This is a genomic window from Sphaerisporangium melleum, assembly GCF_014646695.1.
In the GTDB taxonomy this organism is placed as follows: Bacteria; Actinomycetota; Actinomycetes; order Streptosporangiales; family Streptosporangiaceae; genus Sphaerisporangium; species Sphaerisporangium melleum.
This window is the reverse complement of the sequence record NZ_BMNT01000018.1, coordinates 68255-175067: the sequence shown is the minus strand read 5'-3', so window position 1 is coordinate 175067 and position 106813 is coordinate 68255. Positions and strand designations below refer to the sequence as shown.

Sequence of the window (106813 nt, the reverse complement as noted above, 5' to 3'; positions counted from 1 at the left end):
CACCATCGGCGCCGGATCGGCCGTGTAAATCGTCTGGACGACCGGATTGTCAGCCCGCGCCGCACCGGCCGGCAACATCACCAGGGCACAGAGCAGGCCCATGAGCAGAGCGATTCCGCGCCGGGAACCGATGTCCCCCGCATGCGGGATTCCGAACTTCACATTCACTCCCGGAGTGGCGATGCTCAACTGGCGTCAAGATCGACTGTTAGCGCTAACACAAGCTAGTCGACGCCATCATTCCGTCGTGGCCGCCACCGCGGCCCATCGCATTTCCACGAACGATGGGGCCATCGCTATATTGTTAGCGTCAACGTAATTTCCCCGGTCAGCCCACCGATCGGAAAATCGGTACACGCCGGTGCGGCGAAGCAAATACGAAGCACCGATTCCCGTCAAGCCCCGGCGGCTGGGGCGATGACTCCCCGCCGGTCTTCTCGCTGGACGTGCCCACCCCAACCGGGCCGGCGAACTGAAACTTTCAACCCGCCACGGCCGGCGTACGGGGGCATTGAGTCAGGACGGCGCCAACGGCATCACGAAATCGAACCGCCGTGCACGCGCGGAAACCGATGCGATGTCCGCCCGCCGATGCGGGCGGGAGAAAACGTACCGGCGAAAGGGCTCACCGCGCCGCCGGCCGGCCGGCCGGCGGCGCGTGCCGCACGGTCGGCTCCGGGTGCGGGGATCCAGCGGTGTGCGGACCGGTCAGGGCGTCGAGCAGGCCGGGGAACGCCTGGTCCACCTCCGCGCGGCGCAGGGCGTTCATCCGGGAGGTCCCCCGGTAGTACTGCCGGATCAGCCCCGCCTCGCGCAGCACCTTGAAGTGGTGGGTGGCGGTGGACTTGCCGACCGGGATGTCGAAGCCTCCGCAGGCGATGTCCGCGCCGGCCGAGCCGAGTTGCGCCACGATGCTGCGGCGGACCGGATCGACGAGCGCCTCCAGCACTCGCTGCAGGTCGAATTCCGAGACGTCCGGATGCGGCGGCGTGCGTTCCATGACACCAGATGGTACGACCTTCATCAAAGTTTGACGGTGATCGAACTGTGTGGCACGGTGGGCGACGTTTCCAGCGAGCGGAGGACGAACATGGTGCGGACTGTGCGGTTCCACGAGATCGGCGGGCCCGAGGTGATGCGCCTGGAGGCGGTCGAGCCGGGTGATCCGGGGCCGGGCGAGGTACGCATCCGGGTGGACGCGATCGGGATCAACCGGGCCGAGGCGCTGTTCCGGAGCGGCAGGTACATCGAACCGGTCAGACGCTTACCGTCGGGGCTCGGCAACGAGGCCGCCGGCGTGATCGAGGCGATCGGCCCCGGCGTGACCGGCTTCGAGGAGGGCCAGGCGGTCAGCGTCGTGCCGAACTTCTCGCACAACGACTACGGGGTGTACGCCGAGCGGGCGATCGTGCCGGCGAGCGCTCTGCTGTCCCGCCCGGACGGGATCGACGCGGTGTCCGGCGCGGCGGTGTGGATGCCCTACCTGACGGCCTACGGCGCGATGGTGGAGGTCGGCGGGATCCGGGCGGGTGACGTCGCGGTGGTCACCGCGGCCTCCAGCGGAGTCGGCGTGGCGGCGATCCACACCGCCGCACGCCTGGGCGCCACGCCGATCGCCGTGACCCGCGACCACGCCAAGAGGCGGCGGCTGCTCGACGAGGGCGCGGCCGAGGTGATCGTCTCCGGCAAGGAGGACGTGGCACGCCGTGTGCTGGAGCTGACCGGCGGCAAGGGCGCGGAGTACGTCTTCGACGCCGTGGCCGGGCCGGGGGTGATCGAACTGGCCCGCGCCGTGGCCGCCGGCGGGACGCTGTTCCTGTGGGGCGCGCAGAGCGGGCAGCCCACTCCGTATCCCGGGTTCGACCTGGGCATGCCCGCGCTGAACATGCGTACGTTCACGCAGGTCGAGATCTCCAGGAACCCCCGGCTGCTGCGCCGGGCCGCGGCGTTCATCACCTCGGGGCTGCGCGGCGGCGCCTTCCACCCCGTCGTGGACCGCCTGTTCCCGCTGGAGCAGATCGTGGAGGCGCACCGGCACATGGACTCCGGCGAGCGATTCGGCAAGATCGTGGTCACCGTCCCCCACTGAGCGCGCGGGTCAGGGCGGCTCCGCGTCGCGTTCCGTCGCTGCGACGGTGCGAACCCACTCGCGTCTGCCAAGCGGGTGCCCGCAGCGGCCCCACGGCGTGGAGAGCAACGGCCGGGCGCCGGCCTCTCACGGATTGACGACGACCATCTTCCCGTTCGCCTCTCCCGCCTCCATCACGCGGTGCGCCTCGCGAATCTCGGAGAAATGGAAGACCCGCGACGGGCCGGCCCGCAACCGGCCCGCCGCCACCCGGTCGGCGATCTCCCGCAGTGGTACGTCCGACAGCGGGAACCCTGGGGTGCCGAACACGAAACTGCCGAAGAAGGTGAGATGGACGCCGCTCGCCATCTGCAGCAGCGGATTGAAGTCGGCGATCGGTTCCAGTCCGCCCAGCCAGCCGGCCAGGCAGGCGCGGCCGCCGCGGCGCAGCATCGCCAGGGAGTCGAGGATGGTGCTGTTGCCCACCAGGTCGAGCACCGCGTCGAGCCGCTTGGCCTCGGGGATCCGCTGGGAAAGGCCCGGCTCCTCCGATTCGGCGCGGTACGCGCCGAGTTCCTCCAGCATGGCGAAGCGCCCGGGGTCGCGGGAGGTGGCGATGACCCGCGCCCCGGCGTCGACCGCGAGTCCGATCGCCGCCCGGCCGAAGGAGGAGGTCCCTCCACGGATCAGCAGGGTCTGTCCCGCCACGATCTCCAGGTTGCGGAACAGGCAGGTCCATGCGGTGGCGAAGGTCTCCGGGATGGCGGCGAGACGCTCCCAGGGCAGGCCGGAGTCGATGAGCGCCACATTGGAGGCCGGCGCCCGGGTGTATTCGGCGTAGCTGCCGTTGATGGTGCGTCCCAGGCCGCCCATCAGCGCCGCGACCTTGGCGCCCAGGGGAAACTCGCCGCCGGGGCAGGCCTCGACCAGCCCGACGCACTCGATGCCGCTCACCTTCGCGGCCTCGGCCCATTCACCGCGGCGCATGTGCATCTCGGCATGGTTGATGCCGAACGCCTTGACCTTGATGACGACATGGCCGGGAATCGGCTCGGGATCCGGCAGCTCGGTGTACACCAGGCAGTCCGGTCCGCCGAATCTCTCGATGACGATGGCACGCATCACTGCTCCCTCGTTCGACGTTCGGCACGTCCGCCCTGCCTTGGCGGGTCGCGGTCGTGCGGGCCGCGGAAGCGCATCTTGCCGAGGGCGACGTACGATCGGCGTGGCACCTCCCCGGCGGCCGCGTGAACACGGATCGGCGACAGGGCCGTCCGGGCGAGCGATCGGCTCGGCCGCCTGCGCACGCCGCCGGCCGGATGAGCACTCACGGCCGGACAATCCATATTAAGCTCCGCCGCGCGCCGCGCCCCGGCCGGCCTGCGCCGGCCCGTCGAAGAGTGCCGGTGTCGAGGAGGCCACCGGTGTCACGACGAAGCAGGACACCAGGCCGGACATGCGAGGGGAGGCCGTCTCTCAGGCGTCGGGGAGGGGCGGGTCCTCGCGGTGGAGGCGGAGACGGACCTGGCCGGCGACCGCGGCGTCGGGGTGGCCGAGGCCGTAGGCCCACACCGCCTCGGCGTCCTCGTCGCGTCCGCGCAGCGGCAGCGTGCGGGCCAGCAGCTCGACGGCCAGCGCCGTCCCGTCGGCATCTCCGGCGCCCTCGGCGGCCAGGGCGAACTCGCCGCAGGCCATGTCGAGGTGGGCCATGCCGAGCAGGACGCGCAACCGGCCGGGGTCCGCGACCGCCGGCACCTCCAGTGCCTCGATGAGCACGTCGGCGGCCTCGCCCGGCGCGCCCTCGGCCAGCAGGTACTCCGCCAGGCGCTGCGCGGCCTCCGACCCCGCCTGCGGATCGCCGGTGGCCAGGGCCGCGCGCAGCGACGCCTCCGCCTCGCGCTCGTCTCCCTGTGCCTCGGCGATGCGGGCCAGGGCCAGGTGGGCGCCGGGCAGGTAGGCGGGGGTGCCGAGGCCGATCACCGCCTGCCAGGCGGCGCGGGCCTGGTCGGCGGCGCCGTCCTGCTCGAAACCGCGGGCCAGCAGGCAGGCCGCCTGCGCGGCGTACTCGGGATGCCCGGTCGCGAGCGCGGCCCGGGCGGCGGCGCGGGACCCGGCGAGGTCGCCACGCCGTTCGAGCACCAGGGCGAGGCCGACCGCCGCCTGGGCGCGGTCGGTCTCCCCCTCGTCGGCGGCGAGCGCGGCGAAGATCTCGGTGGCCGCCTCCAGCTCCCCGCTCTCGGCGAGCCTTCGCGCCTCGTCGATCCGCCGCCCGGACTCGACCTCGTGCGCCGCCATCGCGACCTCTTCTCCGCGTCATCGAACCCCGGTCTCGCGACGCGGGCGCGCCGTCGCGCGCGACATATTATGCCGATCCAGACGGCGCACCGAGGCCGGTCGCCTAGTCTTCGTACGCCTCCAGCGGAGGGCAGGAGCAGACCAGGTTGCGGTCTCCGTAGGCCTGGTCGATCCGGCGGACCGGCGACCAGTACTTGCCGTCCCGGAGCGAGGCCACCGGGTAGGCCGCCTCTTCCCGGGTGTAGGGGTGGGACCACTCCGTGGCCAGCAGGGACTCGGCCGTGTGCGGGGCTCCCCGCAGCGGGTTGTCGTCGCGGTCGTAGCCGCCGGAGGCGACCTTGCCGATCTCCTCGCGGATGGCGACCATCGCGTCGACGAACCGGTCGAGCTCGGCCAGGTCCTCGCTCTCGGTCGGCTCGATCATGAGCGTGCCGGCCACCGGGAACGACATGGTGGGCGCGTGGAACCCGTAGTCGATGAGCCGCTTGGCGACGTCGTCGACGGTGACGCCGGTCTCCTTGGTGATCTGGCGCAGGTCGATGATGCACTCGTGCGCGACCACGCCCTCGCGACCGGTGTAGAGGACCGGGTAGTGCGGGGCCAGCCTGCGGGCGAGGTAGTTGGCCGACAGGATCGCCTGCTCGGTGGCCGCCTTCAGCCCCTCGGCGCCCATCATCCGGACGTAGGCCCACGAGATCGGCAGGATGCCCGCCGAACCGTGCGGCGCGGCCGAGACCGGGCCCACCGGGCCGTCCTCGAACGGGTGGCCGGGCAGGTACGCCGCCAGGTGGGCGCGCACCGCGACCGGGCCGACCCCCGGGCCGCCGCCACCGTGCGGGATGCAGAAGGTCTTGTGCAGGTTGAGGTGGGAGACGTCGGCGCCGAAGGCGCCCGGCTTGGCCAGCCCGACCAGCGCGTTGAGGTTGGCGCCGTCCACGTAGACCTGGCCGCCCGCCTGGTGGACCAGCTCGCAGATCTCGGTGATCGTCTCCTCGTACACCCCGTGGGTGGAGGGGTAGGTCACCATGATGGCCGCGAGCCGGTCGCGGTGCTTGTCGATCTTGGCCTTGAGGTCGGGGACGTCGACGTTGCCGTCCTCGTCGCAGGCCACGACCACCACGCGCATGCCCGCCATGACCGCGCTCGCGGCGTTGGTGCCGTGCGCGGAGGAGGGGATGAGGCAGACGTCGCGCTCGTGCTCGCCGTTGGCCCGGTGGTAGGCGCGGATCGCCAGCAGCCCGGCGAACTCGCCCTGCGACCCGGCGTTGGGCTGCAGGGAGACCGCGTCGTAGCCGGTGACCTCGGCCAGCCAGCGCTCAAGGTCACCGATCAGCTCCAGGTAGCCCTCGGCCTGGCCGGCGGGGGCGTAGGGGTGCACCCCGGCGAACTCGGGCCAGGTGATCGGCTCCATCTCGGTGGTGGCGTTGAGCTTCATCGTGCACGAGCCGAGCGGGATCATCGACCGGTCCAGGGCGATGTCCTTGTCCTGGAGACGGCGCAGGTAGCGCAGCATCGCGGTCTCGGAGCGGTGGCTGTGGAACACCGGGTGCGCGAGGTAGCCGGTGGTGCGCACCAGCGCGGCCGGGAGCGCGTCGGCGGTGGCGGTGTCCAGGTCCTCCAGCACGACGCCGGAGACGCCGAAGGCCTCCCACACGGCGCGCAGGTGCTCGCCGGTGGTCTTCTCGTCGCAGCTGACGCCCACGTGGTCGGCGTCGGCCAGGCGCAGGTTGACCCCCTGCTCCAGCGCCGCGGCGACCACCTCGGCGGCGCGGCCGGGGACGCGGGCCAGCACGGTGTCGAAGAAGTCGTCGTGGACGATCTCGACGCCGCCCTCGCGCAGCCCGGCGGCGAGCACGGCGGCGTGCCGGTGGGTCCGCTGGGCGATGCGCCGCAGCCCCTCGGGGCCGTGGTAGACGGCGTACATGCTCGCGATGACGGCCAGGAGCACCTGGGCGGTGCAGATGTTGCTGGTGGCCTTCTCCCGGCGGATGTGCTGCTCGCGGGTCTGCAGGGCCAGGCGGTAGGCAGGCCGGCCGTCGCCGTCCAGCGAGACTCCGACCAGGCGTCCGGGCATCTGCCGCTGCAGGCCCTCCCGGACCGACATGTACGCGGCGTGCGGGCCACCGAAGCCGAACGAGACGCCGAACCGCTGGGAGGAGCCGATCGCGATGTCGGCGCCAAGGGTGCCGGGGGCCTCGACGAGCGTCAGGGCCAGCAGGTCGGCGGCGGCGACCACGAGCGCGCCCCGGGCGTGCGCCTGCTCGGCCACGGCGCGGAAGTCCTTCAGCCGGCCGCCCGCGCCGGGGTACTGGACCAGGACGCCGAACAGCTCGCCGTCGGGCAGCCCGGCGGACAGGTCGGCCTCGGCCAGTTCGATGCCGAGCGGCTCGGCGCGGGTGGCGAGCACGGCCTTGGTCTGCGGGAGCGCGTCGGCGTCCACGACGAACACCGGGCTCTTGGCACGGCCCGCGCGGCGGGCCAGTGTCATGGCCTCGGCGGCGGCGGTGGCCTCGTCCAGCAGGGAGGCGCCCGCGACGTCCAGGCCGGTGAGGTCGGCGACCATGGTCTGGAAGTTGAGCAGGGCCTCCAGGCGTCCCTGGGAGATCTCCGGCTGGTAGGGGGTGTAGGCGGTGTACCAGCCGGGGTTCTCCAGCAGGTTGCGCCGGATCACGGCGGGGGTGACGGTGTCGTGGTAGCCGAGGCCGATCATCGACACGGGTGTCCGGTTGCGGGCGGCCAGGGCGCGCAGTTCGGCGATCGCCTGCTCCTCGCTCGCCGCCTCGGGCAGGTCGAGCGGCTCGGCGGAGCGGATCGCGCCGGGGACGGCCACCGCGACCAGGTCGGCCACCGAGTCGTAGCCGACGGCCTCCAGCATCCGGGCCCGGTCGGCGTCGGAGGGGCCGATGTGCCGGGTGGCGAACGGAGGTGCGGACAGGTCGCGAAGCGGTGACCGATCGGTCATGGGGCCCTCCTACAAGGGGTCGAGACCGGCGCTGGACGCGCGCGTATGCCGGGTCTCCCCCTCTGTCAGCGCGACATCCTCATCGCGACCTGAGAGCTTCACCCCTCGAGGAGGGGCTTGCACCGTCGGTGAGACACGCCTGGCGGGCACGCCTACTTTCCAGAGTCGCCTCGCCTGCGCGGTACGGATGCCTGAGAGATTCCGGGGAGGTTGCTCCTTCGGCGCCCGGTCGGCCGCCCGGCGCCGCGTCGCGGACACCGGCCGTTGCCGGGTCTCTCCCGCACAGGGTCAACAGCCTTTCCCGGCAATCGTACCGTCTCGCCGCGATAGGGGCGTTACCCCTACATTTCGCCTTTGCCGGGTTTTATCCCCATAGGGTGGGTAGCGGGGCAAGGTGGACGCCCATGGACTCCCCCCGGCATACGCCGATCGGCCCTGGTCCCCTGGTGCCGCCGGAACCCGTCCGTCCCGTCTCCGCCGATGCGCCGGGGCGGCGTCAGCCCGTCTTGCGGGCCTTCCTGCGCCGGGCCAGCTCGTCACCTGGGTGGTCCTCCAGGGAGTCATGGCCGGCCGGCTCCACGCGCTCCCCCGGCAGTTGCGCCAGGGAACCCTCGACCTCGCGCCACACGCCGCCGAGGGCGATGCCGAACACACCCTGACCGCCCTCGAGCAGGTCGATCACCTCGTCGGCCGAGGTGCACTCGTAGACGCTCACCCCGTCGCTCATCAGCGTGATCTGCGCCAGATCGTTGACCCCGCGCTCGCGCAGGTGCTGCACGGCGGTGCGGATCTGCTGCAGCGACACCCCGGTGTCGAGCAGGCGCTTGACCACCTTGAGCACGAGGATGTCCCGGAAGCTGTAGAGCCTCTGGGACCCTGAACCGTGCGCCGCGCGCACCGACGGCTCGACGAGCCGTGTGCGCGCCCAGTAGTCGAGCTGACGGTAGGTGATGCCGGCCGCCGAGCACGCCGTGGGGCCGCGGTATCCGACGTCGGCGGGCAGCGACGCCGGCCGCTCGTCGAACAGCAGGCCCTGCTCACCCGCGCGTTCCCGCGCCGACTGACGCTGGGCTGGATCGTGCTGGCCGGCCGTCTTACCCTCGCCGCTGCTGACCGCCACTGCGGACCTCCGGCTTCCTCTCATCCCACGGTCTGATCTGGGGGTTCGTGAATTACAACCGTGAGTTCCCTTGCACCGTAGGACCGGCGAGATGCTCAGTCAACGATCCCGCCCGGCGCGTCGTGAAGCGTAAATGCCCGAAATTGTCAGCCCGCACGGCCGAAGTCCTCGGGCGTGATCGTGTCAAGGAACTCACGGAACTTCTCGACCTCGTCCTCCTGGTCGTCGGGGATGATCACCCCGGCCTCGCGCACGACCTCCTCGCTGGCGAAGATGCGCGCGCCCGCGCGCAGCGCCAGCGCGATCGAGTCGGACGGCCGCGCGCTCACCTCGACCCCGTTGGAGAACACCAGGTCGGCGAAGAAGATTCCGTCGCGCAGAGCGACGATGTTCACCGCCGTCAGGCGCACGCCCAGCGCCTCGATGACGTCCTTGAACAGGTCGTGCGTCAACGGGCGGGGCGGCGGCTCCTCGGCCTGCGCCAGCGCGATGGCCGTGGCCTCGGTCATCCCAATCCAGATCGGCAGATAACGCTCGCCCTGGGCCTCCTTGAGCAGGACTATGGGCTGGTTGGAGGGCATCTCGACGCGGACCCCCACGACCTCCATCTGCAACACAGGCTGCTCCGTCTCATCGGGTCACCGGCCCGCTCCGGGCCCGTTCCCTCGCGGCTCTCGGCTCGCGGCGTGACCATCGCCGCAAAATTCAACGTAACATCCCCGCACCCCGAAATGTCCGGGCGGCTCCGTCAGCGGCCCAGAATGCCCCGCAGGCCGGTGCGGACCAGGGCGGTGTGCAGCTCCTGCAGCAGGCCCGACAGCTCCCTGGCGGTCTCCTCGGCGCGGCCGGCGGCCCCGGGGGCGCGGCGGCGCAGCAGCGGCGCCACCGCCTGCTCCACCAGCCCGGCCTCGCGCTCGGCGGCGGCCTTGAGCACCCGCAGATGGCGCGGGTGCAGCCCGAAACCGGCCAGCGCGCCCGAGGCGCGGGCCACGGTCAGCGCCTCGGCGTCGTACCAGCGGGCGACCGGGGTGATCAGGCCGTAGTCCTCCAGCTCGGCGAGGGTCTCCTCCTCGAGACCGGTGGCGGCCAGCAGATCGGCCCTGCTGAGCCGCACCTCGGCGGCCGGCGCCTCCGCGCCGAGGGCCCGCGGCCGGGTGGGCCCGGCGGCCTCCTGCTCCGCGGTGTCGAGATGATCCTTGATCACCCGCAGCGGCAGGTAGCGGTCACGCTGGGCGGTCAGGATGTAGCGCAGGCGCTCGACGTCGGCGTGGGTGAACTTGCGGTAGCCCGAGGGAGAGCGCTGGGGCTCGATGAGCCCCTCGCCCTCCAGGAAGCGGATCTTGGAGACGGTGACGTCGGGAAAGTCGTGCCGCAGGACCTCGAGCACCTCCCCGATGCTCATGAACGCCCTGGCCGCCTGCGCGCTCATCACCGCCCCCGATCACCCACGTGTGAGGAACACCAGCCGGAACTTGCCGATCTGGACCTCGTCGCCGCCCGACAGCGGAAGCTCCTCGATGCGCTCCCGGTTGACGTAGGTGCCGTTGAGGCTGCCGACGTCGCGGGCGGTGAAGTAGTCGCCGCGCCGGTAGAACTCGGCGTGCCTGCGGGAGACCGTCACGTCGTCCAGGAAGATGTCGCTCTCGGGGTGCCGGCCGGCCGTGGTGAGGTCGCTGTCGAGCAGGAAGCGGCTCCCGGCGTTCGGCCCGCGCATCACCACCAGCAGGGCCGTGCCGGGCGGCAGTTGCTCGACCGCCGCCCGATCGGGTATGAGCGTCTGCCCGGTCGCCTCGGCGTCCATCGCCTCGATGCCGCTGAGGGAGATCGTTGAGGTGGTGTCCCCCGGCGTGTTCTCGGCACGGGTCAGTGGCGACCCGCACCGTGAGCAGAAGCGGGCGTCCTCAGGGTTGGCATGACCGCACTGCGTGCAGTAGACGCTCGGCATCGATCGGCTCGGCCTCCTACCGCGAAGTCGCGGCGACGGTGCTCAGGGCGGCGTGCCTCGGGTCTTCGCTTCTCATGTTGCTCGGCTGCGAATGCCGCAACATACGCTGATGAGTCGCAAAGGTCAAGATGAGGTCAGGCTCGCGGGTTCGGGCATGCTGCGGCGGCGAAGGCTCGCCGGGGTCCTCGCTGGCGGGGGGAGCTCACGTGTGCCGTCGGCGACGCTCGCCTCACCCGTTTCTGCGACCCGGCTTGCCGCGCCGGTCCAAAGTTACCGCCCGGACGGCCCTCCGGTCCATGCGCCGCGCCGTTCGATTGTGCCCGGAAACGGGTGATTCGCGGCAGAACGGCGCCGGGACGCGTCAGGTGCCCACGGCGTGCTCGACGACCCGTGCCCAGCGCTCGAGAAGGCTCTGCGCGACGTCCAGATCCTCCCCTTCCGCCCACAGATGGGTCACGGCCTCGGTGGGGTCGGGCAGGACGAGCGCCCACCCACCGTCCTCCTCGACCACCCGGACCCCGTCGGTGGTGTCCAGCCGGTGACCGTCGGCGGCCTCCACCACCGAGCGCATCACCGCGCCCTTGGCCGCCCACGGCGTGGGCACGGTGCGCTTGAGCATCTTGGCCTGCGGGATGCGGGCGTCGATCTGGCTGAGCGACAGGCGGGTGCGGGCCACCAGCCCCAGCAGGCGCAGGAACGCGGCCAGGCCGTCCACGGTGGGCGCGAACTCCGGGACGATGAAGCCGCCGCGCCCGTCGGCCGCGAAGATCAGCTCGGGGTCGGCGGCGGCCGAGGTGAGGGCGTCGATGGCGGTGGAGGTCCACTGGACCTGGGCGCCGTGGAAGCGGCACACCTGCTCGGCGACCCGCGTGGTGGTCACCGGCAGCGCCACCCGCCCGCCCTGCCGTTCGGCCGCGACCAGGTCCAGCACGACCAGCTGCGCGCGCTCCTCGCTGATGAGCTGGCCCATCTCGTCCACCAGGGAGATGCGCTCGCCGACCGGGTCGAAGCGCACCCCGAAGGCCGCCCGGGAGGAGGCCACCAGCTCGGCCAGGCGCTGCAGGTCCCTGCGCCGCTCGGCGAGGGTCTCGGTGGGCGAGGCGTCGTCCAGGCGGTTGTTGACGGTGAGCACGTCCACCCCGACCCGGCCGAGCAGGCTCGGCAGCACCAGGGAGGAGGTGCCGCCCGCGCAGTCGATGACGACCTTCATCTCGGCGTCGCGCACGCCCGACATGTCGATCCAGCGCAGCAGCTCGCGGGTGTAGTCCTCCACGGCGCGGGCCGGGAAGCTCAGCTCGGCGATCTCGCCGGGGAACGCGCGCCGGAACTCCTGACGGGAGAAGACCCGCTCCAGCTTGCGCTGGGCGGTCTGGGACAGGTCGGCGCCGTTCTCGTCCATGAAGACGATGTCGACGCTCTGCGGGTCGCCCGGCGTGGTGCGCAGCGCGATGCCGCCCGAGGCGGTCTCGTTGGAGGTGTGGAACCGGGCGACCGGCAGCGGGGCGGCCTCCAGGTCCAGCACGTTGATCGCACTGGCGTTCAGCGCGCTGATCACCGCGCGTTTGAGCGCCCGCGCGGCCCGGGAGGAGTCGCGGGAGGTGATGACCGAGGCGCCCTTCTTGAGCGTGGTGGCGTAGGCGCTGGCCAGCCGCACGCACAGCTCGGGGGTGATCTCGACGTTGACCAGGCCGGACACCCCGCGCGGGCCGAACAGGCTGCGCTGGCCGCGCGACTCCCAGATGACGCTGGTGTTGACCACCGCGCCGGCCTCGATCGTCTTGAACGGATAGATCTTGACGCCGGAGGAGACGTACGCCTCGGCCTCGATCACGCACTCGTCGCCGACGATGGCGTTCTCCTCGATGCGGGCGCCGGTCATCACGTCGGTGTTCTTGCCGATGACGCAGCCGCGCAGGTGGGCGCTCGGCCCGATGTAGACGTTGTCGTGGACGACGGCGCGGTGCAGGAAGGCCCCCTCCTTGACCACGACGTTGTCGCCGATGACGGTGTACTCGCGAAGCTCCGCGCCGGCCTCCACCTTGGCGTAGCCGCCGATGTAGAGCGGGCCCTTGAGGACGGCGTCGGGGTCGACCGAGGCGCCCTCGGCCACCCACACGCCCGGGGAGAGCTCGAAGCCGTCGGCGTCCAGCCGCACCCGTCCCGACAGGGCGTCGGCCTGGGCCTTGAGGTAGCTCTCGTGGGTGCCGATGTCCTCCCAGTAGCCGCCGGCCACGTAGCCGTACAGGGGGGCGCCGCGGGCGAGCAGGCGGGGGAACACGTCGCCGGACCAGTCCACCGGGACGCCGGGGGCGACCTCGTCGAGGACCTCGGGCTCCATGACGTACACGCCGGTGTTGACCGTGTCGGAGAACACCTGCCCCCAGGTGGGCTTCTCCAGGAAGCGCTGCACCCGGCCGGCCTCGTCCACGATGATGATGCCGAACTCCAGGGGGTTGGGCACCCGTTTGAGCCCGATGGTGACCAGGGCGCCGTTCTCCTCGTGGAACCTGATCATGTCGGTCAGGTCGATGTCGGTCAGCGCGTCGCCCGAGATCACCAGGAACCGCTCGTCGCGCAGCTTGTCGGCGGCGTTCTTCACGCTGCCGGCCGTGCCGAGCGGGATCTCCTCGGTGGCGTAGTGCAGGCTCATGCCGAGCTCGTCACCGTCGCCGAAGTAGTTGCGCACCAGGGCGGCCAGGAACTGCACCGTGACGACGGTCTCGGTGAAGCCGTGCCGCCGCAGCAGGCGCAGCACGTGCTCCATGATCGGCCGGTTGACCACGGGGAGCAGGGGCTTGGGCTGGTTGGCGGTCATCGGCCGCAGCCGAGTGCCCTCCCCGCCCGCCATCACGACGGCCTTCACAGATCACCCTCCGCCTGTCTCGTCACGGTGGGCACACGACCGCGCGGGCACTCGCCTCGGGGGATCCGCCGGGGCGCGCCCCACGATCGCTCATGCCCGGCTCGCCCCGCCGATGAGCCGGCGCCCCTGAATCACGTACAGCGCCCCCGCCCACCAATACAGACCTGTTCCCCAGATGGCAAAGGCCCATCCCAGGATCCGGGCCACGTCGGCGTACCAGCCTTGGTGGGAGGCCAGGAACAGCAGCGGGAAGGCGTACAGCAGGCAGGCTGTGGCCGCCTTGCCGAGGAAGTGGACCGGCAGCGCCGGGCCGAAGCCGTGCCTGCGCAGGACGGGCACGCCCAGCATGAGCACCACGTCCCGGCCGACGATCAACGCGGCGAGCCACCAGGGCATCACCTCGCGCAGGGTCAGTCCGGCCAGCGTGGCCAGGATGTAGAGGCGGTCGGCCACCGGATCGAGCAGCCGGCCGAGTTTGCTGGTCTGGTTCCACGCCCTGGCGAGCTTGCCGTCGAGCCAGTCGGAGAAGCCGGCCAGCATGAGCAGCACCAGCGCCCAGCCGTCGGCCTTGGGCCCGAGAACGAGCCATAGGAACACCGGCACGCCGAGCAGCCTCAGCGTGCTCAGCACGTTCGGAACCGTCAAGATCCGGTCCTCGGCCGACCTCACCCGCATGACTCCCCTCCTGAACCTGGTGCAGACCCTACCCGGCAGGCCGGCCCACGGCCGCGCGGCGGTCCCCGCGTCCCGCGCGCCGGAGGATGAGGTGCGGGCCACGGGCGGCGAGCCGGGCACATTCGCCGGGAAGCCGCCTCCTCCTGAGGGAGGAGATGGCATCCTCCTACAGATCACGAGATCCATCCGGCGGCGGAAGCGAGCAGATCCTCTTGGGGCTTAATGTCAGTGCCATGGCCAACGATGCAGCGCTGTTCTTCGGGCAGTTCGTCAGGGCTCCCGGCACCACGGGGGCGGTGGCGCCGAGCTCGCTCCGCCTGGCGCGGGTGATCTGCTCGCCGGTGCCCGAGCGCGGCGACCCGGTCGTCGTCGAGCTCGGCCCGGGCACCGGCGTGTTCACCGGCGAGATCCAGCGGCGGCTGGGCGGCCGGGGTCATCACCTGGCCGTGGAGATCAACCCGGCGCTCGCGGCGCGGCTGAACGACCGGCACCCCGGGGCCAAGGTCGTCGTGGCCGACGCGGTGGGCCTGCCCCGCCTGCTCGACGAGCACGGGCTCGGGCGGGCGGACGCGGTGATCAGCGGGCTGCCATGGGCCGCCTTCCCCGCGACGCTGCAGGATCGCCTGCTCGGGGCGATCACCGGGGCGCTCGCCCCCGGTGGCACGTTCACCACCTTCGCCTACACCCACGCGCGCACGCTGCCCCCGGCGATCCGCTTCCGCCGCCGCCTGCTGGAGACCTTCGAGGAGGTCGTGCCGAGCCGCACGGTGTGGGGCAACCTGCCGCCCGCGTTCGTCTACCACGCCCGCCGCCCGCGCCACTGAGCCGCGGCACGCCGGCCTTCCCGGCCGGCCGCGCCCCCTCCCCCGCCGACCGAACATCGTTCTACGATTGCGGCCGACGGGATTGGAGTGATCAGGGTGGACTTCACGCTTCCGGAGAGCGCCCGCGAGGTTCGGCGGGGCGTCGCCGCCATCTGCGCGCGCTACGACATGGCCTACTGGCAGCGCTGCGAGGAGCAGAAGCGCTGGCCTGAGGAGGTCTGGGCCGAGCTGGCCAAGGGCGGCTGGCTGGGGCTGGCCGTGCCCGAGGAGTACGGCGGCGGCGGCCAGGGCCTGCTGGAGCTGACCGTCGCCACCGAGACCCTGGCCGCCTCGGGCGCGGCCGGCGGCTCGGCGTTCACCTATGTGCTGACGCCCGGCTTCGGCGCGCTGACGCTCGCCCGTCACGGCTCGGCCGCGCAGAAGGCCGAGCTGCTGCCCCGGCTGGCCGCCGGTGAGCTGGAGACCTGCTTCGCGCTCACCGAGCCGGACGCCGGGTCCAACTCGCTGGCCATCTCCACCTCCGCCCGCCGGGACGGCGACGAGTACGTGGTCAACGGGCAGAAGATCTGGATCACCGGGGTGCAGCGGGCGGCCCGCATGCTGCTGGTGACCCGGACCATCCCGGCCGCCGAGGCGCGCCCGCGCACCAGCGGGCTGACGGTGTTCCTGGTCGACGTGCCGCAGGCGGTGGCCCAGGGGCGGCTGTCCTACCGCCCGATCCCCAAGATGGGCGCCAACACCACTCCCTCGAACATGGTCTTCATCGACGACCTGCGGCTGCGGGCCACCGACGTGGTGGGCGAGGTGGACCAGGGGGCGCTGGTGCTGTGGGACGTCCTCAACCCCGAGCGCATCCTGCTGGGGGCGAGTGCTCTGGGCGGCGCGGAGGTCGCGCTGCGGGCCGCGGTGGCCTACGCCAAGGAGCGGGAGGTGTTCGGACGGCCGATCGGCGCCAACCAGGCGATCGCCTTCCCGCTGGCGCAGGTCAAGGCCAAGATCGAGCTGGCGCGGCTGATGCTGTACAAGGCGGCCTGGCTGTTCGACCGGCGCGAGCCCTGCGCCACCGAGGCCAACATCGCCAAGCTCACCGCCTCCCAGGCCGCCTGGGAGGCCGCCGACCACGCGTTCCAGACCCATGGCGGCATGGCCTACTCCCTGGAGTACCCGATCGCCCGGCTGCTGGCCGACGCCCGCGTCGGCCGGGTCGCGCCGGTCACCGAGGAGCTCCTGCTCAACTACCTGGCGACCCAGGTGCTCGGCCTGCCGCGCAGCTTCTGACCGCTCGCCCCGCCGTTGCGGGACGGTCCGGCGGCCGCCCCGCGGCGGCGGGCGGCCACGGGGGCACGGTCAGGGCATGGCGGCCTCGACGAAGGCGTCCACCAGGCGGTTGTCGTCCCCGCGTTCGGTGTGCCACTGGACGCCCACGCAGAACCGGTGGCCCTGCAGTTCCACCGCCTCGATGATCTGGTCGTCGGCCCAGGCGACCGCGATCAGCCCGTCTCCGAGGCGCCGCAGGCCCTGGTGGTGCGGCATGGCGACCTCCACGCGGTCGCCCAGGGCCTTGCCCACCTTGCTGGACACGCTGACCTGCAGCACGTGCGGCGCCGTGGCGGCGTGCCGCTCGTGGTGCACCGCGTCGGGCAGCCAGGGGATCAGCGTGCCGCCGAGGGCGACGTTGAGGACGTGCATGCCGCGCGCCACCCCGAGCACCGGAACGCCGGCCTGGATGGCCGCCGCGGCGAGCGCGATCTCGAACCGGTCGCGCCCGGGCTGCGGCTCCTCGACCCGCTCGTCGCGCTCCTCGCCGTAGACGGCCGGGTCGACCTCGACGCCTCCGGCCAGGATGACCCCGGAGAGCCCGCGCACGTAGCCGTCGATCGCGCCCAGGCTGAGCGGGGGGATCAGCACCGGCGCGCCTCCGGCCCGGTCCACCGCCTTGGTGTACGCGGGCGGCGACAGCACCGCCTCACGTACCCAGGTGCCCCAGCGGGCGGGGTCGAAGTAGCTGGTGATACCGATCAGAGGTCGGGACATGCGGTCTCCAGGGGCTCGCGCAAGGTCTGCCGCCAAGCCGAAGCGGCGCTCCGCCCGTTCGCAGTGGCGCACCCATCATTGCGCACAACATTTCGGGTATGTCACGTATCCCGGTATCAGTCACGTCACTTCCGTATCACCAGTCACACCAGCCCCAGCCGGTACGCGGCCCGGTGGCGACCGGCGGGGCTCGCCCTCCCCGCGGCCCGGCCGGTCCGAAGCCGCTTTCCCGGCTCGGCACGGGCCCGAATTCCCTGGCCGGGCAGGAGGTGGCCGCGATCCGGCAACGACTCCAGAGAAGGTGAAAGCGATTACTTTTCACATTCTCTTTCGCGGCACCGATGTCGATTACCGGCAATCACGCACCGATTACGAACGGCCCCCTTTCGCGGCATCTTGTGGCGAAACGGTGGTGCCGCTCACCACGGAATGGAAGACTCCATGCCGAGCGACCGGACGCGCCGGGGCCGCCGGGCGCTCACGACCCGGACGCCAGGGAGGTGGAACAACGAGATCGGATCCCGAAAATCCGGTCAATTAGGGTGGCAGCAGAAAATGTCGTTAAATCCGCGTCTCATCAAGGAAAGCTTCTCCCTCATCGAGCCCGTCATGGGCAAGGCCGTCGCCTACTTCTACGGCCGCCTGTTCGCCGAGAGTCCTCAGCTGCGGGGCATGTTCCCCCCTGCCATGGACGTGCAGCGTGACCGGCTCTTCGCCGCGCTGGCCCGCATCGTGTGGAGCCTGGACAGTCCCGGGAGCCTGGACGCCTACCTCGGGCAGCTCGGCCGGGGCCATCGCAAGTACGGTGTGCTGGCCGAGCACTACACGGCCGTCGGCAACGCGCTCCTGGCGACGATCAGGCGTTTCTCCGGGGCCTCCTGGACCACCGAGATCGAGACCGCGTGGGTGGCCGCCTACACGACCGCGGCCAACATCATGATCGGTGCCGCCGAGGCCGAGGCGGGGTCCTCCCCCGCCTGGTGGCCGGCCGAGGTGACCGACCACGAGCTGCGCACCCCGGAGATCGCGGTGATCACGCTGCGTCCGGGCCTGCCCATGCCCTACGTCCCCGGGCAGTACGTGGACCTCCAGGTGTCCCGGTGGCCGCGGGTGTGGCGCACCTACTCCATCGCCAACGCGCCACGTCCGGACAACAGCCTGCGGCTGCACGTGCGGGCCGTGCACGGCGGCTGGGTCAGCACCGCCCTGGTCTCGCACACGCGCATCGGCGACACGGTGCTGCTCGGCCCACCGGCCGGCACCATGGCCCCGCCTCAGGACGACGAGGCGCGTGCGCGCGACATCCTGTGCGTGGCGGGCGGCACCGGCCTGGCCCCGCTCAAGGCCGTCATCGAGCACGTGATCGCCTCCGGCGCGCGCCCCAACATCCACCTGTTGTACGGGGCGCGCACCGCCGCGGAGCTGTACGACCTGCCGGAACTGCTGCGCATGGCGGCCGGGTACCCCTGGCTGCGCGTGCTGCCGGTGGTCTCCGGCGAGCCGGGCCACGACGGCATGCACGGGCTGCTGCCGGACGTGGTGGGCCGCTTCCACTCCTTCGCCGAGCACGAGGTGTACGTCTGCGGGCCACCGGCGATGGTGGAGCAGACCGTGTGCCGGCTGCGGCACGACGGCGTGCCGCCCGAGCGGATCCACCGGGATCCGGCCACCGGCCCGGGGGCCGGCAGATCGGATATCGGCGGACCATATCGGCCAACCTCGCTGCCAAATCCCGTGGAGTCCGGCGCGCGCCCGCCCGGCGTGACACGATGATGCCGATCCGCGCTCAAGCGGCCGAGCTTGTCGATCGGGCCATCACGCCGGCCGGGGGACCGGCGATGTGCGCCCGCCACCGCGAAAGGAAGGGGCGATCATGCGCACGCTGCCCCCCGCTCCCCCCGGCACCACCCTCGTCCGCGTCCCGGCGGCGCCCTGACCCCGATGGCCCGCCCGGTCACCCTTGTGACGTTCATGCTGCCCAGCGCGCTGGGGCACTGGGGAAGCGGAGCGACCGAGGTGCGCGTCTTCGCGGTCGCCGACTCCGATGAGGGGCACCCGACGCTCGGCGCGGCCCTGGACACCCTGCGCCGCACCCATCCCCGCCTCCAGCGGCGGCTGTGCGACGAGCACGGCGGCATCCGCCGCCACATCACCATGTTCGTGTGCGGCGAGAACGCCCGCCGGCTCGGCGGCCGGTCGTGCGCGCTGCCCCCGGGAGCCGAGGTCTACGTGGTGCCGGCCCTGTGAGCCCGGGGCGACCGGGCAGGGCTCAGGGGGCGACGCGACCGGCCGCGTTGAAGGCCGCGTGGGTGAGCGGCATCAGCCCGGCCCACAGCGCCTCCATCTTCTCGGCCACCATCTCGATCTCGCGCTGCGGGAACGACGGCACGCGGGCGCGCTCGTCCTTGGTGCGCAGCGACAGGAAGTGCATCAGCGAGCGGGCGTTGCAGGTGGCGTACATGGAGGAGAACAGCCCGACGGGCAGCACCGCCCGGGCCACCTCGCGGGCGACGCCGGCCTCCAGCATCTCCTGGTAGGCCTCGTAGGAGTGCCGGTAGGACCGCTCCATCGCCTCGGCCACCAGTTTGTGCTGCTCGTCATCGCCCTCGACGAACTGGTAGCGCCCCGGCTTGCCCTCCTGGACGAGCTTGCGCTCACGCCCCGGGATGTAGAAATCAGATTGAAGCTCCCGATATCTACCGCTTTCCTCGTTGTAGGAGTTGTGCACGACGACGCCGTCCGCGATGAAGTTGTGCCATGGCTCCGGCATGGAGATGTCGTACGTCTCCTCCTCGCCATCCTGGACGACCGATGTGATCTTCTCATCACGGATGCCGAGTCTGGACGGTCGGCGCTCCACCTCCCACGCCTCACGACCGGACTTCACCTCGTGGCAGGAAGTGCAGATCGGGGCGAGGTTCTCCTCGTCCAACGCCAGCTTGAGCTGCCGGCTCACCGGCACGACATGATCTACTTCGAGCTCGGCGAAGTCGAAGACGCCGCCGCAGACATGACAGACATCGATGGCTCCGACGACCTGCGGCTTCATCCGCGTCGTCCAGAACTGGATTCCCTCTCGGAGACGCCGGGGCACGCCCGTGTACTCTCCCACCGGCACCGTGGCCTGGGTGGAGATGAGATCGCCAGGCGCGAGGTCCTTCGCCTTAACCCACGTGCCTCGCGACAAGAGGGCGTGATCCGGCGAACATCGCAAGACCTTCCCGCCACTCGTGGTGATCCTCAAGATCGGCTTGACGCCGCTCTTGAATACGTCGACCATCCGGGCCGACTCGATGAGGCCGGTGTCGAGATTTACGGTCCGCGTGCTCAGATATCGGCACGAGGGGAGCTTGCGGACTCGTCCCATCGAGTCGCGAACTCCCTCATGCCAGTCCGAATAGATGTCCTTGATCTTCTTGGTCACACCGTTCTTCAGCGTTCCCACGGGTATCCGCGCATCGCCCGGCAGACACCAGCCGACCCTGTGGCGGTGGAACTCGCGGAAGACCATGATCGGGGCGTGGATGAAGAAGGTCATCGAGTTGTGCTCGAACGGGCTGCCGTGCCGGTCGCGCATGAGGAAGTTGATCAGCCCCTGGGAGCGCTCGGCGTCCTGGCCGACGGCCTCCAGGGACTTCTCCCCCGCGGTGGAGACCCTGGCGGCCCACACCACGTCGGAGTCGGCGGCGTCGTGCCTGACCAGCTCCACCGTCACGTCGCTGAGAAATCGCACCCGCGCCCGCCTTCCCCTCGGTCCTCGGCCGCCCACATCGTAGTGCAGCGGCGGGCCGGCGAGGCGGGTCAGGTGATGTCGCGGCGGATGGTGGTGGCCGAGGCGATGGCGGCGAACAGCAGCGCGTAGCCGAGCAGCAGCGCGGCGCCCGCCCAGGCGGGCAGGTAGTCGCCGCCCATCGGCGAGGAGAGGCCGTAGACCGCCTGGGCGGCGCCGCCCGGCAGCCACTTGCCGACGCCGGGCAGCAGGACGACCAGCAGGTTCTCCAGGACGTACACCCAGCCGACGCCGATCACGATGGCGGCGATCTGGTTGCGCAGCAGCGAGCCCAGGGCGAGGCCGAGGATGGTGTACAGGGCCATGGCGGCGACCACTCCGGCGCACAGGCGCACGACGTCGCCGCCGATCACCGACAGGGAGCCGCCCCTGATCAGGATCGCCGGGACGCCGACGGCGAAGGCCAGCAGCGTGCCGGCCAGGCCGAAGATCGCGCCGACCGCCGCGCAGGCGATGAGCTTGGCGGCGACCACGCGTTCCCTGCGGGGGGTGGCCAGGAAGGTGTGGGTGATGGTCTGGAAGCGGTACTCGCCGGTGATCAGCAGGGTGCCGATCACGAAGGAGAACACCAGCCCGGAGCCCGCCTGGCTGAAGAGGGTGAGCGCGCCGTCGGGCTCGGTGAGCGGCGGGGTGCCCTGCTGACCGGCGAAGACGCCGAGCACGACCAGGCCGATCAGGGTGAAGCCGAGCGACAGCGCGAGCATGCCCCAGACCATGCGGGTGGTGAAGACCTTCTGCAGTTCGGCGCGGACCAGGCCGATCACGGCGTTCCCCCCGGGATGGTCTCGGCTGCGGCAGGGGGCGCGGCGCTCTCCCCGGTGAGTTCCAGGAAGACCTGTTCGAGGTCGGAGCGCTCCCTGACCAGTTCCGACAGCACGACGCCCTCGTCCAGCGCCGCCTGGCCGACGGTCTCGGGGGCCGCGCCGCGGACCAGGAGCACGCCGGGCCCGGCGGTCTCGACGGTGGCGCCGGCGGCCTCCAGCCGGGGGCGCAGCCGCTCGGCCTGCGCGGCGGCGACGCGGACACCGCGGTCGCCGCCGGTGGTGAGCGCCGACACCGCGCCCTGGCGGATCATCCGGCCCCGGGCGATGATGACCACCTCGTCCACGGTCTGCTCGACCTCGGACAGCACGTGGCTGGAGACCAGCACGGCGCACCCCTGGTCGTCGGCGAGGTGGCGCAGGAAGCCGCGCAGCCACTGGATGCCGGCCGGGTCCAGGCCGTTGGCCGGCTCGTCCAGGATGAGGATCTTCGGCCGGCCGAGCAGCGCGGTCGCCAGGGCCAGCCGCTGGCGCATGCCGAGGGAGAACCCTGCGACGCGCTTGCCGGCCACGTCGGCGAGGCCGACCTGGTCGAGCGCCTCGCCGGCCCGCGCGGCGGGCAGCCCGGCGGCGGTGCACAGGACGCGCAGATGGTCGCGGGCGGTGCGGCCGGGGTGGAAGCTGGTCGCCTCCAGCACCGCGCCGACCTCCGACAGCGGGGCGGCCAGGTCGGCGTACCTGCGGCCCCCGACGAGCGCCTCGCCGGAGTCGGGCCGGACCAGGCCGAGCAGGCAGCGCAGCGTGGTGGTCTTGCCGGCTCCGTTCGGGCCGAGGAAGCCGGTGACGCCGCCCGCCTCCACGGCGAAGGACACATCCTCCACCGCCCGGACGGCGCCGAACGACTTGGACAGGTTGCGGATCTCGATGGCAGCCATCGTGCCGATTATCGGCCGCCGCGATCGTCATGGGCCGCCGAAGCGGACGATCTCCACCATACCGATATGAACGCCAGATGCGGCGGCAGGACCGGCGGGCGCGGGGCACCGGAACGGGCCGGGTGGCCTCCCGCCCGGCCGCCCGGCCCGCGCCGCCTGTGGACTCTACGGCCGTGCCGGGGCGGCGGCGCCGGGATCGCCCGCTCTTTACCCAACCCCGGCACAGCCGCGACCGTTCACCGCGCCGGCGGCCGGCTCAGCGGCGGCACAGCCGCAGGACGTTGGCCACGACGCGGGCGCCTGCGCCGCCTTCCGCGGTGAGGATCGACTCGGGGTGGAACTGGACCGCGAAGCGCCGGTTGGCGGCGTCCTCGATGGCCATGACGGCGCCGTCGGGGGTGAGCGCGGTGACCTCGAACCCGGTGACCCCCGGCCGCTTGGCGTGCAGCGAGTGGTAGCGGGCGGCGGTGAACTCCTCGGGGAGGCCGTCGAGCAGGGCGCTGTCGCCGACGCGGGCCACCCGTCCCCGCTTGCCGTGCTCGGGATGGTCCAGCAGCGACAGGGTGCCGCCCGCCTGCTCGACCATGGCCTGCAGCCCGAGGCACACACCGAACACGGGCAGGTCGCGGGCGTACAGCGCGTCGATCAGCGCCGCGCAGCCGAAGTCGGTGGGCCAGCCGGGGCCGGGCGAGAGCACCACCAGGTCGGGGCCGATCTCCTCCAGCATCGCCAGCGGGAACCCGTGGCGCAGCGTGACGACGTCGGCGCCGTGCTGGCGGAAGTAGTCGGCCAGGGTGTTGACGAAGGAGTCCTCGTGGTCCACCAGCAGGACCTTCATGCCGTCGCCGGCCCGCCCGGCCGGGCGCGGGGCGGCCGGGCGGGCCTGCGCGGAGCCGGCGGCGGCCAGCGCCCCGAGCAGGGCGCTCGCCTTCAGCTCGGTCTCGCGCTCCTCGGCGGCGGAGTCGGAGTCGAACAGCAGTGTCGCGCCCGCGCGGACGGTGGCCACGCCGTCGCGGATCTGCGCGGTGCGCAGGGTGAGGCCGGTGTTCATCGACCCGTCGAAGCCGAGGTAGCCGACGGCGCCGCCGTACCAGCGGCGGGCGGTGGCCTCGTGGTCCTCGATGAACTGCATCGCCCAGGTCTTGGGCGCGCCGGTGACGGTGACGGCCCACATGTGGGTGAGGAAGGCGTCCAGCGCGTCGAACTCCGGGCGCAGGCGGCCCTCGATGTGGTCGACGGTGTGGATCAGCCGGGAGTACATCTCGATCTGGCGGCGGCCGATGACCTGGACGGTGCCGGGGACGCAGATGCGGGACTTGTCGTTGCGGTCGACGTCGGTGCACATGGTCAGCTCGGACTCCTCCTTCACCGAGCTGAGCAGGGTGCGGATCGCCTCGGCGTCCTCGACGGGGTTGGTGCCCCGGGCGATCGTCCCGGAGATCGGGCAGGTCTCGACCCGTTCGCCCTGCACCCGGACGTACATCTCGGGCGAGGCGCCGACCAGGTGCTCGCCCTCCCCCAGGTTGAACAGGAACTCGTACGGGGCGGGGTTGCTCAGCCGCAAGGACCGGTAGAACGCGGCGGGGTCGGGGCAGGGGGCGTGGAAGACCTGGCCGGGGACCACCTCGAACAGGTCGCCGCGGCGGAACCGCTGCTTGGCGGCCTCGACGACGACCGCGTAGTCGCCCTGCCGCGGGTCGGGCGGCAGGGCCGCCGGGGCGGGCGGCAGCGGCAGCGTCTCGCCGGCGCGGGGCAGGCCCCGGGTGGAGACGCCGTCGACGGTGAACTCGTAGAGGTACTCGCGGCTGGTCTCGCGCTTGCGGTCGATCACCATGACCCGGTCGGGCAGGTGCAGCACCAGGTCGCGCTGGTCGGCGGCGCGTTCGAGCGCCTGGCGGATCGGCTCGAACTGGAAGGCGAGGTCGTAGCCGAAGGCGCCGTACAGCCCGAGGTGCTCGTCGTCGCCCGCGAAGGCGGCGATCACCTCGCGGATCGCGGTGAACACCGTGGGGCGGCGGCTGCGCATCTCCTCGGGCAGGATGTCCTCGGACTCGGGGACGTGCACCTCGACGTGGTCGAGGGTCGGCTCGGTGGTGGTCTTGCCGGCGGCCAGCAGGCAACTGGCGACGGCGGGGAGCACGACCCGGCCGCGGTCGTTCAGGGCGCGCGCCGAGATGCGGCGCCCGCGGGCGACGATCTCCAGCACGGGGTCGACGTAGGCCAGGTGCCAGCGGCTGTATCGGCCGGGGTACTCCATGCCCGAGGAGAGCACGCCGCCGCGGCGCTCGCTCAGCGAGGAGACGACCTCCTCCAGCACCGATTCCGGAACATCGGCGGTCGCGACCTCGACCTCGATGCCGCCTGCAGTGGTATAGCCCCTGGTGTCCACCTTGCCTCGCCCTTCTGGATCTTCAATGGCCCCGGGCGGGCAATGGGAAAGGCCGCCTCTTCCCGGGGCGGCCGTCGGTGAAATGCGAAACACGCGCCGCCTAGAAGCGGCGCCACCACTGCGCAGGTGAAATGGTTCGCATGGGGGAATGCTAGCGGCAGCGCAGGCCGGCCGCCAGCCGTTCGGGGATGTGGGCGCGCCGCGGGCCGGCGGCGGGGTGATGTGGGTAACAGCGCTTCTGTCCCATATAGCACTATTATGTTACTAGCAAGTAACACGCCGCTTACATGTCGCGGGGTACATCTCCCCGAGAGGAGCGCGCATGGGCAGGACGTACCGGGTGACGGTGCACCGGGACCTGCGGGTCCCGATGGCCGACGGCGTCCTGCTGCTCGCCGACCGGTACGTCCCGATCGGCGCGAGCAGCCCGCCGACCATCCTGATCCGCTCGCCGTACGGCCGGCGCGGGCTGTTCGGCTACGCCTACGGCCGCGCCTTCGCCCGTCAGGGCTTCCAGGTGATCCTGCAGAGCTGCCGGGGCGGGTTCGGCTCGGGCGGTGAGCCGTCGCCGCTGGACGAGCAGGACGACGGCCTGGCGACGGTCGAGTGGCTGCGCGCCCAGCCCTGGTACGGCGGCAGCTTCGCCATGCACGGGCCGAGCTACCTGGGGTACGCCCAGTGGGCCATCGCCCCGTACGCCGGGCCCGACCTGAAGGCCATGGCCACCCAGGTGACCGCCTCGCAGTTCCGCGACGCCGCCTACGTCGGCGGCTCGTTCGCGCTGGAGGCCACGCTGAGCTGGAGCACGCTGACGTCGATGATGTCCGGGCCGCTCAGCGGCGCGGCGGTGTTCTTCGCCCCGCGCCGCACCCAGCGGGCCGTGCTGTCGGGGCGCCCGCTCGGCGAGCTGGACACGCTCGCCGCCGGCCGGCATCTGCCGTTCTTCCAGGATGTGCTCACCCACCACGCCGACCCCGCCGTGCCGTTCTGGAAGAAGCGCGACTACTCGGGCACCGTCGGCGAGGTCGACGCGGCGGTCACGATGACCGGCGGCTGGTACGACGTCTTCCTGCCCTGGCAGCTGAAGGACTACGCGGCGATGCGCGCCGCCGGACGCCGGCCGTACCTCACCATCGGCCCCTGGCACCACGCCGACGTGCGGCACGGGCGCATCGCCAACCTCGACGCGCTGGCCTGGTTCCGCGCCCACCTGCTCGGCGACACCTCAGGCCTGCGCACCCACCCGGTGCGGGTGTACGTCACCGGCGCGGGCGAGTGGCGCGACTACCCCGACTGGCCGGTGCCCGGCATGCGCAGGCGGCGCTGGCACCTGCAGCCGGGGTTCGCGCTGGCGCCGGCCAACCCCGCCGAGGGCGCCGGTCCCGACCGCTACCGCTACGACCCGGCCCGGCCGACGCCGGTGGTCGGCGGGCCGACCCTGCTCGGCGACTCCGGCCCCCGCGACAACCGGCGACTGGAGGCCCGCTCGGACGTGCTGGTGTACACCGGCGAGACGCTGGCCGAGGACGTGGACCTGATCGGCCCGGTGTCGGCGGAGATCTACCTGCGTTCCACGACCGAGCACACCGACGTGGTGGTCCGGATCTGCGACGTCCACCCCGACGGCGCCTCGCTCAACGTCTGCGAGGGCGTGCGCCGCCTGGTGCCCGGCGCACCGCCCGCGGACGCCGAGGGCGTCCGCCGGGTGGAGGTCGACCTGTGGCCGATCGCCCACCGGTTCGCGCGAGGCCATCGCATCCGGGTGCAGGTGGCCGGCGGGGCCTACCCCCGGCTGGCCCGCAACCTCGGCACGGGCGAGCCGCTGGGCACCGGCCGCACCGGGGTCGTCGCCGACCAGGAGATCTTCCATGACCCCGCGCACCCGTCGGCGGTCCTGCTCCCGCACGTCCCCCTCTGACGGCGGCGCGACCGGCCGGGGCCCTGACCCGCTCCACCTTCGATGATGCCGGCGTCCCCCGGAGGTACGCCCGGGCTTCGCGGCGAGGCCGTCGCTCCGCGCCCGGTGCGGACCACCGGGCGGGCAGGGCGCTCCGGCGCGGGCGATCGGACATGTACCCGGTGAACTACCATCGGTGACACACAGGGATGTCTTGCCATCTTGACCTGCATTTCGGTCATTTCCCTGCCGTCCATCCAGTCCCGGAACCCACCGCTCGACGGCCCTCCTGACTCGCAGTCACCATTCGGCGCGCCAACAGGTCCGTTCGGCGATTCGTGAGCCGCCCCGGCCGCTCGCGAACTTACGCTTCCGGACGACCTGATGACCGGCTCCACCCGGGGCCGGCCACCGGACGCTTCCCACTTCTCCCTAGGAGGAGCGCGTTGACCACGCCACCAAGCGAGCAGGACCCGGCCCGCCGCGACCGCAGTCCGTGGAACTGGCTGCTGCTCGTCCCCATCGTGATCCCGCTGATCACGCCGCTCTACAACGCCGACGAACCGCGGCTATTCGGCTTCCCGTTGTTCTACTGGCTCCAGCTCGCCTTCATCATCCTCGGCGTCGCCACGACGACGATCGTGTACCGCATGGGCCGGAAGAGGAGCGGGCGATGAGCGAGCACATCACCGAGATCGTCGTCTTCACCCTCCTGTTCCTCGCCGTGAGCGGCATGGGTTTCGTCGCGGCCCGATGGCGCCGTCCCGACAACCTGGCGAGCCTTGACGAGTGGGGGCTCGGCGGCCGCAAATTCGGCTCGTGGGTCACCTGGTTCCTGGTCGGCGGCGACCTCTACACCGCCTACACCTTCGTGGCCGTGCCCGCCCTGCTGTTCGGCGCGGGCGCCACCGGCTTCTTCGCCCTGCCGTACACGATCGTGACCTACCCCCTGGTGTTCCTGGTGCTGATCCGGCTGTGGTCGGTCGCGCACGTGCACGGGATGGTCACCCCCGCCGACTTCGTACGCGCCCGGTTCGGCTCGCCCACCCTGGCGCTGCTGATCGCGATCACCGGCCTGGTCGCGACCATGCCGTACATCGCCCTGCAGCTCGTGGGCATCGAGGCCGTGCTGAAGACCATGGGCGTCACCGGCGACCTGCCGCTGATCATCGCCTTCGCGATCCTGGCGGCCTACACCTATCAGTCCGGGTTGCGCGCGCCCGCGCTGATCGCGTTCGTCAAGGACACCCTCATCTACGTGGTGATCCTGGTGGCCATCATCTACATCCCGGCGAGGCTGGGCGGCTGGGAGTCGGTGTTCGGCGCGGCCAAGGAGAAGTTCGAGGCCACTCCGGCGCCGGGCGACGGGTACCTGCTCAACGCCGGCAACCAGCTCCAGTACGTCACGCTCGCCCTCGGCTCGGCGATGGCGCTGTTCCTGTACCCGCACAGCGTCACCGGCGTGCTGGCGGCGCGCAACCGCGGCGTGATCAAGCGGAACATGGCGGCGCTGCCCGCCTACAGCCTGCTGCTCGGCCTGATCGCGCTGCTCGGCTACATGGCCATCGCCGCGGGCATCAAGCCGATCACCGCGAACGGCAAGGCCGACGCGAACACGGTGGTGCCGCAACTGTTCGACCAGATGTTCCCCGACTGGTTCGCCGGCGTGGCCTACGCCGCCATCGGCATCGGCGCGCTGGTCCCGGCGGCCATCATGTCCATCGCGGCGGCCAACCTGTTCACCCGGAACGTGTACAAGGAGTTCATCAAGCGGGACGCCACCGACGCCCAGGAGGCCGCGGTCAGCAAGATCGCCTCGCTGGTGGTGAAGGTCGGCGCGGTGCTGGTCATCCTGCTGATCGACCCGCAGTTCTCCATCGACCTGCAGCTCATCGGCGGCGTGATCATCCTGCAGACCCTGCCCTCGGTCGCCCTCGGCCTGTACACCCGGTGGTTCCACCGGGCCGGCCTGATCGCCGGCTGGGCCGCGGGCATGACCGCCGGCATGGTGATGCTCTACAACATCGCCAACCCGGCCATCAACCACGCCCATTTCGGCGGCTCGGCCTTCCCGCTGGCCAAGCTCGGTCTGGACACCAAGATCACGATCTACGCGGGATTCCTGGCGCTGCTGGTCAACGTCGTGGTGGCGGTCGCCGGCACGCTCATCGCCCGCGCGGCCAAGGTGGCCGACGGCCGGGACGCCACCCGCCCGTCGGAGTACTTCGCCGACGAGGGCGACCCCCGGGTCCACGAGGTCGAACTCTCCGGCTCCCACTGACACCGGACGACGCCGAGCCCCGTCCACCCGGCCTTCTCCTCCCGCCCCGGGCGAGCACTCGCCCGGGGCGGGAGGCTCTCAGCGGCCTTCGCCGGACTCCGGCGGGGCCGGCCGCGCCCGTCCCGCGGCCTCGCCGCGGCTTGCGGGCCGCACGGGGCCGCCGACTGCCGCGGTCTCCGCGCCCCCGGCCGCTCCCCCGTCCGAGATGGCGGCGAGGGCGGCGCCGGTGAGGGTGGCGACGACCTGGGCGCGGTCCACCTCGGGGTGCTCGAGCCACCAGTCGCCGGTGGCCTGGACCATGCCGACGAGGGCGTGCCCGAGGATCTGAGCGCGCACCGGGCCGCCCACCGCGGGCTCGGCGGCGAGCACGCCGCCGAGCTCCTCCCCAAGGCCCCGGACGATGGCGGCCATGTGCGACCGGGTGCGGCCGTCCTCGGCGCCGGCCCGGTGGAACAGGAAGCGGTACAGGTCCGGGTTGGTGGCGATCATGTCGAGGTAGGCCTCGACCGTGGCCCGGACCCGGCCGGCGAGGCCGGCGCCCGTCTCGGTGAAGATCGGCCGCAGCAGGGTGACGACGCTGCGCACGTGACGGTCGGCCAGCGCCTGATACAGGCCGCTCTTGTCGCCGAAGTGGCGGTACAGGATGGGCTTGGTGATGCCCGCCTCGACGGCGATCGCGGCCATCGACGCCTGCGGGCCCTCGCGCCGGATCACGCGGTCGGCGGCGTCGAGCAGCGCCCTGCGCCGGTCCGGATCTCGCCCGCCGTTGCCCGCCACGGTCGCCATGCGCACAGCATAGGGCGCCTTCACCGTCGCCTACCGCCGCCGGAAAGGGCGCCCCGCCGCCACCCGGCCGGCATCGCCGCTCGCTCTCCACGCGCCCCTCTCCTGGCACGTCGCGCGGCTCCGGAACCCTGCCACCGCCGCATGGCCCCCTACCCGCCCCTCCACCCGCGCGGCGCAGGCGTCCGCGCGTCCACCCCGGTGTCACCGGGCGTCCGGTCGCGGATCACCCCGGCGGCCACCGGCCCGTCCGCCGAGAGCGCCGGCCACCCGCTCGGCGGCCCTTTCGACGGGTTATGCGCGGATACGTAGGGGTCCGGTCCGCTAGTCTGCCGATCTCTGATCCGTTGGAGGTGGATGGTGGCCGAGCCTGGAGCACCGCAGGTGCCGGGCTACGAGGTGCTCGGCATCCTCGGGCAGGGCGGCTTCGGCGTCGTGTACCGCGCCCGGCAGCTCGCCGTACGCCGCGAGGTGGCGCTCAAGGTGGACAACCGGGTGCTGGTGTCCGAGCGCGACCAGCGCCGGTTCATGCGCGAGGTCAGCTCGGCGGGCGCACTGTCAGGGCATCCGCACGTGGCCGACGTGTACGACGCGGGCGTCCTCGCCGACGGCCGCCCGTACATGGTGCTGGAACTGTGCCCCGGCGGGTCGCTGGCCGACCGGTTGCGCGCCGAGGGCCCGCTCGCCCCGGCCGAAGTGCGGGACATCGGCGTGCGCATCGGCGACGCGCTGGCCGCCGCGCACATGGCGGGCGTGCTGCACCGCGACGTCAAACCGGCCAACATCCTGATCAACGGGTACGGCATGGTGGCGCTGACCGACTTCGGCCTGGCCGCCGCCGCGCACGCCGACGGCGACATGTCGGCGACTCGCGAGTCGCTCACCCCGGCCTTCGGCCCGCCGGAGGCCTTCGAGCTGGCCGCCCCCGCTCCGGCGGGGGACGTCTACTCGCTCGCGGCCACGCTGTACGCCCTGCTCAACGGCAGGCCGCCGCGGTTCCCGGAGAACGGCGTGGTCAACATCGCGATGATCATGGCGCTGCACCGGCTGCCGATCCCGGAGATCGCCGGGGTGCCGCGGGAGCTGACCGCCGTGCTGCGCGCGGGCATGGCGACCGATCCCCGGGCGCGCATCCCGTCGGCGGCCGACCTGCGCGACGCGCTCGCGGCCATCCCCGCCGGCATCCTGACCTCCGCCGGCGGCAACCGGCCCGGTCCGTCCTCCGCACCCCTCCCAGCGGCGGCCTCCGGACCCGGCGGGAGCGGGGGCCTTGCGGCGAACAGCGGGCCGGGCGGCGGGACAGGGAGCCGCGGACCGGCGTGGGCCGGCCGCGCGGAGGCCACCGGTCCGGGCAGGGCGGCCGAGGCGACCGGCCCGGGCGACCGGCGGTTCGACCTCACCGGCCCAGGTGGCCGGCGGTTCGAGGCCACCGGCCCGGACGGCGGCACCGGCATGCCGGGACCATATGGGGGACGCGACACCTCGGGCGCGCCTCAGGGGGCGTACGCGGTGGACGCCCCCGAAGGCGGCGGTTCGCCCGGACCGTACGGCGCGCGGGACGCCTCGGGCGCGCGACCAGGCGGATATCCGATGGACGCCCGGGACGACGGCAGGGCGGCTCACGGAGGGCGGAGCGGGCCGGGCGGGCGAGCGGGCGCGCATGTCATGGACGCGCCGGGCGACGGGGCCGGCGGGCGGAGCGGGCCGGGCCAGGGCACCGGGCCGCGGAGCAGGGGGTCACGGGCGGCGCTCCCGCCGCCTCCGGCGGCCAGGTCACACGCGCAGACGGGGCTGTACGTGGCGGTGGCGGGCGTGTTCGCGCTGCTGCTGACCGCCGGCGTGGCACTCATGGTCTACGAGAACCGCGATCAGGGCACCTCCTCGGGCGTCCCGGCGAACACTCCCGCCGCCGCGAGCTCCGCGAGCTCCGCTGACCCCCGCACGCCGCCCGGCACGACCGGGTCCGCATCCTCCTCTCCCGCGTCGCCACCCGCCGCGGGTACCGGCGGGGCCTTCGGCGCGGTGCCCACGTCCACCGCCTCCTGCCCCGCCACCACTGTCGCCGGCGCCGGGGCCGCGTGCGTGCGGCAGGCGGAGTGCTGGGGCAACATGACCGTGATCAACGGGGCGGTGTCGATCAATCGCCGGGACTGCAGGGAAGACCACACCTGGGAGACGTTCGCGATCGCCCCGCTGCCCACCGACGGCCTGACCTCCGACCGGAACGACCTGGCGGGCCACCCGGTGGTGAAGCGGCTGTGCTCCAAGCGAATACTCCTGGCCTCCCGCATCGGCGAGGCCAGGTCGGTCGAGGCCACCAGGTGGCTGGTGGAGGCGCTGCCGCCCAGCCCGCAGGCGTTCGAGCAGGGCGTCCGGGTCTACCGCTGCGTCGGCGCCGTCATGGCCGAGAAGGTCCAAGGCCCGTACTTCCGTCCCCTGACCTGACCCCCCGCCCCGCGATACCCGAAGGGACCGCACAGCCGCCAGGTACGAGGGTCGCGCGGCCCGCCGTCGAGCCCGCACGGCACCGCGTGGGCCATCGGAAAAGGGCGCCCGTTCGCGTCGTCATGACCGGGCGGCGTAGGGAGTCTGAAACGCCGGGGAGCCGAGAAACGACGGGGAAGGTTGGTACGCTCCGGGCGTGAGTGAGCGGCCGGACGATCTCGAGCGGCGGATGGACGCGCTGCGCGGGGAGATCCGGCGGGCCGTCCGCGCCCGCGAGAGCGTCCTGGCCCGATCGCTGCGCGCCGAACTGCGGCGCGCAGAGCACTCCTGGCAGCAGGAACTCACCGCGCGCGACTCCGCGCCCGTCGAGGAACACGGCGCCGGGCCAGAAGACCGCCACGACGCGCCGGGCACGGGCAGGGCGCAGACCGGCCGGTCCGCACCGGACACGAGCGACGAACCGGCCCCGCACACGCTGAGCGACGAACCGGCCCCGCACGCACTAGGCGACGGACCGGCGACGCACGCACTGGGCGACCGGGCGGCCTCGCGGGCGCTGGGCGGCGGGGGGGCTCCGGGGGCGCGCGGCGGCGCGGCGGCGGGGGTGTGGCGGGCGAGGGTCGTGCGGCCGGGAGCCACAGGGCGCGAGGGCGCGTCGCCCGCGGGCGTGCGAGAGCAGGTGTGTCAGGCACTGACGCTGATCGGAGTGCCGGCCGCGGCCCGCGTGGTGGTCGCCCTGAACGCCGCCCTGGGCGCGGCCCCGCTGCGCAGCGCCCAGATCGCCGTCCTGCGCAGGGACGAGGAGCGGTCCTTCCGGGCCGCACCGCACGCCCGGCCGTACTACATGTGCGCCGCGCTCACCGACCGCCTGTCCGCGGCGCGCGGGCTGCTGGCCCTCAGCACCTGGCCGCTGGAACGGCGGGCCGTCGGTCCGCTCAGCCCGCGCGTGGACTTCCTCATCACCGCGATCAGGCTGGCCGAGCACCTGGCGCGCATGGCCGAGGCGGGCGAGCGGCCATCACCGGCCGCGCACCGCCTGCTGTCCCGGCTGGCGCACAACATCCCCGGCATCGGTGAAAGGCAGGGCACGTCGAACGGATACCCCCGGACGCGGCACGGCCCCGGCGGGCGAACCGAGCGCGACGCGGACGGGCCGGTCCCCGGCGGACGGGCCGGGCGCGTCCCCGGCGCGCGCGGCCAGGGCACGACGCCGGGCCCCACCACCGCGTCGTGGCCGGCCGCCGGGGTTCAGGCGGACATGTCGTGGCCGGTCTCCGACGGTGAGCCGGACCGGTTCGCGGCGGGATCGGACGGCCCGGACCCGGCGGCCGTCGTCCGGGCGGCCCGCGCGGAGCTGGAGGTGCACGCCGCCGGCGACGCCGCCGCACGGGCCGAGATCGCCCGCCGGGCCCGCGAAGCGCTGCCCGAGGCGGGGCGCCTGTTCGGCGTGGCCACCACCACCCGGGCGGCAAGGCGGCCCAGGTGAACAAGGACGAGGCGAAGGAGAGGCGCGAGGTGGATCTCGATCGGCTCGACCGGCTGCGCGGCGCGGTGCCGCCGCGCCCGCACGACGCGCGGGCCATCGCCGCCCTGGCGGCCAACCCCGGGTGCGCCCGCCGCTCCGTGCTGGACGCCGCGGGCATCGACAAGGACGCGACGGCCACCCACCTCGGCTTCCCCGCGCCGTTCGGCCGGTCCCCCTTCGCGATCACCCGGGGCAACGCGTTCGAGGCGCTGGTCAAGGAGAGCGGCTGCGCCGAGCTGCTGAGGCTGCTGCGCGAGCTGCTCGGCCTGCCGGTCGCCGAGGCGGCCTACACCGACCTCGGCGACATCGGCGGCGACCCCTCGGCGCACCTGCGGCACGCGCACACCCGCACGCTGCTGGACCGGGCGGCGCGCGACGGCGCCGGGGCCGGCACGCTGTACGACCATCCGCTGCTGCGGCTGGAGATCGCCGGGCAGAGCGCCTACCTGGAGCCGGATGTGGTGGCGTTCCTGCACGGCGGCCGGTTCCACATCGTGGAGATCAAGTCGTTCGCCGTGATCGACGGGCAGGCCGAGCCGGACAAGGCCGCCGCCGCGGCGCGCCAGGCGGCGGTGTACGTGCTCGCGCTGAAGACCATGCTGGAGGAGCTCGGCCACGATCCGGGCCGGGTGGCACATGATGTGGTGCTGGTGTGCCCGGAGAACTTCGCCAACCGGCCGGCCGCGGCCCTGGTGGACGTGCGCCGCCAGCTCGCCGTGCTGCGGCGCCAGCTCGCCCGCATGACCCGGGTCGGCACGCTCGTGGACGCCCTGCCGCCGGGGCTCACCTTCGACCTGGCACCCGGCGACGACGGCGTGCCGGGCCGGCCGGCGGCCGAGCTGCGCGAGGCGGTGCGCGCGGTCGAGGCGCGGTACGCGCCGGACTGCCTGTCCACCTGTGACCTGTGCTTCTTCTGCCGGGACGAGGCCGCCGGGCAGGAGTCCACCGACCTGCTGGGACGCCAGGTGCGCGACGCGCTCGGCGGCGTCGCGACCGTGGGCGAGGCGCTCGGCCTGGCCGACGGCTCGCGGGAGCCGGGCGAGGGCCAGGAGGAGATCGCCCGGCTGCTGCGCCTCGCCGACCGCATGTACGCGGAGCTCTCATGACCGATCGGCACGGGCGCCTCCAGAACGCGCCCCTCACCCGCCCCGCCCGGCGGATCCCGGCCCCCACGCCCCCGCTGCCCGGCCGGGCCCCCGCGTCCGCGCCGGAGGGGCCGGCCCCTATGTCCCCACTCCCCCGCTCGGGCCTCGCACCCCTGGCCGCCGGAAGACGCCTCGCGCCCCTGACCTCCCGTAGAGGGCTCGCGCCCTCGCTTCCCGGACGGGCGGTCCTGGCGAGTATCACCCCGACCCCCAGGCAGGCGGCCCTGGCGAGCAATGCCCCGCCCGCCACGCGGACGGTCCCGGCGAGGAGCACCCCGGCCGCTGGATGGGTGGCGCGCGGCGCGGGTGTGCGGAGGGGCCGATGAGCACACTGGCGGCGCTGGCGCGGCTGCGCGCGTTGCGGAGCGGGTCGGCGCAGCGGCTGGCGACCGTCCGGCACTGCCACCTGTCCGACCGGCCCATGGTCCTCATCCCGTTGCGGCTGGCCGGCGAGGCGGCGGCGCCGCTGGCCGCGATGGTGGGCACCGACCCCGATCACCCCCGTCTGCTGGTGGTGCCGCAGCCGCGCGACCGCGACCTGCGGTTCGCCTTCGCGGCCGAGCTGGCCGAGGTCATGCTGCCGTACATCGAGAGCCTGCAGAAGGCCACCGAGACGGTCGAGCGGCGTGGCGCCGAGCCCTACGAGCGCTGCCTGGACGCTCCGCAGCTCATCGTGCCCAACCCTGGGGCGGCGGCGTTCGTCCGGCTGCTCGGCCGTTCCACCCGGTTCCGCCGCGCCGAGGGCCCGTTCGCCGTCCATCCGTCGGTGCCCCTGCTGGGCCGGTGGCTGACCTTCTTCGGCCAGCGCGCCGGATATCCGGGGTCCTCGCTGCTCCTTTCGGCCACCGAGACGCTGTCGGCGCACTGGGCCACCGGGCAGAGCGCCCTGGAGGACGCCAACCTGGCCTCCCTGGCCGGGTGGATCGATCCGCCGCCCGGCTCGACCGGCGCGGCCGCGGCGAAGGAGGCGGAGGACCCGCTGATCTGGCCGCCCGCCGGGCCCGCCACCGATCCGGGCTTCGACGCCGAGGTGCTGGCCCCGGCCATCCGCGCGTACGAGGAGACGCGGAGCGATCAGGCCGCCGAACGGGTGCGCGCCGCGGTGCGCTCGCAGCTGGAGCCGACCTGGCGGCTGATGTGGCGCGCGATCGGCCTGCTGGCCGCGCTGCCCGCCGGACAGGGGTGTGCCGGCCGGTGGGAGGCCGACCGGGCGTCGTTCACCTCCTTCGCCGCGCAGATCGCCGAGGGCGCGCCGCCCCAGCCCAAGCGGGACGGGGCCGTCGGCGCGGCGGCGCGGCTGGCCCGCATGGAGCGGGCGCGGGCGTCCTACGACGCGCAGCGCGCCTATGACGACCCGCTGGTCATGGCGGGGTACCGGCTGACCGGCGAGGCGTTCACCGGCACGGTGGTATCCGCCGAGCCCGACCGCACCGAGGGCGAGGGCCGGGGGCGGAAGCTGCGTCCGCTGGTCACCGTCCGCACCACCGACCCGGTGCGCCTGGCCGCCGGCACCCGGCTGGGCACCCCCGAGCGGCGCGGCCAGCAGGCCGAGCTGGTCGCGATCGAGGGCGAGCACGTCACCCTGAAGATCGTGAAGGGCATGGGCCGGGGCACGACGGCGACACCCGGGGCCGTCCCGGAGGCGGGCGAGCGGGTGTGCTACGCCGCGCTCCTGGACGAGTTCCAGCCTCCGGCCGCGCTACCCGCCCCGGAGGAGACCCCGTGGACGCACGGCGGCCCACCACCGGAGCACGAGCCCTCCGAGGACGAACCGGAGGAGGAATGGTCGTGACGACGGGTGCGCACTCACGCGCCGCCTTTACAGTGTAGATTCGCTGCGGCCAGATGCGCGAGCCGGGGGTCATGTGGACGCCCCGGCCGGACAGGGCGTGGCGGGTGCTCAGCAGGCCAGGTCGGCCGCCGGGAGCCTGCCGGTGGCCAGGAAGCCGTTCACCGCGTCGTTGAGGCACGCGTCGCCGAAGTACGGGAACGGCGCGTGGGTCTGCGCGTCGATGGTGACCAGTCGCGATCCGGGGATGCGCGCGGCGACCGCCCTGCCGTTGGCCGGCGGCACCGCCACATCGCGCAGCGCGACGGTGACCAGCACGCCGGGCGCCCGCCCCGGGCCGGGCCGCACCCCGGCGTCCTGCGCCGGCGGCCAGAACGCGCAGGGGGTGATGTTGGCGTTCGCCGGCCCGAAGATCGGGTAGCGCTCGCCATAGACGGCGAGGTCGCGCAGGTAGGCACGTGGGTCGCGGGGCCAGGGGCCGTCCCCGCAGCGGTAGGCGATGTTGGTGGCGGTGTGGTTGTCGGCCGGCACTCCCGGCACCCCCTCGGGCGGCACGGGCCTGATCGGGAACGGCACGAAGGGTTCCCGGCCCGCCGCGACGGCGGCGAACGCCGCGGCGACCATCCCGAAGGCCCGCTCGTCGTAGATCCCGGCCACGAGCAGCGCGCCGAGCTCGCTGCCGGTCCAGGCGTGGCCGCCGAGCACGATGGGCGCCTGCCCGGCCCGGCGGATGAGGCCGCTCACCGCCCCGGTCACCTCCCCGGCCGTGGCTCCCAGCCCGTACTGGGCGTGCCGTTCGGCGGTCCAGGCGGCGAAGGCGGCGGTGCCCGCCTCGAAGGCCGGCGTGCGGGCCAGTTCGTAGGCCCGCCAGGCGTCGGCGCCGTTCACCGGGCTGTCCAGGACGAACCGGTCCACCCGGCCGGGGAACAGCGCGGCGTAGGTGGCGCCGAGCATCCCGGCGTACGACCCGCCGAGGTAGGAGATCTTCTCCTCGCCCAGCGCGGCCCTGATCAGGTCCATGTCGCGGGCGGCGTTGGCGGTGGTGGCGTGCGGCAGCGCCCAGCCGGCGGCGCGCAGACAGCCGGAGGCGTACCGGCGGGCCTCACCGGCGTCGGCCTGGAAGCTTCCCGGTGTCGCCCCCCGCACCCAGTAGCCGCCCGGCTCCTCGACCGCCTGCCCGCACCCGATCGGCGTGCTGCGCTCGACGAACCTGATGTCGAATCCGACCAGGTCGTACTGGGCCCGGACCTCGGCGGGCAGGGACGGCGCGAGGCTCGCGGGCAGCGGCACCCCCGGGCCGCCCGGCCCGCCGCCGGTGGTCAGCAGCACTCCGCGGCGCCTGGCCGGGTCGGTGGCGGGCAGCCGGGAGATCGCGATCGAGATGGTGCGGCCGCGCGGATGCCGGTGATCCAGCGGCACGCTGAGCGACGCGCACCGCAACTCCGGGGCGTCCACCCCGTCGCAGCCGCCCCACCGCAAGGCCCCGCGCTCCGCAGAACCGGCGGGAACGACGCCACCGGCGGCTCGTACGGCGCCCGCCGCGGAACCTGTCCCGGCCGCGGCGCCCGCGGGCACGGCGAACGCCGCGATCGTGACCGCCGCGAGCGCCGCGGCGACGGCGTGCCGCCCGTACGTACGCCGGATCCACCGGTTCGGCCGGACCCCGCCCAGCGTGTTCCTCATGCCCGCGGCCTCCCTCCTGCGCCCGCCGGAACGAGTGGCCCGGCCGGGACGGTGCTGACCCCTGGAAGACGGCCGAGGGCTTCGTACAGCGCCTGGATTCCGCGGCGCGAAGATCGAGCGTCCGGTGGTCCAGGCCGACGATCACGCAAGGCGCCCATCCGGTCAAGCAGGGAAGTGCTCCCACCGCATAGCCCCTGCGTGAACCGGCTCCAGCATAGTGATCATTTTCATCGTGTTTCATGCCCCTCGCCGGAGGCCGGCCGTCGGCGCGGTGCGGCGGACACGCCCCGGTTTCGAGGGCGTCCGTCCCGGTGACCACCGTCACGTTGAGCGACGCGGAGTCCGGGCTCGCGGCGCGAGATGAATCGCCCACGCCGAAGAGTGCGGCGACGGCCGTTGACAGCGAGCCGGCGGGGACGTGCCAGTGGCATGTGCGAGCGATGCCGGCGGACACGGTACGAGGCCGGCCGCAGCCCGGGCGGAGACGTCGATCCGCCTTGGCTGCGGACCAATCCGGTAGCGTTCGGCCCATGACGGCGAAGATCCTCTCCCCCGCGCAGGAGGCGGCGGCCGTGGTGGAGGCGGTGCTCGCCGACCTGCCGCGCCATCGCGGCGTGGTCGTCGACTCCCCGCCGGGCGCGGGCAAGTCGACCCTCGTCGTCCGGGCCGCGGGTCACCTGGCCGCGACCGGCGAGCCGCTGATGATCGTCGCGCAGACCAACGAGCAGGTGGACGACCTGATCGTCCGGCTGGCCGAGGAGCATCCGGACGTGCCGGTCGGCCGGCTGTCGGCCGCCGACTACGCCGTGCCGCAACGGGTGATCGGCAGGGCGCGCGTCGGTACGAAGCTGCCCGACCTGGGTGACGCGGCGATCGTCGTCGCCACGGCCGACAAGTGGGCGTGGGCCGCGGGCGGGCGCATCTGGCCATGGGCGATCGTCGACGAGGCGTACCAGATGCGCTCGGACAAGCTGCTGCGCGTCGCCGGGCTGTTCGAGCGGGCGCTGTTCGTCGGCGACCCCGGGCAGCTCGACCCGTTCTCGGTCGTGGACGGGGACCGCTGGGCCGGGCTGTCCTGGGACCCGCTGCAGAGCGCGGTGGCGGTGCTGTTGCGGCACAACCCCGACCTGCCGGTGCACCGGCTGCCGGTGTCCTGGCGGCTGCCCGCCTCCGCCGCGCCCGTCGTCTCCGAGGCCTTCTATCCGTTCACCGGCTTCCGCGCCGGCACCGCGCCCGGCGAGCGGCGGCTGTCGTTCACCGCGGGCGGCCCGCGCACCGCCCCCGACCGGGCGCTGGAGGAGGCCGCCGAGACCGGGTGGGCGCTGTACGAACTGCCGAGCCGGCACACGGTGCGCACCGACGCCGAGGCCGTCCAGGCGGTCGCGATGCTGGCCACCCGGCTGCTGCAGCGCGCCCCGGTCGCCTTCTCCGAGCGGGGCGAGCGGCCGGTGACCGCCGACCGGGTGGCGGTGGGCGCGGCGCACCGCGACCAGGTGGCGGCGATCCAGGCGGCGGGCCTGCCCGAGGGCGTCACCGTGGACACCGCCAACCGGCTGCAGGGCCGGGAGTACGACGTCACGATCGTGCTGCACCCGCTGTCGGGACGCAGGGACGCCACCGCCTTCCACCTGGAGTCCGGGCGGCTGTGCGTCCTGACCTCCCGGCACCGGCACGCGTGCGTGGTCGTCGCCCGGGCCGGGATCCCCGAGCTGCTGGACGCGCACCCCTCGGCCGAGACGGTGCAGCTCGGCGTGCCGGTCAAGTTCCCCGACGGATGGGAGGCCAACCAGGCCGTCCTGGCCCACCTGGCCGCCCACCGCGTCCAGGCCGCCCCGCCCGCCTGACCGGCCGGTCGGCCGGGGTGCGGGCGGACGCCGGCGTGCCGAGCGCGAGCCGCGGTCCGACGGCCGGTCCTCCCCGCGGCCGGTTCGCTGCCACGCCGCCCGCGGCGCCCGCGGTCGCGCCGCGGGCGCCGACGCGCCTTGAGCTCCAGGTGCCGCCCGATCGCCCGCTCAGTGCAGAACGCCCCGTACCGGACGAAGTCGGCGTGATCGGCCGCGACCACCCGCACGAGGGGTCGCGGCGACGAGGAGAGCCCTGCGAGGGCGGGCGGCTAAGCGGGCGGTCAGCCCCAGATCTCTTCGGCGGTCTCGACGATCAGGCGGAGCTTGGCGAACTGCTCCTCACGGGTCAGCGAGTTGCCATCGACGACCGAGGAGAAGCCGCACTGGGGCGACAGGCAGAGCTGGTCGAGGTCGACGTACTTGGACGCCTCCTCCACGCGCCGCTTCAGGTCGTCCTTGGACTCCAGGGCGCCGCGCTTGGTGGTCACCAGGCCGAGCACCACCGCCTTGCCCTTGGGCACGAAGCGCAGCGGCTCGAAGCCGCCCGACCGCTCGTCGTCGAACTCCAGGAAGAACCCGTCCACGGCGAGCTCGCCGAACAGCGCCTCGGCCACGAAGTCGTAGCCGCCCGAGGCCACCCAGGAGGAGCGGAAGTTGCCCCGGCACATGTGGGTGGTGACCGACATGCCCTCGGGCTTGCGGACCAGCGCGTCGTTGATCTGCTTGATGTACCGCAGGTGCAGGTGGTCGGCGTCGTCGCCGCGCTCGGCGATCTCGGCGCGCTGCGCGGGGTCGTTGAGGTAGGCCAGGCTGGTGTCGTCGAACTGCAGGTAGGTGCACCCCAGCTCGCCCAGGCGCGCGACCTCCTCGGCGTAGGCGGTGCTGAGGTCGCTCCAGAATCGCTCCATGTCCGGGTAGACCGCCGGGTCGATCGAGGCCGGGCCGCCGCGGTAGTGGACCATGTTCGGCGAGGGGATCGTCAGCTTGGGGGTGGCCGTGGTGACCTGGTCGCGCAGGTAGGTGAAGGCGTCGCCGAAGATCGTCTCGGGCAGGGTCACCCGGTCGTGGACGCGCAGCGCGGCCGAGACGAACTCGACGTCACCCTGCTCACTGTGGAACTTCACCTTGATGTTCTCGTCGGTGGCCTGGCCGACGCCGCCCAGACGGTAGATGAAGTCCATGTGCCAGGACGTCCGGCGGAACTCGCCGTCGGTCGCCGACCGTAGCCCGACCTCCTCCTGGGCCCGCACCACCTCGCGGATCGCCTCGTCCTCCACCTCCCTGAGCCGCTCGGCCGGGATGCGCCCGGCGGCGAAGTCCTCGCGCGCCCGCAGCAGCGCGGCGGGACGGAGCAGGCTGCCGACGTGGTCGGCACGGAACGGGGGTGTGGTCCGCATGGCGTTGACCCTCCACTCGATCAGTAGGCCCTACCGTCCTATCAATTTCTGGGGGGTTTCGCCGCTATTAACTTCTGTGCGGTTTCGCCGTATCTGCGAAGCGGCCGGCTCCACATGTCACGCGCGTACGCGATGCCGCCCGCCACCCGGCCCGATCGGGGACGGCCGGACGGCCACAGGTGGACGCGGCCGGCGTACCCCTTGAGGGATTCGCGGAGCAGGTCTCGCGTCCAGGGTTCGGGCCCGGGAGTCCCCGGCCCCCGGCCCCCGCCGTCCGTCTCCGGGGCCGCTCCGCTCTCCGGTCCCGGGCCCGGCGCCCGATCCGATGCCGGCTCCGGATCCGGCGCCGTCCGCCGCTTCGCCGCCCCGGCGCCGGCGTCCTTCTTGCCCTCCGGCGCCGGGGCGCTCGACGTCACGGCCGTGCCGGGCGCGGCCGTCTCCGCCGCCGACGTGGTGGAGCCGTCCCCCGGCGCGCGGGCGAGACCGTCCGCGGCTTCACGGGGCACCGGACGTCCGTCCACACCCAGCTCGGGCTCGGGACTGGTGGTCGAGGCGAGCACGGCCAGCGCGATCAGCCCCAGCACGGCGATCAGTACCAGCGCGACTCCCATGAGCACCAGGACGGCCAGCAAGGTGTAGGCCGCTCCGATGAGCGCCATCATCGGCAGTTCCTCCTTCTGTGCCGTCGCGGACCTCGTGCCCGGCAAGGACAGGGCCACACGTTTCCCACTCAGGTGGACATACCGATTCTCCCGTGCATTCCGGGTTCCGGCTCCCACAGGGACGGGACCACTCCCGGCCGCCGCGCCCTGGCGACGCCCGCGCGGCCGGCCGTCAAGCGCCCGGCATGGTGTCGAGCCTGCGCAGGATCACGCCTTCGCGCAGCGCCCAGGGGCAGATCTCCACCTCGGCCACCTCGAACAGGTCCATGGTCGCCTCGGCGACCACGGCCCCGGCGAGCAACTGGGGGGCGCGCCCGGCCGACACCCCGGGCAGCCCGGCCCGGTGCGCGTTGTCCATCTTGGCCAGGCGGGCGGTCCAGTGCACCACATCCTCGTACCGCAGCACCCGCTTGACGTACGCGCCCTCGTTGGAGGGGGCGGCGCCGGCGATGCGGGCGAGCTGGCGGAAGGTCTTGGACGTGGCCACGGCATGGTCGGCGCGGCCGTACTTCACCACGTCTCCGACGACCCTGCCGATCCGCGCGCGCACCTGCCTGCGCATGGCGCGCACCTCGTCGCCGGGCGGCGGGTCGCCGGTGAACCACTGCCGGGTCAGCCGCCCGGCGCCGAGCGGCAGGGAGACGGCGACGTCCGGCTCCTCCTCCATGCCCGAGGCGATCTCCAGGGAGCCGCCGCCGATGTCGAGCACCAGCAGCCGTCCCGACGACCAGCCGAACCAGCGCCGCACGGCGAGGAAGGTCAGCCGGGCCTCGTCGTTGCCGGACAGCACCCGCACATCCACGTCGGTCGCCGCCCGCAGCCGTGCCAGGACCTCCTCGCCGTTCACCGCGTCGCGCACGGCCGAGGTGGCGAAGGCCATGACCTCCTCGACGCCCTTGTCCTCGGCGATGCGCAGCGACTCCTCCACGAAGCGCAGCAGCTCGCGCTCCCCTTCGGCCGACAGGGTGTCGCCGTTGTGCAGGTGCTCGGCGAGCCGCAGCTCCACCTTGTGCGAGTACGCCGGCAGCGGCTGCGCACCCCTGTGGGCGTCCACCACGAGCAGGTGCACCGTGTTGGAGCCGATGTCCAGAACCCCCAGTCGCATGAGCCGACGCTACTACTCCAGATGACCGGAAGATCCAGCTCCCCCGCCACCTGTGGAGACCGGCGGCCTCGGACAGGTCGGCCGCCGGGGCGGGGTGCGCCCGTGGGCCACCGTGTCCGTGCCTTCACGCGGTTCGCCGCGTCACGTGGGTCAGCGGTTGACCAGGACCATGACGAGGTCGACCGCGAGGAAGGTCACGCCGATGCCGGCGAAGAGCACGCCGAGGAACGAGCCGCCGTGCCAGAAGCTGTCGAGGCGGATGCGGGTCGGGGCGGCCGGGTCGTACAGGACGGTCACCGCGCCGCCGACCGGCGCGACCGGCGGGTTGGACGAGACGCGCGGCTCCGCCTCGACGGGCTGCCCGTGGGCCGTGACGAACCTGATCGTCGGGTAGTAGGTCGTGCTGCCGTCGTCGTGATGCGGGCGCAGGCGCACCACCTGGCCGGGGACGCGATGCGCGATGCGGCGGAACTCGCGCTCGGAGACCAGCAGACCGGCGCCGATGCCGCCGAAGACGAGGGCGATCAGCCCGAAGCCGAGCACGATCCAGGCGGTGGTGGACACGGGGAACTCCTTGGTGCCGTGTGGTGCGGTGGGCGGCGGCCACCGCACCGGGGGGAGGGCACGATGAAGATAGGCGGGCGCGCTTGCGGGCGGCTTGCCGTGCCCTTGATCGGGACAGCCGGACGTCCCGCCCGCCCGGCCTGCGGGCCGGATGCGGCGACGGCCGTGACCTCGCGGGGTCACGGCCGTCGGGTACAGCGCAGAGGCGTGGCGGCTCAGTCGAAGGCCGCCACGGGGGCGGCGTCCTGGGGCCGGTCGGCCTGGTCGGCGGGCCGGCCGGCCCCCGGGGCGGCCGGGCCGCTGCGCAGCGGGATCTCCTTGATCAGCAGCGCCAGGACGGGCACCGCCGCCGAGAAGAAGATCGCCCAGAAGAAGACCGAGGAGATGGAGGAGGCCAGCGACTCCAGGAAGCCGAGCCGCACCTGCGCGGGCAGGTGGGACAGCGACGTGGGGTCGAGCCGGCCGCCGCCGCCCTGGGCCATCTGCGCCGCCTGCGGGCCGAGCTTGTCGGTCAGGTTCGCGGTGAGCTGGTTGTTGAAGACGGCGCCGAAGAGCGACACGCCGAACGAGCCGCCGATCGAACGGAAGAAGGTCGAGGCGCTGCTGGCCACGCCGAGGTCCTTCTGCTCGACGCTGTTCTGCGCGATCAGCATGGTGGTCTGCATCAGGCCGCCCATGCCGAGGCCGAGCACGGCGATGAACAGCCCGGTCTGCAGGGAGGAGGTGTGCACGTCCTGCAGGGACAGCAGCCACATGGCGACCGCCATCAGCACGCCGCCCACGACCGGGAAGATCTTGTACTTGCCGGTCCTGGTGATGGCCTGGCCGACGAACAGCGAGACCGCCATGGCCGCCGCCATCATCGGCAGGAGCAGCAGGCCGGAGTTGGTCGCCGAAGCGCCCTGGACGGTCTGCTGGAACAACGGCAGGAAGTTGATCGCGCCGAACATGGCGAAGCCGAGCAGGAAGCCGACCCCCGAGATGAGCGTGAAGTTGCGGTCGCGGAAGACGTGCAGCGGCATGATCGGCTCGGCCACGCGGCGCTGCACCGGGATGAACAGGGCGAGGGACACGACCGCGAGCGCGGCCAGGCCGAGGATCTGCCAGGAGGTCCAGTCGTACTCGTTGCCGCCCCAGGTGGTGATGAGCACCAGCGCGGTGATGCCGACCGACAGCAGCGCGGCGCCGAGCCAGTCGATGCGGTGCTCGGTGCGGTGCTTGGGCAGGTTCAGCCGGAAGACCAGCAGGACGAACGCCACCGCGCCGATGGGCAGGTTGACGTAGAAGGCCCAGCGCCAGTTGAGGTGGTCGGTGATGAACCCGCCGACCAGCGGGCCGGCGATCATCGCCAGCGACATCATGGCGGCCATGATGCCCTGGTAGCGGCCGCGCTCGCGGGGCGGCACGAGGTCGCCGATGATGGCCATCGCGTTGACCATCAGGCCGCCGGCGCCGAGGCCCTGCAGGGCGCGGAAGCCGATGAGCTCGGCCATGCCGTCGGCGGTGCCGCCGAACATCGCCGAGCCGGCCATGCCGCACAGTGCCGAGCCGACCATGAAGATCGCGATGGACCACAGGAAGATGTTCTTGCGCCCGTACAGGTCGCCGATCTTGCCCCAGATGGGCGTCGAGACGGTGGTCCCCAGGACGTACGCGGTGACCACCCAGGAGAGATGGGCCAAACCCCCGAGCTCGCCGACGATGCGCGGCATGGCGGTGCCGACGATCATGTTGTCGAGCATCGCCAGGATCATCGCGAGCATCAGCCCCGGCAGGACGAGCATTACCTCCCGCCGGCGGCCGGGAACTGTCTCGGCCTCGATCTCCGTCATTACTTTACGCCCCCTTGGCGAACGCTTACTTACTTGCCGACCGGCTAGTGATTAGACTGCCAAGGTAGGGTCCTTACTTGCCGGCCGTCAAGTTCATTTCGAGAAGCCAGGGAGCGTCTGAACGCATATGAGGGCACAGACCGACACGCGAGCCCGTATCCAGGAGGTCGCCCTGCAACTCTTCACGGAGCAGGGCTACGAGGCGACCTCCCTGCGCGAGATCGCCGAGTCGCTCGGAGTGACCAAGGCGGCGCTCTACTACCACTTCAAGACCAAAGAGGACATCGTGGCGAGCCTGGCCGAGGACCGGCAGGCGGTCATGGAACGGCTCATCGCCTGGGCGCAGGGCCTGCCCCGCACGATCGAGACCCGCCGGGAGTTCATCCGGCGGTACGCCGACGAGGTGCACAGTGGCCGGCACCACGCGTTCATGCGGTTCATGGAGCGCAACCAGACCGCGCTGCGCGGCCATCCGAAGTTCGACCGGATGCGCGACATGATGAACACCCTCAGCGGGCTGATGTGGGACGAGGACGCCACGACCGCCCAGCGCCTGCGGACCTCCATGGCGATCTTCACGCTGCACGCCGCGTGGTTCGTGCTCAAGGACGAGAAGATCCCCGACGAGGAGCGCAAGCAGGCCGCTCTCGACCTGGCCCTGGACCTGCTGGAGTCCGCCCGGCCCACCGGCTCCTGACCCGCGCGGCCCGTCGCGTCCTCCCTCTGCGCCCGTCCGAGCTCCGCCGCCCGCACGCGAGCCGGTCGCGGAGCACCGCCCACGTTTCGGTGCGCCGATCGTGGCGAGCATGCTGGGAGGGCGCGGCCCCGTCCACGAGGGCAGGCCGGCGATGACGAAGGAGGACCGGTGAGCATCTCCGGCTACGGGCGTGCCGCCACTTGGCCCCGGCTGAACACACGTGCCTGGTTCGCCGTCACACTGACCGTCATGGCCGTGCTGCTGACGGTCTCCGCGGCCGCCGCCGTACTGGCGCTGGGCCGCAGCACCGCCGCCGCCGACGAGATGACCAGGCGCGTCGCCCCTGGCCTGCTGGCCGCCGAGCGCCTGCGCGGTGCCCTGCTCGACCAGGAGGCCGGCGTCCACGGCTACATCGTCAGCGGGCGGCAGGAGTTCACCACCGGGTTCGAGCAGGGCCTGGCCCGGGAGCGGGCCTCGGTCGCGACGCTGCGCCGGTCACTCGCCGACAGCACGCTGCTCGCCGACCTCGACCTCGTCGAGGTGCGCGCGGGCACCTGGCGCGAGGGGTACGCGCGCCCGATGATCGAGGCGGTGCGCGTGGGCGGCGCGGGGACGGCCGATCCGGCCCGCGTCGCCGCCGGCAACCAGCTGTTCGACCGCATCCGCGCGGCGATGGACCAGCAGGCCGCCGACCTGGAGCGGGCGCAGGCGCGGGCCGAGGCCGGCTTCACCCAGACCCGGCTGTGGCGCAACCTGGTGCTCGCCGCCATCCTGGCGGTGTTCGTGCTCACCCTGCTGCTGGTGGCCCTGCTGCTGCGCTACGCCGTCCTGCGCCCGCTCGACCGGCTGGGGGCGGCCGCGCGCCGGGTCGCCAACGGCGAGTTCGGCCACGTCATCGACATCAGGGGCCCGAGCGACCTGACGATGCTCGCCGCCGATGTGGACGCCATGCGCCGGCGCATCTCCGCCGAGCTCTCGGTGTCGCGGGACGCGCAGCGGCGCCTGCAGGAACAGGCCGACCTGCTCGCCGAGCAGACCGAGGAGCTGCGCCGCTCCAACTCCGAGCTGGAGCAGTTCGCCTACGTCGCCTCGCACGACCTGCAGGAGCCGGTGCGCAAGGTGACCGCGTTCTGCCAGCTCCTGCAGCGCAGGTACGGCGACCGGCTCGACGAGCGCGCCAACGAGTACATCGCCTTCGCGGTCGACGGCGCCAAGCGCATGCAGATGCTGATCTCCGAGCTGCTCACCTTCTCCCGGGTCGGGCGCGGGAACAACGAGCGGGTGCCGGTGCCGCTTCGGGTGCCGCTCGACCGGGCCCTGGCCAACCTGGAGACGCTGGCCGAGGAGTCCGGCGCGGTGGTGTTCCGGCCCGAGTTGCCCGAGGTGCTCGGCGACGAGGCCCTGCTCACCATGCTGTGGCAGAACCTCCTCGGCAACGCGATGAAGTTCCGCTCCGCCGACCGGCCGCCGCGGATCCAGATCACCGCCGAGCGCGCCGGCGACCTGTGGGAGGTCGCGGTCCGCGACAACGGGATCGGCGTCGAGCCGCGGTTCGCCGACAAGATCTTCGTCATCTTCCAGCGGCTGCACGACCGCGGCGAGTACGAGGGCACGGGCATCGGGCTGGCCCTGTGCAAGAAGATCGTCGAGTACCACGGCGGGACGATCCGCCTGGACGCCGGCCAGGCCGACGGCAGCGCGTTCGTGTTCACCCTGCCCGCGGTCCCCGACGGCGCCGCCGCCGAGCCCGCGACCGGCCGCGCCGCCGCTCCCCTGCCCGCTCCGGGATCCGGCGGCGCCTGACGCGCCTTCAGGATTCGCGGACGACGGTGACGCCGCCGGCCGGGACGGTCGCGCCGCCGGCGTACTCCACGCCGTCCAGCACTCCCCGCCCGGTGACGCCCGGGACGGTGACCGGCTCGTCACCGTGGTTGATCAGGAACAGGTGCCCGGCCCGCCGCACCAGCTCCAGCGTCTCGGGCACACCGCGCGGGCGGTCGACGCCGGCCGCGTCCAGTGCCCCCTCCAGCGCGGCGCGCGGGTCGGCGACGGCGGTGGCCAGGTACCAGGCGGCGCCCGCGCCGAGGTCGTGGCGGGTGAAGGCGGGGTGCCCGGCGTCCGGGCCGCCGGCGAAGGACCACAGCGCGCGGGCTCCGGCGGGGCGCACCCGCTCGGACCAGACGCGGCCTTCGCCCGCCGCCTCGGCGGCCGAGCCCGCGGAGCTCAGTGCGACGGTCTCGCCCTCGCGCAGCGGGTGGAACTCCTCGACGCTCAGGCCGAGCACCTCGCGCAGCGCCCCCGGGTAAGGCCCGTCGTGCACGGTGTCGTGCTCGTCCACGATGCCGGAGAAACAGGAGACGAACAGGTGCCCGCCCGCCTCGACGTACCCGCGCAGGTTCTTGGCCGCCGCTTCGGTGAGCAGGTACAGGCTGGGCGCGACCACCAGCCGGTAGCCGGACAGGTCCGCGGCGGGGTGCACGAAGTCGACCGTGACGTGCGAGCGCCACAGCGCCTCGTAGTAGGCGTCCATCCGCTCCCGGAAGGCGAGGTCGGCGGACGGGCGCCACTCCAGCTCCAGCGCCCACCACGACTGCCAGTCCCACACCAGGGCGACCTCGGCGCGCACCGCGCCGCCGGCCACCTCCGCCAGCTCGGCGAGGTCGGCGCCGAGGGCCACGACGTCGCGCCACATGCGCGAGTCGGTGCCGGCCTGCGGCACCATCGCCGAGTGGAACTTCTCGGCGCCGAACCGTGAGGCGCGCCACTGGAAGAACAGCACCGAGTCCGACCCGCGGGCCACGTGGGCGAGGCTGTTGCGGCGCATCTCCCCCGGCCGCTTGGCGATGTTGCGCGGCTGCCAGTTCACCGCGCCGGTGGAGTGCTCCATGAGCATCCACGGGCCGCCGGCCAGCGAGCGGGTGAGGTCGGCGGACATGGCCAGGTCGATGTGGTTGCCGGGCCGCTCGGCCTGCAGATAGTGGTCGTTGGAGACGACGTCCACCTCCCGGGCCCAGGCCCAGTAGTCCATCGACTTGCAGTTGGTGGACATGAAGTTGGTGGTCACCGGCACCGAAGGGGTGATCCGCCGCAGGATGTCGCGTTGCAGGCGGAAGCAGTCGAGGTGCTCGCCTGAGGTGAAGCGCATGAAGTCCAGCCGCTGGGCGGGGTTGACCACGGTGTGGTTGACCCGCGGCACGTCGATCTCGTCCCAGTCGGTGTAGCGCTGCCCCCAGAAGGCCGTGCCCCAGGCGTCGTTGAGCGCCGGCAGGTCGCGGTAGGCGCGGCGCAGCCACCCCCGGAACGCCAGGACGCTGGTGTCGCAGTAGCACTCGCCGAGCGGGGCGCCGTACTCGTTGTGGACATGCCACAGCGAGAGCGCCGGGTGGCCGGCGTAGTGCTCGGCGAGCGCGGTCGCGAGGTTCGCGGTGGCCTCGCGGTACTCCGGGGAACTGGGGCAGGCCGACTCGCGGCCGCCGACGCCGATGCGGTGGCCCTCGCGGGTGACCGGCAGGGACGCGGGGTGCAGGCGGGAGAACCAGGCGGGCGGGGCGGCGGTGGGCGTGCCGAGGCCGACCCGGACACCGGTGGCGTGCAGGCCGTCCACGATCTCGTCGAGCCAGCCGAAGTCGTAGGCGCCGGGCGAGGGCTCCATCAGCACCCAGCCGAAGATCCCGATGTTGACCAGGTTCACCCCGGCCTCGCGCATGAGCCGCAGATCCTCGCGGTGGGTCTCCTCCGGCCACTGCTCGGGGTTGTAGTCCCCGCCGTACGCGATGCCCCGCATGGTGCCCCCTCGGTATCCGTTCTGTGAACGTGCACAGTAATCGAAGGTCAGGAAGCCGGGAAGCATCGGCCGGTCCTTCGTGCGGTTTAACGACCATGTAACAGACCTTGACGCGAAGGTATCGGGCTTCTCACTCTGTGAACGTTCACAGACATGTGGCACCGAACCTCGGACTTGGAGCTACGCATGGGTACACGACGGCTCTCGGCGGTGGCGGCGGTCGCGCTCGCCGCCGCACTCGCAGCGGGGTGCTCCGGGGGGACGGCCGGGGAGACCGCCTCCCCCGCCGCGTCGGCCGGCGCCCCGGCCCGGCCGGTCAAGCTGACCTACTGGACCTGGGTCCCGAACATGGACAAGATCGTCCAGTCCTGGAACGCCGCCCACCCCGACATCCAGGTCACGGTCAGCAAGCAGGCGGGCGGCGACGACGCCGCGGCCAAGTTCCTCACCGCCGCCAAGGCCGGCAACCCGCCGGACCTGGTGCAGGCGGAGTACCAGATGCTGCCCTCGTTCGTGGCCGCCGACGCCGTGGCCGACATCAAAGCCGAGGCCGGGCCCGCCAAGGCCGAGTTCGGCGAGGGCGTCTGGAGCCTGGTCACCCTCGGCACCGACGCGGTGTACGCGATCCCGCAGGACAGCGGGCCGATGATGTTCTACTACCGCAGGGACCTGTTCGACAAGTACGGCCTCAAGGTGCCCACGACCTGGGACGAGTACGCCGCCACCGCGCGCGCCCTGCACGAGAAGAACCCCAAGGTGCTGCTCGGCGCCTTCTCCAGCAAGGACCCCGGCTCCTTCGCCGGGCTGGCCCAGCAGGCCGGCGCCCGGTGGTGGTCCATCGACGGCGAGGCGTGGAAGGTCGCGATCGCCGACGAGCCGACCCTGCGGGTCGCCGGCTACTGGGGCGGCCTGGTCAAGGAGGGCGTCATCGGCGACAAGCCGTACTTCACCCCCGAGTGGAACAAAGCCCTCAACGACGGCACCCAGCTCTCCTGGATCTCCGCCGTGTGGGCACCGGGCGTGCTGGCGAGCAACGCCCCCGACGGCAAGGGCAAGTGGGCGGTCGCGCCGCTGCCGCAGTGGAACGCGAGCGAGCCGCACACCGGGTTCTGGGGCGGCTCCTCCACCGCCGTGGCGGCCACGTCCCCCAGCAGGCAGGCGGCCGTGCGGTTCGCCACCTGGCTGAACACCGACCCGCAGGCGGTCGCGCTGCTCGCCGGCCAGGGCGCGGTGTACCCGGCGTCGGTCAAGGGCCAGGCCGCGCTGTCCAAGGACCCGGACTACTTCGCCGACCGGCCCGGTTTCTGGAAGACCGCCGCCGAGATCGGCGCCACCGCCCGCGGCTTCACCTTCGGCCCGAACGTCAACGTCACCTACAACGCCTTCAAGGACGCCTTCGGCAAGGCGATCCAGGACCGCTCGGACTTCGCCGCGGCGGTGCGCGCCATGCAGGACGCCACCGTCGCCGACATGCGCAAGTCCGGGTTCCAGATCGTCCCGTGAGCCCACACCGCCCGGCAGGCGCCCGCACCCGGCGGGCGGGCGCCGCGCCCTATCTCTTCCTCGCCCCGGCGATGGTGCTGTTCGCGCTGTTCACGGCGCTGCCCATCGGCTACACGGCCTACCTCAGCCTGCGCCGCACCAAGGTGTCCGGGCTCGGGCTCGGCAAGGGCGCCAGGAAGGAGGTCTTCGTCGGCCTCGCCAACTACGCCACGGCGCTCGGCGACGGCGAACTGTGGGCCGGCTGGCTGCGCGTGCTCGGCTACGGCGCGCTGGTGCTGGTCGTGATGCTCGGCCTCGCCCTGCTGTTCGCCCTCCTGCTCGACACACTGCACGTCCGCTTCGCCCGCTTCTCCCGGGCGGCGATCTTCCTGCCGTACGCCGTGCCCGGCGTCGCGGCCTCGCTGCTGTGGGGCTTCCTCTACCTGCCCGGTGTCAGCCCGGTCAACGACGCGCTGTCGGCTCTCGGCGCGCGCGTCGACCTGCTGGGCGCCGGCACGGTGACCTTCTCGATGGCCAACGTGGCCGTCTGGGGCGGCGTCGGCTTCAACATGCTGGTGCTGTACACCACCCTGCGGGCCGTGCCGCGCGAGTACTACGAGGCCGCGCGCATCGACGGCGCGAGCGAGACGCAGATCGCCCTGCGGATCAAGGTGCCGATCGTGACCCCCGCGATCATCCTCACCACCGTGTTCTCGATCATCGCCACCGTCCAGGTGTTCACCGAGCCCATGACGCTGCGCCCGCTGACCAACACCATCAGCACGACCTGGAGCCCGCTGATGAAGGTCTACCGGGACGCCTTCGTCACCGGCGACCTGTACTCGGCGGCGGCCACCGCCGTGGTGATCGCCGCGATCTCGGTGGTGCTGTCGTTCGGCTTCCTGCGCGTGGTGCGCGACCGCGCCTTCGGGGAGGGCCGATGACCCGGGCGAACGCGACCGCACCGGCGGCCGGGACGGCCCGTCCGGGCCGCCGCCGCGCGTACGGAGCGGCGCCGACCGCGGTGCTGCTGCTCGGCGCGCTGTACTGCCTGTTCCCCGTGGCCTGGGTGCTGGTCGCGGCCACCAAGTCCAGGGCCGAGCTGTTCACCACCTCGACGCTCCTGCCCGGCACCGGCCTGCTCGCCAACCTCGCCGACCTCGCGGCCTACCGCGACGGGGTGTTCTGGCTGTGGATGCTCAACACGGTGCTGTACGCGGGGGTGGGGGCGCTGCTGTCCACGGCCGTGTCGGCGGTCTCGGGCTACGCGCTGGCGAAGTTCCGCTTTCCCGGCCGCGGCCTGGCCTTCAACCTGCTGCTCGGCGGCGTCCTGGTGCCCGCGGTGGTGCTCGCCGTCCCGCAGTACCTGCTGCTGTCGAAGGCCGGGCTGGCCGGCACCTACTGGTCGGTCCTGCTGCCGCAGATCCTCAGCCCGTACGGCATCTACCTGGCCCGGGTGTACGCCGCCGCGGCGATCCCGGACGCGCTGCTGGAGGCCGCGCGCATCGACGGGGCCACCGAGGGACGGCTCGCGCTGAACGTGGCGCTGCCGCTGATGCTGCCCGCCATGGTGACCATCTTCCTGTTCCAGTTCGTCGCGATCTGGACCAACTTCCTGCTGCCGTTCATCATGCTGGGCGACGACCACCGGTTCCCGATGACCGTCGGCCTGTACACGATGCTCGCCGCCGGGGCCAACCAGCCGTCGCTGTACAACCTGATCATCACCGGCACGCTGCTGTCGCTCATCCCACTGGTCGCGCTGTTCCTGACCATGCAGCGGTACTGGCGCACCGACCTGTCCAGCGGCTCCGTGAAAAACTGATGCGCGTGACCAGAAAGCGTCCCACCATCCACGACGTGGCCGCCGCCGCCGGCATCTCGCGCGGCACGGTCTCGCGCGTGCTCAACGGCGACCGGTACGTCAGCACGGCGGCGCGCGCCGCGATCGAGCGGGCCATCGCCGAGACGGGCTACGTGGTCAACCGCAACGCCCGCAGCCTGGTCACCCAGCGCACCGGGTCGGTGGCCCTGGTCCTGTCCGAACCGCAGGAGAAGCTGTTCGAGGACCCGAACTTCAGCGTCCTGCTGCGCACCGCCACCCAGCGGCTCGCGCAGCGGGACGTCTCCCTGGTGCTCATGATCGCCGGGGACGGCGGCGACCGCGACCGGGTGATGCGCTACCTGCGCGGCGGGCACGCCGACGGCGTCCTGCTGGTCTCCACGCACGCCGGCGACCCGCTCCTGGACGCGCTGGAGGTCGCCGGGGTGCCCGCCGTGGCCTGCGGTGAGGTGCTCGGCCGGCGGTCGCCGATCCCCTACGCCGCCGCCGACGACCGCGAGGGGGCACGGCAGATGACCCGCTACCTGGCCGGGCGGGGGCGCAGGCGCATCGCCACCATCACCGGGCCGCTGGACACCCCGGGCGGGCTGCGCCGGCTGGAGGGCTTCGTCGATGTGCTGGGCCGGCGGGCGACCAAGAAGCTCATCGCCCACGGCGACTACACCCGGCGCGGCGGCGAGGTCGCCATGGCAGAGCTGCTGGAGCGCACGCCCGGCATCGACGCGGTGTTCGTCGGCTCCGACCTCATGGCGGCGGGCGCGCTGGCCGCGCTGCGCGCCGCGGGGCGGCGGGTGCCGGAGGACGTCGCGGTGGGCGGCTTCGACGACTCGGCGGTCGCGGTGTCCACCCACCCGCCGCTGACCACGATGCGCCAGCCGCTCGAGCGGGTCGCCGAGGAGACCGTGCGCCTCCTGCTCGACCTGATCGACGGCGCCGGGCACGTCGACCCGGTGGTCCTGCCCACCGAGCTGGTCGTCCGCGAGTCGGCCTGACCCCCGGACCCGGCGCGGCGCGCGGCCAGTGGGATGATCGCGTGATGCGCTACATCATCATCGGCGCCGGCGCGGTCGGCGGGACGATCGGCGGGCGGCTCGCCCAGAGCGGGCGCGAGGTCGTCCTGGTCGCGCGGGGCGCGCATCTGGACGCGATCCGCCAGGACGGCCTGCACCTGCTCTCCCCGCACGGCACGGTGACCCTGCCGGTCACCGCCGCGGCCGGCCCCGAGGAGATCGACCTGCGGCCGGACGACGTGCTCGTGCTCGCGGTCAAGACCCAGGACAGCCAGGAGATCCTGTCCGCGTGGGCGCCGCGGCCGGTCGCCGGGGGCGGCACCGCGGCCGATGTGCTGCCTCTGCTGTGCGCCCAGAACGCCGTGGAGAACGAGCGGATGGCGCTGCGCCTGTTCCGCCACGTGTACGGCGTGTGCGTCTGGCTGCCCGCCCTGCACCTGTCGCCGGGCGCGGTGGTCTCGCACGGCGCACCGCTGTCGGGTCTGCTGACCCTCGGCCGCTACCCCGGCGGCACCGACGAGACGATCGAGCGGATCGCCGCCGACCTGCGCGGCGCCATGTTCCTCGCCCCGGTCGTGCCCGACGTGATGCGCTGGAAGTACGGCAAGCTGCTGACCAACCTCGGCAACGCCCCGCAGGCGATCTGCGGTCTGGCTCCCGGGGCCGGGCCGCTGGTGGAGCGCCTGCTGGACGAGGGCCGCGCCGTGCTGGCCGCGGCAGGCATCCCCTTCACCTCTCCGGAGGAGGAGGCCCGCGTCCGGGGCGACCAGGTGCACGAGGTGGCCGTCGACGGGCTGGACCGGCCCGGCGGCTCGTCCTGGCAGAGCCTGGCCAAGGGCAGCGGCAGCATCGAGGCGGACTACCTCAACGGCGAGATCATCCTGCTCGGCCGGCTGCACGGCGTGCCGGTCCCGGCCAACGAGACCGTGCGCAGGCTCGCCGCCGAGTTCGCCCGCGAGCAGCGGCCGCCCGGGTCCATGAGCCTGCCCGACCTGCTCAAGCTCGTGGAGGAGGAGGCCGCCGCCCGCTGACCGGGCGGGGACGTCGTCCTGGCGGCCCTGCCGGTCCGGCGGCGGCACGATCCGCCCGGCCGCTCGCGCTCGGCGGGATTCCGCGACCCCGGACCGCACCCACCACGGGACGGCTCTTAGGCTGCTGGCATGTATCAGGGACGGATTCGCGGCCTGTACCGCTGGCCGGTGAAGTCGCTGCGCGGCGAGCGGGTCGGCAGCGCCCTGCTGGACGCCCGCGGGATGGCGGGCGACCGCGCGTACGCGCTGGTGGACGAACGGCCCAGGCGCGCGGGCACGCGGATGACCGTGCGGCAGTCGCCCCGCATGCTCGCCTGGGAGGCCGCCTACCCGGCCACCTGCGACGGCTCCCCCGAGCCGCCCGGGCCGCCGGTGGTGTACTCGGCGAGCGGCGCGGCGTGGGCGTGGGACGACCCCGATCTGCCCTCGGCGCTGGCGGAGTCCTTCGGCGCCCCGGTCTCGCTGCGCGCCGCCGACGGTCAGCAGGACCGCGGGCCGACCGTGCTGGTGACCTTCGAAGCGTCCCGGCGGGCGCTGGAGGAGGAGATGGGCGCGCCGGTCGCCCTGGAGCGCTTCCGGCCCAACCTGCACCTGGAGGCCGGCGTCCCGGCGTTCGCCGAGCGGTTCTTCGAGGGCGAGGTGACGCTCACGGCGGGCGAGGTGGTGCTCGGCACGGCGGGCGAGCACACCGGCCCGTGCGTCCGCTGCGCGGTGCCGAGCTGGGACCCCTTCGGCCGCGAGCGGTGGCCGGAGCTGCAGCGGCAGCTGATCGAGGCGCACGGCAACATCTTCGGGCTGATCATGCGGGTGGTGCGGGCCGGTGTCGTCCGGGACGGCGACCCGGTCACGGTGTCCACCGGCGCGACGCCGTCCCCCACACCGGCGGCCGCCCAGACCGTCGCACGGCCACCGGCCTCCTGACGCACCTGCCTCCAGGCCACGCTCGCGCGGACACCCGGCCTCGCACGGCCCAGGCCACCGGAGCCGGGGCACGGGCCGCCGGGCGCGGCAGGCTCTCCAGTGGCATCAGGCGCGGCCCCTGGCGGTGGGGCGGCGGCTCAGTGGAAGGGGCGGGGGCGGGCGGCGCCGAAGTGGGTCTCGTGGTCCCACAGGTGGGCGCACCCGGGGCACTGCACGTGCAGGACGCTGCCGGTGGTGCCCAGCAGGTAACGCCAGTGGTCGCGGCAGTTGCGGCCCGAGCGGCACTCGCCGCAGTGCCGGTCGTCCCGGCAGTGCGGGCAGGCGATCCAGGCGCGGCGGCCGATGTCCGCGGTGGGGTCAATCGGCAGCACGATCGGCTCCCCGCGGCGGGAGCACCCCGGCGCTCACCAGCATCTCGTAGGTCTGCCGCTGCTCGCGGTCCAGCCCGGAGTACAGCAGGTCGTAGGCCTCCTCCTCGCCGCGCATGACCGCCACGGGGTCCCAGCCGGGGCCCAGCGCAGCGACCACCTCGGCGCGGCGGCGGGTCTCGTGGAGCGTGAGGTCCATCTCGAAGACGATGTGCGGATGCCCGGTTTCGTGGCCCATGACGCGACTTTCCGTGGAGCGGAGAACGGCCGAATACTGGACTTCTTTGTCCGTTTCATCACCATATGTCGCATTTAATAGCCCACACCAGGGCTCTCCCGGGGCATCCCGGTGACACTTCTCACACCATCGCATGACCCGGCGCCGAGGCGGTCAGGCGGACGGGGACGCCTCCGCGGCCGGCGGCGGGGAATGGTCGACGGTGCCGACGTACACCGACCGGCCCGGCCCGAGCTCCTCCTCGGCCAGCCGGGCCAGCACCCGGTGGGACACCGCGAGCATCATCTCGACCTCGTCTGGCGTGAGCAGGTCGACGAACAGCCGGCGCACCGTGTCGACGTAGCCGGGCGCCGCGGCCCGGACGGCGGCCAGACCGTCGGCGGTCAGCCGGATCACCGTGCCCCGGGCGTCACCCGGGCAGTCCTCCCGGGCGAGCAGGCCCCGCTGCTCCATGCGCCGGATCTGGTGCGAGAGCCTGCTGCGGTCCCAGTCGACCTTCAGCCGCAGCTCGCGGGCCCGCAACCCCCGGCCGGGCGCCTCCATCAGCGGCAGCAGCAACTGGAAATCGGCCCCGGACAGATCGGCGCTGTTGAGCCGGCGCTCGATGGCGGCGTCGAGCCGCTGACGCATGTCGCCGAAGGCCCGCCACAGACGCTGTTCCCGCTCGTCCAGCCCCCCGTCGCCCGTCACACCGACGATCCTATCCACCTCCACTCCCCGACGGCCGTTCGCACGCCCGCCCCCGCCGCGCCGCCCGCCGGCGAGCGGCGCGCCGATCGCGGGGCACCACGGCGATCGATTCGATGAACGGTGAACGGGACGGTCCGCGTCTTCGCCGCCTTCGGGGCGGCCGCACCCGGCATACGGCCGAGGTAGTGGTCCGCCGCGCCGCTCCCCGGCTTCCCTGAGGGAGCCGTGTGCTCGCCGCACTTCGGGCGCCCCTCATTTCGGGGACATCGCGGGCTTGGGTTCCGGTGAGATGCTAGGGCGTCCTAGTATTTATTCGGACGTCCTAGTAACTTGCCGAGGAGACGACGGTGCACGTACCTGCCAACCCCGTTCGCGTGGTGACCGCCGCCGCGCTGTTCGACGGGCACGACGCCGCCATCAACATCATGCGGCGCATCCTGCAGTCGCAGGGGGCCGAGGTGGTCCACCTGGGGCACGACCGGTCGGTGGAGGAGATCGTCACCGCGGCGATCCAGGAGGACGCGCAGGGCGTGGCGGTCAGCTCCTACCAGGGCGGCCACGTGGAGTTCTTCACCTACCTGGTGGACCTGCTGCGCGAGCGGGGCGCCGGGCACGTCAAGGTGTACGGGGGCGGCGGCGGGGTGATCGTTCCCGAGGAGATCGCCCTGCTGGAGGGGCACGGCGTGGCCAAGATCTTCTCCCCGGAGGACGGCCAGCGGCTCGGCCTGGCCGGGATGATCAACACGATCATCGAGGCGTGCGACGTGGACCCGACCGCCGGCGCCGAGCCGCCCGCGGTGGTGGGCGGCGAGCAGCGGGCCCTGGCCCGCGCGATCACCTTCGTCGAGGCGGGCCGGGCGGGCGAGCCGTACCTGAGGGCCGTGCGCGAGGCCGCCGCGCAGCGCCGGGTGCCGGTGCTCGGCATCACCGGCACCGGCGGCTCAGGCAAGTCCTCGCTCACCGACGAGCTGGTCCGCCGCGTGCGCGCCGACTACGAGGACAAGCTGCGCGTGGCGGTCATCGCCGTGGATCCGACCCGCCGCCGCGGCGGCGGCGCCCTGCTGGGTGACCGCATCCGGATGAACAGCCTGGGCGGCGACCGGGTGTACTTCCGCTCGATGGCCACCCGCGGCTCGCACGAGCTGCCGGATCACCTGTCCGACGTGATCGCGGTGTGCCGGGCGTCCGGCTTCGACCTGGTGATCGTCGAGACCCCGGGCATCGGCCAGGGCGACGCGGCGATCGTGCCCTACAGCGACGTGTCGCTGTACGTGATGACCCCGGAGTTCGGCGCGGGCTCCCAGCTCGAGAAGATCGACATGCTCGACTTCGCCGACGTGGTGGCGATCAACAAGTTCGACCGGCGGGGCGCGCAGGACGCGCTGCGCGACGTGCGGCGCCAGCTCGTGCGCAACCGGGAGGCGTTCGGGACCTCTCCCGAGCAGATGCCGGTGTACGGCACGATCGCCTCCCGGTTCAACGACGACGGCGTCACCGCGCTCTACCACCGGCTGCGCGACCTGCTGGGCGCCAAGGGCCTGGCCGACGGCCCGGGGCTGCTGCCCCGCACACCGGTGACCGCCTCCACCCTGGCCGACGCGGTCGTCCCGCCGGCCCGGGTGCGCTATCTGGCCGAGATCGCCGAGACCGTGCGCGACCACCACCGGCGCACCGAGCGGGAGGCGGCGGCGGCGCGCCGCCGTCAGCAGGCCCGGGAGGTGCGCGAGCTGCTGGCCACCGACGGCGGCGACGAGGCCGCGCTCGCCGCGCTGGACGCGCTGCGCGAGCGCGCCGAGGCCGGGCTGTCGCCGGAGAGCCGGGCCCTGCTGGACGACTGGCCCGCGACCGTCGCGGCGTACTCCGCCGACGAGCTGGTGGTCACGGTGCGCGGCAAGGAGCAGCGCACACCGCTGTGGCGCACCACCCTGTCGGGCAGCCGCCTCCCGCGGGTCGCCCTGCCCCGGTACGCCGACCACGGCGAGCTGCTGCGGTTCCTGCGCTCGGAGAACCTGCCGGGCCGCTTCCCGTTCACCGCCGGGGTGTTCCCGTTCAAGCGGGCCGACGAGGACCCGACCCGCATGTTCGCCGGCGAGGGCGACCCGTTCCGCACCAACCGGCGCTTCAAGCTGCTGTCGGAGGGTCAGCCCGCCGTGCGGCTGTCCACCGCCTTCGACTCGGTGACGCTGTACGGCAACGACCCGGCCGAGCGGCCGGACGTGTACGGCAAGGTGGGCACCTCGGGGGTGTCGGTCGCGACGCTGGAGGACATGAAGGCGCTGTACGACGGGTTCGACCTGACCTCGCCCACCACCTCGGTGTCGATGACCATCAACGGGCCGGCCCCCACCATCCTGGCGTTCTTCCTGCACACCGCGATGGACCAGGCACTGGACCGCTTCCGCGCCGAAAGCGGCCGCGAGCCCACCGCCGAGGAGGCCGGGCGGGTGCGCGCCGACACGCTGTCGACGGTGCGCGGCACGGTGCAGGCCGACATCCTCAAGGAGGACCAGGGGCAGAACACCTGCATCTTCTCCACCGACTTCAGCCTGCGGATGATGGCGGACGTGCAGGAGTGGTTCATCGCCAACCGGGTGCGCAACTTCTACTCGGTGTCCATCTCCGGCTACCACATCGCCGAGGCCGGGGCGAACCCGATCACCCAGCTCGCCTTCACCCTGGCCAACGGGTTCACCTACGTCGAGGCGTACCTGGCGCGGGGCATGGCGATCGACGACTTCGCGCCGAGCCTGTCGTTCTTCTTCTCCAACGGCATGGACCCCGAGTACAGCGTGCTCGGCCGGGTGGCGCGCCGGGTGTGGGCGGTGGCGATGCGCGACCGGTACGGCGCGGGCGAGCGCGCGCAGAAGCTCAAGTACCACATCCAGACCTCGGGGCGGTCGCTGCACGCCCAGGAGATGAACTTCAACGACATCCGCACCACCCTGCAGGCGCTGATCGCGATCTACGACAACTGCAACAGCCTGCACACCAACGCCTTCGACGAGGCGGTGACCACCCCGAGCGCCGAGTCGGTGCGCCGGGCCATGGCCATCCAGATGATCATCAACCGCGAGTGGGGCCTGGCGATGAACGAGAACCCGCTGCAGGGCAGCTTCATCATCGACGAGCTGACCGACCTGGTGGAGGAGGCCGTGCTCGGCGAGTTCGAGCGGCTGTCGGACCGCGGCGGGGTGCTCGGCGCGATGGAGACCGGCTACCAGCGCGGCCGAATCCAGGACGAGTCGCTGCTGTACGAGACGCGCAAGCACGACGGCTCGCTGCCGATCATCGGGGTGAACACCTTCCGCAACCCGGACGGGGTGGTCGAGCACGGCTCACTGGAGCTCGCCCGCGGCACCGAGGAGGAGAAGCACGGCCAGCTGGAGCGGCTGCGGGACTTCCAGCGGCGGCACGCGGCCGAGGCGCCCGAGGCGCTGCGCCGGCTGCGCGAGGCGGCGATGTCGGACGGCAACGCGTTCGCCGCGCTGATGGACGCCGCCCGGGTGTGCTCGCTGGGTCAGATCACCGAGGCGCTGTTCGAGGCCGGCGGGCAGTATCGCCGCAACCTCTGAGCCGCCCGGACGGCACGGCGAAGCGGCCGGACTCCGGGCTGGTGCCCCGGGGTCCGGCCGCTTCGGCGACGAGGACGGAAAGCGCGCGGTCAGGTGCGGCGCCAGCGGGCCTCGCAGAAGCAGTAGGCGGCGAAGACCACCAGGCCGAGGGCGACCACGACCAGCAGCCACGGGCCGAGCGGGGTGTCGGCGAAGGCGCGCAGGGTGGAGTCGACGCCCTTGGCCTTGTCGGGGTCGTAGGTGATCGCGGCGTGCACGAAGAAGACGCCGGCGGCCACCGCGATCACGCCGCGCGCGGCGTAGCCGACCATGCCGAGCTTCTCCACCACGCCGCGCGTCCGCGGGGACATCTCGGCGGTGTTGAGGTGCTTCAGGAACTTCTTCTTCACGCCCTCGTAGATCCAGTAGACGCCGAGCGCGGCGACGCCGAGGCCGATCGCGCCGACGATGAGCTGACCGCCCGGCCAGTCCATGACGGTGGCGGTGAGGTCCTTGGACTGCTCGTCGCTGGAGGAACCGGTGGTGCCGCGCAGCAGGAAGCTCATGATGGTGCCCACGACCAGGGCGTAGACCACGGCCCGGCCGGCGCCCTCCGCGCGGTGCGCGGTGTCCGACGATCCGTTCATGATGGCGTCGGACGCCTGCCACAGGGTCAGCGCGGCGAAGCCGATCGCCATGAGCCACAGCAGGGCGGTGCCGAAGGGCTGCTGGGCGACGGTGTGCACGGCTCCGGTCTTGTCGGCCTCCTCGCCTCCGCCGCCGAGGGCGATCTGCAGGGCGAGAATGCCGATCAGTGCGTACAGCACGCCCCGGCAGGCCATGCCGAAGCGGGCGAGCCGGTCGAAGGTACGGGTGTTGGTCGCCCGCCGCGCGGCACCGCGCGCCTGGTGACCTGCTGAGGCCACGGAGTTCATCGGCCGCTCCTTTCCGAATCGCCCTCCTTCTACACATTCAGCGGCGAAGTAAACCTGATATGCCGATCATGGACCCGGCCGCTCGCGTGGCGCGCCGGGCGGCCGGGGATGAAGCGGGACATGAGGCTTCTGACGACCACCCGCCGGCGCCCGCGCGGGCCCGTCCACGACGGCGCGCGCGGCGCGCCGCTGGTGCTGGCGCTGCCCGCCGCCGCGGCGCTGCTGCTGCTGGCGCTGCCGGTCGCGGCGCTGCTGGCGCGGGCGCCGTGGACCCGGCTGCCGGACCGCCTCGCCGAACCGGCCCTGCTCGGCGCGCTGTGGCTGTCACTGGTCACCTCGGCGGTGGCCACGCTGGGCTGCGTGCTCACCGGAGTGCCGCTGGCCTGGATGCTGGCCCGGGTCGGCTTCCGCGGCCGCCGGGCGTTCCGCGGCCTGGTCAGGCTGGCGCTGCTGCTGCCGCCGGTGGCGGGCGGGGTGGCCCTGCTGCTCGCCCTGGGGCCCAAAGGCTCCTACGCCCTGGCGGTGGTGTGCGCGCAGGCGTTCGTCGCGCTGCCCTTCCTGGTGTGCTCGGTGGAAGGGGCGCTGCTGCGCCAGGACGCGCGCGTGGAGGAGGCCGGCGTTCTGCTCGGCGGGTCGCGCTGGACGGTGTTCCGCACGGTGACCCTGCCCCCGCTGGCGCCCGCGATCGGGGTGGCCGCGCTGCTGTGCTGGGCCCGCGCGCTGGGCGAGTTCGGCGCGACGCTGGTCTTCGCCGGCGCGGCGGCCGGGACGACCCCGGCGGCGCCGGCCGCCGTCTACCTCGGCGTGCGCGGGGACCCCGAGGCGGCCGTCGTGCTCAGCCTGGCGCTGCTCGCGGTCGCGGCGACGGTGCTGGCCTGCCTGCGGGACCGGTGGGCGGACCCGGCATGATCGACGCGCACCTGGTCGCCGAGCGGCCGCCGTTCCTGCTGGACGCCCGGCTGCGGGTCGCCGCCGGGGAGGTGCTCGCCCTGCTCGGGCCGCCCGGCGCGGGCAAGACCACCGCTCTGCGGATCATCGCGGGCCTGGCCGTGCCCACGGGCGGCCACGTGCTGCTCGACGACGTCCCGCTGCACGCGCGTCCGCCCGCCCGCCGCGCGGTCGGCATGGTGCTGCGCGACCCGCTGCTGTTCGGCCACCTCAGCGTGCTGGACAACGTCGCCTTCGGGCCGCGCCGCCACGGCGCCGGACGCGCCGAGGCACGGCGGGTGGCGGCGGCCTGGCTGGCCGACGCCGGCCTCGGCGCGCTGGCGGACGCCGCGCCCGGCGAGCTCACCCCCGGGCAGGCGCGCCGGGCGTCCCTGGTGCGCACCCTGGCCGCCGGCCCCCGGGTCCTGCTGCTGGACGACCCGCTGGGCGGCCTGCCGGACGACACGCGCCGCGAACTGCGGGCCCTGCTGCGCCGGCACCTGTCCTGCTTCGCCGGCGCGTGCGTGCTGGTGACCGATGACCCTGGTGAGGCCGCCGCGCTGGCCGCCCGGGTCGCCGTCCTGGAGGGCGGCGCGATCACGCAGGAGGGCACCCCCGAGGAGGTGTCCCGGTACCCCCGCACCCGCTACGCGGCGAGCCTCGCCGCGTGCCGGGGCACCGCCTCCGTGATCCAGGGGCCAGGCCACGTACGCTAATAGACCGGGACGGGCTTTACCTCGCCTCTGTGTGGGCAGAGGTAAGGAGCACTTTGCCTCTCCGCCGCCCGGCGAAGGTGAAGAGCCGGGAACGACGGACCGCCGCGGTCCTCGACATCCCGCGTTGTGAGCCCTGTGAAAGGAGCGGCCGCCGATGCCGAGGCAGATCGTCGCCAACCAGCCCCCCAGCGTCGGAGAGCTCGAGGCGCGGGTCCACACCCTTGAAGTCCAGGTCGCCCACCTCATGGAAGCGGTGCGGTCGCTCACGGCGCAGGCCGCGGAGGCCGCTCCCGCGCACACGGCCGACTGAGCCTGCCGCGCTCCCCCGGCCGGCCCTTCCCGCCGTCGCCTGCGGCGAGCAGGGGGCAGGAGCCGGGCGAGCGCGGGAGTCGCCCGCGGCGGTCAGGGCTGCCGGCGCAGTGCCGAGGCGGGCACCGGGATGGCCGGGAAGGGGTTGTCCGGGAGCAGGATGACCCGGCGCGCCTCGCCGTCCGCCATGGCCGCGTGCAGGTGCAGCAGCGACGCGCCGATGCCGGCGGCGCCGATCATGTAGCCGGTGTCGGCGGTGACCTCCCACGGGCGTAGCCGCCGGTAGGCCTGGTACCAGCGGTAGCCCGCGCCGTCGTGGCCGGTGGCCCGGCCGATCAGGTCGTCGGCCAGGCTCTGGGCGAAGTCCAGGTGCGCGCGGGTGCCGGTCGCCGCCCACAGCCCGACGAACAGCTCCACCAGGCCGGCCGCCCCGCAGCACTGGCAGGCCACGTTCCAGAAGCCCTCGGTGCGGCGTCGTGGCAGGCCGCTGCAGGCGATGCCGGTGGCCAGCCGCTCGACCCATTCCAGGTGGCCGGGGTCGCCGGTCACCCGGTGCAGCTCGTAGAACAGGCGGGCCACTCCGGCCGACCCGGAGCACAGGCCGAGGTAGTGCAGGCCGCGTCCCTGGGGCACGTGATGCGGGACGAAGGCGTGCCGGCCGTTCACCACGCTGATCGTCCGCACGAAGTCGGCGCCTCTGAGCGCCGCGCGCAGGAAACGCTCGTCCCTGGTGACGGCGTACAGCCGGGCGAGCAGGAAGGCGGTGCCGGACGTGCCGGACAGGAAGCCGGGGGTGACGGCGTCCAGCGGCAGGTCCGGGCAGCCGTCGGCGCCGAATTTGTGGCCGGGGACGGCCAGGCCGGCGACCCGGGCGCCGGCCTCCACGGCGATCTCCTCGTACTCGGGGACGCCCAGGATGCCGGCGGCGTGCAGCAGGCCGAGGATGATGCCGCCGTCTCCGCGCTGAGCCGGATCTCCGGTCCAGCTGACGCCGGAGGGCAGGCGGCGGGCGCTGCGGGCCACCCGGTCGGCCGCGGCTCGGGCCGCGGCGACGAAGCTCTCGTCTCCGGTGGCCCAGCCGGTCTCGGCCAGCGCGAACACCATGCCGGTCAGGCCATGGTAGAGGGACAGGTCGGCTTCGTCCTGCCAGGTGGCGGCCAGGTGGCGCGCGCCCTGCCTGGCCTCGTCGAGATAGGCCTCGTGCCCGGTCGCGGCGGCGAGTTCGAGGAAGAACAGCACGATGCCGGCGACGCCCGCGTACAGCGAGCCGGGCCGGCCCGACCGGGCCGAGCGCCGGCCGGGGTCGGGGTTGGCCAGCCAGTGCCGTCCGCGCGCGTCATCGATCCCGGCCGAGCGGATCCAGCGGCCGGTCGTGATCGCCGCGGACAGAGGGGTCTCGCCATCGGGCCACGTCGGGTGGCGGGGGGCCGGGCTCATGTCGCCTCCTCTGGGCGGGGACCACATCATACCTATCCATTTGGTAGGTAAACTAGGCAATGTCCATGCCAGCTCACCACACGGCCGCCGTCATCACCGCCCGCAGCAGAAACAATCTCACAGCAACCACCCCCGCAGCGCCATCACGACCACAGATTTCCTCGCATATCCCTCCCAGCCGCCCGGACATCCGCACCCCCAGCGCGAGATCATGAGTGCGGCCCGCGTACCTCCGAACCCCCGCGGCGGGCCGCACGCGCACGGCCCGGGGTGGACGGGGAACCTCGGGCAAGGCGGCAATCTGGAAGCCGGCGAAGGGTCCTCGACGAAGGGACGGCGATTTGGGCGGCAACGGCACGACACCGATCCTGGCCGACTCGGTACGGCTGACCGGCGACGGGGTGGACATCCTCGACCGCCGGGTCTACCCGTTCGAGCGCCGCTGGGTGCACTGCGCCACGCTGGAGGAGGTCGCGGTGGCCATCGAGCGGATGGTCACCCAGAGCCACGGCCCGCTGTTCGCCGCGACCGCCGGCCTCGTGCTCGCGGCGCGCGAGGCGCGGCACGCTCCCCCCGGCGAGGCGGCCGGACGGCTACGGGCCTCCGGCCGCCGGCTGGTCGCCACCCGGCCCACCAACCACCACATCCGTGATGCGGTCACCGCCGTGCTGGCCGCCACCGCCGACGGCCCGCTGTCCGGCGCGTCCGGCGAAGAGCTGCTCGGCGCCGTCGCCGAGGCCGCCGCCGCCTACGACGCCGGGTACCGGGAGGGCGTCGCCTCCCTGGGCCGGCACGCCGCGGACCTGCTGGACGACGGCGCGCGGGTGCTCACCCACTGCTGGGGCGACGCCTTCCTCATCGCCGCCGTGCAGGCCGCCGAGCGCATGGGCAAGCGACTGGAGTTCGTCTGCACCGAGACCCGCCCCTACCTGCAGGGAGCCCGGCTGACCACCGCGACGCTGGTGGAGATGGGCTACGAACCCACGCTGATCACCGACGGCATGGTGCCCTCGGCGCTGGCCGACGGCCTGGCCGACGTCGCGATGACCGCCTCCGACCGGGTCACCATGGACGGCCACGTGGTCAACAAGGTGGGCACGCTGGCGGTCGCGCTCGCCGCCCGGGCCTTCGGCGCGCCGATGTACGTGCTGGCCCACGCTCCCGACCCGCTGTCCCCGGGCATCGCCGACGTCGAGATCGAGCACCGCGACGGGGAGGAGGTGCTGCACGTGCTCGGCACCCGCACCGCGGCGCACGGCGTCCGGGGCTACTACCCGGCCTTCGACGCGACGCCGCCACACCTGGTCACCCGCATCGTCACCGAGCGGGGCGCCTTCGAGCCCTCCCGGGTGGCCGACCACTTCTCCGCCCCGCACCCCGCCGGCGCCGATCCCGGGGCCGCCCTGGAAGGCCCGGGACGATGACCGGTCCGGCCGCGGCCCGCCGCGTCATCGTGGACACCGACGCGGGGATCGACGACGCCTGCGCGCTGGCCTACCTGGCCGGGCGAGCGGACGCCGAGATCAGCGCGGTGACGACGGTGGCCGGCAACTGCGCCGAGCCGGACGTCGCGCGCAACGTCGGGTACGTCCTGCGGCTGCTCGGGCTCTCGCCGCCCGTCGCCCGCGGCGCCGCCGGGCCGTTGCCGGGCGCGCCGGCGGCGCCCCGGGGGACACACGGGCGCGACGGCCTGGGCGACCTCGGCCTCTCGCGCCCCCTGCCCGCAGTCACGGGCGAGAGCGCCGCCGCGCTGCTGGTCCGGCTCGCGGCCGAGCGGCCCGGCGAGCTGGACCTGCTGGCGCTCGGCCCGCTGACCAACCTGGCCCTGGCGCTGCGCGCCGACCCGGCGCTCCTGACGAAGTACCGCTCGGTGGTGGTGATGGGCGGCTCCGGTCCGCTCGCCGCGCCCGCCGCCCCGCTCCCCCGGGACAGCAACATCGCCCGCGACCCGGCGGCGGCCCGCGCGGTCTTCGCCGCCCCGCGCCGCCGGCTGGCCGCCGTCGGGGTGGACGTCACGGCCACCGCCACCCTGCCTCCCGAGGCGATCGCCGCCCTGGCCGCGGCCGGCACCCCCGTCGCCCGCTTCACCGCCGAGATCCTCACCGCCTACCTCGCGGCCGGCGCGGACCGCGGCCGGGGCGGCGTCCCGCTGCACGACCCGCTGGCGGCGGGCGTCCTGCTCGACCCGGGCCTGGTGACCGGCTTCGTGCTCGCGCCGGTCGCCGTGGTCGCCGACGGGCCGCTGTGGCGGGCCCGGCCGGCGCCCGTGCGGCGGGAGGGCGGGCCCGCTCCGGACACGCGGGTGGTCACCCAGGTGGACGCGCCCTGGTTCGTGCGCGGCTTCGTGCGCACCCTCACCGGGGACGTCCGGCACGCAGGCCCCGGTTGAGGCGCGTGCGGGCGCGGCAGGGGAAGATTCGCTGGCCGGTGCCGTGACGCGGCTCACCGGCCGCGGGACCCGCGGCGCGAAAGGGACGACGGGCGGTCAGGCGGCGCCGGTCGACAGCCGGTTGAACAGCGCGAGGGCGGCCTCGCGCACGTCCGGCGGGGTCACCCCGTACAGGACGGCGCGGGCCTCGGCGATGTTCCGGGTGGTCGCGCAGGTGATCGCGACCGACGTCGCCGCGGCGTGGGTCAGCGACCCCGCGGGCTCTCGGTCGGCCAGCTCCCTGGCGCTGGTGGCCAGGTCGAGGTTGTCGGCGGATGCGCTGGTCAAAGGGTCCTCCTCGGATGGCGGATCGAGATCGTCTGGCGGTTCGAAGCCGTGGAGCGCCGGTCGGGCGGGCCGTCGCGGAGGCCGGAGGGCGGCCGGGCGGGCCGCCGCCCGTCACGCCGGCCGGGGCGGCACCCGCTCATGAGGCCACTGTAGAGCAGGCGGGCCGCGCGACTCCCGGCGGCCACGCCATCCGCCGGGCTTCTCCGCCTCCCGTCCTCCCGTTCCCTTCTCGTCCCCCGCGGCTCCGCGGGCACGCCGGCGGGCCCGCCAGGACGGCCCGGGCACCGAGATGGGAACGAATACACCAGGCCGGGAGGACCGGGGACGGGGGGCTTGAGCATGATCACCACAGCACAGATCGACCGGATCATCCGCTTCCATGGGGACGAGGTCCCCGTGGTGTCGCTGTACGTGGGCGTGCGGCCGGACGACGGGGCCACCCCCGCCACCCGGATCAACAGCCTGCTGCACGAGATCCGACCGCTGACCCAGGACGGCTCGCTGTGCCGCCGGGCCCGCATGTCCGTCCGCGGCGACATCGAGCGCATCGCCGCCCTCGCGGGCCTGGAGCGGCTGGGAGCCGGTGCCCTGGCGGTGTTCTCCTGCAGCGAGGCCGACCTGTTCGAGCAGGTCGTCCTGCCCCGGGCCGTGCGCGACCGGGTGATGGTGGACGCGACGCCGTGGGTGCGGCCGATGCTCGCCGTGCTCGACGAGTACCACCGCGCCTGCGTCCTGGTGGTCGACCGGCGCTCGGCCGAGGCGTGGGAGCTTTACCAGGACGAGATGCGCGAGGCGGGCAAGGTGGAGGACCCCGCGTTGCGCAAGCCCAACTACGCCGGCTGGTACGGCTACACCGAGCACCGGGTGCGCAACCGGGCCGACGACCTGGCCCGCAGGCACTTCCGCAACGCGGCGCGCCTGGTGGACGAGCTGTTCCGCACCGGCCGGCACGAGGTGCTGATCCTCGGCGGCCATCCCGAGGAGGTCCCGGTGTTCACCGACTTCCTCCCCCGCCACCTGCGCGCCAGGATCGCCGGGACCTTCACGGTGGACCCGCGGACCGCGACGCCCGCCGACATCCGGCACGCCGCCGAACGCGTCCTGGAGCACTACGAGCGCGACGAGGATCGCCGGTGGGTCGCCGAGGTGCTGGAACGGGCGGCGGCGGGCCGGCCGGCGGCCCTCGGCCCGGCCGAGTGCCTGTGGGCCGGGTCGGTCGCCGCGGTGGGCGCCCTGCTGGTCCAGGAGGGGGCGACCGCGCCGGGTGTGGTCTGCGACGAGTCGGGCTGGCTCGGCGTCCGCGGCGACACCTGCCCGCTGTGCGGCAAGCCGGTCCGGCGCACGCCCGACGTCCTCGGTGAGCTGACCGACGCGGTGATCGAGGAGGGCGGCACGGTCCGGCACGTCGTGGCCGACACCGGGCTCAGGGAGCACCTCGTCGCCGCTTCCTTGCGCTTCCCGCTGCCTCCGGCGCCGCAACCCTCCGCCTGAGCCCGCCGTCCCCGCCCGGGGCGTGGTGCGATCTGCGGGCTCCGATGGAACAGCCACCCCCGGTGACGGCATCATGGCTTCCAGCACCGACGAGGCGAGGAGTGGCACGTGACCGAGCGTCCCCTTGTACTGCTGGACGTGGACGGGGTGCTCAACCCCGCCCGGCGGGCCACACCGCGGCTCCGGCGCTACGAGTGCGTCCTTTCCGGCCAGGCCTACACCGTGCTGCTGAACGCCCTGCACGGCGCCAAGCTCACCGAACTGGCCCGCGACACCGGTGCCGAGCTGGCGTGGGCGACCACTTGGGAGCACCACGCCAACGAGCACATCGCCCCGCGCCTCGGCCTGCCCGATCTCCCGGTGATCGAGGTCAACGGCGACCCGGGCAGCCGGGCCGGGGAGCACTTCAAGACCCGGCACGTCGCGGAGTACGTCACCGGCCGCCCGTTCGTGTGGTTCGACGACAGCCTCGGCCCCTGTGACTGGCAGTACCTCAAGGACCACCCGGCGGTCGGCGACTTCCTGCTGGTCGAGGTGGATCCGCGCACCGGCCTGACCGACGCTCACCTGGCGCGGGCCCGCGACTGGCTTTCCGGCAGGCGGGACGCCGGCCTTCGCCCCCTGCTTCCCGGGTCCGGCGCCCTCACGGCCGAGGCCGGTCCCGGACCGCTTCCCTCCTGACCGCCCGCACGGGCCCGCACCCGGCCCGGACCCGCCGGCGGGCGGGCCGGGTGCGGCCCGGCCTGTCAAACAGGCCCGCCCTCGATGTGGCCGGCGCCCGGACCGTCCTCCAGCGCCTCGACCGCACCGAGCAGCCCGCGCAGCTCGATCTCCTCCTGCCGGGCGTCGGCGGGGTCGTACAACCACTCCGTGACCGGCAGGCTCATCTCCTCCTCCGGGCCGCTCGACTCCGCCATGACCAGCTCGGCCTCGACCTCGGCCTGGAGCCCGTGCAGGAAGTCGCCGTCTCCGATGGGCAGGCTCATCCGTCCTCCGTACATGTCGCGGGCCGGTGTCGCCCGGCTCACCGAGCTGAGACCGTGCGGCACCTCGATCTGTGACCGGTTCGGGGAGATCTCGCGAAATCCGGGGGACGCCCGGCGCGCCCGGGCGTCCCCTGGGCCTTCGCGTCAGCCCGCCGAGGCGATGTGGTCCCGCAGCCAGTGGAAACTGGTCTTCGGCGTGCGCTTCTGGGTGGCGTAGTCGACGTGCGTGAGCCCGAACCGGGCCGCGTACCCCCGCGCCCACTCGAAGTTGTCGACCAGCGACCAGCAGAAGTACCCGCGCACGTCCACGCCGCCCGCGATCGCCCTCCTGGTGGCGGCCAGGTGGTCGCGCAGGTAGGCCACCCGGCCCTGGTCGTCCAGTTCGTCGCCCCCGCCGTAGCCGTTCTCGGTGATGTAGACCGGTGGCAGCGCCTCGCCGTACCGCTCGGCGAGGCCGGTGAGGGTCTGGTACAGCCCGTCCGGCTCGACCGGCCAGCCCAGCCCGTTCACCGTGCCGCCCTCGGGCGGCACGCTGCGCACCCCGAGGTCGAACGCCGAGCGCCGCGCCGGGTCCGGCTCGGCGTACGGGGCCGCCGCCGCGTGGATGCGGTAGTAGTAGTTCAGCCCGAGGAAGTCCAGCGCAGCGCTGATCACCTTCAGGTCGTCCTCCCGGCGGAAGGAGAAGCCGGTGAGGTGGCCGAACGTCTCGGCCATGTCCTCGGGATAGGCCGCGCCGAACAGCGGCTCGGTGAACTGCCGGTTGACCAGCAGGTCCATCCGCCGGGCCGCCGCCCGGTCCTCCGGGGAGGACGTCGCGGGCACGGTGGGCGACATGTTGATGGTGATCCCGACGCGCTCGTCCCCCCGCGTGCGCAGCCGCGGCACCGCCAGGCCGTGCGCCACCAGCAGGTGGTGGGCGGCGGCCAGGGCGCCGTGCCCCTCCTTGGCGCCGGGGGCGTGCCGGCCCTCGCCATAGCCGACGATGGAGGAGCAGTACGGCTCGTTGAGGGTGATCCAGTTGCGCACCCGGTCGCCGAGCGCGTCGTGCACGATCTCGGCGTAGTCGGCGAACCGCTCGGCGGTGTCGCGGTCGCGCCAGCCGCCGCGTTCCTCCAGCGCCTGCGGCAGGTCCCAGTGGTACAGCGTGACGTACGGCTCGATGCCCCGCTCGCGCAGGCCGTCGGCCAGGCGGCGGTAGAAGTCCAGGCCACGCTGCTCGACCCGCCCGCTCCCCTCGGGGAGCACCCGGGGCCAGGCCACCGAGAACCGGTAGGCGCCGGCGCCGAGGTCCGTCATGAGGTCGGCGTCCTCCCGCCAGCGGTGGTAGTGGTCGCAGGCGACCTCGCCGGTGTCGCCACCGGCCACGGCGCCGGGGACCCGGCAGAAGACGTCCCAGATGGAGGGGCCGCGGCCGTCCTCGCCGGTCGCGCCCTCGATCTGGTAGGCGGAGGTCGCCGTGCCCCAGACGAAACCCCGCGGATAGCCGCCTGCCTGCTGTTGCTCTGTCACGCTCATCCCTTGATCGCTCCGGACATGATGCCCCCGATGATCTGCCGTCCCAGCACCGCGAACACCAGCAGGATGGGGACGGTCGCCAGCACCGTACCGGTCAGCACGAGGGAGAAGTCGGTGGTGTACCCGCTGGCGAGCGTGGAGAGCGCCACCTGTACGGTCGGGTCCTCCGGGGTGAGCACGACCAGCGGCCAGAAGAAGTCGTTCCACGCCTGCATGAAGGTGAACAGCCCGAGCACGGCCGCCGCCGGGCGGGCCGCGGGCAGCACGACGTGCCAGTACAGGCGCAGGGTGGTGCAGCCGTCGACACGGCCGGCCTCCAGCAGCTCGTCGGGGATGGCGCTCGACAGGTACTGCGTCATGAAGAACACCCCGAACGCGGTGACCAGCCCCGGCACGATGACGGCCTCCAGGCGGCCGGTCCAGCCGAGCTCCCCCATGAGGATGTACAGCGGGATGACGCCGAGCTGGTGCGGCACGACCGTGGTGGCGACGGCGGCGGCCAGCAGCGCCTCACGGCCCCGGAAGCGCAGTTTGGCGAACGCGAACCCGGCCAGGGTCGAGAAGAACACGACCGAGACGGTGACCGTGCCGGACACGATGAACGAGTTGAGCAGCGCCCGGCCGAAGACCGCGGTGTCGAAGACCTCGCCGACGTTCTCCAGCAGGTGGCCGCCGGGCAGCAGCGCGGGCGGCACCTGGGAGACGGCGCTCTCGTCGTGCGAGGCGACGATCAGCGACCAGTAGATCGGGAAGAACGAGCCGAGCAGCACGGCGGCCAGGGCCGCGTAGGTCCACACGCCGGGGCCCCGGCGCGGCGCGCGGCGCGCGCGGGCGGTCTCGGGATCGCGCGGGCCCGCGGCGGCGCGGGTGGTGATGGTGGTCATCAGGCGCTCTTGATTCGTCGGGTGATCGTGAAGTTGACCAGGGCCATGATCACGATGACCACGGCGAGGGTCCAGGCGATCGCGGAGGCGTAGCCGAACTCGTACCGCGCGAAGCCCTGCTCGTACAGGTAGAGGGCCACGGTCTGGAACTGCCGGTCCGAGCCACCGGTCGGGTTGCCGGTGCCGGCCTGGAACAGCAGCGGCTCGGCCATGATCTGCAGCCCGCCGATGGTGGACACGACGGCGGTGAAGATGATCGTGGGGCGCAGCAGGGGGATGGTGATCCGCCAGAACTGCGTGACCTGGCCGGCGCCGTCGATCGTCGCCGCCTCGTACAGGTGGCCGGGGATCGCCTGCATGGCGGCGAGGTAGATCAGCGCGTTGTAGCCGGTCCACCGCCAGATCACGATGAGCGAGATGGCGAGGTGCGAGCTGAGGGTGCCGGCCGCCCAGTCGATCGGCTCGGCGCCGAACACGCCGAGCAGCCAGTTCACCATGCCGAAGTCGCGGCCGAAGAGCTGGGCGAAGATGATGGTGACCGCGACGATGGAGGTCACGTTGGGCAGCAGCACCCCCATCCGGAAGAAGGTCTTGGCCTTCAGGCTGCGGTTCAGCATGTGCGCGATGAACAGGGCGGCGAGCAACTGCGGGACGGTGGACAGCAGCCACAGGCTGACCGTGTTGAACAGGGCGTTCCAGAAGTACGGGTCGGCCATCAGCTCGGCGTAGTTGGCCAGGCCGACCCAGTCGCGGCCGGTGTCCAGCAGGTTCCAGTCGGTCATCGAGACGTAGGCGGTGTAGACCAGCGGGAACAGGCCGACCGCGCCGAACAGCAGGAAGAACGGCGCGATGTAGAGGTAGGGCGAGACCTTGACGTCGAGCCGGTGGGCGAAGGCGCGTCGCGGCCGCGTGAGGGAGGTCATGCTGCTCTCCTCCTGGTAGGGGGCGTCGGATGCCCGGCGGAGGTGGTGGCCCGGCCGCCGGCGCGCGGCGGCCGGGCCACCTCCCCGCCTCGGCCCGCGGCGGTCACTGCTTGATTCGGTCGACGTCGCGCAGGATCTGCTGCCAGGACTCCTCCGGCGTCTGCTTGCCCTGCTCGACGCGGTTGATCCCGTCGCGCAGCGCCGTCTGGATGTCACCGGCTCGCGGCCCCTGGTACTGCGGGCGCAGGTTGCGCGCGGCCGTGGTGAAGATCTTTCCGATCGGGGCGTCGTTGAAGAACGGGTGGGTGAGCGAGGTGACCTCGGGCTTGTCGTAGGTGGCCACGGTCGAGGGCAGGATGCCGTGGGTCTTGAACACCTCGATCTGCTGCTCGGGCGCGGTCAGCCAGGCGATCAGCTCCACGGCCTCCTTGACGTGCTTGCCCTGCGCGGGCACGGTCAGGTACGAGCCGCCCCAGTTGCCGCCGCCGCCGGGGATCGCGGCGATGTCCCACTTGCCGGCGAACTCCTTGGCCTGGTCCTGGATCTTGGCGAGCATCCAGGCGGGGCAGGCGATCGTGGCGAACTGGCTCTTGGCGAAGCCGGTGTTCCACTCGGGGGTGCTGCCGACGAGCTTGGCCGACTCGCCGGCGGCGACCGCCGCGACCACCTGGTCATAGGCCTTGCGCACCTCGGGGTTGCCGCCGACGACCACGTTGTCCGCGGTGTCGTAGAAGCCGACCGGCGCCTGGCCGATCATCGCGTTGAAGATCTGGGCCGCGCCGTCGAAGAAGGCCGTGCCCTCGGGCTTGTCGGCGGTGTACTTCTTGCCGGTCTCGAAGTAGGCGGCCCAGTCGGGCCACAGCTTGGAGACCTCGTCGCGGCCGGTGGGCAGCCCCGCCTTCTCGAGCAGGTCGCGCCGGTAGCACAGCGCGAGGCCGCCGACGTCGGTGCCGTAGCCGATCTGCTCGCCCGTCCTGGCCAGCGACGCCTCCCACTTCCAGGGCAGCCAGCGGTCCTTGAGCGCCGCCGCGCCCTGCTTGTTGAGGTCGGTGAAGTGCTGGGGGGTCTGGCGGAACCGGGCGATGAAGCCGGTGTCGACGCCCTCGACGTCTCCCGCGCCGCGGCCGGTGGCCAGGTGGGCGGCGAGGTTGCGGTGGTGGTCGTTGTACGCGGAGGTCCGTTCGACGATTTTGATGTTCGGGTGGGCGGCCTCGTACTTGGCGTAGAGCTCCTTGAAGCCCATGTTGCCGAAGAGGTTGAGGGTCAGAGTGATCTTCTGCTCGCCGGACGCGCCGCCTCCGGCGGCCTGCCCCCCGCCACCCGAGCCACAGGCGGTGAGGAGCACGGCGGCGCCGATGAGGCACGCGGCCACGCGCGGTCTTCCACTTCTTCCAGCCAACACGGCGAACTCCTTGCCGGGGAAAAGACGACGGGGACCACACGGAAAGCGCGGGCGAGAACGGCTCCGTGCGTGCTTGCGGAAAGAGGCGAAACGCGGCGGCCGGTGGCGGCGGCGGACGGCGGGGCGGCGTGACCCCGGGCGGATTTCGCTGGACCCGATTGCACATTCCCCTTCGACCGTCTGTCAAGGGCCGGGAAAGCGAAAATGGAGATGATCCGCGATATCGCCGCAGGCCGGAGGCCGGACGGCGTTTCTTCGCGCCGCATCTTGACGCTCGGCGGCGGCGGGGCTACGGTCCATGTAACCGGTTTCATGTAACCGGTTACATCGAGAGCGATTGCGTGCGGCCGTGGCGACCATCAGAGAGCTGGCGTATCTGTGCGGGGTGTCGGTGGCGACGGTGTCCCGCGTCTTCAACAATCCCAAGGCGGTGACTCCCAAAACGCGAGAGCATGTTCTGCGCCTGGCGCGCGAACTCGGGTACCGGCCCAATGAGCCGGCCCGCACTCTGGCCACCAAGAAGTCGTACATGGTGGGCCTCATCTGGGATACCGACCACCGGTCACCCGGCTGGCGGCACCCCTTCTTCCAGGAAATACTGATCGGCCTGAAGACCGCGCTCAGCGAGGAGGGCTACCACCTCCTGCTGCTGTCCACCAGCGACGAGGACGCCGCGGGCGGGCCGTCACTGGACGGCTACCTCCACGCGGTCCGGCGGCACAGCCTCGACGGCGTGGTGTTCATCGACAGCGGCAACGAGAGCCCGGCGCCGCACGCCATCGCCGAGGCGGGCGTGCCGTGCGTCTCGCTCGACCGCCCGGTGGACGGGCCGAGGGCGACCTATGTGACCTCCGACAACGCGGGCGGCGCCCGGGACGCGGTCGCTCACCTGCACGCCACCGGGCGCCGGGCCATCGCGACGATCAGCGGGCCGCTGCGCACCCGGCCGGGTGCCGACCGGCTGGCCGGCTACCGCGAGGCGCTGGACGCGCTCGGCCTGCCCTGCCGGCCCGGGCACGTGCAGGAGGGCGACTTCTACCTGGCCGGCGGGCACGCCGCGATGCGGCGCCTGCTGGAGGGCGGCGACCGGCCGGACGCGGTGTTCGCCGCGGGCGACCAGATGGCGATCGGCGCGATGGCCGCCATCGGCGAGGCGGGCCTGAAGGTGCCCGAGGACATCGCCGTCGTGGGCTTCGACGACATCGAGCTCGCCGCCCTGGTGCCGCCCGGTCTGACCACCGTCGCCCAGGACAAGGCGGGCTTCGGCACCATGGCCGCGGCGACGCTGATCGAGATGGTGGACGGGCCCGCGGTGGAGGCGCCGCCGCCGGCCATCCTGCCCACCTCGCTCGTCATCCGCGGCACCACCACCCCCCGCTTCTGACCGTCATCCGTCCCCCTCGCCGGTCCGCCCGCCGAGCCGTTCACCGCCGCGCCACCTTGGGTACAGATCTTGTGGCTACCGTGCCCCGCGAGACCAGAGAGTGGGGTGTGCCCGATGGTGAACAAGACCATGTCCGGAGTGCTGGCCGTCCTGGCGTGCGGTGTGGCGCTGGTCGGCCTCCAGCCTGAGACCGCGACGGCCGACAAGGGGCGGCACGACGCGCACGGCCCGGTGGTGATCGGGCACCGCGGCGCCAGCGCCCTGCGGCCCGAGCACACGCTGCCGTCCTACGAGACCGCCATCGCGCTCGGCGCCGACTACATCGAGCCGGACCTGGTGTCCACCAAGGACCACGTGCTGGTCGCCCGGCACGAGAACGAGATCTCCGGCACCACCGACGTGGCGAACCACCCGGAGTTCGCCGCGCGCAAGACCACCAAGACCATCGACGGCGTCCAGATCACCGGGTGGTTCACCGAGGACTTCACCCTGGACGAGCTGCGCACGCTGCGCGCCAAGGAGCGCATCCCCGACCTGCGGCCGGACAACACCGCCTTCGACGGGCTCGCCCAGATCCCGACCTTCGAGGAGGTCGTCCGGCTCGCGCGCAAGCACGGCGTCGGCGTGTACCCCGAGACCAAGCACCCGACCTACTTCGACTCGATCGGCCTGTCGCTGGAGGAGCCGCTGCTGGCCACGCTCAAGCGCTACGGCTGGGACGGCCAGAAGGCGCCGGTGTTCGTCCAGTCCTTCGAGACCGGCAACCTCAAGCGGCTGCGGGGACTGACGCGGCTGCGGCTGGTCCAGCTCATCAACGCCACGGGCGCCCCGTACGACCTGGTGGCGGCCGGCGACCCGCGCACCTACGACGACCTGGTCACCCCCGAGGGCCTGCGGGAGATCGCCACGTACGCCGACGCCGTCGGGGTGGCGACCCAGCGCATCGTGCCGCCCGGCCCCGACGGCCGCCTGCTGCAGCCGACCGCCCTGGTGAAGGACGCGCACCGCCGCGGCCTGCTGGTGCACACCTGGACGGTCCGCCCGGAGAACTCCCAGCTTCCGGTGGACTACCGGCAGGGCGACCCGGCGAGCCCGGCCTACCCGCGGGCGACCGGCGACGTGATGGGCTGGCTGACCCGGCTGTTCTCACTCGGCGTCGACGGCGTCTTCTCCGACGACCCGGGCATCGCCCGCGCCGTCCGTGACCACGTGCTCGACGACTGACGGCTCCTCCCGTCAGGTCCGGCGCGGGACCTGACGGCAGGCGGGGCGGGCGGCCGCCTCCCGGCTTCGACCAGGCCGGGAGGCGGCCTCCCGTGTCATCTCCGCGTGTGCCGCTCTTGGCCGGGCTCCTCCGCGCCATACACGTGAATAATGATGGTTTGAGTCGATCATCCCTTTTGGGCGTTATCGCCGGTGGTGAGGGGTACGAAGTGCTTAGCAAGCACCGCGGTGATCGGAGACTCGGAGGTCTGCAGGCGAGCCCATCCCATCGGTCCGCTCGATCTCGCCGGGGCCACGGCCCGGCCACATCACCATCCGCGAGGCAAGGCGCCTCGTCCCAACCCTTGTAGCCGTCCCACGGCCCGTCGCCCCGCGCCGGCCGGCGGTGAGCGCTGCGCCACCGTCCACGGCCGGAGCCGGAAACCCGGGCCATCCCGCCACCGGCGGCGTCCCTCGCCGCCCATGCCCACTCCCACCCCGCCCCGCATCCCGCCTGCCGCCAAGCGCCGTGCGCACGCGGCACCGCGCCGCCTGCCGGCCGCGCCGTCGCTCCCGGACCCCGTGCACAAGGAGGCTCATCGGCTCCGCCGACCGTCCACACCCCGAAGCAGCGCAGGAGGGCCCATGACCGGTACGGAGACCGGCGCCGCGCGCGTACGCGGCCCCGGAGACGTCGAGGAGTTCGCCCGGCGGTGCTTCACGGGCACGCCAGGAGACCGGATCGGCGTCGAGCTGGAGTTCCTCGTCTTCGACCAGGACGGCCCTTCCCGGCAGGTCCGGGTCGAGCGCGTCGCCGAGGCCCTCCCCGCGCTCCCCGGCGGCGCCGCGGCCGGTTTCGAGCCGGGCGGGCAACTCGAACTGTCCGGCCCGCCCGCCGCCCTGCCGGACGCGGTGCGCGCCCTGACCGCGGACGTCGAGATCGTGCGGGCCGCGCTGCGCGAGGAGGGCCTGGCCCTGGCCGGCATGGGCATGGACCCGGTGCGTCCCCCCGTGCGCCAGCTCCGCCAGCCCCGCTACGAGGCGATGGCCGATCTGCTCGGCGTGCCCTACGGGCCGATCATGATGTGCCTGACCGCGTCCATCCAGGTCAACGTGGACTTCGGCGAGCACCCCAGGGTGCGCTGGGAGCGCGCGGGCCGCCTCGGTCCCCTGCTGTCGGCCTGCTTCGCCAACTCCCCTGTGCTGCACGGCCGGCCCTGCGGATGGATGTCGGGCCGGCAGGCCGTGTGGCTGCACCTGGACCCGACCCGCACCCGCCCGGTCACCGCGGCCGGCGACGGCGACCCGGCCGCCGCCTGGGCACGCTACCTGATGGACGCCCGGCTCATGCTCGCGCCCGAACGCCGCCCGCGCCGGCTCACCCCGCCGAACCGGGCGACGTTCGGCCGGTGGATGCGCGCCCCGGGCCTGGGCGGCCATCCGCCCACCACCGCCGACCTGGCCTACCACGCGACCACGGTGTTCCCGCCGGTGCGGCCGCGCGGCTGGCTGGAGGTCCGCTACCTGGACGCGGTCCACCCGAGATGGTGGCCCGCCTGCGTCGCGGTCACCTCGGCGCTGCTGCTCGACGACCGGGCCGCCGGCACCGCGCTGGAGGCCGCCGAGCCGTTCGCCGACCGCTGGTGGCAGGCCGCGCAGGTCGGCCTGGGCGACCCGAGGATCCGGCGGGCCGCGGAGACCTGCTTCCGCGCCGCGGCCGAGGCGCTGCCCCGGCTCGGCGCGGACCCCGGCCTGGTCGCCGCGGTGGAGGCCTACGCCGAACGGCACGTCGTCCCCGGCGACTCCCCCGCGGCCGGCCTGCTGCGCGCCTGCGAGGCGGGCGTGCCGCCGCAGGCCTGGCTGGGCGAGGAGGTGGCGGCGTGAGCGGGCTGAAGGAGCGCATCGCCGCCGGGCTGGAGGCGGTGCGTGCCCGGTCGCTCGCCTACACCGACCTCGACGACGAGCTGCTGGTGCGTCAGCACTCGCCCATCATGTCGCCCCTGGTGTGGGATCTGGCCCACGTCGGCAACTACGAGGAGCTGTGGGTGCTGCGAGAGGCGGCCGGCCTGGCCCCGCTGCGCCCGGAGATCGACGAGATGTACGACGCGTTCGCCCACCCGCGCGGCGAACGCCCGGAGCTGCCGCTGCTGTCCCCGGACGAGGCCCGCGCCTACATCGCCCGGGTGCGCGGCCGGGTGCTCGACGTGCTGGACGCGGCCGACCTTTCCGCCCCGGACCCGTTGTGCGGCGGCGGCGTGGTGTTCGGGCTGGTGACGCAGCACGAGCACCAGCACGGCGAGACGATGCTCGCCACCCTGCAGCTCTCCGGCCACCCGGGCCCGCCCGGCGACGGCGGCCCGTTGCCGCCGGCGCCGCCGCGCCGCGCGGTCCCTCGCGCGGGCGGGGCGGCGGAGGTGCTGGTGCCGGCCGGGCCGTTCGTCGCCGGCACCAGTGCGCGGCCCTTCGCCTACGACAACGAGCGGCCCGCCCACCGGGTCGATCTGCCGGCGTACTGGATCGACCGGTTCCCGGTCACCAACGGCGCCTACGCCGCGTTCACCGACGGCGGCGGCTACGACGACCCGCGCTGGTGGACCGCGCGCGGCTGGGCCTGGCGCACCCGGCGCGAGGTGCGGGCGCCGCTGTTCTGGACCCGCGACGCGGGAGGCGCCTGGTGGCGCACCCGCTTCGGCAGGGCCGAGCCGGTGCCGCCCGACGAGCCGGTGCAGCACGTGAGCTGGTACGAGGCCGACGCCTACGCGCGGTGGGCCGGGCGGCGGCTGCCCAGCGAGGCCGAGTGGGAGAAGGCGTGCGGCTTCGACCCGGCGTCCGGCCGGGCCCGCGCCTTCCCCTGGGGGGACGCCGAGCCCGGACCCGAGCACGCCAACCTCGGGCACCGCCTGTCGCACCCCGCGCCGGTCGGCGCCTTCCCCGCCGGGGCGTCGCCCTGCGGCGCCGAGCAGATGATCGGCGAGGTGTGGGAGTGGACCTCCTCGTGGTTCCTGCCCTATCCGGGGTTCCGCGCCTTCCCCTACCGCGAGTACAGCGAGGTGTTCTTCGGGCGCGCCTACCGGGTGCTGCGCGGCGGGTCCTGGGCGACGCACCCCTCGGCGGTCCGCGCGACCTTCCGCAACTGGGACCACCCGTACCGGCGGCAGATCTTCGCCGGGTTCCGCTGCGCCCGCTCCGCCGGACCTGACGAGGAGGGCTAGATGTGCCGTCACGCCGCCTGGCTCGGCGCCCCGCGCCCGGTGTCGGCGCTGCTGCGCGATCCCGGGCACGGACTGCTGCGCCAGTCGTACGCGCCACGCCTGCAGCGGTGCGGGCAGGTCAACGCCGACGGGTTCGGCATCGCCTGGTACGACCGCGCAGGCGAAGGGCCGGTCCGCTACCGGCGCGCGATGCCCATCTGGGCGGACGCCAACCTCGCCGGGCTGGCCGCGGTCGCCCGCTCGGGCTGCCTGATGGCCGCGGTGCGCTCGGCGAGCCCGGGCATGCCGGTCGAGGAGAGCGCCACCGCCCCGTTCACCGAGGGCCGGTGGCTGCTCAGCCACAACGGGCGGGTGGCGCGCGGCGCGGTCAGGCCGCTCACCCGCGACCGGGAACCGGAGAGCGCCTGCGACTCGGCGTGGCTGGCGGCGGCGGTGTTCGCCCGGCTCGCGTCGGGCGGCCCACTGGCCGAGTCGGTCGGCGAGGTGGTCGCGCTGGCCGGCTCCGCCGACCCGGACGCACGGCTCAACCTCCTGGTCACCGACGGGCAGGCCGTCGCGGCCACCGCCTGGCACGAGACGCTGTTCGTCCACCTCGGCGAGGGCGTGCTGCTGGCGAGCGAGCCGCTGGACGACCGGCCCGGCTGGCAGCCCGTCCCCGACCGTCACCTGGTGCTGGCCACCCCGGACGGTCTGCGCGCCGACCCTCTTTGACCCGCGCCTTTGACCCGCGCCTTTGACCCGCGCCGCCCCGCGTCCGGCCCGCCCGCCGGGAGCGCCGGCGCTCATGCCCGTCCCGCCGTCACATCAGGAGGCTCGCGTGTCCGTCACCCAGATCCCGCTGCCGCTGCTGTACACGGTCAACCACCTCGGCCCCGGCCATCTGCGGCGGGCCCTGGCCGAGGACGTCCGCACCGGGCTGACCGCCACGCCCAAGTGGCTGCCGCCCAAGTGGTTCTACGACGCCACCGGCAGCGAGCTGTACGCGCGGATCACCCGCCTGCCCGAGTACTACCCCGCCCGCCGCGAGACGGCGATCCTGCGCGAGCACGCCACCGAGATCGCCGCGCTGTCGGGCGCCGAGACCCTGGTCGAGCTCGGGTCGGGCACCAGCGAGAAGTCCGAGCTGCTGCTCGGCGCGCTCACCGCGGCCGGGACGCTGCGCACGTACATGCCGGTCGACGTGGACGCCGTCACCCTGGACGCGGCGGCCCGCCGGGTCGCCGCCGGGCACTCCGGCCTGGCCGTGTGGGCGGTCTGCGCCGACTTCGAACGCCACCTGTCCCGGCTGCCGGGCATCGGCCGGCGGCTGGTCGCCTTCCTCGGCGGGACGGTCGGCAACCTCGACGAGCGGGCACGGACGTCGTTCCTCGACGGGCTGCACGCCACCCTGTCCCCCGGCGACGGGCTGCTCCTCGGCGCCGACCTGGTCAAGGACACCGGGCGGCTGGTCGCCGCCTACGACGACCGGGCCGGGGTGACCGCGGCGTTCAACCGCAACGTGCTCACCGTGATCAACCGGGAGCTCGGCGCGGACTTCGTCCCGCGGGCGTTCGAGCACGTGGCGCTGTACGACGGGAGGCTGCACCGCGTCGAGATGCGGCTGCGCGCCACGCGGCCCATGCGCGTCCACATCCGCGACCTGGCGATGACCGTCCCCTTCCGGGCGGGAGAGGAGATGCGCACCGAGATCAGCGCCAAGTTCTACCGGTACCGGCTGGAGCGCGAACTGCTGCTGGCCGGCTTCACCGTGACGCGCTGGTACAGCGACCCGCAGGGGGACTTCGCCGTCGTCTTGGCGACGGTCCCGCAACCGCGGGGTCACCGCGCGTACCGGGGTGGATAAGCGGCATTTCCCGGCCATTGCCGGCGGCCTCTCGAAACCGTCCGGTAAACGCTAACGCCCTGGTAATCCCACAGGCGGGTAAAATTACTGTGCGGTCCCCCAGACCGGCATAAAAAGGGGGACTTCTCCGCTGCGCCCCAGGTCAGAGGGTCATCCCGGCACGGATCACGCCATGCGCCCTGTGCCGCGATCCGGATATATGCTTTGGGATCAATCCGACGTTTCGCCGTTGGCATCCCTCGATCGGTGCACCACGGCGACAGGCCGAGGAGGTTTCCAGGGTGTCGGCGCAGGAAAGACGGCTCTCGGCGATCGGGGAGGCCGCGGCCGGTGTCCTCCGCACCACTCCCTACCACCTGGCACGCGCCGAGGAGGTCGCGGCGGCCGTGCGGCTGCCCCGCGAGGGCCACACCGGCCGGCGCAGCGCGGTCTGGCTCTACAACGAGGTCAAGAGCCGCAGGGTCCTGGTCGCGCTGGCCCTCCACCACGCCTTCGCCGAGTTCGCCGAACGCAACGAGCCCGCAGACCGGCCGGCCGTGCCCGGCGGCCTCGTCGAGGCGCGCGAGCTGGTCACCCGCGCGCTGCTGCTGGTCGCCCGGTTCCACCGCGCCGAATCCTTCCTCACCCAGCAGGTCCAGCTCGGCATCGGCGACATCGCCACCTCCGAGAAGCGCCAGTCGGCCCCGCACGATCCGCCGGCCTGGCCGGAGAGCGCGATCGGGCGGGCGGCCTCCGCCGGCTGGGCCGGCCGGGTGCTCGCCTACGCCTGCCATCTGGCACCGGTGCTGTCGGCGGCGGCGCAGGCGGTGTGCCCACCCCCGCGCGGGTGGGCGCAGGCGTGCGCCGAGCAGCTGTCCGACCTCGCCTTCGACGCGCTCACCGACGACTGCGACGGGCCGGTCGACCGGCAGGCCGCGGCGCTGAGCGCCCACTGGTACGAACGCCACCTGGTGCCGCTCGCCGGTTCCTGGGTGGCCGAGCTGGACGTGGCCGAACGCGTGCGCGACACTGCCCGCCGCACGGCCCCGGGCGGCCGGGCCGAGATCGACGCCCAGGCGCAGGTCCTGCGATGCGTCCTGGACACCGGCATCCTGCTGCGCCGCGCCGGGCGCGAGGCCGCCGACCTGGCGCGCCTTCTGGCCGCGAGCGGCGAGCAGGACCCCCGGGCGCTGTTCGACGTGCACAGCCGCCGGGGCCTGGCGCTGCTGCGGTACGGCGACCTGGAGGGGACGCGCGCGAGCTTCGCCACCTGCAGAGAACTGGCCGAGAAGGACCTCGCCGCGCGCGCCGCCCCGGAGGCCGCGGTGTACCGGTCACGAGCCCGGCACAACCTCGGCGAGCTGATGCTGGAGGCGGGCAGGCCGGTCGAGGCCGCCGAGCAGTTCGAGCCCGCCCGCATCGCGCGCGCCGAGGGAGCCGGGCCCGCGTCCGGGGTGTCGCCGGCGTGGCGTCGCCACACCCTCACCGCGCAGGCCGCCGCCCGCGCCGTGGCCCGGGCCGGCCGGGTGGTGGAAGGGCTGCGCCAGGCGGAGGCGGTGGTCGCCGACCGGCTGGCGCGCCTCGGCGAGCCGGGCGACATCAACGTGATCGCCGCGCGGGTGTCGCTCGCCGAGACGCTGCTGGAGGCGGGCCAGCCCATCGAGGCGCGCCATCTGCTGCAGGAGGCGCGGCGGCACCGCGCCGAACTGGTGCAGCCGATCGCCTACTGGACCGGCTACGACACCGTGCGGCTCGCCCAGGTGGAGCTGGCCCTGCGTGAACCGGTCGGCGTGCTGCGGCTGCTCGACGACGCCCCCGTCATGGACGCGTGGTTCGCCAGGCACGTCTCCTGCCGGCTGTGGGCCGAGGCGCGCACGGTGCACGCGATGGCCACGGCGCTGGCGGGCGACATCGGGGCGGCCCGCGCGGCCCTCGGCGAACTGGCCGCCGCCCCGCACGCCGCGCCGGCCGAAACCCACACGGCCGCGGTGGCGCGCGCGCTCGCGGAGGTGGAGCTGATGTCGGGCGACCCGGCGGCGGCCGCCGCCGAGCTGACGAAGGTTCAGGCCGCCGAGAGGATGCCGGGTGACCCGCCCGGCCGGGCGCGCACGCTCCTGCTCACCGCCCGCTGCGAAGAGGCCCGCGGTGACGCCGCGGCGGCCCGGCGGCACCGCGAAGCACTGGCCGGCCTGACCCACGCCGGCGTCGACCCGCTGCACCCGCTGCTGCTGGAGGGACGTTTCGACGAGGCGGCCCGGCGGTTCCACGCCGGCAGCTTCGAAGGGCTGGAGGAGCTGCTCGCCCCGCTGCTCGACCGCACCCCGCTGGCCCACGGCCGTCCGGCCCTCGGCGACGGGCACCCGCTGCTGCTCAAGGCCGTCGTCCTGGCCGACCGCAGCGGCGCCGTCCACCTGCCCAGAACCCCTCGCCAGATCCTCTGGGAGGACGCCTGAGCACACCGCCGGCGACAAGGCGCACCGCCCCAGGCGTCAACAGCGGGCGGCGAGGGTGTCGCGCAGGTTCCGGACGGCGCCGGCGACCGGCTCCAGGGCCCCGTGCGCAGGTCGCACGTCCCGGCCGCACACCGGCTCGCCCGCGCGGACGTGGCCGGCGATGTCCTCCAGCGCCACGGCGACCTCCTCGACCGCCTCGCCGGTGGGCGCGGGGGCTCCGTGCCGGGCCCGGGCGGCCGTCGCCGCGGTCGCCTCGGCCACCTGTTCCAGCGCGGTCATGGCGGGCAGCCACGTGGTGACCCGCCTGCTGACGACCGGCGGCTCGGTCAGCGCCCGCTGGAAGACCGTGCGCAGGTCGGCCAGGGCGTCGAACGCCGCCCGGTGCGCCGTGGTGGACGGCGGGCCGGCGCCGAAGGCGCCGCGCAGGTAACGGGCCGTGGCCGTCACCGCGTCGGCGAACGGCGGGCCCACCGGCGCCTCCCAGCTCGCGGGCCACGGCAGGTAACCGAACACCAGCACGATCGCGCAGCCGATCAGCGTGTCGATCAGGCGGATCTCCGCCAGTCGCGGCCCCGCGCCGGTGAGCAGGTCGACCAGCAGCACCACCACCGGCACCTGGAAGGTCGACATCAGCCCCCAGTTGCGCTGCTGGCCGTAGGGCAGCAGCGCGGCGAACACCGCGAGCGGGATCAAAATCGCCGGCCCGTACGGCACCGCGTAGAGCACCAGGCTGCCGAGGAACGCGCCGGCGACCGCGCCGAGGCCCCGCTGCACCGCCCGGGCGAACACCGAGCCGAAGTCCGGCTTGAGCACCAGCGCGACGGTCAGCATGACCCAGTAGGACCGCTGGGTCCAGTGCAGCTCGCTGAAGGCCGCGGCCACGCCCATGCACAGGGCCAGCCGGACGGTGTGGACCCGGGCCAGGTGCCCGAAGCGCATCCGCTCCCACGCCTGCGCCGCCCGGGCGCGGAGCCCCGGCCGCTGGAACGCCTGCGGCTCTGGCATCCGGTTCCCGGTCGCCAGGTCGAGCGCCTCGCCGACGGCCGTGCACACCGCGCGCAGGGCGGGCGATCCGGCCGGGAGCGGCGGCCGGGCCGGCAGGCCTCCGCCCGCCAGCACCCCGGCGATGGCTCCGACGGCCTCGGCGACCTCCGGCCCGGGGTCGAGGCCCTCCTCCCCCAGTGACATCAGGGCGTTGCGCACCGCGATGGCCTGGTTGAGCAGGGCGACCAGCCGGGTGCGCCCGGCGTCGGGCCCGGGTGCCGCCGAGCGGGCGCTCATGATCGTGTCGTAGGCGTTCTTCAGGGCGGCGTCGAACGCGGCCACCGCCTCGGCGCGGCCCGACTCCCACCGGCCCACCAGGGCGCACAGCATGCCGTACGCCGCGGCGACCGCGGACTCCTCGGCGGCGCGGGGGCGCAGCGGCCGGCCCGCCACCGACAGCAGCAGCGCCCAGGCCGCCCCGGCGGCGTACGCCGCGGCGCCGGTGAGAGGCCGCTCGGTGAAGGACACCCCCATGCCGAGCACGGTCATCACGACGAGCTGCAGCCCGCCCAGTGACCCGGCGGCGCCCGTCGCGCTGACCAGGGCGGACACCACCGAGACCGCCACGATGACCGCGACCGTCCACCAGCCGAGCCCGCGGGCGGCGTGCCCTGCGACGTACCCGGCCGCGCCTCCGGCGGCGATGCCCGCGACGCGGACGGCCCGGGCGCGGTAGGAGCCGCCGCGGTCGGCCAGCGCCGCCGCCATGGCGCCCATCGCCGGCAGCAGGCCTGCGGTGATCGTCCCCGCGGCCAGGGCGGCGAGCAGCGGCCCGGTGATGGAGGCGGCCACCCGGGCCATCGCCACCGGGTCGGGCCGCGCCGGGGCCGGCCGCACCGTCTCGACCAGCCAGCCGGGGGCGGCGCCGGCCAGCCGGTCGGCGGAGTGCTGGAACAGCGAGGGCATGGCGGCCGGCCGCGGTCAGCGCACGAGCTTGTCCAGCCGGATCGGCAGTTCCCTGATGCGCACCCCGGTGGCGTGGTGGACGGCGTTGGCGATCGCCGCCGCGGTGCCGACGATGCCGATCTCCCCGATGCCCTTGGAGCCCATCGGGTTGAGGTGCGGGTCCTCCTCCTCCAGCCAGTACGCCTGGACGTCGCGCACGTCCGCGTGCGCCGCGATGTGGTACTGGGCCAGGTCGCAGTTGAGGAAGTCGCCGAACCGGCCGTCCATGATGCTCTCCTCCAGCAGCGCCATCGACAGGCCCATCGTCATGCCGCCGATGAACTGCGAGCGTGCGGTCTTGGGGTTGAGGACGCGGCCCGCGGCGAACACGCCGAGCAGGCGCAGCACGCGGGTCTCGCCGGTGTCGGCGTCCACGCCGACCTCGGCGAACTGCGCGCCGAAGGCGTGCCGGGAGTAGCGCTCCTGGGCGCGCACCTCCCGCCCGGTGTCGGCGGTGACCTCCAGCCCGCCGTCCGGCACGGTGCCGCCGGCGGCCTCCAGCCGGGCGGCGAGCTCCTCGCACGCCCGGACCACGGCGGTGCCCCACGAGGCGGTGCCCATCGACCCGCCCGCGACCGGCGCCGGGGGCAGCGCGCTGTCGCCGAGTTCGACGGTGACCGCGGCGGGTGCGGTGCCCAGCGCGTCGGCCGCGATCTGGGTCAGGACGGTGCGCGCGCCGGTGCCGATGTCGGCCGCGGCGATGCGCACGGTGTACCGCCCGCCGGGCTCGGCGCGGACGGTCGCCGAGGAGGGGGCGCGCAAGGCGGGGAAGGTCGAGGCCGCGACGCCCGTGCCGATCAGCGTCCGCCCCCGGCGCCGCACCCCGGGCCGCGGGTCGCGGCCGGCCCAGCCGAAGCGCCGCGCCCCCTCCCGCAGGCAGGCCACCAGGTTGCGGGAACTGAACGGCAGCCCGCTCTCGGGGCCGGCGGCCGGCTCGTTGCGCACGCGCAGCTCCACCGGGTCCACGCCGCAGGCGATCGCCAGCTCGTCCATCGCCGACTCCAGCGCGAACATGCCCGGGCACTCGCCGGGAGCGCGCATCCAGGACGGCGTGGGGACGTCCAGCCGCACCACCCGGTGGGTGGTGCGGCGGTGCGGCGCGGCGTACATGACCCGGGACGGGACGGCGGTCTGCTCGGTGAACTCGCTCAAGGTGGAGCTCTGCATCACGGCGTCGTGGGTGATGGCGATCAGCCGGCCGTCGGGCTCGGCGCCGAGCCTGACGCGCTGGACGGTGGGCGTGCGGTAGCCGGTGGCCACGAAGAGCTGCCGCCGGGTGAGGGCGAGCTTGACCGGACGGCCCACCTGCTTGGCGGTCAGAGCGGCCAGGATCGTGTGCGGCAGGGTCTTGGCCTTGGAGCCGAACCCGCCGCCGACGTGCGGCGACACGACGTGCACGTGACCGGGCGGCATGCCGAACAGCGAGGCGAGCGTCGCGCGCAGGCCGCTGACGTTCTGTGAGGGCTCGTGGACGATCAGCCCGTCGCCGTGCCAGTCGGCGATGGTCGCGTGCGGCTCCATGGGGTTGTTGTGCTCGGCCGGGGTGCCGTACTCCTCGTCCACCACGACCGGGGCCGCGGCCAGGGCGGCGTCGGGGTCGCCCTGGCCGGTGTCGGACGGATGGCCGGCGTTGACGTTCTCGGGCCGGTACGCCCTGGGATGGTCGGCGCGGAGGATGACGTCGTGCTCCTCGGCCACGTACTCGATGCGGAGCGTCCGGGCGGCCTCGCGGGCGTCCTCCGGCGTCTCGGCCACCACGACGGCGACGTACTGGCCCCGGTAGGCGACCCGCCGTGACTGCAGGACGGCGAGCTCCTCGTCGGAGGTGGCGAGCCGGGGCGCGTTGCCGTGCCAGATCGCGGCGACCACGCCGGGGCGTTTGAGCATGGCGTCCACGTCGACCTGGACGACCTCGCCGCGGGCGATCGTCGCCGGGACCGCGACGGCGTGCACCAGATCGGCAGGGCGGTGGTCGGCGGCGTAGGCGGCGCGCCCGGTGACCTTGTCCAGGCCCTCCACGCGGTCGAGCGCCGCCCCGGCGTACCGGCGGCCCGCGGTCACGGGGGCGGTCATCGGACCGCCGCCAGGTCGGCCAGCGCGCGGACGATCAGATTGCGGGCGAGCGGCACCTTGTAGCCGTTGAGCGGCAGCGGCCGGGCCTGTTCCAGCTCGATGTCCGCCGCCCTGGCGAACTCCTGTTCGGTGGCGGGCGCGCCGCGCAGCGCGTCCTCGGCCCGCCCGGCCCGCCAGGGGACGTGCGCGACCGAGCCGAGCGCGATGCGGCAGTCGCGGACCACCCCCTGCTCCACCTGCAGCGCCGCGGCGACGGACACGGCGGCGAAGGAGAACGACGCCCGGTCACGTGCCTTGCGGTACAGCGATCGGGCGGCGAGCGGCAGCGCGGGCAGCTCGACCGCGGTGATCAGCTCGCCGGGGACCAGGACCGTGTCGCGGGAGGGGTCGTCGCCGGGCAGCCGGTGCAGTCCTGGCATCGGCACCTGACGGGCGCCGGCGGCCCCCTCGACGTGGACCAGCGCGCCGAGCGCCACCAGGGCGACGGCCATGTCGGAGGGGTGGGTGGCCACACAGTGCTCGGAGTGCTCGATGATCGCGAGGTTGCGGTGGTCGCCGGTGCGCGCCGGGCAGCCCGAGCCGGGGTCGCGTTTGTTGCACGGCTTGGTGACGTCCTGGAAGTAGGAGCAGCGGGTGCGCTGGAGCAGGTTGCCGCCGACGGTCGCCATGTTGCGCAACTGGCCGGACGCGCCGGCCAGCAGGGCCTCGGCCAGCAGGGGATAGCGCGAGCGCACCAGCGGGTGGGCGGTCAGGTCGGAGTTGCGCACGCCCGCGCCGACGAGCAGGCCGCCGCCAGGGGTCTGCTCGATCGTCGCGGAGGTGACGCGGGTGACGTCGACGAGCGTCGCCGGGGTGAGGACACCGAGCCGCATGAGGTCGACCAGGTTGGTGCCGCCGGCCAGGTACATGACGTCGGCTCCGCCGGCCTGCGCCACGGCGGCGGCGACGGTCTCGGGGCGGTGGTAGGCGAAGGGTCTCACCGCGCCCCCTCTCCCGCGCGCGCCGCCTCGGCGATGGCGGCGAGGATGCCGGGATAGGCGCCGCACCGGCACAGATTGCCGCTCATACGTTCGCGGATCTCCTCCTCGTCCAGCGGCAGCGCACCGGTGATCACCGGCTCCGCGGACCCGCCCGGGTGCGCGCGGTCGCGGTGGGTGACCAGGCTCGGCCGGCCCTCCGCCGCCTCGGCCAGCACACCGACGGCCGAGCAGATCTGCCCCGGAGTGCAGAAGCCGCACTGGAGGGCGTCGTGCTCGACGAAGGCCCGTTGCAGCGGGTGCGGCGCGCCCGGCAGGCCCAGGCCCTCCACCGTGGTGACGCTCTCGTCGTCCAGGGACACGGTGAGCGTCAGGCACGACAGCACCCGTCTGCCGTCGATGAGCACGGTGCAGGCGCCGCACTGCCCGTGGTCGCACCCCTTTTTGGCGCCGGTCAGCCCGAGGCGGTCCCGCAGGGTGTCCAGCAGCGACTCCCTGGTGTCGACGGTGAGCGCGTGCCACGCACCGTTCACCGATATCCGCAGGTCGGCGCCGACCGGGGGCGGGGCGGCGGCGTCGCCGGAAGTGTTGGCCTGGCCTGTCACCCGGCCTGCCCTACCCGCGATTCGTTCCCGGCTATCCCACGATTCCCTCATCTTTGCCCGCCCTCCGCCACCCGGCCCGAGGCGGGCCCCGACGGCGGCGCGGCGACGCGAGGGACGCCGTGGACGGCAGGTGGCGCGCCGGGTCGCGGCGCATTGGCAGGTGCGCCGGGCCTGCGGTGGAATAGGGTTGGTCTTTATCCGTCCTTTACCCGGCGTGCGCCCCCGCGCCGCCCGATCGAGGAGGTCCGGTGGGCACGTCGGAGCGTCCGGGTCGCGGCGACCACGACGACCGTGGGCGGCAGGACGCCGTCGGGGCGCGCATCCGCCGCTTCCGCAAGGAGCGGGGCATGACCCTGCGCGGGCTGTCCACCCGGTCGGGGCTGTCGATCGGCTTCCTGTCGCAGGTCGAGCGGGGCATCTCCTCGATCGGCCTCACCGCGCTGAACGGCGTGGCCGCGGCGCTCGAGCGCAGCGTGGCCGACTTCTTCGAAGGCGAGGAGTCCGACGGCCGCGCCGGCGTCGCCCGGTTGCCTTCGCACTTCACGCTGACCCGCGCCGCGACGGCCGCCACCGAGTACGTCTCGGGGCAGCAGACCTATCGCATGCTGTCGGCCCGCGGGCCAAGCCTCGTGCTGGAGCCGTTGCTGGTGCACATCGCGCCGGGCGGGCGCCGCGAGGACGCCTACGGCCACGCCGGGGAGGAGTTCGCCTTCGTGCTGTCGGGTGAGCTGCTGTACGAGGTGGACGGCGTGGAACACCGGCTGTACCCCGGCGACAGCGTCCACCTGCGCTCGACGGTGCCACACGCGATGTACAACGACACCGACGGCGTGACCACCGTGGTCTCGGTGGTCACGCCGAGGTTGTTCTGACGCCACGCCGAGCGCGCGCTCTGCGGTGAAGGTCCCGGGGGTCACATCCGGGTGCGGGCCGACCAGAGCTCGGGGAAGACCTCCCGGCGCAGGCTGCGCTCCAGCCAGCTCAGCCCGCTGGACCCGCCGGTGCCCGGTTTGGCGCCCATCGAGCGGCGCACGGCCATCAGGTGCCGGTACCGCCAGTCCGAGAACCGCTCCGACAGGTCGGTGAGCGCCTCGGCCAGCTGCCACAGCTCCTCGCCGGGACCGCCCTCGGCGTACACCCGCACCCAGGCGTCCTCCACCAGCGGGTTCGGCGCGTACTCGGCCGCCGGATCCCCCGGGGGCGGCAGCTCGAACCCCCGCCTGGCCAGCAGGGCGAGCACACTGTCGTACAGACTCGGCCGGCGCAGGGCGTCCAGCAGTTCGCGGTAGACGGCGGGGCTGCGCTTGTGCGGCCGGGTGAGCGGCTCGGACTTGTTGCCCAGCAGGAACTCCAGGTGCCGGTACATGGCCGACTGGAAGCCCGAGGCCTCTCCCAGCGCCTCGCGGAAGGAGTTGAACTGGGCGGGGGTCAGCCAGCTCAGGGCCGCCCACGAGGCGTTGAGCGCCTCGAAGTAGCGCACGCTGCGGGTCAGCACCGCGGTGGCCTGCACCACCTCGCCGGCGTCCAGCAGCCGTTGCGCGAGGCGCCACTCCGAGCGGATCAATCCGAAGTACAGCTCCATCACCTGGGTGGTGACCAGGAAGGCCCGCTCCTCCGGCACGTCGGTGACCGGCCGCTGGAGCCCGTGCAGGGCCTGCGCGGCGACGTACTCGTCATAGGGGGTGCCGTTCGCGAACTCCAGGTTGGGCGACGCGTGGTCGGCCACCGGGAGGGTTGCGCGCCGGCGCCCGTCGAGGGCGCGTGCCCGCGCGCCTGCGACCCGCCGTCTGCTCGTCATGCTCAGCTCCTTAGTTCACCTCCATGTTCACTTAGATAGAATTTTAGTGAAATGACGGGCCGACGCCGCTTTGGCCCCTTCACTTTCGGAACGGAAAGTACGAAGCGGTTTCCGGTTTACGGATGACGGAGCGTGACCGTGGACGCGATGGACTGGGCCCTGCTCGCCGAACTGCAGGCGGACGCACGACTGTCCTACAGCGAACTGTCCCGCCGGGTGCACCTGTCGGCCCCCGCGGTCGCCGAACGGGTGCGGCGGCTGGAGGAGTCCGGCGTGATCACCGGCTACCACGCCCGGGTCGACCCCTCCCGCGCCGGCCGCAAGGTCAGCGCGCTGATCCGCATGTCCTGCTACGGCGTGCGCTGCGTACTGCGCGACCGGCAGGCACTCGCCTGGCCGGAGATCGTGGAGGTGCATCGCGTCACCGGCGACACCTGCTGCCTGCTGCGCGTCGCCGCCACCTCGATGACGGCCTTCGAGGAGCTCATCGACCGCCTGGCCCCCTATGGGCAGCCCTCCAGCATGATGATGCTCTCCAGCCCGCTGCCCTGGCGCGCCCTGGCCCCCGCCGACGAGTGACGGCCCGCCGGCCGCCCGCGGCCCCGGCATGAGCGGACCGCGGCACGAGCGCCGTTCTCACGTTCGGCGATGGTATGGTCACGGTAAGCACACGGTCACGGTCGGCCCACGAGACTTAGGCAGGCTCATGCAGGCTTTCACGCTGCCCGACTTCTACATGCCTTACCCCGCCCGGCTCAACCCCCACGTCGAACGGGCCCGCCTGCACAGCACGGCATGGGCGCGCGACATGGGCATGCTGGACACCCCCCGGCCGGGGGGCGGCCTGGTCTGGGACGAGGCGGCGCTCGCCCGCATGGACTACGCGCTGATGTGCGCCTACACCCACCCCGACTGCGACGGCGCGACCCTCGACCTGATCACCGACTGGTACGTCTGGGTGTTCTTCTTCGACGACCACTTCCTGGAGTTGTTCAAGCACTCGCGCGACCTGGCCGGCGCCAAGGCGCACCTCGACCGCCTCGAGCTGTTCATGACCGCCGAGGGCGACACCCCGCCCGAGCCCGCCAACCCCGCCGAGGCCGGTCTGAAGGACCTCTGGGCGCGCACCGTGCCGGCGATGTCCCCCGCCTGGCGGCGGCGCTTCACCACCAGCACCCACAACCTGATGGTCGAGTCCATGTGGGAGCTGGACAACATCGAGCGCGGCCGGGTCGCCAACCCCATCGAGTACATCCAGATGCGCCGCAGGGTCGGCGGCGCGCCGTGGTCGGCCGACCTGGTGGAGTACGCCGCGCGCGCCGAGATCCCCGCCCACCTCGCGGGCACCCGGCCGATGCAGGTCCTGTCCGACACCTTCGCCGACGCCGTCCACCTGCGCAACGACCTGTTCTCCTACCAGCGCGAGGTGCGCGAGGAGGGGGAGAACTCCAACGCCGTGCTGGTCCTGGAGCGCTTCTTCCGCTGCTCCACCCAGGAGGCCGCCGAGCTGGTCAACGACCTGCTGACCTCCCGGCTGCAGCAGTTCGAGACCACCGCGCTCACCGAGGTGCCCGCCCTGCTCGCCGAGCGGGCGGCGCCCGCACACGAGCAGGCCGCCGTCACCGCCTACGTCAAGGGCCTGCAGGACTGGCAGTCCGGCGGGCACGAGTGGCACGCGCGCTCCAGCCGCTACATGAACGAAGGCGCCGCCTCCGCGCCCACGCTCGGCTGGGACGCCGGCGGTCCGCCGCCGGGGCCGTCCGGTCTCGGCACCTCGGCCGCCAGGGCGTTCGCGGCGACGGTGCGGCTCGGCGTCCGGTCGCGCTCCCGGCAGCACTCCGCCGTCCTGTTCGCGCCGGTCGGCCATCTGCCGCTGCCCGAGCTGTACATGCCCTATCCGATCCGCATGAGCCCGCATCTGGCCGCCGCGCGGCGGCACGCGGTCACCTGGGCGGGCCGGATGGGCATGTTCGACCCGCTGCCCGGCACCTCCCTCGGAGCCGTGTGGGACGAGGAGCGCTTCATCGGCATCGACCTCGCCCACTGCGCGTCGATGATCCACGCCGACGCCACGCCCGAGCGGCTCGCGCTGAGCACCGACTGGCTGACCTGGGGCACCTACGGCGACGACCTGTTCCCGGTGTACTTCGGCACCACCCGCGACCTGGCCGCGGCCCGGCTGTGCCAGCGGCGCCTGCGGCTGTTCATGCCGCTGGACCTCGGCGCCACCCCTGAGCCACTGCACGCCCTCGAACGCGGCCTGGCCGACCTGTGGCGACGCACCGCCACCGGGATGGACCCGCAGGCGCGGCGGTTCTTCCGCGCGTCCGTCGACGACATGACCTCCAGCTGGCTGTGGGAGCTGGCCGGCCAGATCCAGCACCGCGTCCCCGACCCGGTGGACTACGTCGAGATGCGCCGCAAGACGTTCGGCTCCGACATGACGATGAGCCTGGCGCGTCTGGCGCACGCCGGAGCCATCCCCGCCGAGATCTACCAGACCCGGGTGCTGCGCGAGCTGGAGACCGCCGCCCAGGACTACGCCTGCTTCACCAACGACCTGTTCTCCTACCAGAAGGAGATCGAGTTCGAGGGCGAGGTGCACAACATGGTACTGGTCGTCGAGCGGTTCCTCGAGGTGGACCGCCTGCGGGCCCGTGACGTGGTGGCCGAGCTGATGACGGCGCGCATGCGGCAGTTCGAGCAGATCGTCACCGAGGACCTTCCCGCGCTGATGGACGACCTCGGGCTCGACGAGCCGGCCCGCGCGCTGCTCACCGGCCACGCCGACTCTCTGAAGGACTGGATGGCCGGCATCCTGGAGTGGCACCGCCGCTGCCCCCGCTACACCGAGGCCTGGCTGCGCGGTCACCACGCCGGCCCCTCATCCGCCGCCGCGGGCCGCTCCCCCGTCCTCGCGTCGTCCTCCACCGCCCGCCTGGCCCCGGTCACGGTGTCCCCGGCGCCCGCGATCCCCGGCCCTCCGCTGTCAGAGCCCTCGGTTCCGGTCGCCCCAATGCCACCGCTGCCGAAGCTCCCGGTCCCGGCCGTCCCCGCGCTGCCGGCCCGCACGCATCCGGTGCCGTCGACCCCGGCGGCCGTCCCGGCTCCGGCGAGCACCGCCCGGGGCATGCCCACCGTACCCACGGCGGGACCGAGGCCCACGCCGGCACCGCACGCGCCACCGGTCGCGCACCACCTGGGCCCGGCTGGTGACCACGCGCCGCCCGCGCACGACGCACCGGCCGATGATCGGGAACCCGCTGTCATCGGCGCGGCGGGGAGCCGTGCACCGGGCAGCTGGACGGCGCCTCCGCCGACCGGGCTCGGCACGTCGGCCGCACGCCCGGCGCCCGCCTGACGATCAGAGGTGGATGAGGCTGCCCTCGTGGTCGATGTGGTCGGCGGTCTCGTCGTCGAACCACACTCCCTCGGTGGCGAGGTACCGGAAGCGGTGCACGCCCGCCGGGAGGATCACCGAGATGGTGCGCGTGCCGTTGCGGCGCCGGCGTAGCTCGTGGCGGCCAGGAGCCCACTCGTTGAAGTCGCCGACGACGCTGACGACGCCGGTGGGCTGGTCCACCGGCAGGCAGAAGGTGACACGGGTCTTGCGGCCGAACAGCCGGGTGCGCTTGAGCATTGGGGGGTCCTCCGGGTAGTGACGCCTCCAGCTTGTCGCACCCGCGCGCGGCGGACATACGGACACGCCAGGCGTAACACAGTGTTCACCCCAAATCCCCCTGCTCCCACCGGAAGACCGCACGCCACCCGGGAGCCGACACGGCCGATCCACCACCTGCGATGGAGGCGGTGGCCTTGCCGCGCCGCCACCACGCGTGCGGGCTGGCTGTGGATGCCGAGGCGGTGTGCCGCTGTGGCTCAGGGCCGGCCGAGGCGGCGGGCGAGCTCGGTCATGGTGGCCGTCCAGAGAGGAGAGGCCGGGTCGATCACGGCGAAGTGGTCCCCCGGGCCCTCGATGAGGGAGGCCTCCTCCCCGGCCGCGGCCGCGTACCTGCGGGCCATGTCCACCAGGTCGGGGTCGTCCCCGCCGCCCTGGACGACGAGCTGCGGCACGCCGAGCGGCAGCCGTTCCATCGGGCTGGACGCGGCGTACGCCTCGGGCAGATCGTCGGCGGTGCCGCCGAGCGCCGCGGCGACGGCGCCCGTGCTCATGTGCCGCCGGTCCGCCTCGGTGAGGTCGAGCACTCCCGCGAGCGACACCGCCACGGTCACGACGGGACCGCCGCCCGGCGTCTTCGACGGGCCGTCCGGCGTTGCCGGAGCGCCGGCCGCGGCCTGGGCGAGGCCGGCCTGGGGCCGGCTCGCGGGGCCGGTCCCGGTGGCCTGCCGGGCGGTGTCGGCGGCCTGCCGGGCGGTGTCGGCGGCGAGGCGCAGGGCGAGCTGGCCCCCCGCCGAGTGGCCCAGCACGGCGATCCGGGTCAGATCCAGCGGGACACCGGCCGCCGCCTCGCGCAGCGCCGCCAAGCCGGCCGCGACATCGTGGGTGGTCGCGTCCCATCCGTGCAGGTCGGGCCGGCGGTACTCGAGGTTCCAGGCGGCGTACCCGCGCCGGGCCAGGTCGATGGCGATGGCGTCCATCAGGTCGGCACCCCAGATCGACCGCCAGTAGCCGCCGTGCAGCAGCACGGCGACGGGCGGGGGCGCCTGATCGGCCGCCGCCGACGACCGCGGCTCGAGGGAAGGCGGGGGCGTCGGGTCGGCGGCCGACGACCGCGACCGCGGCTCGACGGAGGACGGGGGTGTCCCGTCGGCGACCGTAGACGGCAGCCGCAGTTCCGCCCACTGGTCGGCGTGCTCGCCATAGGGGATGCGGCGTGCGGGCGTGCGCAGCCGGTGTACCGCGTGCCGGACGGCCCACGCGAGCCCCCAGACCCCGCGGCCCTGCACGTGCGCCGCGCCGCCCGCGGCCTTGACCGGGCCGACACGGGTGATGTCCAGCCAGACGACGCGGGGCGCGCACGCGGGGGGCGTGGCGATGAGCCGTCGCAGGTCCGGGTCGGGGCCGGGCAGTGCGACGATCGCGGCGTCACCGTCCGCGGCGTCCAGCTCGTGGCGGAAGGCGGCGGCGTCGGCCGCGACCCTGAAGCGGCCCCCGACGCCGAGTGCGGCCAGCTCACCGGCCGCCATCTCCTCCAGCAGCCGGACGTCCGCGGCGACACGCGGGCCGACCAGAACGAGCACGTGCACTTTCCTGCCCCCCAGGCGTCTCCCGGCGAAGGTGGAACCGCGGCCACGCCGGGCGGGCACCGCGGACCGCCTCACCCTACCGACGCGGGCACCGCCCTCCCGGAGCGGGCCGGGCCGCTCGGACGCGCCGCGTACACCCCTGCGCCACTGGTCCGGCATGAGGCGACGGCGGCGGCCGGTCGCGATCCGCGCCCGGCCGACGGTGATGACCGTTGCGCGCCGATGGACGACGCTACCGCCGTGACGCTCCGCCCCCTGAGTGCGGCCGGCTTCTCGTCTCCCTCCGCCGGGGCGACACGCCCGGTCTGGCGCGACGAGACATCAGGCAGGCGATCGCCCGGCCTGGTGGACCCGGTGGTCGCCTAGTGCGCCGTCTAGGAACGTCGACCGGCTCGGACGCCGTGGCCGGTGCCGGCAGCGCCGTACCACGACCCGCCGGCTCGGCGCCGATCACATCCCGCACATGGCCGGAGTGGGGAGCCGCGCCCGGTGAACGTACGCGGTCACCGCACCAGTGTCCCGAGCCGGAAATCCGCCGGGTAAGTCATGCCGGTTCCCACCAGGCGGGATGCATGAGGACCGCTCGCCTACCGCGTCACTGGGGCCCATCGACTCAGATGACGAACTTCTGGCGCGGCACACTAGGTTTGGAGCTCATGACAGAAAGTGCGTCCGAGAACGGCGGCGCGCCGATCAGGTCGAGCGAGTTACTGGGATTCCCGCCCGAAGCCCGCGTACTCATCGTCAACTGCGACGATTTCGGAATGACCGAGGCGATCAACGCGGCGGTGATCGCCTCGATCGAGAACGGGATCGCCCGCTCGTGCAGCCTGATGGTGCCCTGTCCGGCCGCCCCGCAGGCCATGGAGTGGCTGCGCCGCCGGCCGGAGATCTCGTTCGGGGTCCACCTCACGCTCGTGTGCGAGGCCCCCCGGCACCTGTGGGGACCGATGGCGGCGAAGGAGAAGGTCCCCTCGCTGCTCGACCCGGCGGGCGAGCTGTTCGCCCCCACACCCGAGGGACGCGCGGAACTGCTGGCCCGCGCCCGCCTGGAGGAGGTCGAGCGGGAGTTCCGCGCGCAGATCGACGCCGTCGATGCCGCGGGGCTCGCGCCCACCCACCTGGACTTCCACTGCCTGGCCGACGGCGGGCGCGACGACGTCCTCGACCTGACCGTGGCACTGGCCGCGGAGTACGGCCTGGCCGTCCGGGTGTGGCTCGGCCCCGCGCGCCGGAAGATGCGGGAAAGCGGCCTGCCGGTCGTCGACAACGACTTCCTGGACAGCTTCGCCCTGGACATCGACGGCAAGAACGACCGGTACGCGCGGCTGCTCCGCGACCTGCGGCCCGGTCTCACCGAGTGGGCGGTGCATCCGAGCACCGGCGGTGCCGAGGCGGCGGCGGTCGACGGCGGATGGCAGGTACGCCGGACCGACTACGAGTTCCTGACCTCGCCGCAGGCGGGAGAGCTCCTGCGGCAGGAGGGCGTGCAGGTGATCGACTACCGGAGCCTCCAGCGCGCCTGGCGCCGGTAGCCCTTCCGGGCCGCCCTCATCCGAACACACACTCCTCCTCACGACACGTGCCTGGATGAAGTCCGCTGCCTTCCCGGTGCCGGAGACCATCGATCCTCACCATGCGAGCCGCGCCGGTGGTCGGCCCGCCGGCACGGTGGCTCGCCTTGGGCGACGCGGGCGCCGAGGTCTTCGCCCGGTGCGGCGAGCGCGCCGCGGGCGGCGTCCAGCGCCGCGTGGGCGGTTCACCCGGTCTCCGGAGCCGAAGCACCCAGCCGCCCGGACGGCGGTTCGCGAGTTCGACGTCACGGCCCCCTCGATCACCAAGGCGACCTTCGACCACCTCGCCTCGCCGGAGTGGACCGCAGCCTCATCGCACGCGGCGGGCGGGGGAACGGTCGAGCAGGGGCAGCACGGCGGTGGCGAGGAGATGGACGCCGCGGTCGTCGGTCAGGCCGTGCGGCGTGCCGAACTCCACCCTGCGCACACCCGCGTCGATCAGGGCCTGCGCCTGTGCCGCCACCTGCTCCGGCGTACCGGAGAAGGCGAACAGATCCAGGACGTCTCCGGGGATCAGCGCCCCCGCCTCCCGGTCCCGGCCCTGCGCCACCAGCTCTCGCACGCGGGTCACCAGATCGGGCGGGACGTGCGCGGTGGGGTCCAGTTCGGCCACCACCGCCAGGTACATCGCGACCTCGGTGCGCGCCCGGTCGCGCGCGGCGGCGCCGTCGGTGTCGACGACGGTGACCGCGCCGAGGACGATGCCGACCTGCCCGGTGTCGCGTCCGGCCTCGGCCGCGCCGGCGGCGACCCGCTCGCGGACGACCGGGACCATCGCGGGGTTGGCGCTGCCGCCCACCTTGATCTCGTCGGCGACACGCCCGGCCAGCGCGGCACCTTTGGGCCCCCAGGTGCCGAGGAGCAGCGGCGGGCGCGGCCGGTGGACCGCGTAGCGCAGCCGCGTGCCGGGGTCCAGGCGGAACATCTCACCCTCGTACCCGCGGTCGTCCCCGCCGAGCAGCCGGTAGACGACCTCGGCCGCCTCGGCGAGCGCGGTCAGCGGGCGCGGCCGGTCCAGGCCGACCGCGCCGAGCCAGGTGCCGCGCGCCAGGCCCAGGTACGCGCGGCCGGCGGAGGCCAGGTCCAGGGCCGCGATCTGCCCGGCGATCTCGTACGGCGCCAGGGAGTAGGGGTTGAGGCACGCCGGGCCGAGCCGTACGCGCCGGGTGGCGGCGGCCATCTCCAGCAGGGCGGGGAGCGGCGGCTGGTACATCAGGTCGCCGAACACGCTGAGCACGTCGAACCCGTGCCGCTCGGCCAGCCGGGCGAGCCTGGCGTAGTCACCGGGCCGCTTGTCGCTCTGCAGCCCGAGCCCGATCTCGGCGACGGTCATTTCCGCGAACTCCCTTCCGTCCGTTCCAGGTGCGGCTCCCGTTCGTGCTCCCACCGCAGGTCACCTCCTTCCCCAGGCCATCGCGTCAGGTCAGGTCGGTGGAGTCCATCCGGCGGCGGCGGATGCGTTCGACGCGCATGACCAGCCGTTCCTCGGGGTCGGGGCAGGCGAACTGCGAGTCCCTCGCCAGCCAGTCGCCCGGCGCCAGATCGCGCTGCTTGGCGGCGAGGAAGGGCAGCACGGCCGCCAGCGCGTAGACGCAGAAGTGCCGGCCGTCGGGCAGGCGCAGGTGGGCGCTGTGCTCCAGGTCGAAGTGGTCGCCGACGCGCATGCCGCAGACCGAGCGGCCCTCGATGCGGTCCACCACCACCCGCAGGTCGTACAGCTCCATGTCACCGGATTCGGGGTCCGTCCCATCCGGCGGCGTGGCGATGCCGCCCGGGGGTGCGGTTCGGGCCTCGTGCCCGGCGTCCGCGGGCTCGGCATCGGGTGCGCTGCTGGGTGTGACCTGGGGAGCCGGGTGCCGGGGGAACCGCGGGACGGGGTGCGGGAGTGGGGTGTCAGTCATGGTGCGCCTCTCGTCAGCGACGACCGGGAACGGCACGGCCTGGGACGGCACGACCGGGGAACGGCACGACCGGCAACGGCAGGGCCTGGGACGGGCGGACGGCCAGGACGAGGACGTCCGGGGACGGCCTGCCGGGAAGGCCGGGTGGTCATCGGCGGGTGGCGCGGTCGTCGCGGACGACGGTGCCGCCCTTCATCACCCAGCGGATGCCGCGGAAGGCCGCGGTGCCGGCCAGGGGATCGCCGTCCATCGCGATCAGGTCGGCGTACCGGCCCGGCTGGACGGTGCCGATGTCGGCCTCCGCGCCGAGCCAGCGTGCCGGGTCCAGGGTGGCCGCGCGCAGCGCGCCGGCGGGGCCGAGCCCGCCCTCGGACATGTGCTCCAGCTCGCGAACGGTGGCGCTGGTGCCCTCGAACGGCCAGAAGGGCGGCATGTCGCTGCCCAGCATGACGGTCACTCCGGCGGCCAGGGCCATCGCGTAGCTCTCCAGGTGGCGCGGGCCGGCGCCGAGGGCCCGGCACTGCATCCACTCGGGTACGCCGAGCTGGTCGAAGAACTCCTTGCAGCGGGTGACGAGCAGGGTGGGCACCAGGGCGGTGCCCTGCCCGGCCATCGCGGCGGCGACCTGCGGGGTCAGCTCGTAGCCGTGTTCGACGCAGTCCAGCCCGAGCTCGACGGCCGCGGCGATGACGGCGGCCGGGCCGGCGTGCGCGGTGACCTTGCGGCCCCAGGCGTGCGCGGTGTCCAGCACCGCGGCGAGTTCGTCGCCGAACAGCTGGGGCGTGTCGATGCGCTCGTGCTCGCCGGCGATGCCACCGGAGATCATGACCTTGATGAGGTCGGCGCCCGCCTTGAGCTGGCTGCGCACGCCGCGCCGGAATCCGTCGGCGCCGTCGCACTCCAGGGTGTCGCCGCCTTCGTGCCCGTGGCCGCCGGTGCTCACCAGGGCGCGCCCGGCGGTGTACAGGCGGGGCCCGGCGACCTGCCCGGCCTCGATGGCGCGGCGCAGCGCGAAGTCGGCGCCGTCCTTCTCGGCGACGCAGCGCACGGTGGTGACCCCGCATTCCAGGGTGCGGCGGGCACCGCCGGCCATGTACAGGGCCAGGTCGTGCGGTCCCATGGCCTTGACCGCCTCGCCGCCGGCACCGGGCAGCGACAGCGACAGGTGGGTGTGCATGTTGACCAGCCCGGGCGTGAGGTGGGCGCCGCCGAGGTCGATGCGCGGGGCGTCCGGCGCCGTCCGCAGCACGTCGGCGCGCGGCCCCGCGGCGGCGACGCGCTCGCCGCGCACCAGCACCGCGGCGTCGTGGAGCGGGGCCGCGCCCTCGGCCGCCCTGCCGTCCACGACGGTGCAGTTGACGATGACCACCTCGTGCATCGGCCGGCCTCGATCCAGAAGAGCACCGCTGTTCGTGAACACGCTTAGCAGCGTGTTCACGGAACTATAGCGGGCCGACCAGGAGAATCCGAGACCTCCTCGCATTCGAATCAGCCATGTTCATGAAATTTCACTCGGCCTCGGCAGAGGCGGCCTCGGCGCACCCCTCGAACTGCGGCACGGTGAACGTCAGGGCGAGCCCGGAGCGGGCGAACCACTTCTGCAGGAGCTTCTTGGCCGTCCCGTCCTGGTACATCTCGGTGATGGCCTTGTTGACCGCCTCGCACCCGTCGACGTCCCCGGTGCGGATGCCGATGCCGTACCGCTCGTCGCTGAACGGCGCGTTCACGATCTTGGTACCGGAGGTCGCGAAACCGGTGAGGATCAGGTCGTCGGTGGAGACGGCGTCCACCTTGCCCGAGCGCAGGTCCTCGACGCACTCGCTGTAGGAGGCCGCGGGGACCAGGTCGACCGGGATCTTGCGCTCCTCCTTCACCCGCTTCCAGGAGTTGGAGCCGGTGACCTGGCAGAGCTTGCGCCCGCGCAGGTCACGCACGTTGGACACCCCCGACTCGCCGGAGCGGACCAGCGTGTCCTGGTGCGCGACGTAGTACGGGCCGCCGAAGGCGACCTTGGTCTTGCGCTCGGCGGTGATGGAGTAGCTGGCGACGACCAGGTCCACCGTGCCGTTCTTGATCATCTTCTCCCGTTGAGCCGAGGGCGCGGTGACGAACCGCACCGGCTTGCCGAGCCTGCCGGCGATGTAGGTCGCCACGTCGACGTCGAAGCCGCTGTAGCGGCCGTCGCTCGCCTTCACCCCGAGCGCCGGCTGGTCGGCCTTGACCCCGACCACCAGGGTCTCCTTGTCCAGGATCGAAGTGCCGACCGCGCAGGAGACCGCCGTGGGGACGAGCACCGCCACCGCGGCCAGCGCGGCGGCGGCACGGCGCAGCGGCCGGCCGCCGGGCGCCCGGCCCGCGGAGCGGCGGAGCCGGCCGTGCCCGGACCCGCCGGGAGGCGTGCGTGTGAGCGTGACCATCGAGTCGCTCCCTTCAGCGGTACTCGGCGAGCCGAGGGCGGACACCGACAAGGACCAGCAGGATGGCGGCGAGCGCGGCGGCCGGCGGCAGCCAGTTCCACCCGCCGAGCGCGGCGTCGCCGTCGCGCACCGCCGCGTCCAGCGCCTTGCGGTGCAGGGCGGTGAGCTTGACCAGGGCGTCGTCGTAGGAGGCGAAGGCAGGACCCATGGCCTCGCTCACCGCCGCGCGGCGCGCACCGGAGGTGGCGAGCTGCCGCAACCGCCGGTCGCTGCGCTGGAACTCCTGGTAGCCGGTGAGGACGGACCGGAAGGCCGGGAACTGGCCGGGCAGTGACAGCCCGCCCGCGGCCTCGGTCCCGAACAGCCCCAGGAAGTCGATCTTGTTGCCGGAGATCCGCTGGTCGAGCGCGGCGTAGTACTTGTCCAGGTTGCCGGCCTCGACGTAGAGCACGGCCTGCGACTTGTCCAGGTACACCTGCTCGTAGGTGTCGGCGCGCTGCGGGTCGAGTAGGTAGCGGCTCTCGTCCCCGTGGAGGGTGTTGCCGATGGCGCGGGCCCGCGACAGCGCGAGGACGGAGTTGAAGCCGTCCTCCTTGGCGTCGCGCAGCACGTTGGACTCGTGCTGCAGGACGACGGCCGCGGCGACGGTCAGCGCGGCGACGACGACGGTGGCGGCCAGGGCGGGCAGGTTGAGCGTGCGCCGGAAGCGCCGGCTCAAAAAGACCTGCAGGGTGATGAGCACGGCGAGCGCGAGGCCGCCGGCGACGCCCACCCACAGGCGTCCCTGCTGGACCGAGGACAGCTCGGCGAGGTAGGCGCGCCGGACGATCGTGCCGCTGTCCAGGGTCAGGTTGTAGGCCTTGGGCAGCAGGTCGAGCCGCATCAGGTCGGTGGCCTGGCGGTAGACGTCCAGGACGGCCTGCGGGGGCGGGCCCGCCGGGTGGCCGGACCGCTCGTCCAGCAGCAGGGCGCGGGCCGCGAGCCGCTCGTAGCGGCCGAGGCCGTCCAGCACCGCCTGCACGGTCGCCTGCGCGCTGGCGTCACCGCCGGCCAGGTCGGCGGCCTGCAGCACGGCGCGGTCGGCCTGGGAGCGGCGTTCGTCGTAGCGGTCGAGCATGGTCTGCCGGCCGGGCCCGAGCCCGCTCTCCCGCCCGGTGAGCAGCAGGGCGGCGACCTGGGCGTCCATGTCGCTCAGCGCGAAGTACAGGTCGGCGGTGGTGACGACCTGCGGGCCGGCGGTGTGGCCGATGACCCGCAGCCCTTCCCTGGCGTGGCCGACGGCCAGGCCGACGGCGGCGAAGACCAGCAGCACGGCGGCGACGGCGAGGCCGGCCAGCAGGCGGATCCAGCCGGGGACGGTGCGCACCCGCAGGGCGCGGCGTACCGGCACGGGCCCGGCGCCCGGCCCCGCGGCCGGGACGACGGCTCCCCCGGGCTGCCCGGGGACGGGACCGGCGGGCGCGGAGCCCGGAGCGGGCGGGGCCGCCGGCGCGGAGGCCGGAGCGGGAAGCGTCATGTCAGGACCTCCGCACCGTGATGAGCGTCCACGCCCCGACGTGCACGCGGTCGCCGTCGGCGATGGGCACCGGGACGTTGACCTCCAGCAAGTCGCCGTTGACCAGCGTGCCGTTGGCCGAGCCGGGGTCGACGAGCTCCCAGCTGCCGTCGGGCTGGGCGAGCAGCACGGCGTGCAGGTGGGACACGCCGGGATCCTCCGGCGGGCCGGACAGGTCGATCTCGGGCACCAGCGAGCGGGACTGGCTGTGCCGCCCGATGCGCATCTCGGGGCCGGACAGCGGGACCCGCCGCTCGGGGCAGTAGGGCGGGAACGCCACTCGCGCGGCGTCCGGCCCGCCCTGGCCGATCATGGTGTCGTAGTGGGCCCGATCGGCGCTGATCACCGCGACCCAGCCGGTCCGCGCGGAGCCGGACGGCTGCGGGGCGCCCTCGCCGGCCGGCCACCCGGCGGGCTGGACGGGCCGGGACGGCTGCCAGGCGTTCTGCCCGGACGGCCGTCCTTGCTGGACCGGCTGGGCCGGCCGCCACGGGGGCGCGGGCGTGGCGTTGCCCGTCGGCTGGGCGGGCTGCCACGGCGCGGCGGGGCCGTTCGGCGTGGACGGCGGTGCCGCCGGGGGCGGCGCGGCGGCCAGAGCCGGGCGTGCGCCGCCGAGCACGAAGTCGTACCCGCAGGTCTCGCAGAACCGGCCGTCGCGGTCGGCGCCGCAGTCGGGGCACACCTGCGCCCCGCCACCGGAGCCCTCCCCCGGCGCCGGGCCCCCCGCGGACGGGGAGGCCCCGCCCGGATGCGGCCCGGGCGCGGGCGACCCGGTCATCCGCGCGCCGCAGATGTCGCAGTACTCCTCGTCCGCCGACTCGTGTCCCACAGGGCAGATGGCCATGCTCAGCCCTCCGGGTCCTTGCGCATGCGGACGGTGCGGACCGAGCGCGTGTCGAGCGCTATCTCGTCCGCCTTGTCGACGACCCGCTTGAGGCGGGCCGTCCCGCTCTCGGGATCGATCTCGACGACCTTGTCGAGCAGCTTGGCGGTCTCCTCGTTGCCCGCCCGCTGGGCGATGCCGCGCGCCCTGCCGAGCCGTGCGGTCGCGGTCTCGACGTCGCCGGCGTTGCGTGCCTGCAGGCCCTCCTGGATCAGCGAGGCGAGCTCCTGCTGGCCGGTGTAGTGGGCGACGCGGGGGTTGATCCGGGTGGACTGGGCCGGGTCGTCGCT

At 73.5% G+C, this 106813-nt stretch carries 88 protein-coding genes and 1 riboswitch (1 of these 89 only partly in view); of the genes, 40 read left to right on the top strand and 48 right to left on the bottom strand.

Annotation, left to right across the window (positions count from 1 at the left end):
- Nucleotides 1-625: 625 nt before the first annotated feature.
- Nucleotides 626-1000, bottom strand: a complete 375-nt coding sequence (locus IEY93_RS17715) for an ArsR/SmtB family transcription factor (RefSeq protein ID WP_189164175.1) — start codon at nt 998-1000, stop codon at nt 626-628.
- 90 nt (nt 1001-1090) lie between these two features.
- Here IEY93_RS17715 and IEY93_RS17710 point away from each other — a divergent pair, with 90 nt between their 5' ends.
- Nucleotides 1091-2089 carry a zinc-dependent alcohol dehydrogenase family protein gene (locus IEY93_RS17710; RefSeq protein ID WP_189164174.1) on the top strand — a complete coding sequence of 333 codons (999 nt, stop codon included), beginning with the start codon at nt 1091-1093 and terminating at the stop codon, nt 2087-2089.
- Between the two features lie 126 nt (nt 2090-2215).
- On the opposite strand, the gene IEY93_RS17705 is transcribed toward IEY93_RS17710, so the two are convergent.
- The 9 genes from IEY93_RS17705 to clsA form a co-directional block, all read right to left on the bottom strand.
- Nucleotides 2216-3190: a zinc-binding alcohol dehydrogenase family protein gene (locus tag IEY93_RS17705; protein WP_189164173.1), complete on the bottom strand. Its 975-nt coding sequence runs from the start codon at nt 3188-3190 to the stop codon at nt 2216-2218.
- A 354-nt stretch (nt 3191-3544) separates the two neighbouring features.
- Nucleotides 3545-4363: a tetratricopeptide repeat protein gene (locus IEY93_RS17700; RefSeq protein ID WP_189164172.1), complete on the bottom strand. Its 819-nt coding sequence runs from the start codon at nt 4361-4363 to the stop codon at nt 3545-3547.
- Nucleotides 4364-4466: 103 nt separating this feature from the next.
- The gene (gene gcvP / locus IEY93_RS17695; RefSeq protein ID WP_189164171.1) at nt 4467-7325 is read right to left on the bottom strand and encodes an aminomethyl-transferring glycine dehydrogenase; all 2859 of its coding nucleotides are present in this window, start codon (nt 7323-7325) and stop codon (nt 4467-4469) included.
- Nucleotides 7326-7494: 169 nt separating this feature from the next.
- Nucleotides 7495-7616: riboswitch (glycine riboswitch) on the bottom strand.
- A 205-nt stretch (nt 7617-7821) separates the two neighbouring features.
- Nucleotides 7822-8445 (bottom strand): MerR family transcriptional regulator, encoded by a 624-nt coding sequence (locus tag IEY93_RS17690; protein ID WP_189164170.1) that lies wholly within the window; start codon nt 8443-8445, stop codon nt 7822-7824.
- Nucleotides 8446-8591: 146 nt separating this feature from the next.
- Nucleotides 8592-9062, bottom strand: coding sequence for a bifunctional nuclease family protein (locus tag IEY93_RS17685; RefSeq protein WP_189164169.1), 471 nt, complete (start codon nt 9060-9062; stop codon nt 8592-8594).
- A gap of 131 nt (nt 9063-9193) precedes the next feature.
- On the bottom strand, nt 9194-9874 hold the full coding sequence (ftsR, locus tag IEY93_RS17680; RefSeq protein ID WP_189164168.1) for a transcriptional regulator FtsR: 681 nt from the start codon (nt 9872-9874) through the stop codon (nt 9194-9196).
- A 12-nt stretch (nt 9875-9886) separates the two neighbouring features.
- Nucleotides 9887-10390, bottom strand: a complete 504-nt coding sequence (locus IEY93_RS17675; RefSeq protein ID WP_189164167.1) for an FHA domain-containing protein — start codon at nt 10388-10390, stop codon at nt 9887-9889.
- A 361-nt stretch (nt 10391-10751) separates the two neighbouring features.
- A complete protein-coding gene (locus tag IEY93_RS17670; RefSeq protein ID WP_189164166.1) occupies nt 10752-13253 on the bottom strand; it encodes a mannose-1-phosphate guanyltransferase in 2502 nt (833 codons plus the stop codon).
- 90 nt (nt 13254-13343) lie between these two features.
- Complete coding sequence (clsA, locus tag IEY93_RS17665; RefSeq protein WP_189164165.1) at nt 13344-13928, bottom strand: cardiolipin synthase ClsA; 585 nt, start codon at nt 13926-13928, stop codon at nt 13344-13346.
- A gap of 233 nt (nt 13929-14161) precedes the next feature.
- Here clsA and IEY93_RS17660 point away from each other — a divergent pair, with 233 nt between their 5' ends.
- Both IEY93_RS17660 and IEY93_RS17655 read left to right on the top strand, forming a co-directional pair.
- Nucleotides 14162-14752, top strand: a complete 591-nt coding sequence (locus IEY93_RS17660) for a class I SAM-dependent methyltransferase (protein ID WP_189164164.1) — start codon at nt 14162-14164, stop codon at nt 14750-14752.
- Between the two features lie 96 nt (nt 14753-14848).
- A complete protein-coding gene (locus IEY93_RS17655) occupies nt 14849-16030 on the top strand; it encodes an acyl-CoA dehydrogenase family protein (protein ID WP_189164163.1) in 1182 nt (393 codons plus the stop codon).
- Between the two features lie 69 nt (nt 16031-16099).
- Here IEY93_RS17655 and IEY93_RS17650 read toward each other — a convergent pair whose 3' ends face one another.
- Nucleotides 16100-16786, bottom strand: a complete 687-nt coding sequence (locus tag IEY93_RS17650; RefSeq protein WP_189164162.1) for a gamma-glutamyl-gamma-aminobutyrate hydrolase family protein — start codon at nt 16784-16786, stop codon at nt 16100-16102.
- A gap of 555 nt (nt 16787-17341) precedes the next feature.
- On the opposite strand from IEY93_RS17650, the gene IEY93_RS17645 reads away from it, so the two are divergent.
- Nucleotides 17342-18559: a globin domain-containing protein gene (locus tag IEY93_RS17645; RefSeq protein WP_189164161.1), complete on the top strand. Its 1218-nt coding sequence runs from the start codon at nt 17342-17344 to the stop codon at nt 18557-18559.
- A gap of 168 nt (nt 18560-18727) precedes the next feature.
- Nucleotides 18728-19033, top strand: coding sequence for a ubiquitin family protein (locus tag IEY93_RS17640; protein ID WP_189164160.1), 306 nt, complete (start codon nt 18728-18730; stop codon nt 19031-19033).
- Between the two features lie 22 nt (nt 19034-19055).
- Here IEY93_RS17640 and thyX read toward each other — a convergent pair whose 3' ends face one another.
- The 4 genes from thyX to IEY93_RS17620 all read right to left on the bottom strand — a co-directional run bounded on the left by thyX (nt 19056) and on the right by IEY93_RS17620 (nt 24661).
- Nucleotides 19056-20519: an FAD-dependent thymidylate synthase gene (gene thyX / locus IEY93_RS17635; RefSeq protein WP_203968643.1), complete on the bottom strand. Its 1464-nt coding sequence runs from the start codon at nt 20517-20519 to the stop codon at nt 19056-19058.
- A 68-nt stretch (nt 20520-20587) separates the two neighbouring features.
- A complete protein-coding gene (locus IEY93_RS17630; protein ID WP_189164158.1) occupies nt 20588-21340 on the bottom strand; it encodes an ABC transporter permease in 753 nt (250 codons plus the stop codon).
- On the bottom strand, nt 21337-22272 hold the full coding sequence (locus tag IEY93_RS17625) for an ABC transporter ATP-binding protein (RefSeq protein WP_189164157.1): 936 nt from the start codon (nt 22270-22272) through the stop codon (nt 21337-21339). The genes IEY93_RS17630 and IEY93_RS17625 overlap by 4 nt, the downstream gene beginning before the upstream one ends.
- A gap of 256 nt (nt 22273-22528) precedes the next feature.
- Entirely contained in the window at nt 22529-24661 is a 2133-nt protein-coding gene (locus IEY93_RS17620) for an anthranilate synthase component I (protein ID WP_189164156.1), read from the bottom strand.
- 322 nt (nt 24662-24983) lie between these two features.
- On the opposite strand from IEY93_RS17620, the gene IEY93_RS17615 reads away from it, so the two are divergent.
- The 3 genes from IEY93_RS17615 (at nt 24984) to mctP (ending at nt 28839) form a co-directional block, all read left to right on the top strand.
- The gene (locus IEY93_RS17615) at nt 24984-26579 is read left to right on the top strand and encodes a CocE/NonD family hydrolase (protein ID WP_189164155.1); all 1596 of its coding nucleotides are present in this window, start codon (nt 24984-24986) and stop codon (nt 26577-26579) included.
- 425 nt (nt 26580-27004) lie between these two features.
- The gene (locus IEY93_RS17610; protein ID WP_189164154.1) at nt 27005-27235 is read left to right on the top strand and encodes a DUF3311 domain-containing protein; all 231 of its coding nucleotides are present in this window, start codon (nt 27005-27007) and stop codon (nt 27233-27235) included.
- Nucleotides 27232-28839 (top strand): monocarboxylate uptake permease MctP, encoded by a 1608-nt coding sequence (gene mctP / locus IEY93_RS17605; protein ID WP_189164153.1) that lies wholly within the window; start codon nt 27232-27234, stop codon nt 28837-28839. The genes IEY93_RS17610 and mctP overlap by 4 nt, the downstream gene beginning before the upstream one ends.
- Before the next feature lie 78 nt (nt 28840-28917).
- On the opposite strand, the gene IEY93_RS17600 is transcribed toward mctP, so the two are convergent.
- Entirely contained in the window at nt 28918-29625 is a 708-nt protein-coding gene (locus IEY93_RS17600; protein WP_189164152.1) for a TetR/AcrR family transcriptional regulator, read from the bottom strand.
- A 354-nt stretch (nt 29626-29979) separates the two neighbouring features.
- Between IEY93_RS17600 and IEY93_RS38245 the strand changes: the two genes are divergently transcribed.
- From IEY93_RS38245 to IEY93_RS17580, 4 genes are all read left to right on the top strand, one after another.
- Nucleotides 29980-32067, top strand: coding sequence for a protein kinase domain-containing protein (locus IEY93_RS38245; RefSeq protein WP_203968642.1), 2088 nt, complete (start codon nt 29980-29982; stop codon nt 32065-32067).
- A gap of 196 nt (nt 32068-32263) precedes the next feature.
- A complete protein-coding gene (locus IEY93_RS17590) occupies nt 32264-33553 on the top strand; it encodes a hypothetical protein (protein WP_189164151.1) in 1290 nt (429 codons plus the stop codon).
- Nucleotides 33550-34698 (top strand): hypothetical protein, encoded by a 1149-nt coding sequence (locus IEY93_RS17585; RefSeq protein WP_203968641.1) that lies wholly within the window; start codon nt 33550-33552, stop codon nt 34696-34698. Before IEY93_RS17590 ends, IEY93_RS17585 begins: the two co-directional genes overlap by 4 nt.
- 361 nt (nt 34699-35059) lie before the next feature.
- Entirely contained in the window at nt 35060-36529 is a 1470-nt protein-coding gene (locus tag IEY93_RS17580; protein ID WP_189164150.1) for a hypothetical protein, read from the top strand.
- A 108-nt stretch (nt 36530-36637) separates the two neighbouring features.
- Here the strand turns inward: IEY93_RS17580 and IEY93_RS17575 are convergent, their stop codons facing one another.
- The gene (locus tag IEY93_RS17575; protein WP_189164149.1) at nt 36638-38209 is read right to left on the bottom strand and encodes an alpha/beta fold hydrolase; all 1572 of its coding nucleotides are present in this window, start codon (nt 38207-38209) and stop codon (nt 36638-36640) included.
- A gap of 530 nt (nt 38210-38739) precedes the next feature.
- Here IEY93_RS17575 and IEY93_RS17570 point away from each other — a divergent pair.
- The gene (locus IEY93_RS17570) at nt 38740-40053 is read left to right on the top strand and encodes an AAA family ATPase (RefSeq protein ID WP_189164148.1); all 1314 of its coding nucleotides are present in this window, start codon (nt 38740-38742) and stop codon (nt 40051-40053) included.
- A gap of 281 nt (nt 40054-40334) precedes the next feature.
- Here the strand turns inward: IEY93_RS17570 and IEY93_RS17565 are convergent, their stop codons facing one another.
- From IEY93_RS17565 to IEY93_RS17545, 5 genes are all read right to left on the bottom strand, one after another.
- Nucleotides 40335-41450, bottom strand: a complete 1116-nt coding sequence (locus tag IEY93_RS17565; RefSeq protein ID WP_189164147.1) for a 5-methyltetrahydropteroyltriglutamate--homocysteine S-methyltransferase — start codon at nt 41448-41450, stop codon at nt 40335-40337.
- Between the two features lie 41 nt (nt 41451-41491).
- Nucleotides 41492-42112, bottom strand: a complete 621-nt coding sequence (locus IEY93_RS17560) for a hypothetical protein (protein ID WP_189164146.1) — start codon at nt 42110-42112, stop codon at nt 41492-41494.
- Between the two features lie 172 nt (nt 42113-42284).
- On the bottom strand, nt 42285-43217 hold the full coding sequence (locus IEY93_RS17555) for a Ppx/GppA family phosphatase (RefSeq protein WP_189164145.1): 933 nt from the start codon (nt 43215-43217) through the stop codon (nt 42285-42287).
- Between the two features lie 150 nt (nt 43218-43367).
- Nucleotides 43368-43781, bottom strand: coding sequence for a DUF3592 domain-containing protein (locus IEY93_RS17550; protein WP_189164144.1), 414 nt, complete (start codon nt 43779-43781; stop codon nt 43368-43370).
- Between the two features lie 215 nt (nt 43782-43996).
- Nucleotides 43997-45613 (bottom strand): MDR family MFS transporter, encoded by a 1617-nt coding sequence (locus IEY93_RS17545; RefSeq protein ID WP_189164143.1) that lies wholly within the window; start codon nt 45611-45613, stop codon nt 43997-43999.
- A gap of 127 nt (nt 45614-45740) precedes the next feature.
- On the opposite strand from IEY93_RS17545, the gene IEY93_RS17540 reads away from it, so the two are divergent.
- Nucleotides 45741-46310 carry a TetR/AcrR family transcriptional regulator gene (locus IEY93_RS17540; RefSeq protein WP_189164142.1) on the top strand — a complete coding sequence of 190 codons (570 nt, stop codon included), beginning with the start codon at nt 45741-45743 and terminating at the stop codon, nt 46308-46310.
- 168 nt (nt 46311-46478) lie between these two features.
- The gene (locus IEY93_RS17535; RefSeq protein WP_203968640.1) at nt 46479-48113 is read left to right on the top strand and encodes a sensor histidine kinase; all 1635 of its coding nucleotides are present in this window, start codon (nt 46479-46481) and stop codon (nt 48111-48113) included.
- A gap of 7 nt (nt 48114-48120) precedes the next feature.
- Here IEY93_RS17535 and IEY93_RS17530 read toward each other — a convergent pair whose 3' ends face one another.
- Nucleotides 48121-50094, bottom strand: coding sequence for a beta-galactosidase (locus IEY93_RS17530; protein WP_189164141.1), 1974 nt, complete (start codon nt 50092-50094; stop codon nt 48121-48123).
- A 186-nt stretch (nt 50095-50280) separates the two neighbouring features.
- On the opposite strand from IEY93_RS17530, the gene IEY93_RS17525 reads away from it, so the two are divergent.
- The 6 genes from IEY93_RS17525 (at nt 50281) to IEY93_RS17500 (ending at nt 56381) form a co-directional block, all read left to right on the top strand.
- Nucleotides 50281-51597: an ABC transporter substrate-binding protein gene (locus IEY93_RS17525; RefSeq protein ID WP_189164140.1), complete on the top strand. Its 1317-nt coding sequence runs from the start codon at nt 50281-50283 to the stop codon at nt 51595-51597.
- Nucleotides 51594-52520: a carbohydrate ABC transporter permease gene (locus tag IEY93_RS17520; RefSeq protein WP_229691230.1), complete on the top strand. Its 927-nt coding sequence runs from the start codon at nt 51594-51596 to the stop codon at nt 52518-52520. The genes IEY93_RS17525 and IEY93_RS17520 overlap by 4 nt, the downstream gene beginning before the upstream one ends.
- On the top strand, nt 52517-53401 hold the full coding sequence (locus IEY93_RS17515) for a carbohydrate ABC transporter permease (RefSeq protein ID WP_189164139.1): 885 nt from the start codon (nt 52517-52519) through the stop codon (nt 53399-53401). The genes IEY93_RS17520 and IEY93_RS17515 overlap by 4 nt, the downstream gene beginning before the upstream one ends.
- Before the next feature lie 5 nt (nt 53402-53406).
- On the top strand, nt 53407-54411 hold the full coding sequence (locus IEY93_RS17510) for a LacI family DNA-binding transcriptional regulator (protein WP_229691229.1): 1005 nt from the start codon (nt 53407-53409) through the stop codon (nt 54409-54411).
- A 44-nt stretch (nt 54412-54455) separates the two neighbouring features.
- A complete protein-coding gene (locus IEY93_RS17505; RefSeq protein ID WP_189164137.1) occupies nt 54456-55460 on the top strand; it encodes a ketopantoate reductase family protein in 1005 nt (334 codons plus the stop codon).
- A gap of 129 nt (nt 55461-55589) precedes the next feature.
- Nucleotides 55590-56381 carry an MOSC domain-containing protein gene (locus IEY93_RS17500; RefSeq protein WP_189164136.1) on the top strand — a complete coding sequence of 264 codons (792 nt, stop codon included), beginning with the start codon at nt 55590-55592 and terminating at the stop codon, nt 56379-56381.
- 137 nt (nt 56382-56518) lie between these two features.
- Here the strand turns inward: IEY93_RS17500 and IEY93_RS17495 are convergent, their stop codons facing one another.
- The 3 genes from IEY93_RS17495 to IEY93_RS17485 form a co-directional block, all read right to left on the bottom strand.
- Nucleotides 56519-56752: a hypothetical protein gene (locus IEY93_RS17495; protein ID WP_189164135.1), complete on the bottom strand. Its 234-nt coding sequence runs from the start codon at nt 56750-56752 to the stop codon at nt 56519-56521.
- Nucleotides 56739-56987, bottom strand: a complete 249-nt coding sequence (locus IEY93_RS17490) for a DUF6400 family protein (RefSeq protein WP_189164134.1) — start codon at nt 56985-56987, stop codon at nt 56739-56741. Before IEY93_RS17490 ends, IEY93_RS17495 begins: the two co-directional genes overlap by 14 nt.
- A gap of 153 nt (nt 56988-57140) precedes the next feature.
- Nucleotides 57141-57677: a MarR family winged helix-turn-helix transcriptional regulator gene (locus IEY93_RS17485; protein ID WP_203968639.1), complete on the bottom strand. Its 537-nt coding sequence runs from the start codon at nt 57675-57677 to the stop codon at nt 57141-57143.
- Between the two features lie 347 nt (nt 57678-58024).
- On the opposite strand from IEY93_RS17485, the gene icmF reads away from it, so the two are divergent.
- Nucleotides 58025-61249: a fused isobutyryl-CoA mutase/GTPase IcmF gene (icmF, locus tag IEY93_RS17480; RefSeq protein ID WP_189164133.1), complete on the top strand. Its 3225-nt coding sequence runs from the start codon at nt 58025-58027 to the stop codon at nt 61247-61249.
- Between the two features lie 89 nt (nt 61250-61338).
- On the opposite strand, the gene IEY93_RS17475 is transcribed toward icmF, so the two are convergent.
- Complete coding sequence (locus IEY93_RS17475) at nt 61339-62163, bottom strand: DUF1206 domain-containing protein (protein ID WP_189164132.1); 825 nt, start codon at nt 62161-62163, stop codon at nt 61339-61341.
- A gap of 120 nt (nt 62164-62283) precedes the next feature.
- Here IEY93_RS17475 and IEY93_RS17470 point away from each other — a divergent pair, with 120 nt between their 5' ends.
- The 3 genes from IEY93_RS17470 to IEY93_RS17460 all read left to right on the top strand — a co-directional run bounded on the left by IEY93_RS17470 (nt 62284) and on the right by IEY93_RS17460 (nt 64116).
- On the top strand, nt 62284-63072 hold the full coding sequence (locus IEY93_RS17470) for an ABC transporter permease (protein ID WP_203968638.1): 789 nt from the start codon (nt 62284-62286) through the stop codon (nt 63070-63072).
- On the top strand, nt 63069-63806 hold the full coding sequence (locus tag IEY93_RS17465) for an ATP-binding cassette domain-containing protein (RefSeq protein ID WP_189164130.1): 738 nt from the start codon (nt 63069-63071) through the stop codon (nt 63804-63806). The genes IEY93_RS17470 and IEY93_RS17465 overlap by 4 nt, the downstream gene beginning before the upstream one ends.
- A gap of 154 nt (nt 63807-63960) precedes the next feature.
- A complete protein-coding gene (locus tag IEY93_RS17460; protein ID WP_189164129.1) occupies nt 63961-64116 on the top strand; it encodes a hypothetical protein in 156 nt (51 codons plus the stop codon).
- A 92-nt stretch (nt 64117-64208) separates the two neighbouring features.
- On the opposite strand, the gene IEY93_RS17455 is transcribed toward IEY93_RS17460, so the two are convergent.
- On the bottom strand, nt 64209-65552 hold the full coding sequence (locus IEY93_RS17455) for a lanthionine synthetase LanC family protein (protein ID WP_189164128.1): 1344 nt from the start codon (nt 65550-65552) through the stop codon (nt 64209-64211).
- 341 nt (nt 65553-65893) lie between these two features.
- On the opposite strand from IEY93_RS17455, the gene IEY93_RS17450 reads away from it, so the two are divergent.
- Together IEY93_RS17450 and IEY93_RS17445 are read left to right on the top strand one after the other, a co-directional pair.
- Nucleotides 65894-66976, top strand: coding sequence for a translation initiation factor eIF-2B alpha/beta/delta subunit family protein (locus IEY93_RS17450; protein WP_189164127.1), 1083 nt, complete (start codon nt 65894-65896; stop codon nt 66974-66976).
- Nucleotides 66973-67941, top strand: a complete 969-nt coding sequence (locus IEY93_RS17445) for a nucleoside hydrolase (protein ID WP_189164126.1) — start codon at nt 66973-66975, stop codon at nt 67939-67941. The genes IEY93_RS17450 and IEY93_RS17445 overlap by 4 nt, the downstream gene beginning before the upstream one ends.
- 96 nt (nt 67942-68037) lie before the next feature.
- On the opposite strand, the gene IEY93_RS17440 is transcribed toward IEY93_RS17445, so the two are convergent.
- Nucleotides 68038-68268 (bottom strand): hypothetical protein, encoded by a 231-nt coding sequence (locus tag IEY93_RS17440; protein ID WP_189164125.1) that lies wholly within the window; start codon nt 68266-68268, stop codon nt 68038-68040.
- A gap of 339 nt (nt 68269-68607) precedes the next feature.
- On the opposite strand from IEY93_RS17440, the gene IEY93_RS17435 reads away from it, so the two are divergent.
- Nucleotides 68608-69759 (top strand): baeRF10 domain-containing protein, encoded by a 1152-nt coding sequence (locus IEY93_RS17435; protein ID WP_189164124.1) that lies wholly within the window; start codon nt 68608-68610, stop codon nt 69757-69759.
- Nucleotides 69760-69867: 108 nt separating this feature from the next.
- Nucleotides 69868-70440: an HAD domain-containing protein gene (locus IEY93_RS17430; RefSeq protein WP_189164123.1), complete on the top strand. Its 573-nt coding sequence runs from the start codon at nt 69868-69870 to the stop codon at nt 70438-70440.
- A 65-nt stretch (nt 70441-70505) separates the two neighbouring features.
- Here IEY93_RS17430 and IEY93_RS17425 read toward each other — a convergent pair whose 3' ends face one another.
- The 5 genes from IEY93_RS17425 to IEY93_RS17405 form a co-directional block, all read right to left on the bottom strand.
- On the bottom strand, nt 70506-70745 hold the full coding sequence (locus IEY93_RS17425; RefSeq protein ID WP_189164122.1) for a hypothetical protein: 240 nt from the start codon (nt 70743-70745) through the stop codon (nt 70506-70508).
- Between the two features lie 144 nt (nt 70746-70889).
- Entirely contained in the window at nt 70890-72260 is a 1371-nt protein-coding gene (locus IEY93_RS17420; protein ID WP_189164121.1) for a GH1 family beta-glucosidase, read from the bottom strand.
- The gene (locus IEY93_RS17415) at nt 72257-73144 is read right to left on the bottom strand and encodes a carbohydrate ABC transporter permease (protein ID WP_189164120.1); all 888 of its coding nucleotides are present in this window, start codon (nt 73142-73144) and stop codon (nt 72257-72259) included. The genes IEY93_RS17420 and IEY93_RS17415 overlap by 4 nt, the downstream gene beginning before the upstream one ends.
- Entirely contained in the window at nt 73144-74067 is a 924-nt protein-coding gene (locus IEY93_RS17410) for a carbohydrate ABC transporter permease (RefSeq protein WP_189164119.1), read from the bottom strand. Before IEY93_RS17410 ends, IEY93_RS17415 begins: the two co-directional genes overlap by 1 nt.
- Before the next feature lie 103 nt (nt 74068-74170).
- The gene (locus IEY93_RS17405; RefSeq protein WP_229691228.1) at nt 74171-75439 is read right to left on the bottom strand and encodes an ABC transporter substrate-binding protein; all 1269 of its coding nucleotides are present in this window, start codon (nt 75437-75439) and stop codon (nt 74171-74173) included.
- A gap of 379 nt (nt 75440-75818) precedes the next feature.
- Here IEY93_RS17405 and IEY93_RS17400 point away from each other — a divergent pair, with 379 nt between their 5' ends.
- The 7 genes from IEY93_RS17400 (at nt 75819) to IEY93_RS17370 (ending at nt 85543) form a co-directional block, all read left to right on the top strand.
- Nucleotides 75819-76853, top strand: a complete 1035-nt coding sequence (locus tag IEY93_RS17400; RefSeq protein ID WP_203968637.1) for a LacI family DNA-binding transcriptional regulator — start codon at nt 75819-75821, stop codon at nt 76851-76853.
- Between the two features lie 114 nt (nt 76854-76967).
- The gene (locus IEY93_RS17395) at nt 76968-78077 is read left to right on the top strand and encodes a glycerophosphodiester phosphodiesterase (protein WP_229691227.1); all 1110 of its coding nucleotides are present in this window, start codon (nt 76968-76970) and stop codon (nt 78075-78077) included.
- 624 nt (nt 78078-78701) lie between these two features.
- Nucleotides 78702-79940, top strand: a complete 1239-nt coding sequence (gene egtA, locus IEY93_RS17390; protein WP_189164116.1) for an ergothioneine biosynthesis glutamate--cysteine ligase EgtA — start codon at nt 78702-78704, stop codon at nt 79938-79940.
- Complete coding sequence (gene egtB / locus IEY93_RS17385; RefSeq protein WP_189164115.1) at nt 79937-81268, top strand: ergothioneine biosynthesis protein EgtB; 1332 nt, start codon at nt 79937-79939, stop codon at nt 81266-81268. Before egtA ends, egtB begins: the two co-directional genes overlap by 4 nt.
- Nucleotides 81269-81979, top strand: coding sequence for an ergothioneine biosynthesis protein EgtC (gene egtC / locus IEY93_RS17380; RefSeq protein ID WP_189164114.1), 711 nt, complete (start codon nt 81269-81271; stop codon nt 81977-81979).
- Nucleotides 81980-82085: 106 nt separating this feature from the next.
- Nucleotides 82086-83111, top strand: a complete 1026-nt coding sequence (gene egtD / locus IEY93_RS17375; RefSeq protein WP_372444503.1) for an L-histidine N(alpha)-methyltransferase — start codon at nt 82086-82088, stop codon at nt 83109-83111.
- Between the two features lie 281 nt (nt 83112-83392).
- The gene (locus IEY93_RS17370) at nt 83393-85543 is read left to right on the top strand and encodes a hypothetical protein (RefSeq protein ID WP_189164112.1); all 2151 of its coding nucleotides are present in this window, start codon (nt 83393-83395) and stop codon (nt 85541-85543) included.
- A gap of 36 nt (nt 85544-85579) precedes the next feature.
- Here the strand turns inward: IEY93_RS17370 and IEY93_RS17365 are convergent, their stop codons facing one another.
- The 4 genes from IEY93_RS17365 to IEY93_RS17350 are packed head-to-tail and all read right to left on the bottom strand — an operon-like array spanning nt 85580 to nt 91187.
- Nucleotides 85580-87493, bottom strand: coding sequence for an FUSC family protein (locus tag IEY93_RS17365; RefSeq protein WP_189164111.1), 1914 nt, complete (start codon nt 87491-87493; stop codon nt 85580-85582).
- A gap of 15 nt (nt 87494-87508) precedes the next feature.
- Nucleotides 87509-89605: a xanthine dehydrogenase family protein molybdopterin-binding subunit gene (locus IEY93_RS17360; protein ID WP_189164110.1), complete on the bottom strand. Its 2097-nt coding sequence runs from the start codon at nt 89603-89605 to the stop codon at nt 87509-87511.
- Nucleotides 89602-90585, bottom strand: a complete 984-nt coding sequence (locus tag IEY93_RS17355; RefSeq protein WP_189164109.1) for an FAD binding domain-containing protein — start codon at nt 90583-90585, stop codon at nt 89602-89604. Before IEY93_RS17355 ends, IEY93_RS17360 begins: the two co-directional genes overlap by 4 nt.
- Entirely contained in the window at nt 90582-91187 is a 606-nt protein-coding gene (locus IEY93_RS17350) for a (2Fe-2S)-binding protein (protein ID WP_229691226.1), read from the bottom strand. Before IEY93_RS17350 ends, IEY93_RS17355 begins: the two co-directional genes overlap by 4 nt.
- 248 nt (nt 91188-91435) lie before the next feature.
- Between IEY93_RS17350 and IEY93_RS17345 the strand changes: the two genes are divergently transcribed.
- Nucleotides 91436-92059 carry a helix-turn-helix domain-containing protein gene (locus IEY93_RS17345; protein ID WP_203968636.1) on the top strand — a complete coding sequence of 208 codons (624 nt, stop codon included), beginning with the start codon at nt 91436-91438 and terminating at the stop codon, nt 92057-92059.
- A gap of 41 nt (nt 92060-92100) precedes the next feature.
- Here the strand turns inward: IEY93_RS17345 and IEY93_RS17340 are convergent, their stop codons facing one another.
- Entirely contained in the window at nt 92101-92985 is an 885-nt protein-coding gene (locus IEY93_RS17340; RefSeq protein ID WP_189164107.1) for a tryptophan 2,3-dioxygenase, read from the bottom strand.
- Nucleotides 92986-93132: 147 nt separating this feature from the next.
- On the opposite strand from IEY93_RS17340, the gene IEY93_RS17335 reads away from it, so the two are divergent.
- Together IEY93_RS17335 and IEY93_RS17330 are read left to right on the top strand one after the other, a co-directional pair.
- The gene (locus IEY93_RS17335) at nt 93133-93564 is read left to right on the top strand and encodes an Lrp/AsnC family transcriptional regulator (protein ID WP_203968647.1); all 432 of its coding nucleotides are present in this window, start codon (nt 93133-93135) and stop codon (nt 93562-93564) included.
- 127 nt (nt 93565-93691) lie between these two features.
- Nucleotides 93692-96346 (top strand): terpene synthase family protein, encoded by a 2655-nt coding sequence (locus IEY93_RS17330; RefSeq protein ID WP_229691225.1) that lies wholly within the window; start codon nt 93692-93694, stop codon nt 96344-96346.
- 3 nt (nt 96347-96349) lie between these two features.
- Here IEY93_RS17330 and IEY93_RS17325 read toward each other — a convergent pair whose 3' ends face one another.
- Together IEY93_RS17325 and IEY93_RS17320 are read right to left on the bottom strand one after the other, a co-directional pair.
- A complete protein-coding gene (locus IEY93_RS17325; RefSeq protein WP_189164106.1) occupies nt 96350-96625 on the bottom strand; it encodes an isoamylase early set domain-containing protein in 276 nt (91 codons plus the stop codon).
- Between the two features lie 239 nt (nt 96626-96864).
- Nucleotides 96865-98187, bottom strand: a complete 1323-nt coding sequence (locus IEY93_RS17320) for an alpha/beta hydrolase (RefSeq protein ID WP_203968635.1) — start codon at nt 98185-98187, stop codon at nt 96865-96867.
- 662 nt (nt 98188-98849) lie between these two features.
- On the opposite strand from IEY93_RS17320, the gene IEY93_RS17315 reads away from it, so the two are divergent.
- Nucleotides 98850-99728, top strand: coding sequence for a polysaccharide deacetylase family protein (locus IEY93_RS17315; RefSeq protein ID WP_189164105.1), 879 nt, complete (start codon nt 98850-98852; stop codon nt 99726-99728).
- Between the two features lie 349 nt (nt 99729-100077).
- Here IEY93_RS17315 and IEY93_RS17310 read toward each other — a convergent pair whose 3' ends face one another.
- The 7 genes from IEY93_RS17310 to IEY93_RS17280 form a co-directional block, all read right to left on the bottom strand.
- Nucleotides 100078-101100, bottom strand: a complete 1023-nt coding sequence (locus IEY93_RS17310; protein WP_189164104.1) for an LLM class flavin-dependent oxidoreductase — start codon at nt 101098-101100, stop codon at nt 100078-100080.
- Nucleotides 101101-101185: 85 nt separating this feature from the next.
- A complete protein-coding gene (locus IEY93_RS38240; protein ID WP_203968634.1) occupies nt 101186-101668 on the bottom strand; it encodes a TIGR04076 family protein in 483 nt (160 codons plus the stop codon).
- Nucleotides 101669-101816: 148 nt separating this feature from the next.
- Nucleotides 101817-103088, bottom strand: a complete 1272-nt coding sequence (locus tag IEY93_RS17300; protein ID WP_203968633.1) for an amidohydrolase family protein — start codon at nt 103086-103088, stop codon at nt 101817-101819.
- An 88-nt stretch (nt 103089-103176) separates the two neighbouring features.
- A complete protein-coding gene (locus IEY93_RS17295) occupies nt 103177-104085 on the bottom strand; it encodes a glutamate ABC transporter substrate-binding protein (RefSeq protein WP_189164103.1) in 909 nt (302 codons plus the stop codon).
- Nucleotides 104086-104098: 13 nt separating this feature from the next.
- Nucleotides 104099-105601 carry a GlnX family signal transduction membrane protein gene (locus IEY93_RS17290; RefSeq protein ID WP_229691224.1) on the bottom strand — a complete coding sequence of 501 codons (1503 nt, stop codon included), beginning with the start codon at nt 105599-105601 and terminating at the stop codon, nt 104099-104101.
- 1 nt (nt 105602) lies between these two features.
- Nucleotides 105603-106484: an FHA domain-containing protein gene (locus IEY93_RS17285; protein ID WP_189164102.1), complete on the bottom strand. Its 882-nt coding sequence runs from the start codon at nt 106482-106484 to the stop codon at nt 105603-105605.
- 2 nt (nt 106485-106486) lie between these two features.
- Nucleotides 106487-106813: the 3' portion of a vWA domain-containing protein gene (locus IEY93_RS17280; protein ID WP_189164101.1), read on the bottom strand. The gene runs 963 nt beyond the window's last position; the window shows 327 of its 1290 coding nt (coding positions 964-1290); its start codon lies off the right edge, out of view; its stop codon occupies nt 106487-106489.

Excerpts from the sequence above, each read along its gene's own strand:
- IEY93_RS17715 (WP_189164175.1), bottom strand. The coding sequence starts at position 1,000 with ATGGAACGCACGCCGCCGCATCCGGACGTCTCGGAATTCGACCTGCAG.
- IEY93_RS17710 (WP_189164174.1), top strand. The coding sequence starts at position 1,091 with ATGGTGCGGACTGTGCGGTTCCACGAGATCGGCGGGCCCGAGGTGATG.
- IEY93_RS17705 (WP_189164173.1), bottom strand. The coding sequence starts at position 3,190 with ATGCGTGCCATCGTCATCGAGAGATTCGGCGGACCGGACTGCCTGGTG.
- IEY93_RS17700 (WP_189164172.1), bottom strand. The coding sequence starts at position 4,363 with ATGGCGGCGCACGAGGTCGAGTCCGGGCGGCGGATCGACGAGGCGCGA.
- gcvP (WP_189164171.1), bottom strand. The coding sequence starts at position 7,325 with ATGACCGATCGGTCACCGCTTCGCGACCTGTCCGCACCTCCGTTCGCC.
- ftsR (WP_189164168.1), bottom strand. The coding sequence starts at position 9,874 with ATGAGCGCGCAGGCGGCCAGGGCGTTCATGAGCATCGGGGAGGTGCTC.
- IEY93_RS17675 (WP_189164167.1), bottom strand. The coding sequence starts at position 10,390 with ATGCCGAGCGTCTACTGCACGCAGTGCGGTCATGCCAACCCTGAGGAC.
- clsA (WP_189164165.1), bottom strand. The coding sequence starts at position 13,928 with ATGCGGGTGAGGTCGGCCGAGGACCGGATCTTGACGGTTCCGAACGTG.
- IEY93_RS17660 (WP_189164164.1), top strand. The coding sequence starts at position 14,162 with ATGGCCAACGATGCAGCGCTGTTCTTCGGGCAGTTCGTCAGGGCTCCC.
- IEY93_RS17650 (WP_189164162.1), bottom strand. The coding sequence starts at position 16,786 with ATGTCCCGACCTCTGATCGGTATCACCAGCTACTTCGACCCCGCCCGC.
- IEY93_RS17645 (WP_189164161.1), top strand. The coding sequence starts at position 17,342 with ATGTCGTTAAATCCGCGTCTCATCAAGGAAAGCTTCTCCCTCATCGAG.
- IEY93_RS17640 (WP_189164160.1), top strand. The coding sequence starts at position 18,728 with ATGGCCCGCCCGGTCACCCTTGTGACGTTCATGCTGCCCAGCGCGCTG.
- IEY93_RS17625 (WP_189164157.1), bottom strand. The coding sequence starts at position 22,272 with ATGGCTGCCATCGAGATCCGCAACCTGTCCAAGTCGTTCGGCGCCGTC.
- IEY93_RS17615 (WP_189164155.1), top strand. The coding sequence starts at position 24,984 with ATGGGCAGGACGTACCGGGTGACGGTGCACCGGGACCTGCGGGTCCCG.
- mctP (WP_189164153.1), top strand. The coding sequence starts at position 27,232 with ATGAGCGAGCACATCACCGAGATCGTCGTCTTCACCCTCCTGTTCCTC.
- IEY93_RS17600 (WP_189164152.1), bottom strand. The coding sequence starts at position 29,625 with ATGGCGACCGTGGCGGGCAACGGCGGGCGAGATCCGGACCGGCGCAGG.
- IEY93_RS38245 (WP_203968642.1), top strand. The coding sequence starts at position 29,980 with ATGGTGGCCGAGCCTGGAGCACCGCAGGTGCCGGGCTACGAGGTGCTC.
- IEY93_RS17580 (WP_189164150.1), top strand. The coding sequence starts at position 35,060 with ATGAGCACACTGGCGGCGCTGGCGCGGCTGCGCGCGTTGCGGAGCGGG.
- IEY93_RS17575 (WP_189164149.1), bottom strand. The coding sequence starts at position 38,209 with ATGAGGAACACGCTGGGCGGGGTCCGGCCGAACCGGTGGATCCGGCGT.
- IEY93_RS17570 (WP_189164148.1), top strand. The coding sequence starts at position 38,740 with ATGACGGCGAAGATCCTCTCCCCCGCGCAGGAGGCGGCGGCCGTGGTG.
- IEY93_RS17565 (WP_189164147.1), bottom strand. The coding sequence starts at position 41,450 with ATGCGGACCACACCCCCGTTCCGTGCCGACCACGTCGGCAGCCTGCTC.
- IEY93_RS17560 (WP_189164146.1), bottom strand. The coding sequence starts at position 42,112 with ATGATGGCGCTCATCGGAGCGGCCTACACCTTGCTGGCCGTCCTGGTG.
- IEY93_RS17555 (WP_189164145.1), bottom strand. The coding sequence starts at position 43,217 with ATGCGACTGGGGGTTCTGGACATCGGCTCCAACACGGTGCACCTGCTC.
- IEY93_RS17545 (WP_189164143.1), bottom strand. The coding sequence starts at position 45,613 with ATGACGGAGATCGAGGCCGAGACAGTTCCCGGCCGCCGGCGGGAGGTA.
- IEY93_RS17540 (WP_189164142.1), top strand. The coding sequence starts at position 45,741 with ATGAGGGCACAGACCGACACGCGAGCCCGTATCCAGGAGGTCGCCCTG.
- IEY93_RS17530 (WP_189164141.1), bottom strand. The coding sequence starts at position 50,094 with ATGCGGGGCATCGCGTACGGCGGGGACTACAACCCCGAGCAGTGGCCG.
- IEY93_RS17525 (WP_189164140.1), top strand. The coding sequence starts at position 50,281 with ATGGGTACACGACGGCTCTCGGCGGTGGCGGCGGTCGCGCTCGCCGCC.
- IEY93_RS17515 (WP_189164139.1), top strand. The coding sequence starts at position 52,517 with ATGACCCGGGCGAACGCGACCGCACCGGCGGCCGGGACGGCCCGTCCG.
- IEY93_RS17505 (WP_189164137.1), top strand. The coding sequence starts at position 54,456 with ATGCGCTACATCATCATCGGCGCCGGCGCGGTCGGCGGGACGATCGGC.
- IEY93_RS17500 (WP_189164136.1), top strand. The coding sequence starts at position 55,590 with ATGTATCAGGGACGGATTCGCGGCCTGTACCGCTGGCCGGTGAAGTCG.
- IEY93_RS17490 (WP_189164134.1), bottom strand. The coding sequence starts at position 56,987 with ATGGGCCACGAAACCGGGCATCCGCACATCGTCTTCGAGATGGACCTC.
- IEY93_RS17475 (WP_189164132.1), bottom strand. The coding sequence starts at position 62,163 with ATGAACTCCGTGGCCTCAGCAGGTCACCAGGCGCGCGGTGCCGCGCGG.
- IEY93_RS17470 (WP_203968638.1), top strand. The coding sequence starts at position 62,284 with ATGAGGCTTCTGACGACCACCCGCCGGCGCCCGCGCGGGCCCGTCCAC.
- IEY93_RS17465 (WP_189164130.1), top strand. The coding sequence starts at position 63,069 with ATGATCGACGCGCACCTGGTCGCCGAGCGGCCGCCGTTCCTGCTGGAC.
- IEY93_RS17460 (WP_189164129.1), top strand. The coding sequence starts at position 63,961 with ATGCCGAGGCAGATCGTCGCCAACCAGCCCCCCAGCGTCGGAGAGCTC.
- IEY93_RS17455 (WP_189164128.1), bottom strand. The coding sequence starts at position 65,552 with ATGAGCCCGGCCCCCCGCCACCCGACGTGGCCCGATGGCGAGACCCCT.
- IEY93_RS17445 (WP_189164126.1), top strand. The coding sequence starts at position 66,973 with ATGACCGGTCCGGCCGCGGCCCGCCGCGTCATCGTGGACACCGACGCG.
- IEY93_RS17435 (WP_189164124.1), top strand. The coding sequence starts at position 68,608 with ATGATCACCACAGCACAGATCGACCGGATCATCCGCTTCCATGGGGAC.
- IEY93_RS17425 (WP_189164122.1), bottom strand. The coding sequence starts at position 70,745 with ATGAGCCTGCCCATCGGAGACGGCGACTTCCTGCACGGGCTCCAGGCC.
- IEY93_RS17420 (WP_189164121.1), bottom strand. The coding sequence starts at position 72,260 with ATGAGCGTGACAGAGCAACAGCAGGCAGGCGGCTATCCGCGGGGTTTC.
- IEY93_RS17415 (WP_189164120.1), bottom strand. The coding sequence starts at position 73,144 with ATGACCACCATCACCACCCGCGCCGCCGCGGGCCCGCGCGATCCCGAG.
- IEY93_RS17410 (WP_189164119.1), bottom strand. The coding sequence starts at position 74,067 with ATGACCTCCCTCACGCGGCCGCGACGCGCCTTCGCCCACCGGCTCGAC.
- IEY93_RS17395 (WP_229691227.1), top strand. The coding sequence starts at position 76,968 with ATGGTGAACAAGACCATGTCCGGAGTGCTGGCCGTCCTGGCGTGCGGT.
- egtA (WP_189164116.1), top strand. The coding sequence starts at position 78,702 with ATGACCGGTACGGAGACCGGCGCCGCGCGCGTACGCGGCCCCGGAGAC.
- egtC (WP_189164114.1), top strand. The coding sequence starts at position 81,269 with ATGTGCCGTCACGCCGCCTGGCTCGGCGCCCCGCGCCCGGTGTCGGCG.
- IEY93_RS17365 (WP_189164111.1), bottom strand. The coding sequence starts at position 87,493 with ATGCCCTCGCTGTTCCAGCACTCCGCCGACCGGCTGGCCGGCGCCGCC.
- IEY93_RS17360 (WP_189164110.1), bottom strand. The coding sequence starts at position 89,605 with ATGACCGCCCCCGTGACCGCGGGCCGCCGGTACGCCGGGGCGGCGCTC.
- IEY93_RS17340 (WP_189164107.1), bottom strand. The coding sequence starts at position 92,985 with ATGACGAGCAGACGGCGGGTCGCAGGCGCGCGGGCACGCGCCCTCGAC.
- IEY93_RS17335 (WP_203968647.1), top strand. The coding sequence starts at position 93,133 with ATGGACTGGGCCCTGCTCGCCGAACTGCAGGCGGACGCACGACTGTCC.
- IEY93_RS17330 (WP_229691225.1), top strand. The coding sequence starts at position 93,692 with ATGCAGGCTTTCACGCTGCCCGACTTCTACATGCCTTACCCCGCCCGG.
- IEY93_RS17325 (WP_189164106.1), bottom strand. The coding sequence starts at position 96,625 with ATGCTCAAGCGCACCCGGCTGTTCGGCCGCAAGACCCGTGTCACCTTC.
- IEY93_RS17315 (WP_189164105.1), top strand. The coding sequence starts at position 98,850 with ATGACAGAAAGTGCGTCCGAGAACGGCGGCGCGCCGATCAGGTCGAGC.
- IEY93_RS17310 (WP_189164104.1), bottom strand. The coding sequence starts at position 101,100 with ATGACCGTCGCCGAGATCGGGCTCGGGCTGCAGAGCGACAAGCGGCCC.
- IEY93_RS38240 (WP_203968634.1), bottom strand. The coding sequence starts at position 101,668 with ATGACTGACACCCCACTCCCGCACCCCGTCCCGCGGTTCCCCCGGCAC.
- IEY93_RS17295 (WP_189164103.1), bottom strand. The coding sequence starts at position 104,085 with ATGGTCACGCTCACACGCACGCCTCCCGGCGGGTCCGGGCACGGCCGG.
- IEY93_RS17290 (WP_229691224.1), bottom strand. The coding sequence starts at position 105,601 with ATGACGCTTCCCGCTCCGGCCTCCGCGCCGGCGGCCCCGCCCGCTCCG.
- IEY93_RS17285 (WP_189164102.1), bottom strand. The coding sequence starts at position 106,484 with ATGGCCATCTGCCCTGTGGGACACGAGTCGGCGGACGAGGAGTACTGC.